Origin of the sequence: Chitinophaga niabensis (assembly GCF_900129465.1) — a bacterium.
In the GTDB taxonomy this organism is placed as follows: domain Bacteria; phylum Bacteroidota; class Bacteroidia; order Chitinophagales; family Chitinophagaceae; genus Chitinophaga; species Chitinophaga niabensis.
The window spans coordinates 3,885,312-4,000,654 of sequence record NZ_FSRA01000001.1; the positions used below are offsets into that span (position 1 = coordinate 3,885,312).

General features: G+C 45.6%; 90 protein-coding genes and 4 tRNA genes (2 of these 94 cut by a window edge). 34 read left to right on the top strand and 60 right to left on the bottom strand.

All coding sequences use genetic code 11. The annotated features are described in order from the left end of the window. The 9 genes from BUR42_RS15510 to BUR42_RS15550 all read right to left on the bottom strand — a co-directional run. On the bottom strand, positions 1-18 hold the beginning of the coding sequence (locus tag BUR42_RS15510) for a sugar MFS transporter (protein ID WP_074240092.1). The gene continues 1,338 nt to the left of window position 1, outside the view; only the first 18 of its 1,356 coding nucleotides appear in the window; the start codon lies at positions 16-18; the stop codon falls past the left edge of the window. Between the two features lie 18 nt (positions 19-36). Further along, the gene (locus BUR42_RS15515) at positions 37-1,107 is read right to left on the bottom strand and encodes a DUF5017 domain-containing protein (RefSeq protein ID WP_074240093.1); all 1,071 of its coding nucleotides are present in this window, start codon (positions 1,105-1,107) and stop codon (positions 37-39) included. A 20-nt stretch (positions 1,108-1,127) separates the two neighbouring features. Then, positions 1,128-2,966 carry a RagB/SusD family nutrient uptake outer membrane protein gene (locus BUR42_RS15520; RefSeq protein WP_074240094.1) on the bottom strand — a complete coding sequence of 613 codons (1,839 nt, stop codon included), beginning with the start codon at positions 2,964-2,966 and terminating at the stop codon, positions 1,128-1,130. Positions 2,967-2,986: 20 nt separating this feature from the next. Next, positions 2,987-6,154 carry a SusC/RagA family TonB-linked outer membrane protein gene (locus BUR42_RS15525; protein ID WP_074240095.1) on the bottom strand — a complete coding sequence of 1,056 codons (3,168 nt, stop codon included), beginning with the start codon at positions 6,152-6,154 and terminating at the stop codon, positions 2,987-2,989. Positions 6,155-6,284: 130 nt separating this feature from the next. Then, a complete protein-coding gene (locus BUR42_RS15530) occupies positions 6,285-7,166 on the bottom strand; it encodes a hypothetical protein (protein WP_074240096.1) in 882 nt (293 codons plus the stop codon). A gap of 17 nt (positions 7,167-7,183) precedes the next feature. Beyond that, positions 7,184-8,509, bottom strand: a complete 1,326-nt coding sequence (locus BUR42_RS15535; RefSeq protein ID WP_074240097.1) for a neutral/alkaline non-lysosomal ceramidase N-terminal domain-containing protein — start codon at positions 8,507-8,509, stop codon at positions 7,184-7,186. Further along, the gene (locus BUR42_RS15540; RefSeq protein WP_074240098.1) at positions 8,509-9,843 is read right to left on the bottom strand and encodes an NHL repeat-containing protein; all 1,335 of its coding nucleotides are present in this window, start codon (positions 9,841-9,843) and stop codon (positions 8,509-8,511) included. The genes BUR42_RS15535 and BUR42_RS15540 overlap by 1 nt, the downstream gene beginning before the upstream one ends. 25 nt (positions 9,844-9,868) lie before the next feature. After that, positions 9,869-11,224 (bottom strand): DegT/DnrJ/EryC1/StrS family aminotransferase, encoded by a 1,356-nt coding sequence (locus tag BUR42_RS15545; RefSeq protein WP_074240099.1) that lies wholly within the window; start codon positions 11,222-11,224, stop codon positions 9,869-9,871. Positions 11,225-11,414: 190 nt separating this feature from the next. After that, a complete protein-coding gene (locus BUR42_RS15550; protein ID WP_074240100.1) occupies positions 11,415-13,535 on the bottom strand; it encodes a hypothetical protein in 2,121 nt (706 codons plus the stop codon). Between the two features lie 228 nt (positions 13,536-13,763). Between BUR42_RS15550 and BUR42_RS15555 the strand changes: the two genes are divergently transcribed. The 3 genes from BUR42_RS15555 to BUR42_RS15565 are packed head-to-tail and all read left to right on the top strand — an operon-like array spanning position 13,764 to position 17,726. Then, positions 13,764-15,881: a PVC-type heme-binding CxxCH protein gene (locus BUR42_RS15555; protein WP_074240101.1), complete on the top strand. Its 2,118-nt coding sequence runs from the start codon at positions 13,764-13,766 to the stop codon at positions 15,879-15,881. A 5-nt stretch (positions 15,882-15,886) separates the two neighbouring features. Beyond that, entirely contained in the window at positions 15,887-16,237 is a 351-nt protein-coding gene (locus BUR42_RS15560) for a high-potential iron-sulfur protein (protein WP_074240102.1), read from the top strand. A gap of 10 nt (positions 16,238-16,247) precedes the next feature. Then, positions 16,248-17,726 carry a glycoside hydrolase family protein gene (locus tag BUR42_RS15565; RefSeq protein WP_143197461.1) on the top strand — a complete coding sequence of 493 codons (1,479 nt, stop codon included), beginning with the start codon at positions 16,248-16,250 and terminating at the stop codon, positions 17,724-17,726. Here BUR42_RS15565 and BUR42_RS15570 read toward each other — a convergent pair. The 5 genes from BUR42_RS15570 to BUR42_RS15590 form a co-directional block, all read right to left on the bottom strand. Beyond that, positions 17,718-18,899: a M20 metallopeptidase family protein gene (locus BUR42_RS15570; protein WP_074240104.1), complete on the bottom strand. Its 1,182-nt coding sequence runs from the start codon at positions 18,897-18,899 to the stop codon at positions 17,718-17,720. The two genes, BUR42_RS15565 and BUR42_RS15570, sit on opposite strands and share 9 nt — an antisense overlap. A gap of 5 nt (positions 18,900-18,904) precedes the next feature. Beyond that, positions 18,905-19,915, bottom strand: a complete 1,011-nt coding sequence (locus tag BUR42_RS15575) for a dihydrodipicolinate synthase family protein (protein ID WP_074240105.1) — start codon at positions 19,913-19,915, stop codon at positions 18,905-18,907. 2 nt (positions 19,916-19,917) lie between these two features. Continuing rightward, positions 19,918-20,925 (bottom strand): NAD-dependent epimerase/dehydratase family protein, encoded by a 1,008-nt coding sequence (locus tag BUR42_RS15580; protein WP_074240106.1) that lies wholly within the window; start codon positions 20,923-20,925, stop codon positions 19,918-19,920. Between the two features lie 10 nt (positions 20,926-20,935). Then, positions 20,936-22,168: an Nramp family divalent metal transporter gene (locus BUR42_RS15585; RefSeq protein ID WP_074240107.1), complete on the bottom strand. Its 1,233-nt coding sequence runs from the start codon at positions 22,166-22,168 to the stop codon at positions 20,936-20,938. 109 nt (positions 22,169-22,277) lie between these two features. Next, on the bottom strand, positions 22,278-22,541 hold the full coding sequence (locus tag BUR42_RS15590; RefSeq protein WP_074240108.1) for a hypothetical protein: 264 nt from the start codon (positions 22,539-22,541) through the stop codon (positions 22,278-22,280). 237 nt (positions 22,542-22,778) lie between these two features. On the opposite strand from BUR42_RS15590, the gene BUR42_RS15595 reads away from it, so the two are divergent. Beyond that, positions 22,779-22,946, top strand: coding sequence for a helix-turn-helix transcriptional regulator (locus BUR42_RS15595; protein ID WP_200798305.1), 168 nt, complete (start codon positions 22,779-22,781; stop codon positions 22,944-22,946). Here BUR42_RS15595 and BUR42_RS15600 read toward each other — a convergent pair. From BUR42_RS15600 to BUR42_RS15610, 3 genes are all read right to left on the bottom strand, one after another. Then, positions 22,897-24,048, bottom strand: coding sequence for an acyltransferase family protein (locus BUR42_RS15600; protein ID WP_074240110.1), 1,152 nt, complete (start codon positions 24,046-24,048; stop codon positions 22,897-22,899). The two genes, BUR42_RS15595 and BUR42_RS15600, sit on opposite strands and share 50 nt — an antisense overlap. A 105-nt stretch (positions 24,049-24,153) precedes the next feature. Further along, positions 24,154-25,293 carry a glycoside hydrolase family 5 protein gene (locus BUR42_RS15605; RefSeq protein ID WP_074240111.1) on the bottom strand — a complete coding sequence of 380 codons (1,140 nt, stop codon included), beginning with the start codon at positions 25,291-25,293 and terminating at the stop codon, positions 24,154-24,156. A 74-nt stretch (positions 25,294-25,367) separates the two neighbouring features. Then, positions 25,368-25,790 (bottom strand): secondary thiamine-phosphate synthase enzyme YjbQ, encoded by a 423-nt coding sequence (locus BUR42_RS15610; protein ID WP_074240112.1) that lies wholly within the window; start codon positions 25,788-25,790, stop codon positions 25,368-25,370. 359 nt (positions 25,791-26,149) lie between these two features. On the opposite strand from BUR42_RS15610, the gene BUR42_RS15620 reads away from it, so the two are divergent. Continuing rightward, on the top strand, positions 26,150-26,539 hold the full coding sequence (locus BUR42_RS15620) for a hypothetical protein (RefSeq protein ID WP_074240114.1): 390 nt from the start codon (positions 26,150-26,152) through the stop codon (positions 26,537-26,539). A 40-nt stretch (positions 26,540-26,579) separates the two neighbouring features. On the opposite strand, the gene BUR42_RS15625 is transcribed toward BUR42_RS15620, so the two are convergent. Next, positions 26,580-26,981 (bottom strand): c-type cytochrome, encoded by a 402-nt coding sequence (locus BUR42_RS15625; protein ID WP_074240115.1) that lies wholly within the window; start codon positions 26,979-26,981, stop codon positions 26,580-26,582. Between the two features lie 121 nt (positions 26,982-27,102). On the opposite strand from BUR42_RS15625, the gene BUR42_RS15630 reads away from it, so the two are divergent. After that, positions 27,103-27,483 (top strand): ribosomal maturation YjgA family protein, encoded by a 381-nt coding sequence (locus BUR42_RS15630; RefSeq protein ID WP_074240116.1) that lies wholly within the window; start codon positions 27,103-27,105, stop codon positions 27,481-27,483. Positions 27,484-27,550: 67 nt separating this feature from the next. On the opposite strand, the gene BUR42_RS15635 is transcribed toward BUR42_RS15630, so the two are convergent. After that, on the bottom strand, positions 27,551-28,000 hold the full coding sequence (locus BUR42_RS15635) for an SRPBCC family protein (RefSeq protein WP_074240117.1): 450 nt from the start codon (positions 27,998-28,000) through the stop codon (positions 27,551-27,553). 239 nt (positions 28,001-28,239) lie between these two features. Between BUR42_RS15635 and BUR42_RS15640 the strand changes: the two genes are divergently transcribed. Continuing rightward, complete coding sequence (locus tag BUR42_RS15640) at positions 28,240-29,619, top strand: SNUT3/LISCH7 family protein (protein WP_143197462.1); 1,380 nt, start codon at positions 28,240-28,242, stop codon at positions 29,617-29,619. A gap of 54 nt (positions 29,620-29,673) precedes the next feature. Here BUR42_RS15640 and BUR42_RS15645 read toward each other — a convergent pair whose 3' ends face one another. Then, positions 29,674-30,039: a VOC family protein gene (locus BUR42_RS15645; RefSeq protein WP_074240119.1), complete on the bottom strand. Its 366-nt coding sequence runs from the start codon at positions 30,037-30,039 to the stop codon at positions 29,674-29,676. 198 nt (positions 30,040-30,237) lie between these two features. Here BUR42_RS15645 and BUR42_RS15650 point away from each other — a divergent pair, with 198 nt between their 5' ends. Beyond that, positions 30,238-30,819: an LOG family protein gene (locus BUR42_RS15650; protein ID WP_074240120.1), complete on the top strand. Its 582-nt coding sequence runs from the start codon at positions 30,238-30,240 to the stop codon at positions 30,817-30,819. Here BUR42_RS15650 and BUR42_RS15655 read toward each other — a convergent pair. Further along, positions 30,814-32,199: a B12-binding domain-containing radical SAM protein gene (locus BUR42_RS15655; protein WP_074240121.1), complete on the bottom strand. Its 1,386-nt coding sequence runs from the start codon at positions 32,197-32,199 to the stop codon at positions 30,814-30,816. The two genes, BUR42_RS15650 and BUR42_RS15655, sit on opposite strands and share 6 nt — an antisense overlap. A 190-nt stretch (positions 32,200-32,389) precedes the next feature. Between BUR42_RS15655 and BUR42_RS15660 the strand changes: the two genes are divergently transcribed. The 7 genes from BUR42_RS15660 to BUR42_RS15690 all read left to right on the top strand — a co-directional run bounded on the left by BUR42_RS15660 (position 32,390) and on the right by BUR42_RS15690 (position 36,641). Further along, positions 32,390-32,758: a hypothetical protein gene (locus tag BUR42_RS15660; protein WP_234979681.1), complete on the top strand. Its 369-nt coding sequence runs from the start codon at positions 32,390-32,392 to the stop codon at positions 32,756-32,758. After that, on the top strand, positions 32,755-32,961 hold the full coding sequence (locus BUR42_RS15665) for a helix-turn-helix transcriptional regulator (protein WP_074240123.1): 207 nt from the start codon (positions 32,755-32,757) through the stop codon (positions 32,959-32,961). Before BUR42_RS15660 ends, BUR42_RS15665 begins: the two co-directional genes overlap by 4 nt. Before the next feature lie 197 nt (positions 32,962-33,158). Then, positions 33,159-33,974 carry a helix-turn-helix domain-containing protein gene (locus tag BUR42_RS15670; protein ID WP_074240124.1) on the top strand — a complete coding sequence of 272 codons (816 nt, stop codon included), beginning with the start codon at positions 33,159-33,161 and terminating at the stop codon, positions 33,972-33,974. Between the two features lie 66 nt (positions 33,975-34,040). Next, positions 34,041-34,409, top strand: a complete 369-nt coding sequence (locus BUR42_RS15675; protein WP_074240125.1) for a VOC family protein — start codon at positions 34,041-34,043, stop codon at positions 34,407-34,409. 5 nt (positions 34,410-34,414) lie between these two features. Continuing rightward, positions 34,415-35,056: a DUF2461 domain-containing protein gene (locus tag BUR42_RS15680; protein WP_074240126.1), complete on the top strand. Its 642-nt coding sequence runs from the start codon at positions 34,415-34,417 to the stop codon at positions 35,054-35,056. A 137-nt stretch (positions 35,057-35,193) separates the two neighbouring features. Beyond that, complete coding sequence (locus BUR42_RS15685; RefSeq protein WP_074240127.1) at positions 35,194-35,778, top strand: Crp/Fnr family transcriptional regulator; 585 nt, start codon at positions 35,194-35,196, stop codon at positions 35,776-35,778. Positions 35,779-35,837: 59 nt separating this feature from the next. After that, a complete protein-coding gene (locus BUR42_RS15690; protein ID WP_074240128.1) occupies positions 35,838-36,641 on the top strand; it encodes a DUF2306 domain-containing protein in 804 nt (267 codons plus the stop codon). 667 nt (positions 36,642-37,308) lie between these two features. Here the strand turns inward: BUR42_RS15690 and BUR42_RS15700 are convergent. The 17 genes from BUR42_RS15700 to BUR42_RS15780 all read right to left on the bottom strand — a co-directional run bounded on the left by BUR42_RS15700 (position 37,309) and on the right by BUR42_RS15780 (position 68,468). After that, complete coding sequence (locus tag BUR42_RS15700) at positions 37,309-39,174, bottom strand: TlpA disulfide reductase family protein (RefSeq protein WP_074240130.1); 1,866 nt, start codon at positions 39,172-39,174, stop codon at positions 37,309-37,311. Positions 39,175-39,209: 35 nt separating this feature from the next. Then, positions 39,210-40,595 (bottom strand): RagB/SusD family nutrient uptake outer membrane protein, encoded by a 1,386-nt coding sequence (locus BUR42_RS15705; protein WP_074240623.1) that lies wholly within the window; start codon positions 40,593-40,595, stop codon positions 39,210-39,212. Between the two features lie 21 nt (positions 40,596-40,616). Next, a complete protein-coding gene (locus BUR42_RS15710; protein WP_159442282.1) occupies positions 40,617-44,054 on the bottom strand; it encodes a SusC/RagA family TonB-linked outer membrane protein in 3,438 nt (1,145 codons plus the stop codon). A 351-nt stretch (positions 44,055-44,405) separates the two neighbouring features. Further along, positions 44,406-45,608, bottom strand: a complete 1,203-nt coding sequence (locus BUR42_RS15715) for a FecR family protein (RefSeq protein ID WP_074240132.1) — start codon at positions 45,606-45,608, stop codon at positions 44,406-44,408. 41 nt (positions 45,609-45,649) lie between these two features. Then, positions 45,650-46,258, bottom strand: coding sequence for an RNA polymerase sigma factor (locus BUR42_RS15720; protein WP_074240133.1), 609 nt, complete (start codon positions 46,256-46,258; stop codon positions 45,650-45,652). A 343-nt stretch (positions 46,259-46,601) separates the two neighbouring features. Next, positions 46,602-48,317, bottom strand: a complete 1,716-nt coding sequence (locus BUR42_RS15725) for a RagB/SusD family nutrient uptake outer membrane protein (RefSeq protein ID WP_074240134.1) — start codon at positions 48,315-48,317, stop codon at positions 46,602-46,604. 11 nt (positions 48,318-48,328) lie between these two features. Further along, positions 48,329-51,433 carry a SusC/RagA family TonB-linked outer membrane protein gene (locus BUR42_RS15730; RefSeq protein WP_074240135.1) on the bottom strand — a complete coding sequence of 1,035 codons (3,105 nt, stop codon included), beginning with the start codon at positions 51,431-51,433 and terminating at the stop codon, positions 48,329-48,331. A gap of 43 nt (positions 51,434-51,476) precedes the next feature. Then, positions 51,477-52,580 (bottom strand): PKD domain-containing protein, encoded by a 1,104-nt coding sequence (locus BUR42_RS15735; protein ID WP_084185590.1) that lies wholly within the window; start codon positions 52,578-52,580, stop codon positions 51,477-51,479. A 37-nt stretch (positions 52,581-52,617) separates the two neighbouring features. After that, positions 52,618-53,118 (bottom strand): discoidin domain-containing protein, encoded by a 501-nt coding sequence (locus tag BUR42_RS15740; protein WP_074240137.1) that lies wholly within the window; start codon positions 53,116-53,118, stop codon positions 52,618-52,620. A gap of 147 nt (positions 53,119-53,265) precedes the next feature. Beyond that, positions 53,266-56,523, bottom strand: coding sequence for a SusC/RagA family TonB-linked outer membrane protein (locus BUR42_RS15745; RefSeq protein ID WP_159442283.1), 3,258 nt, complete (start codon positions 56,521-56,523; stop codon positions 53,266-53,268). A 263-nt stretch (positions 56,524-56,786) separates the two neighbouring features. Then, entirely contained in the window at positions 56,787-57,728 is a 942-nt protein-coding gene (locus BUR42_RS15750; protein ID WP_159442284.1) for a FecR family protein, read from the bottom strand. A 164-nt stretch (positions 57,729-57,892) separates the two neighbouring features. Then, complete coding sequence (locus tag BUR42_RS15755; protein WP_074240140.1) at positions 57,893-58,489, bottom strand: RNA polymerase sigma factor; 597 nt, start codon at positions 58,487-58,489, stop codon at positions 57,893-57,895. Positions 58,490-58,996: 507 nt separating this feature from the next. After that, positions 58,997-59,554, bottom strand: a complete 558-nt coding sequence (locus BUR42_RS15760) for a hypothetical protein (protein WP_074240141.1) — start codon at positions 59,552-59,554, stop codon at positions 58,997-58,999. Positions 59,555-60,135: 581 nt separating this feature from the next. Continuing rightward, the gene (locus tag BUR42_RS15765; RefSeq protein ID WP_074240142.1) at positions 60,136-61,338 is read right to left on the bottom strand and encodes a hypothetical protein; all 1,203 of its coding nucleotides are present in this window, start codon (positions 61,336-61,338) and stop codon (positions 60,136-60,138) included. A gap of 606 nt (positions 61,339-61,944) precedes the next feature. Continuing rightward, positions 61,945-63,468 (bottom strand): TlpA family protein disulfide reductase, encoded by a 1,524-nt coding sequence (locus tag BUR42_RS15770; RefSeq protein ID WP_159442285.1) that lies wholly within the window; start codon positions 63,466-63,468, stop codon positions 61,945-61,947. 10 nt (positions 63,469-63,478) lie between these two features. Next, complete coding sequence (locus BUR42_RS15775) at positions 63,479-64,888, bottom strand: RagB/SusD family nutrient uptake outer membrane protein (protein WP_074240144.1); 1,410 nt, start codon at positions 64,886-64,888, stop codon at positions 63,479-63,481. Between the two features lie 19 nt (positions 64,889-64,907). Further along, positions 64,908-68,468 (bottom strand): SusC/RagA family TonB-linked outer membrane protein, encoded by a 3,561-nt coding sequence (locus BUR42_RS15780; protein ID WP_200798264.1) that lies wholly within the window; start codon positions 68,466-68,468, stop codon positions 64,908-64,910. A gap of 424 nt (positions 68,469-68,892) precedes the next feature. On the opposite strand from BUR42_RS15780, the gene BUR42_RS15785 reads away from it, so the two are divergent. Together BUR42_RS15785 and BUR42_RS15790 are read left to right on the top strand one after the other, a co-directional pair. Beyond that, a complete protein-coding gene (locus tag BUR42_RS15785) occupies positions 68,893-69,444 on the top strand; it encodes an RNA polymerase sigma-70 factor (protein WP_074240145.1) in 552 nt (183 codons plus the stop codon). 44 nt (positions 69,445-69,488) lie between these two features. After that, a complete protein-coding gene (locus tag BUR42_RS15790) occupies positions 69,489-70,643 on the top strand; it encodes a FecR family protein (RefSeq protein ID WP_074240146.1) in 1,155 nt (384 codons plus the stop codon). A gap of 730 nt (positions 70,644-71,373) precedes the next feature. Here the strand turns inward: BUR42_RS15790 and BUR42_RS15800 are convergent. The 3 genes from BUR42_RS15800 to BUR42_RS15810 form a co-directional block, all read right to left on the bottom strand. Beyond that, a tRNA-Met gene (locus tag BUR42_RS15800) sits at positions 71,374-71,447 on the bottom strand. A 112-nt stretch (positions 71,448-71,559) separates the two neighbouring features. Further along, on the bottom strand, positions 71,560-72,030 hold the full coding sequence (locus BUR42_RS15805) for a group II truncated hemoglobin (RefSeq protein WP_084185595.1): 471 nt from the start codon (positions 72,028-72,030) through the stop codon (positions 71,560-71,562). Between the two features lie 7 nt (positions 72,031-72,037). Next, the gene (locus BUR42_RS15810) at positions 72,038-72,403 is read right to left on the bottom strand and encodes an antibiotic biosynthesis monooxygenase family protein (RefSeq protein ID WP_200798265.1); all 366 of its coding nucleotides are present in this window, start codon (positions 72,401-72,403) and stop codon (positions 72,038-72,040) included. An 82-nt stretch (positions 72,404-72,485) separates the two neighbouring features. On the opposite strand from BUR42_RS15810, the gene BUR42_RS15815 reads away from it, so the two are divergent. Then, complete coding sequence (locus BUR42_RS15815) at positions 72,486-72,851, top strand: winged helix-turn-helix transcriptional regulator (RefSeq protein WP_074240149.1); 366 nt, start codon at positions 72,486-72,488, stop codon at positions 72,849-72,851. Here BUR42_RS15815 and BUR42_RS15820 read toward each other — a convergent pair whose 3' ends face one another. Beyond that, complete coding sequence (locus BUR42_RS15820) at positions 72,852-74,342, bottom strand: serine hydrolase domain-containing protein (protein ID WP_074240150.1); 1,491 nt, start codon at positions 74,340-74,342, stop codon at positions 72,852-72,854. Between the two features lie 68 nt (positions 74,343-74,410). On the opposite strand from BUR42_RS15820, the gene BUR42_RS15825 reads away from it, so the two are divergent. After that, positions 74,411-74,803 (top strand): BlaI/MecI/CopY family transcriptional regulator, encoded by a 393-nt coding sequence (locus BUR42_RS15825; protein ID WP_074240151.1) that lies wholly within the window; start codon positions 74,411-74,413, stop codon positions 74,801-74,803. Between the two features lie 22 nt (positions 74,804-74,825). After that, the gene (locus tag BUR42_RS15830) at positions 74,826-76,532 is read left to right on the top strand and encodes a M56 family metallopeptidase (RefSeq protein ID WP_074240152.1); all 1,707 of its coding nucleotides are present in this window, start codon (positions 74,826-74,828) and stop codon (positions 76,530-76,532) included. Between the two features lie 87 nt (positions 76,533-76,619). Here the strand turns inward: BUR42_RS15830 and BUR42_RS15835 are convergent, their stop codons facing one another. From BUR42_RS15835 to BUR42_RS15875, 9 genes are all read right to left on the bottom strand, one after another. Beyond that, on the bottom strand, positions 76,620-77,381 hold the full coding sequence (locus BUR42_RS15835) for a sugar isomerase domain-containing protein (protein ID WP_074240626.1): 762 nt from the start codon (positions 77,379-77,381) through the stop codon (positions 76,620-76,622). A gap of 11 nt (positions 77,382-77,392) precedes the next feature. Next, positions 77,393-78,559 carry an MFS transporter gene (locus tag BUR42_RS15840; RefSeq protein WP_074240153.1) on the bottom strand — a complete coding sequence of 389 codons (1,167 nt, stop codon included), beginning with the start codon at positions 78,557-78,559 and terminating at the stop codon, positions 77,393-77,395. Beyond that, a complete protein-coding gene (locus BUR42_RS15845) occupies positions 78,552-79,466 on the bottom strand; it encodes an ROK family protein (protein ID WP_074240154.1) in 915 nt (304 codons plus the stop codon). The genes BUR42_RS15840 and BUR42_RS15845 overlap by 8 nt, the downstream gene beginning before the upstream one ends. A 128-nt stretch (positions 79,467-79,594) precedes the next feature. Continuing rightward, positions 79,595-81,403: a RagB/SusD family nutrient uptake outer membrane protein gene (locus tag BUR42_RS15850; RefSeq protein WP_084185596.1), complete on the bottom strand. Its 1,809-nt coding sequence runs from the start codon at positions 81,401-81,403 to the stop codon at positions 79,595-79,597. 11 nt (positions 81,404-81,414) lie between these two features. Next, positions 81,415-84,792 (bottom strand): SusC/RagA family TonB-linked outer membrane protein, encoded by a 3,378-nt coding sequence (locus tag BUR42_RS15855; protein ID WP_084185597.1) that lies wholly within the window; start codon positions 84,790-84,792, stop codon positions 81,415-81,417. Positions 84,793-84,854: 62 nt separating this feature from the next. Further along, positions 84,855-85,793, bottom strand: a complete 939-nt coding sequence (locus BUR42_RS15860) for a FecR family protein (protein ID WP_074240157.1) — start codon at positions 85,791-85,793, stop codon at positions 84,855-84,857. Positions 85,794-85,848: 55 nt separating this feature from the next. Then, entirely contained in the window at positions 85,849-86,385 is a 537-nt protein-coding gene (locus BUR42_RS15865; protein WP_084185598.1) for a sigma-70 family RNA polymerase sigma factor, read from the bottom strand. A 195-nt stretch (positions 86,386-86,580) separates the two neighbouring features. Then, the gene (gene yiaA, locus BUR42_RS15870) at positions 86,581-87,000 is read right to left on the bottom strand and encodes an inner membrane protein YiaA (protein WP_074240158.1); all 420 of its coding nucleotides are present in this window, start codon (positions 86,998-87,000) and stop codon (positions 86,581-86,583) included. A 43-nt stretch (positions 87,001-87,043) separates the two neighbouring features. After that, the gene (locus tag BUR42_RS15875) at positions 87,044-87,823 is read right to left on the bottom strand and encodes an NIPSNAP family protein (protein ID WP_074240159.1); all 780 of its coding nucleotides are present in this window, start codon (positions 87,821-87,823) and stop codon (positions 87,044-87,046) included. A gap of 148 nt (positions 87,824-87,971) precedes the next feature. On the opposite strand from BUR42_RS15875, the gene BUR42_RS15880 reads away from it, so the two are divergent. Then, positions 87,972-89,084: a suppressor of fused domain protein gene (locus BUR42_RS15880; RefSeq protein WP_074240160.1), complete on the top strand. Its 1,113-nt coding sequence runs from the start codon at positions 87,972-87,974 to the stop codon at positions 89,082-89,084. A gap of 40 nt (positions 89,085-89,124) precedes the next feature. Here BUR42_RS15880 and BUR42_RS15885 read toward each other — a convergent pair whose 3' ends face one another. From BUR42_RS15885 to BUR42_RS15910, 6 genes are all read right to left on the bottom strand, one after another. Next, positions 89,125-90,660, bottom strand: coding sequence for a right-handed parallel beta-helix repeat-containing protein (locus BUR42_RS15885; protein ID WP_074240161.1), 1,536 nt, complete (start codon positions 90,658-90,660; stop codon positions 89,125-89,127). Between the two features lie 2 nt (positions 90,661-90,662). Continuing rightward, entirely contained in the window at positions 90,663-91,964 is a 1,302-nt protein-coding gene (locus BUR42_RS15890; protein WP_074240162.1) for an IPT/TIG domain-containing protein, read from the bottom strand. A 29-nt stretch (positions 91,965-91,993) separates the two neighbouring features. Further along, the gene (locus BUR42_RS15895; RefSeq protein ID WP_074240163.1) at positions 91,994-93,826 is read right to left on the bottom strand and encodes a RagB/SusD family nutrient uptake outer membrane protein; all 1,833 of its coding nucleotides are present in this window, start codon (positions 93,824-93,826) and stop codon (positions 91,994-91,996) included. 19 nt (positions 93,827-93,845) lie between these two features. Next, on the bottom strand, positions 93,846-97,286 hold the full coding sequence (locus tag BUR42_RS15900; protein WP_074240164.1) for a TonB-dependent receptor: 3,441 nt from the start codon (positions 97,284-97,286) through the stop codon (positions 93,846-93,848). 114 nt (positions 97,287-97,400) lie between these two features. Then, entirely contained in the window at positions 97,401-98,519 is a 1,119-nt protein-coding gene (locus tag BUR42_RS15905) for a FecR family protein (protein WP_074240165.1), read from the bottom strand. Position 98,520: 1 nt separating this feature from the next. Continuing rightward, complete coding sequence (locus BUR42_RS15910; protein ID WP_074240166.1) at positions 98,521-99,063, bottom strand: RNA polymerase sigma factor; 543 nt, start codon at positions 99,061-99,063, stop codon at positions 98,521-98,523. 311 nt (positions 99,064-99,374) lie between these two features. On the opposite strand from BUR42_RS15910, the gene BUR42_RS15915 reads away from it, so the two are divergent. Then, entirely contained in the window at positions 99,375-99,785 is a 411-nt protein-coding gene (locus BUR42_RS15915; protein WP_074240167.1) for a glycine cleavage system H family protein, read from the top strand. A gap of 119 nt (positions 99,786-99,904) precedes the next feature. Further along, entirely contained in the window at positions 99,905-100,396 is a 492-nt protein-coding gene (locus tag BUR42_RS15920) for a class I SAM-dependent methyltransferase (protein ID WP_084185599.1), read from the top strand. Here BUR42_RS15920 and BUR42_RS15925 read toward each other — a convergent pair. Continuing rightward, positions 100,393-101,364, bottom strand: a complete 972-nt coding sequence (locus BUR42_RS15925) for a 2-hydroxyacid dehydrogenase (RefSeq protein ID WP_074240169.1) — start codon at positions 101,362-101,364, stop codon at positions 100,393-100,395. The genes BUR42_RS15920 and BUR42_RS15925 overlap by 4 nt on opposite strands. 44 nt (positions 101,365-101,408) lie before the next feature. Between BUR42_RS15925 and BUR42_RS15930 the strand changes: the two genes are divergently transcribed. The 8 genes from BUR42_RS15930 (at position 101,409) to BUR42_RS15960 (ending at position 110,783) form a co-directional block, all read left to right on the top strand. After that, positions 101,409-101,750 (top strand): cupin domain-containing protein, encoded by a 342-nt coding sequence (locus BUR42_RS15930; RefSeq protein ID WP_074240170.1) that lies wholly within the window; start codon positions 101,409-101,411, stop codon positions 101,748-101,750. A gap of 34 nt (positions 101,751-101,784) precedes the next feature. Then, positions 101,785-102,684 (top strand): hypothetical protein, encoded by a 900-nt coding sequence (locus BUR42_RS15935; RefSeq protein WP_074240171.1) that lies wholly within the window; start codon positions 101,785-101,787, stop codon positions 102,682-102,684. A 13-nt stretch (positions 102,685-102,697) separates the two neighbouring features. Continuing rightward, positions 102,698-105,100: a putative Ig domain-containing protein gene (locus BUR42_RS29370; RefSeq protein ID WP_084185600.1), complete on the top strand. Its 2,403-nt coding sequence runs from the start codon at positions 102,698-102,700 to the stop codon at positions 105,098-105,100. 85 nt (positions 105,101-105,185) lie between these two features. Then, positions 105,186-107,687, top strand: coding sequence for a phosphocholine-specific phospholipase C (locus BUR42_RS15945; protein ID WP_074240172.1), 2,502 nt, complete (start codon positions 105,186-105,188; stop codon positions 107,685-107,687). Between the two features lie 212 nt (positions 107,688-107,899). Continuing rightward, positions 107,900-107,985 (top strand) — tRNA-Tyr (locus BUR42_RS15950). Between the two features lie 5 nt (positions 107,986-107,990). After that, a tRNA-Ser gene (locus BUR42_RS29785) sits at positions 107,991-108,075 on the top strand. Between the two features lie 88 nt (positions 108,076-108,163). After that, positions 108,164-108,248 (top strand) — tRNA-Ser (locus tag BUR42_RS15955). Between the two features lie 189 nt (positions 108,249-108,437). Then, complete coding sequence (locus tag BUR42_RS15960) at positions 108,438-110,783, top strand: PAS domain-containing hybrid sensor histidine kinase/response regulator (RefSeq protein ID WP_074240173.1); 2,346 nt, start codon at positions 108,438-108,440, stop codon at positions 110,781-110,783. Here the strand turns inward: BUR42_RS15960 and BUR42_RS15965 are convergent. After that, positions 110,737-111,729, bottom strand: a complete 993-nt coding sequence (locus tag BUR42_RS15965; RefSeq protein WP_074240174.1) for a pectinesterase family protein — start codon at positions 111,727-111,729, stop codon at positions 110,737-110,739. The two genes, BUR42_RS15960 and BUR42_RS15965, sit on opposite strands and share 47 nt — an antisense overlap. A 58-nt stretch (positions 111,730-111,787) precedes the next feature. Here BUR42_RS15965 and BUR42_RS15970 point away from each other — a divergent pair, with 58 nt between their 5' ends. After that, positions 111,788-112,423, top strand: coding sequence for a GDSL-type esterase/lipase family protein (locus tag BUR42_RS15970; RefSeq protein WP_074240175.1), 636 nt, complete (start codon positions 111,788-111,790; stop codon positions 112,421-112,423). Continuing rightward, positions 112,401-113,000, top strand: coding sequence for a pentapeptide repeat-containing protein (locus tag BUR42_RS15975; RefSeq protein ID WP_234979683.1), 600 nt, complete (start codon positions 112,401-112,403; stop codon positions 112,998-113,000). Before BUR42_RS15970 ends, BUR42_RS15975 begins: the two co-directional genes overlap by 23 nt. Here the strand turns inward: BUR42_RS15975 and BUR42_RS15980 are convergent. Beyond that, positions 112,997-115,099, bottom strand: a complete 2,103-nt coding sequence (locus BUR42_RS15980; protein ID WP_084185601.1) for an alpha-ketoacid dehydrogenase subunit alpha/beta — start codon at positions 115,097-115,099, stop codon at positions 112,997-112,999. The two genes, BUR42_RS15975 and BUR42_RS15980, sit on opposite strands and share 4 nt — an antisense overlap. A 56-nt stretch (positions 115,100-115,155) precedes the next feature. Between BUR42_RS15980 and BUR42_RS15985 the strand changes: the two genes are divergently transcribed. Continuing rightward, positions 115,156-115,343, top strand: partial view of a MarR family winged helix-turn-helix transcriptional regulator gene (locus BUR42_RS15985; RefSeq protein ID WP_074240177.1) — the 5' portion only. Its footprint extends 271 nt past the window's final position; the window shows 188 of its 459 coding nt (coding positions 1-188); it begins with the start codon at positions 115,156-115,158; its stop codon lies off the right edge, out of view.

The following is a 115,343-nucleotide window of genomic DNA, read 5'->3' on the forward strand; positions in this document are numbered from 1 at the left end:
TTTAGCGCTTTTACTCATTCTTCATACATTTTTTTATCAGGGCGTAATAGTCAGATCGAGCTGCTTCACTACCGTTTTGGTCTCTTCCTTATTGTGATTATAAGCTATGAAATAAACTTTATAATTTCCAGGAGTTTTATAAGTATATATATATTCTTCCACCGCATCTGTATTGATCCCTTTTACGGAAATAGCCCTGTCCGGCCCCAGGCTTACCGTATCTCCCTGCAGCGGCCTGGAGATCACCCATGTTTCCGTGAGCGGATCGTTAAAGGGGCTTGCCGGATCGTAGGGAACAAATACAGGAACCCTTGCCGCCGGCTGGTATGTAGGACTGCCAGGGATATAGATGGGGTTGAGAGGATTATAAATAGAATAATTCGGATTGAAGATAGAATCATTCGGGTCTTTATATTTATTCCCCAGCAAGGTTAACCTGGAAGCAATAATGGTATTCTGTGCAGGTGCATCCACCGGATACTGGTTGATGGTCCTGAAACCAATATTCTCCTGGTTTGCGATCAGCAGTTCCTGTGTTCCGATGAAGGGGGCTTTGCTCCTTACCATCATGTTCTGGATCCACCATATCCGCGCGAGGCCATTTACGGCCTGGGGTTTGGTAATGTATTTGAAGCCGAGATAAACAGGTTTCTCTGCATCTATCCAGGTACTGATATCCAGTTTACTGGAGGCTACGTTTGTAGTGGTAGTAGCCAAAGTGAAGCTGCTGGTTATCTCCGTCCAGGTAGCTGCTTTTACGCTGGCGAAATCATCTTTGCCATTGTAGTTGTCTGACAGCCAAATGGAAACCTGGCCGGTTTGCGTGCCGGTACCTGCCAACTGTGTACTGAAATCCAGTGTTGCCCCTTTCCCGGTTATCACTACCTTACGGCCATCTTTGTATTGATAGTCGTTAAAGCCTTCTCCTGAATATAAAGAAATATTATCCTGCACGCCGGTAATAGTGAACACCACGGGCTCATTTACTTTAAAGGTTGTTTTTGTGACCTTTACGTCAAACGCCGGATCTTCCAGTTCACCCAGTTTATCGGAGCATGCGCCCAAAGCGAGACCCATGTATATTAACCACAAGAATTTATGTTGCATGTCTTTATTTTTAAAAGTGATCACCAGCCGGTGTTTTGTACCATTTTATTATTCGTTACCATTTCAGCACTGGGAATTGGCAGGAATAAATGTTTTGGTATTTCTATGTTGGAATAATAAGAGATGAAAACATTCCCGGGAATGTCTACCGTCATTGTAGAAGCCATATCACGGTGAGTTTGTTCATATATTTCCCAACGGACCAGGTCTGCACGACGGATGTTCTCAAAGTTGAGTTCACGCAGGCGTTCATCCTGGAGGAATTTCCGGAAAGTTTCTTTGGAAGCAGTGAACGCCGGTTTTACATCAGCGTCTGCCGGAACGTAAATAGCGGCAGTTGCCTGTGCACCTGTTCCGCCGCCGCCACTCAAAGTAACGGTGGGTGCAGTAGTATATTTACCAGCCTGGAAAAATTCAACGCCTGTAGCATCCCTGTCCAGATCTATTTTAGTAACAACACCTCCTGCAACAGTAGCTTTTGCAGTAGCAGTGCTTCCGTTACCGGCTGCTATTGTTACTGTTGGCGCCGTAGTGTATCCGGCGCCGCCATTTGTAACCGTGATGCTCTTTACACCGGTGGACCAGCCTCTTCTCCTTACCTGGTTAACCAGGTCCTGCGCTTCAGCAGTAGGGCCATTCAATTCATTGAGGGCTTCCGCATACATCAGCAGTACATCCGTATACCGCAACAGTTGCACATTGATAGGTGAGCGTGTAGCGCTCTTGGGGATCAATGTTTCATACTCCCTTCTGAACTTGCCCGGTGTTCTTGAATATTTGGTGCTTTCCAACGGAATTTCCGCAATCAGTGTTTTCACACCATTGGCTGCAGGTAATGCAGCATAATTGAAAAATGGTATGCACCAGGGCTTCCTCAGATCGCCGGTTTCATAGCTGTTGTACAGTTTGGCAGTATAGGTCATGTATCCATCCGACCTGCCGGTATTGGTATTTGGAGTGGCAATGCCGTTGATCCATCCGTTCCTCCCGGTTTCAGCATAAGCTTCCGTTCCATTCCCAATAAATTCAACTTCCCAGATACTTTCTTTGATGTCGTATTTTTCAGAGGCAAGTGTGATGAAGATGTTAGAGTAGCTTGGGTTCAGGCGATGCGCTGCCAATCCATCCTCCATGATCTTCTTCCCCCAGTTGATCACTTCCTGGTAGCGGGAAGCGTCTTTCAGGGGAAAACCTGCCATATACAGGTTCACCCGCATGAGGATACCACGAACGGCAGATTTACTGACACGGCCGCCAAAACCATAACTGGTAATATCTCCAACAAGCGCTTCCGCCTCCGTCATATCCTTCACGATCTGATCATATACCTCTTTAACGGTATTCTTCGGAATGTGTACCGCTATGGCAGATTTACTGGATGCCAGTTTCAGCGGAACGCCGCCAAAGTTCTGCACCAGCAGAAAATGAAAATAAGCCCTCAGGAAAAGCGCTTCTCCCTTCACCGTATTCCTCTTTGCCTCCGGAATGGCAGGATTGTTATTCACTCCTTCCAGTAAGGCATTGGCCCTGTTGATACCATTGTAACATTCCCTCCAGAAGGCGGTCACATACTGATCGCCAGGAGTATGATTCAGGCGGAAAGCGCCCGTAGCAATGGAAGAGCGGTTCATAAAACCTTCATCTCCGGACCAGCCTAAAAGGTAAAGCGCATTATTGCCATAGATGGCATCTGCACCCAGGCTCGAATACACAGCGGCCAGTGCATAATCCAGTTCCTGTTCTGTTTTGTAATACCCTGCCGGAAACAATGCATCTTTTGGTTTTGTATCCAGGAATTTATTACAGGAAGCTGCTGATATTATTATAAAACTCAACAAAATGAAATACTTGATTTTCATATTTGAGATTTTAAGCGAGTTTAGAAATTAGCTTTTAGTCCAAAGGTGATCGTTCTTGCCTGCGGATAGGCAGAGTAATCATAACCGGGTGTTAACACACTGTTCCGGGTAGACACCTCCGGGTCAAGCCCTGAGTACTTCGTCCACGTAAAAAGGTTCTGCATGGCTACATTCAGGGATAAGCCTGACATGTATGCCCTTCTCAGGATACGAGACGGTATCGCATAATCGAGGGACAATGTTTTAAGGCGCAGGTAAGATCCATCTTCCAGGTACTTGGTAGAATGGTAACCGATCACACCTTCGCCACCTGCCCTGAAATGTTCATTGGTCTGGTTCTCAGGCGTCCACCTGTTAGCATAACTCGCATACTGGTTCATATTCCTTCTGCCGTTGGTATTTCCTTCAAATGTGATCCGGTTGGCATTGTAGATATTGTTGCCGTAAGACCACTGGAAGAAAATATTCAGGCTGAACCCTTTGTAGCTCAGGTTGTTCACAAAACCGCCATAATGAATGGGAAGGCCTCTGCCAATGATGGTCTTATCATCCGCATTCACATTTCCATCTCCGTTAATATCTCTGTATTTAATATCCCCGGGCTGTATGGTGTTCCGTGGCCTGCCATTAGCAGGAACCTCCGCTTTCAACAGGTACACACCGGGAGAAGGGATGTCGAAATCACTGTACTGGTAGTTTCCCTCCCAGATATATCCCAGCATCATACCGGCAGACTGGCCTATGGTGGCAGTATACAGGTTGTCAGAATAGTTCACATCTGTTTGTACGGCATTATCCAGTGAGCGCTGGCCTTCAGTAAGCGCCAGTACTTTGTTTTTATTGAAGGTGATATTCGCACTGCTTTCCCATCTGAAATCCTTTGATTCCACTACCCGTACATTCAGCGTAAATTCATATCCCCTGTTCTCCATCTTTCCGATGTTCTTGAAGGCAGTACCAAAACCAACTGTAGGTGGGAGCTGTGCATTCAGCAACAGATCATCCGTTGTTTTTTTGTACATGCCGGCGGTGAACTCAATCCTGTTCTTAAACAAGCCAAGCGTATAATCGATGTCCATGGAAGTGGTGGTTTCCCAGGTGAGGTCTTCGTTACCGAGGTTATTCTGGTAAACAGCCAGCAAAGGCGTTCCATTATTAAAGGAGTATCCTGAGATATTAGTGGTGAGCTGAGAAATATAGCTGAAGTCCCCCACCCTGTCGTTACCTATTTGCCCGTAACTACCTCTGAGCTTTGAAGTACTGATCACCGCATGGTTCTTCAGGAATGCTTCGTTGTGCATATTCCAGGCAGCAGAGGCGCCGGGGAAATATCCCCACCTGTTGTTGGCTGCAAACTTGGAAGAACCGTCTGCCCGGAAGTTGATGGTGAGCAGGTAGCGGGAATCATAATTATAATCTATCCTTCCGCCATAAGAGTTACGGGTATTATAAGAAGTAGATGCAATAGGATTATAAGGTACTCCTTCATTCAGCCCTGCAATTCCAAGGCTTTCATTTGGCAGGAGCTTGGAAGAGAACCCATCGGACCTGTAAACAGTTTTCTGCAAGCTTACCAGCCCCAGTGCAGCGATGGTATGTTTCTTATGGAATGTTTTGTTATAGGTAAGGGTATTTTCGCTGGACCAGCTATTGATGAAATTATGTGCAAGGGAACCATTTATTCCTTCATTGTTGTTGGGATTGGATGGGCTTCCTTTACTTGTTTTAGAATTGTAGAACCTTTCCGCCGTACCGCTCGTTTTCCTGATCCCTCCTCCTGCTTTCAGTACGAGACCGTCCAGGATGTCTATACTCACGCTTCCCAATCCTTCCAATACACCTGTATAATCATACTGATACTGATTCTCCAGGTCTTTTACAGGGTTGATCCTGAAATCACTTGAATTCACGGCATCATCATCTGCATCCGCATCCAGCAGGCTTTCATCAGAATCAGGGAAACCGATGGGGCGGTAAGCCCAGGTGCGGAACATTACATAACTGGAGGTACTGCTGGTTGGGCTGCTGTTGATCACCTGCCCCCATTGCGTAACATCAGAATAACCCGCTGTAAAATTTGCCCTTACACGGTTACTGATGGTATGGTCCAGCGTTATCCTGCCGGTGTATCTTTTAAGGCCCGTATTAATTACAACACCCTGCTGATCAAAGAAAGAGCCAGAGACAGAATACTTCGTTTGTTCATTACCCCCTCTTACGGCCACGTTGTAAATGTTGATCTTACCCTTTGTGAACACATGGTCCTGGAAATCTTCGCCCTTTACATTTTTATAGTCGTCCAGCGTTTTGCCGCCGGCCAGGTAGCGGTTTCCTTCTCCTGAAGTGGGGAATCTTTCCAGCTGATACCGGATGTACTCATAAGGACTCATAAGTTCAATCTTTTTTCTTTCCAGCTGAAAACCGCTGGAAGCACCCAAGGACACAACGGGCCTTCCCATCCGGCCTTTCTTGGTCTGGATAAGTATTACCCCATTAGCAGCTCTTGATCCATAGATGGCGGTAGAGGATGCATCCTTGAGGATGGTCATAGACTCAATATCGTCTGGGTTAATGGTAGAAGGATCGAGATCTTCCACAGGGAAACCGTCAATCACATACAAAGGCGCTACACTGTTTGTGAGCGATCCGGCTCCACGGATAACAATATTCACGCCGCCACCGGGCTGACCATCAGAGCTGGAAACCTGCACCCCGGCCACACGGCCTGCGAGTGCTTCCGCAAAGGAGCCCACAGGAGCTTTGGACATGTCTTTTACATTTACCACGCTCACTGAACCGGTGAGGTCCTTTTTTCTAACGGTGTTATAACCGATCACCACTACTTCTCCCAAAGCTTCTTCTTTGGGGACCATGGTGAGGTTCACAACAGAACGGCCATTCACCTTTAATTCTGTTGTTTCCATACTGATGAAGGAGAAAACGAGCACATCGTTTGGCCCGGCATTAATGGCGTACCGGCCATTGTCATCTGAATAAACTTTGCGGGTAGTACCTTTAACGGCGATGGTTACGCCAGGCATAGGGAGATTAGTTCCTGTTTCCAGTACCCTTCCGGTTACCGTTGCAGGTGGTGTTTGCGCCTGTGCCTTTGATTCAAAAGGCAGGAGCATGATGAATGACAATGCAAAAAGAAGTGCAGCATGAAGGAAATTCGACTTTCGTTCCATAGCAGAATAGTTGTTTTAAGTAAATGTTGGCCTTACTACTACGGGTACGTACACGACAATGAATGTAAAGAAACAGGTTAAATGAGTGGATTTTGCGTATTGAATAACGGCTGGATCAAAAATGAATTCCTTATCTGTTGAACCCTTCCCTGATAATGTTATACTTTGCAGGAGACTTAACAGGGTCCTGGTGGCAGTAGATCAGTACACCATCAGCATATTGTTTGCTGAAAGCAAGTACCTGTTTTACATAATCCGCCGATGACTGTCCTAATCTTGAATGACCTGTTGCATATATATCCACGAATACCGGGAAATCTTTTCTGAATAATTTACGGATGGATGCTACCTCTGCTTCTACTTTAGTAGGATCGGTTAAGTTGCCGCCCCCGGTCTCTGCCCTGTAAGGAAATAAAATACCATCTATCAGCTCACCATAATTAGCGGCAAATGCTGGTGTGATCTGGCGGTAGTAGACACAGGGTACGAAAGCCAGGTTCGGGTTGATGGCCCTTGCACCTTTCAGGCAGGAGTCCGTGTAGGACGTTGTAAAAAGTTTCAGGTTGTGTGCAAAATCATCGATACTCCAGGCTACCAGGTTCGGATATTTGACACTTAAACGGGCAATAGCGGTAGCCCAGGTTTTGTAATCCATCTGATAAGGCTCAGAGGAATGTTTAGCGATTGGTTTTGATTCACTGGGTGGCACAAGGCTTACCCAGACTTTAATATTTTGTTCTTTAGCTAATGGGAGAAAGATCTGAAGATCGTCCCAATCATTTTCATTCATCCAGATCAGCCAGTGATAAGTGGTAGCATGGATCTCTTTCAATTCCGCCAGCAACTGCTGCTGATTTACACGGCCATTTGCCAGCCGCGGCGGAGCAGCATAAGTGCCATAGGTATTTTTCAGGTGCGTGGCTTTAGTTGCACCCTGATCTTGCGCGATCTTCCTGTTTGAGCAGGCTGTGAGCCCAAGCAGCAAGGTAAAAAAAAGCAGTCTCTGTAGCATGTGAAAATATTAATTGCTTACTTACTAACGCCTACTTTCTGCATGACCTGCTGAATAGCAGCAGTCACTTTCTTTTCCACGCTTTTGCTAAAAGGGCCGGGCATGCCATAATAGATCATATTCGACACTGCCTCGTACCCTCCTTCCTCCAATATCTTTTCAGTAGGTATATAACAGACCACCTGGTTGCAATACCCGGCAACAAACAGTTGTTCACCGGCATATCGTTTTTTTGCATTGAGGGAATAATCCACCACTGCTTCACCGCTGAGGGATAACAGGGTCAGCTTATTTCCAAGGCGCATGGCTTGCACGGGATAGCTGTGGTTAGAGATATCCCATCCTTTGTTGCTTGCTTCCATGATCAGTTTTGCCCTTCTCTTTTCATATTTATTACCGTTCAGCACTTCCTGCTCTAATGTTTCTGTTTTCACGGGTTCATAAGGCAGATCTGCCCTTACGAATGCGCTGCGCAATGGTGCGCCGACGTTCGTTGTTTTTCCGTTCAGCACCTTCTGAACAGCATCCGCAAGTTCTTTGCCGTGTTGTTCAGCCAATGCCATGGTACCCCTGGGAGCAGGGTTCTGATCGCCGGCGCATCCAATGAAAAAGAGGGCAGTGGCGCCGGGAAATTTCTTTTCCAGTTCAATCTGCGCAAAACCCGCATAGTCTCCGCTTACAATATTGTTGGTTCCGGTTAATGTAGTATTGTGACAGGCGTAACCAAAAAGGATCCCCTTTTCTTTACCCTGTGCATCCCTTGCGATAAGTACAGGTACATCATGGTCCACATGATCCGCTCTGCCCGGGGCTTTGCGGCGATTGATGGCAAAACCGGCAGATCCGTTCCCATAACTGAGCTGCATAGGCTCCAGATGCTGCATTGCCATATCTACTGCAGCTACCAGCTTATCTGTAAGACCTATCGCGTATTTCGTGAAGTTCTTAATGGTAGTGGTATCATAGTCCCCGATCATGCTCAGGGCCGGCCAGATCATGGGGCCTGCATGTGTATGCGAGGAATTGAACATGATCTGCGAACGGGTGATGCCATACTTTGCCATGAGCTTCTGTGCCGCTGCTTCAGAAATAGCGGGCGTAAGGCCCAATACATCTGCCGTAACAATAATGATCCTGTTGGAAGGATTTTCTTCAATTACCATGGCCTTGGCCCAGAGATCATGCACTTTCTGTGTAGCCAGCGAATCCCGCCCGGCGTAACCAGTCAGCTGAAAAGGCAGCTCAGGCGTGATCACGATCCTTCCAATCCCCACTTTAATAAAAGCAGCGGATGCGATCTGCTGGAGCAATGCCAGCCCTATGAACAGGATATATTTCTTCATTATGCTTCCATAAGAGGATTAGGAATACTGATCAGGTCTGTGATTATTTTCCCATTCCTGTTGATACGCGCCAGGGTGTAAATGGTACCATCTGTTGCCACGGCGATTGAATTCACATACAAAGGCCTCTCTCCATTCTCATAAAATATAGGACCATGGTCTGTATATTTTGCAGATGGAATGTGATAGGTAACGAGGTGCAGGTTCTCCAGCCCTTTCGCCGCACCTTTTGCAATCTGGTTAAGGCCCCCTACCCTTTTGCCATTCACATAGATAGGGCCACCGGTGAGGTAATAGATCGTTTCTTTATCCGGCCCCAGCTGAAAACCGAGGTACCCGTAACTGAACTGATCGTACATACCGCTCTTCCTCGAGAGGTCTGAGGTGATACGTTCTATCAGTTCAATCCTTTGTGCAACAGGGTCAAACCTGAAGAGATAACCGGAATTACCATGCACACCATATGCCAGTTCATCTTCTTCGTGCCAGCAGATCTTCCTCCAGTTGTAGCCCATACTTCCCGGTTGCTTCGGATCGTACTTACCGAAATAATCTATGCGCAGATCTACATCCTCCAGTTTCTTCAGCAGCTTCTTCTCCGGCGAATAGGTATAAATATCTCCTTCCGCAGTAGAGAAATAAACCGCACCGCTGCGTGGGTCTACAAAAAGAGAACGGCAGAGGGAACGAAAATCTGATCCGGGTGTTCCAGCTTCTCCTTTAGCCGCCGTTGCGCCCAATTGGTGCAACTCCCCTGAATCCACGTTAAAGTGAATAAATTTACCGGTAGGCCAGGTGATGCAATAAATATTCCCACGTTCCGTATCCATGGTCATAGATACGGCGCCTTCCCCGTTAGGGATGATAGCCAGATCTTCAAACTTACCGCTGCGCATATCGTAACACAGTATATGGCCCCCTTTGTATAATTTATAACCGGCCGGTGCATTTACGGGCAGGCGGTCCATTCCATCTATCAGTTCATAAAATCCCACGTGAGTGGAAAAATATAACTTAGCATTCCTTTCAAAGAACTCCACATGGCTTTTGCCCTGTGAGATAAACTGCTGCCCCTTTTCACCACAGATCTCCGTGAGATCAGCTAATAAAGTAGTGGTATTGTTTTCCGGGTCAAATACATACACCCTTCCTGCCACGTCGTGTTTCTCTGAAGACAATACATAATATACCCTTCCATCACTTCCTACTGTTATCGCATTATAAGAGTCATGCGCGAACTCAAATCCCGAATCATATGTTTTGGCGATCAGTTTTTCTTCTTGTGCATTATAAGGCTCTAGTATGGATTGCTCACTTTTCTTTTCTACTTGCATGAATAATATTTAAATCCTTTACTGATTAGATCTTGTCAGCGTTCCTGCTGATATTTTTGATAACCGTTGCAATCCCTTCCATATCCTGACGGGAACCCAGTAACACATTCTGTGTGAACCATACGGCGTCACTGCAGAGCTTTTCGTTTTCAGGGCAATTGTTGCGTTGTTTATAATTTTCGAAGTCCAGTGTTTTTCTATCGTAGAAGCTTTTGTATACACGGGAGCTGAATGCATTGTTCATGAACTCCTGGGTGTGCATCACTTTGTAACCGCCGGAAGCCGGCAAGCCCTCTTTGCGTAATGCCTCGAGGAATTTTGACCTGCTCAGCCCTTTGAACTTAGCGGGATCGTACCGGAAAGAATAAAGGTGGTATGCACCCTGAGTTACTTTGTCGTACAACTTTATAGGAGTAATGCCATCAATCTCCTTCAGCATGGAAGCAAGATATTTTGCATTTTCATGGCGGGTGGCCGTTTGTGATTCCAGTCTTTTTATTTGCGCAAGACCAATGGCTGCAGCATACTCCGTTAACCTTATTTTTGAAGCTTTCATAAAGCTGTCTCCAGCCACAGCACCGGTAGAGGTACCATAAGCGTAACCCAGGTTATGTGCAGCAAAACAGTTATCAATAAATTTATCGTTGCTGGATACGATGGCGCCTCCCTCACCGATAGGCAGGTTCTTTGAGTTCTGGAAGCTGAAACAGCCGGCATTGCCGATAGACCCTACCCTCTTGTTATCATATTCTGCCAGGTGTGCCTGGCAGGCATCTTCAATAACGATGAGATTGTGCTTTTTTGCAATGGCCACGATCCTGTCCATGTCTGCGGGCAGACCGAGGATATGCACAACCAGGATAGCTTTTGTGCGTTTAGTTATTTTGCTTTCCAGTTTTGCAGGATCGATCTGGTAGGTAGCCGGATCGATATCTGCAAATACAGGCATGGCATTATTTGCCAGGATGGCCTGCACAGAGGCTATGAAAGTATAGGGAGTAGTGATCACTTCATCTCCTGCCCCGATATCGAACTGGTTGATGGCAGTGATCAGTGCGTTGGTACCATTGGAAACAGTGAGACACCTTTTAGTGCCAATAGCTGCAGCCCATTTAGCTTCAAATTCATCCACCAGTTTTGCACGGGACCATACGCCGCTGCGGATACTGTCGATCACTATTTTTTCATCTTCGCTTTGCACCCACATAGGCCATTTCACCCAGCTTGCAGCCGTCCAGAGAGGGGTACCACCCAGGATAGCAGGTGTACGGCTGATGAATGATGATGCGAACGAACTATTAACAAGGCCAGATGCGAGTAACATTCCGGCTGTTCCTAATGAACCCTGCCGGATAAACTCCCTTCTTGAAGTGTGACCCATTTGAATGTGTTTATGAATTTAATAAAATGTTTTGCGACCGATTGATGAAGGGCGTGCCCGCATCGTTATGAAACAGTTATGAAATAACTCCCTTTGCTGTTATATTCTGGTTGACCGTTAACGTACCCGAAAATAACAAAAAATATGATTGCCAGTTACTCTTTTTCCTGTTTTCTTAAAAAATAATTGCTTATTGCGCTACAGCATAGACTTTTACCCCATCAAGGTTCACTTTCAGGGTAGCGCTGTTCTTACTTTTCCGGATAATTTCCACGGGAACACGGCGGTCTTTCAGTTCCGGGCTCAGGATGTTCAGCGCAGTGAGCGGTACTTTCCTGGTATCCACCTCAAAAACAAGGGCATTATTCCGTGTGTTGGCTGCTATATTCAATAAAATGGGAGAATTGCCCATATCGCGGATCGTTTCATGCGGAACGGCCACCATATCTGTATTCATAAAATGCAGGATCATTTTCCCTTTATGGTCCCTGCATCTTACGGCCCATCCCTTATCTCCTGCCGTTTGCTGAATAGCAGGCCTGAACAGTCCTTTTTTGATCAGTGCTTCTACAACCGGGCCACTGGTGGCCGTTTCCACCATATGCAATCCCTTTCCATGCAGCTGGCCGGAAAGTGGTTTGCTGCGTTTATTCCCCTTTTCGTCATGTGTACCGAATGGCAATGCCAGAAAGGCCTTCCCTCCTGCAGCGAGATATTGCTGTATAGCATTGAACTGAGCGTCTGAAACACAGCCCATACTATCCAGCACAAGCGGTGTTCCTTCCGCTTTTAATGCAGCAGCGTCTGCCAATTCCTCAGCACGCAGGAAACGGTATCCTATATTATTGTTTACAAACTGTTCTGACCAGCTCCTTACTTTTTGCCAATGTTCCTTTCCATCTGTTCCTCTCCAGCCATTAGCCCTGTTATAACTGTTATTCACCAGCCTTACTTCCACCATGTCCTTTCCCTCCATAAAATCCACCGGGCTATACTTTATTTCCCAGTTGTTAGTTGCGCGGATAGCATCTTCCATTTCGATACTATCAACAGGATCTTCTATCAACCTGTACTGCATGGTACTGGCCCAGTTTGCCACTCCCCAGAACCTTGCGAGGCCCCAGCCCAGGTATGCGCCCTCTTCATAAATAGTATAACTCAGGGCGATAGTGGGTACATTCCCTCTTTTAGCAGCAATATCTTTCTGCTGCAGCGCTTCCGCATCTTTTTCTATCCAGTCTACCGACTTTATATTAGTACCTACATTTTCAAGCATGAAAAAGTCCATGTGTTGCGCAATCCTTTCCAGGTTGAGGGAAATAGCATTCAATGTTACCGGACCTGTACTGGAGCAGCAGGTCATCAGTGGTTTTTTACCAATCGTTTCCTTCACCATCTTTACATGATCCGCCACGCTATCATCCTTCATTTTGAGCCAATCGCGGAACACCGGGTTTTCGTAGTTCCCCCATTGCAGCATAGGTTTCTTTGTATCTCCCCAGAAACTTTTATCTCCGAAAGGCGGTATCACATGGCCGTAATCCTTTTTAAATCTCTCCCGGCAATACTTGCAACCGCAGGTAGCGAGACCGGCATAGTTACACATATCATCTACCTGGTACCCGTCAAAGCTCACTTCTTTTTCCAGTCTTTGCAGGTATTTACGGTGCATATCCAGGAAGCCGGGATTATTGTGGCAAAAGGTTTCCATCTGGTACTGCAGCGCATATCCGCGGCTGCCATCCCTGAGGTCCACTTCGCAGATATCGTGGAAAAGATGCCCTTCATATTGCGCATGTGCGGCAGCTTTGGGATCATGAAAAAGAAGGGTATGGTGACGTTGCGTTCTATGCAACTTTTTGAATTCCGCTTCACCCCGCGGGCGTTCCACGTGGTTACAGGAATAGTGCTCTATGAATTTGATATTGTATTTATGCAATTCACTGGCTACATCGGCCAGGTAACCGTGTAATTGCCCGAAGTAATTAGCAAAGTCGAAACGAATATGGAAGCCATAACTTACAGCAGTATCGATATCCGCTTCGGCAAAGGCTGCCGCTCTTCTTTTAATCTTGTCTGTGATCTTTTTTTGCGACCAGAGCAGGTCTTCCAGGGTACACCACCAGGACCCCAGGCGTTTAGGGATAAACGGCATATCCGGGCCTGCGAGGGAATGCATGGCCGGGCCTGCCATTGAGGATCCCTCCGCAATGGCAGAAAGCGGAAGCGATTGCATCATTCCTATGCCCAAACCTGTTAATGAAACATTGCGGATGAAAGCCCGCCTGCTATTTTCCTCCATATTTTTCATGATTGTACAATTAGCTGGTTGATATGATGATCCAGGCCGGCATCCTTCAAAAATATTTTCAGTTTTGAAGGGCTGACGCTACCTAGTGTTGAAAATTTAGCTATATATTCGTGTACGTTAACGGAGTTGGACAAATCTAGAAGTAATAAGTTTTAAAAGCAAGCATTTTTTGCTTCCGTGAAAAAATTAATACCGTTCGATCAATCAAATACACAAACTCAATTCATAATGCGGAATACGTTCACACTTCTCTTCGCTGCGTTGCTGATGGCATTCGTTGGTTGCAAAAACAAAGAAAAATATCCCGGCCCGCTTACACCGGAAAAGGCCCTGGAAAGTATCCAGGTGATTGAGGGCTTAAAAGTGGAGCTGTTCGCAGCGGAACCACTTGTTACCGATCCCGTGAGCATGGAATTTGATGAAGACGGCAATTGCTACGTGGTAGTGATGTCCGACTATCCGGACAAACCTGCGCCGGGCAAAGAAAAAGGACATATCCGTGTACTCCGTGATACGGATGGCGATGGCAAGGCAGACACATCTATTGTTTTTGCCGATAAATTATCAGAAGGTACCAGCATCCTGCCCTGGAAAGGCGGTTTACTTGTAACAGCCGCACCCGAGATACTTTACATGAAAGATACTACGGGAGACTTTGTAGCAGATACGCGTGAAGTACTCTTCAGTGGTTTCTTCAAAGACAATCCGGAAACGCAGATCACAAACCTGCGCTTTGGTGTTGATAACTGGATCTATGCCAATAACAGGGGACAGGACGGTAACGTTACCTTCTCAGAGAAACCCGGTACACCTCCTCTATCTGTAAAGGGTGCTGATTTCAGGTTCCGCCTGGACCGTGGCTTATTTGAACTCGAAACAGGTCCCGGTCAATTTGGCCAGGCATTGGATGATTACCGCAACCGTTTTGTAACAGAAAACTCCATTCACCTGCAACAGATCCTGATCCCATGGCGGTACACCCACCGGCATGCCTTTCTTCCCTCCACCCGTTCCATCAAAAACATTTCCGATCATGATCCCATCATGTTCCAGGAATCTGCCACACCGTGGTGGAGAGCAGAAAGGACCAAGAGAAGGAACCAGGAGTTCCAGGAGAAGAAACTGAAACGTGTAGAATATGAAAGAGATCATTTTACCGGCGCATCAGGCGGTACTTTCTATAACGGTGATGCATTGCCTAAACAATTCTATGGCAACATCTTTACCGGTGAAGTAGCAGGAAACCTTGTACACAGGGATATACTGACTTCATCGCCCGACAGTGTGTTCTTTACCGCAAAACGGCCGGCCGAAGAGGCGAAGAGGGAATTCATCTATTCCAAAGACAACTGGTTCCGCCCGGTTAACTTCTCCGTTGGCCCTGATGGATATCTATATGTGTTAGACTACTATCGCCAGCATATTGAAACACCTGTATCCATACCTGATGACCTTAAAGCAGATATGGATTTCTACAACGGGGCAGACAAAGGCCGGATCTATCGCGTAATGCCTGCGGGCGGTGCTTATAAAAAAGCAACACCTGCATTGAGCAAAGCCAGCAGCGACAGCCTGGTACAGCTTTTCAATCATCCTAACCAGTGGTATGCCTCACAGGCGCACCGACTGCTGGTAGAGAGACAGGATAAAACAGTGATCCCTGCCTTGCAAAAAGTTTTTCATGAAAGCGCTGACCCGCGCGCACGTTTGCATGCATTATATGTACTGGAAGCCTATGATGCGCTGAATGCAGGTATTGTGAAAGAAGCACTGGCAGACAGTTCCAACGATGTAAAAGAACATGCTGTGATACTGGCTGAAAGTTATGCTGCATTGCTGCCAACACTCCTTGCACTGGTAAAAGATGCTCCTGCCAAACTTACTTTACAGGTAGCATTAAGCCTTGGCCAGTTCAATGCACCACAAGTAACGCCGGCACTGGTACAAGTGATGGAACGTTTTGGATACGACAGGACCATCCAGATGGCAGTACTCAGCTCCAATGCAGGATCTGCTCCTGCTACGCTGGATGCTTTATTCAAAAGCAGCCTGGCTTCCGACTCCACTAAACTGCCAAACGTTTTTGTGCATGATTGCAGTTATGTGATCGGCAACAGGAATAATAAAGCACAGCTGCAACAATTTGTTTCCCTGCTGGAACAACCGGCCATGGTTTTCAATAAAAGACAAGCCATTGCCATAAAAGGATTGGTGAACGGATGGGAAAAATCCACTACGATTGCTGCAGACCTGAAACCAAAAGTGACAGCTTTAAAAGGTAAACTGAAAAATATCAACGGGGAAACTATTACTCAACTGAAGGAACTGGTTGCTTCTACAAAATAAGTGAGATGAATACGCGCAGACATTTTATCAAGAACGCTATGAGCCTGGGTGGCCTGTTATTGGGCGGGGCCTTTATATTCAGTGGTTGCGGGGATGGCAAAAAGCCGGCTTCCACCAACGATAAGAAACCAACTAACTGCAGTGACCTTTCCGGCATCAGCGACGAAGAAAAGGACAAACGGAAGAAACTGGGTTATGTGGAGAAATCACCTATCCCGGACAGCAAATGTGGTAACTGCAAACTCTACCTTCCTCCCGGCAAAGATGAACATTGCGGCAGCTGCTCCCTGTTCAAAGGCCCTATAGAAGCAGAAGGATATTGTACCTATTATGCTCCTCTTACAGAAGGGGAATAACACTTATGCCATGTCAATCACCAAATACTCACTGGCTTTACTTGCATGCTGGCTGGTAGCTTTTAAACCTTCTCCGCAGGTAGCTATCACCAGGGAACGCGCAGATGAATTATTGGCCAAACTGCCTGACTGGGATCCCTGGGTAAGGAGCCCGGATGCCAGTACCCTGGCCTGGAATGAATCCCCTACCCTGCATGCGCTTGCAGATATGTATGAAGCTACCAATGATCCGCATTACCTGGAAATACTGGCTCAGCGGGGCCAAAATGTACTTTCTCACCGGGATGACAGGCGTAATGTAGCAGATGGTTCCGGGAAGGTAAGGCCGGGTTGGAGCATGGCTTCCAAGTATGTAGTGGCTACAGGGAAATTGGATGATGTTATTGATGTACGTTCCACACCTTCCGCCTATAATAATCAAACCACCGTGGAAGTAGTACCTGCGAACGGATCATTTACCCTGGTGGTGAATAATAAATTCTTCAAAAGGAAAGAAGTATTTGCAGACCTGAGCCTGAACCCTTCGGATGCACGTTTTGTTGAAAAGGTGGTTAATGATCCCATGGCTCCTTACTCCTGCGCAGCCGGCGAGTATACAGATAAATCCAACCTGATCAGGGTGAAGCTGTTGAAGAAAGGTGTTTTGAATGCCGGGACAATTACACTGAAACCTGTTCCATTAGCGTATAGCGGATACTATGGCGTGATCTATCAACCCATGCTGCGCTTTGTGGAGCATGTAAAAAAGAACCCTGCTTTAGCGTACCTGGTGCCTGCTGCAGATAGCTTTATTGTTGCGGCTGCCGCATCTTATGATGATATCATTAAAAGGCTCTGGCGGGAAGGGCCCAACAAGGGTGAAGGTTACTTTCTTACCTGTGAAAAGGGAGAATCGTTCCCTGCAGATAATGTGGGAGCGCCTTTCAACTTCCAGGGCAGGCAGGTATGTGCCATGCTGGCTTTACATCGCCTAACAGGAAAAAAGGTATATAAAGAGAAAGCAGAGAAGATGTGCAGGATGTTCAAGAACCGTTTACGGTACGATCAGCAAAAAGATCTCTACGAATGGAACTACTGGTTTGAGCCGATGACCACCATTGGATGGAAACCTGAAGATAATCTCTCCGCTAATGTAAAATACTTTAAACCTTATGCGATAACAGAAGATGTTTCACACGGGATCCTGGACATTGCCATGGTTGCTGCGGCTACAGAACAAGGCGTAGTATTTGACAACACTGATCTGAAACGCTTTGCCAATACGCTCCTGGTGAATGTAATGACACCGGATGGCTGTGATATGAGAAGAAGGGTGGATGGGTTAGGGCCTGCGCATCCTGCCTATTTCAATCAACTGCATGGCTGGCTCGAACTGGCACCCGGGAATGCAAAAGTATTCCCCGTTATTAAGAAAGCTTATCTCTGCAAGAATGAAGAGTCTTTTGTATTCTGTGCGCGGTTATTAAAATGGGAGAAAAAATTAAACTAAACTTCTAATAGCGATATAAGCCATCAATCCGGGGCCCAGCCGAAGTGCATCTTCATCAATATTAAAACCGGGGGTATGGAGGGAAGCGGTGATATTACGATCAACGTTTCCCACTCCCAATAAATAAAAGCAGGCAGGTAGCTCCCTGCCGTAATAGGCAAAATCTTCCGAAGCCATCCAGATATCCAGGTCTATAATATTTTCCCTGCCGGCATATTCTTCTATGTAAGAGATAACATTGGCAGTAAGCCCTTCCTCATTCACCAATGCCGGATACCCTTTAACAATATTGAGCTCACAGGTAGCGCCCATTCCTTCCACCGTTGCTTCCACTATCCTGCGGATCCGCCGGTGTGCTTCGTCCCGCCATTCCTCATTCATGGTGCGGAAAGTTCCTTCAATATAAACCGCATCCGGGATCACATTTATAGCCCCCTCCGCCATGAAACGGCCAAAGGATAATACGCTGGGAATAGAAGGGTTTGCGACCCTGCTTACTATCTGCTGTAAAGACACGATGACCTGTGAGGCAATGACCACAGGATCTATATTCAGATGAGGTTGTGCACCATGCCCACCCCTTCCATGAATGTGAAGCGTGATCTCGTCCATGGAAGCCATAAACTTCCCTTTTCTTATCCCGATCTTTCCTACCGGTATGGAAGGCATTACGTGTTGCCCTATTGCTGCAAGGGGTGCAGGGTTCTGCAAAACACCATCGCGGATCATGTGGGTTGCACCTCCCGGTAGTTTTTCTTCCCCGGGCTGGAATAAGAGTTTGACAGTACCGCCAAATGTATGTTTGAGGGATTGCAGGACCTTTGCAGTGCCCAGTAAGGAAGCCGTGTGCGCATCATGGCCGCAGGCATGCATTACACCTTTTTGCTTTGATACATAAGGCACTTCGTTACTTTCTGTAATGGGCAATGCATCCATGTCCGCACGCAACGCTATCACTTTTTCAGAAGGAAGGTCTCCTTTTATGAGCGCCAGCACGCCCGTTCCTGCAACAGGCGTCCATTCAATCCCCAGGTTGCTCAACGCTTTTTTCACATAAGCACTCGTTTCCTGCTCATGGAAAGAAAGCTCCGGATTGGCATGCAGATGCCGCCGGTCTTTTATCACTTCCGGGAAAATGGATGCGGACAATTTTTTGATCTCTTCTAATAACATATCAATCAATGATCATTTTCTAAGAATTTCTTCACGAATTCATCTTCCACGAGGTGAGGATAGGCATTCACCACCCTGGTAATTTCTTCCGCCTGCCCCGGAGAAAGTTTCTCATGAGGGTTCAGGCACCAGATACCTTTCATGAGGCCCTGCCTCCTCAACACTTCATGAATACCGGCGATGCATCCTTTAAATGCATTTTTAGGATCAAAGATAGCCGCATTCATATCTGTTACTTCTATGCCGGTTGCCAGCAATGTATCCAGATCTGCATGTCCCTCCCTGATCCGGCGGAACAGTTCTACAGACCTGTGCGTCCAAACTGCATAATGCCCCAGTAATCCGCCTATGAATCGTTTTTCTTTTTCGCCAAAACGATAAGGCGTTACCAGGTCCGCCACTATATTATCATCGTTACCGGTGTACAATATGATATCCGTATCAGCAATAGCCCTTACCACATCCAGGGTTTGGTAGCGGTTGAAAGCAGCCACTTTAATGGCCTGCACGTTCGGGATGGCGGCAAAGGCTTTCCAGAAGTCATAACTCAACACACGGCCACCTACAGCAGGTTGCAGGTAGAAACCGAAAACGGGGATCATCTCTGCAATCACCTTTGTTCTTTCTATTAGTTCCTGCTCCGTGGCGTTCTGCAAACCGCCCATGCTCAGCAGGCCCAAGTCGTACCCGTATTTCAAAGCAAGTTCCGCATCCTTCACTGCACTTTTCAATGGGCCGCAGATACCTGCTACTTTGATAAGGGGCCTATCTCCTACTTCTTCGGCAGCCATCCTTAATACCGGTTCAAGATAGTTAAATTCCGGCTGACGGACCTCAAATTGCGTGGTGTGCACGCCAACAGCCACACCATCCACGCCACTGGCCATATAATACCTGGTGAGCCTGCGCTGGCTTTTTTCGTCTATCGAGAGATCTTCATTCAGCGCCAGCGGATGTGCCGGTATGAAAGCGCCTTTTTGCAGCAGGGCTTTGATATGTTCTTTTAACTGTGCCATAATTAAAAATTTCCTTCTCGTTCCTGAAAATGCGTTGGTTTATTCAAAGTTTTGCCTCCTGCTACTACCCATTCCGCAATGAGGTCTATCATCTGCCTGAGGGTTACATGCGGATAACCGAAGAGCCTGAAACATTCTGCTGAATTGCTCAGCAATGCATCCGGCTGTTCTTCATTCACCAGGATGGGTTGTTTATTCAGCCGCTTACCAAACTCAGCCGCCAGCCAGCGAACAGGTACGGTTTCCGGGCCTGATACATTCAGCAGCTTAGCAGGTGTGGAGCAATGCAGTAATGCGCGGATAGCGATCTCATTGGCATCTCCCTGCCAGATCACATTTACATGGCCCATGCGCAGATCTATCTCCCGCTGTTCATTTACGGCTTTCGCAATTTCCAGCAGTACGCCATAACTCACATCGTTTGCATAATTGAGCCGGTAGATACATAAAGGCGTTCCGTAAAGAGAAGAGAAATACTGGAACATCCTTTCCCTGCCCAGGCAGGATTGGGCGTATTCGCCTAAAGGGGCAGCGGGGTTCTCCTCCGTCATGCCGCCATTTTTTACCGGAGAGAGCGGGTACACGTTGCCGGTAGAGAAAGCAACTATCCTGGCATCCCTGTATTTTTCCGCCACTCTTCCGGGCAGGTAAGTGTTCATTGCCCAGGTGTAGGACTCTTTGCCGGTGGTACCGAACTTCTGCCCAGCCAGGTAGATCACATTTTTTGCCGTGGGGAGATTCTGCAGCTCTGCGTCATTGAGCAGGTTTGCAGCGACGGTTTCAATCCCTAAGCCGTTTAGTTCTGCTTCTAGCCCTGTTTCAGAAAACCGTGAGATGCCGATGATCCTTTTATTAATACCGGCTTTATTCACAGCCGCTTTTGCCAGCCTTGCCATAGCGGGGCCCATTTTGCCGCCAACGCCCAACAAAATGATATCTCCTTCTATTCTGGCGATATCGTTCACCAATGCTTCCGAAGGCGCTAACATGGCCTGATAAATCTGTTCCATCAATAATGTTTTATTTCAAAAAAATGTCTTTAAAATTAATGACCGCCAGTGCGAGGATAACCAGCAAACCTAATGCACCAGCTACTTTTACGAAGGTGCTGTTCTTGTCCTTCCCCATAAGCTTTTCATCGTTGGCGATGAGGTACATAGCAATTCCTACCACCGGCACAACGAAGATGGTGACGCTTTGTGCGAATACGATCAGTTCCAGCGGCAGCCTTCCAAAGGCTATTGCAATGATGGCCCCGGCCAGCATTACCAGCGCAATGAAGAAGCGGATGCTCTTTGCACTGAAATTATTGCCATAACCTAAGGCATCCCCTAATAAAAGTCCGCCCACTCCTGCATTTCCAATAATAGAAGAGAAAGAGGCACCAAATAAACCAATGAGGAATAAACCGGAGGCGTAGCTACCGAAAAGTGGTTCCAGGGCCAGGGACATATCTGATGCCGTATTCACCGTGATATTCCTGGGATGCAGGATAGCAGCGGCACAGATCAAAACAATGGCGCTCATGAAACCCAGGATGATGATACCCGTAACACTATCGCTCCTTCTCTTTGGTTCCGGTTGGTTTGGCTGCAGCTGGCGGATCCTTCTTCTTTCCTGTACCAGGTAGGATTGATAGAATGCCCCTACAATAGAAAAACAGGAAGCCATAAAAGCAATCACCAAACCCTGAGAGCCTTCCGATACGGAAGGAATGAAACCAGCAGCCGTTTGCTTCAGATCAGGGTTGACCAGGAAAACAGTTACAATAAAAGATAATAACATCAATCCTATCAAGGCAATCATCAGCCATTCCAATACTTTATAGAAGGCCCTGAAAAAAAGGAGTGCAATACTTATAATATTAAAGGCAATGATCCATGGTGTGGTAGAAGTGTGCGTTAATTCCGCCAGGGCCACTCCTACTCCTACTGAATTACCTGCCTGGAAAGATGTACAGACCAGGAACACCCCAATGCCGATAATGATGCCTACACCTTTGCCCCAACGAGCTTTAATGGAACTAAGCAATGATTGCTGCGTAGCGTATCCAATACGGGCAGCCATGTTGGTGAAGATGACCATAAAGAAGATGGCTACGGCGATGATCCATAATAAATCAAAACCGTAGTTGGCACCCAACTTAGAGGTGATGGTCATTTTACTGGGGCCGAAGACGAGGGCGGCAATGATTAATCCCGGGCCGAGGCCTTTGAGCCAGGAGAGGACATTTGATTGTTTCTGATCTGCCATATGCTGATAAAATGATAGTTGGAATGAAGATTTCGGTAACGTACCCGAAAATAGACATAAAATTGAATTATTTATAGGAAAATGGGGAGTTGGAGGAAATTTTGGAGGATTACTGTTTAAATAGTTGGCGATAGGTTATGATATCATCCTGTAATAGCTGGCAGGCTGCTTCTGTGAATCTGAGGGTTTCACCGAATGCTATGAAGATCTTTTGTTTTTCAGACGCATCCATATCTTCAAAATACTCACTTTCTGCTGCTGCAACAATGAGAGGCCATAGTGCCTGTACGAGTTCTCCAGGTTCTTTAAATAATGCATGGAAACTGCTGGCTGTTTTTAGGCATTGCTCCTTTTCTTTTATGGATAAAGACATATCGTTTGGAGTTTAAAAATCGCAATATGTGTATATTAACTTCGTTATTTGTGCTTTTTTGCACAGATATAAAATTACAACATTTGGGTTAAAATCCACCAATATTAATATTTATACATAAATAATACTATCTAATCGAAATATTGTGTTTTTCACCAACAATAGTGATAATTTATGCCGTTTTATATTTGCGCCATTATGCCTGAAAGCAAGCGCACATATAATCGTATCAAGGCAATGCTGGCTTTGAAACATAAGACCAGTAAAGAGTTGGCCGAACATTTACAGATCAATCCACAGACTGTATCCAGCTGGGCTACGAATTCCCGTCAGCCACGTCTCGATGAGCTGTTTGCTATTGCAGAGTTTTTGAAAGTTGGCCCTTGTGAATTGCTGGAAATTTAGATGCTAATATCCTTTGCCTAAGCCGCAAAAAAGGCTCTTCCACCGTTTTGTATAATACCAACGCAGCCAGAATAGTTCCTGCCAGGCATAACAGGAACATCAGATTTCCTTTAGGTTCAATATTCATTTTTGCCAACAATGGCTGTATTACGTGCATAACTCCCTTATGTATAAGATAAAGCCCAAAGGATAATTTTGCAATCCATGCAGTAAAGCGGCTATTGTATTTATATAATACACAATTGGGACTTAGTGCAGCCACTACCAGCAATCCATAACCAGCAGCCACTAGCGGGAAACCGAATATAGATGCATAAAAGCTTTTCTGATCCTCACACAGGAACCAGGCACCTGTTAACACGATAAAGCCCAGCACCAGGGTAACATTCCCATACTTTGTGATCCATTCTTTAGCAGATGGTTTAAATGTAAATAATGCAGCAATGGAAACACCTGCCAGCAAGCCATCCAGCCTGTTGTAGGTAGGGTAATAGATCTGTTTGTACCAGGTAATTCCAAAAGTATCATTTCCTGCATCCGGCGCAACCAACGTATACCAGGTAAATAGCCTTGCCGCAAATCCAAAAAGTAGCAAACCTGATAAGAACGCCCCTCCCCTCTTTGTAGCATTGAAATATACTATTGTTATCAGCGCCAATGGGAAGAGCAAATAAAAATGCTCTTCTACGCACAGTGACCAAACATGTGAAAAGGTGCCAAAATGCTTAATATCAAAGTCAAAGTTCTGCGTGAAGGTGAGGAACTTCCAAAGCGGAGGTAAGGCCTCCTTTTCATGGAATGCAGGGACTAAGAAATAAATGGCCAGGACTACCAGGTAAGCAGGAATGATCCTGAAGAAACGTTTAATGAAAAACTCAGGTAAAGAAATGGGTTTCGCTACTGCTATGCTGGCGAACAATTGCGAGGAGATCAGGTAGCCGCTTAATACAAAAAAGAGGTCTACCCCCGTCCAGCCAAAACCCATTACATCGTCTATCCACTCCGGATGTTTGAACATCCTGTAATGATAAAACAACACAGTGATAATAGCCAATGCTCTTAAATGATCCAGCCCTGCAAGCTTTCCGTTTGTATGCGCCATAGATTATTACCCAAAATATGCATTTAAGCATCAAATACTTACTATTTTATGCATACTGTTGTTGATCTTTTGTGGTGGGCGATGCATGAATTCTTTAAGCAGGTATCAATGCGTCCGCTGTAACAGTGTCAGCAATTTCCTGTCCAGCTTCTGACCATACCAATCTTCGTATTCAACGTCAGCCCTTCTGGAATTGAGTACGCCAAAATCCCCGCTGAACTCCCATAGTCCAAAACCGATCTTATTGCTTTGCAGGATATCCAGCACATCGCCGAACCATGCGAGGAAAACAGCATGCGGCGTTTTGTTCCAGCAACCACATTCACCACAATGTACCCCTACTCCTTTTTTTACCAGATCGATCCATGGCTGGTAATGCTTTTCCAGCATTTCCCTGCCCAGGTATTCATTGCCCACCTGGCCCGGCCACTTTGGCTCAGGCAGGTTCTCCGGATCTTTATTGGCCCAGGGAGCTTTGTAATGAGAGATCTTTCCCGGATAGTATCCACGGCAACTTTGTGCAATATCCAGGTCTATGATCTCGGGGATCACTGATGTACCTACATTATTTCCATCTGCAATGATCAGGCGGGAAGGATTTTCTGTGCGGATAGCAGTTGCCGCCGCCTGCGCTACCTTACGATAAACCTGCCCGGGTACAGCTGTTATCCTGGAATGCTGATCATTCATATCTTCCCGCATAGCAGGTTCATTCAGCAGGTCGAAACTGATCTTCTTTTCGGATACATGCTTAAACCGCTTTGCCCAGAAACTCCAGTGGTAGCAAAATGCCTTCAGCGCTTCTTCATCCTTCCATAAATTGTACGGTTCATGGAAACCGGCATTGATACAATAACCCGGAGCACGATGCAGGTTCAGGCTTACATGTATATTGTAACGATGCGCCATCGCCACGAGTTTTTCAATTTCTTCTACCCGCGCCTCATCTATTTTATATACTTCTTCCGGAGTGATCTGTTTATTATGATCAAAAGCCAGGTAATAAGGATATGCTATGGGGATGCGCACAAAATCAAAGCCCCAGTCCCGCATCCAGCGGAAATGGTCTTCTGTTGTTTTACGGCCTGTGGCGGAAGGTTTGGGAGAAAAGAAGTCCAGGAGGTTAAAGCCCCTCCAATTAGGCAGCTTATTGGCAGGAAGTTCTGCTGCGAAGGCTGTAGTACCGGCAATACCTGCGCCTATAGTCAATAATCCCGTATTTTTTATAAAAGAGCGACGTTCCATTACTGTATTTGTTTAACGTGGGAATGCATATCGTAGAAAAATATGCAATTTTCGCCGTTAATCAAATACCTGTTTCATGCTCCCCATGCAGTGATCACTAATTCTCTTTCCCCTCCTGCATCCCTGTGTTCGCAAAGGTAAATGCCCTGCCAGGTACCCAGGGCCAGCTTTCCATTATAAATAGGGATAAGAACAGAACTGCCCAGCAGGGAAGCTTTAAGATGCGCAGGCATATCGTCTGACCCTTCATAGTTATGCAGGTAGTCCGGATCATCCTCCGGCGCCACCTTATTGAAGTACGTTTCAAAATCCATTCTCACTGTTGGGTCCGCATTCTCATTGATGGTAAGTGATGCTGAGGTATGCCTGATAAATACCTGGCACATTCCTGCTTTCAGCTCGCCGATCTGTGGTAAGGCCCTGGCCACTTCTGCAGTGATCAGGTGAAAGCCCCTGCTTCTTTGTTTCAGCCGTAATGCCTGCTGGAATATTCTCATGCTGTAAAAGTACCTACACTTTTCTAAAATCCATTTCCCTTCCCAAGCGATCCCTTAATCGGAAGGAGATGACCACATCCCCTTCCCTTTCAAGGATAGTAAAGCCATATGATTCTTCCCTCGCATAGTTGAATGAGATCTCCAGCTGGCCATTTAAAAACCGGTATGTGCCATGTTTATCGGTGTTGGGAGACTGCCATATAAATTTGTAGCCTTCCGTGCCCGGAAAGAACCGGATCGTTTGATCCGAATTTATATCACGAAAGACCGTGTGTGATGGGAACAACATGGACATAATATAATAAAAAAGAGGCAATAAACTACGCTGGTGGTACGTTTAACCCACAGAGTCATTTACCATGCGTTTTCCACTGCAGATAGTAACCGTATTGTTTATCACACTACTGCTGTATAGCTGTTCCAGTGTCAGGGGAGTATTTCAGCGGAAGGAACGTGTATATCAGCCTCCAAGACTGGGTGCTGAATACCGCTTTGAGGACGGCCTTCGCAGACAAAAGAATCCGCAGAACCTGTTCAGCAAAAAAGAAAGGAAAGATATGGAGAAGATGGGGTTTGGTATGAACTCCAAACAACAGGAACGTTCTGCACCTCATGTACGAATTACAGCGATGCAGGCTGACAGTATACTGACTGGTAAAACAAGAGATACCACTCATATAGATAGCACACAAACCGTACCCGTTGATACTACCCTCACGCGGCCGGTAGATACTACCAGGCAGCAATAAAAGTGTAAAAGCCCATCGTTTGACGGGCTTTTACATAAGATCATTTTGCTGCTTCCGGGCTCGTAAGCGGCTCATCATGACCTCTATGGCAGGTATAACATGTAACCGCCATTGTTTGATGACCTTTGAAATATTTTTTATTCAGGCGTGCAGTCATACGCATCATATCACGCGCTATCTTTTTGTGATCATTCTCATCGCTGGCAAAGTCCAGTTTTTTAGGGTCATCTTTGCGGGGTGCGTGGCAAAAATTACATTTTACACCCAGTGCATCCTTAAATTCCTTCATTACCTTTTCCAATTCTTCGTGGCTGGTGTTCTTAGGGAGCACTTTCAGATTTTTGGCTCTCTCATGCTCCTGCTGCTGTGGCAGCGAAAGTGAGCAAAGTGTAACTGAAAGCAATACCGTTGCCATAAGTACAATACTGTTCTTCCTTTTCATACGTACGATTTTAATTGAGTTAGTCTATATTTTGATAAAAGGGGCTATGTTAATATAGTAAAAGTAATACAAGTTGTCACTTTTATATTTGAAAATTAAAGTATTACATTGAGTTAATACTATGAAACTACGTTTTAGTCCTCTATATTTCAGCCTCGCCGTTCTGATATTTGTTATTGAAGTCCTGATCGCAGCCTATCTCCATGATGGATTTATCCGGCCCTATGCGGGAGATTTCCTGGTGGTTATCCTGATCTACTGTTTTGTGCGCAGCTTTGTTCAGGCACCTGTTGTACCAGTGGCGCTGGCTGTGCTGGCATTCTCCTATCTCGTGGAAACCTTGCAGTACTTTAACCTGGTAAAGCTTCTTGGGCTTGAACATTCGCGGATAGCCAATATCGTTATCGGCAATTATTTCACCTGGGTAGATATAATTGCTTATACGCTTGGGATCGGGTTTACCATATTCATCGAAAAGTTCAGAAACTACGGACGGCCGTAATAATGGCGGCAATGAACAATGCCAGCCCTGGAAACAGGATGGTCCTGGAGAAATAGTTTGATTTCATTCAGCTTACTTGTGTCAGTTTTTCCTCTGCCACTTTTTTAATTTTAAATATAGTCGTTCTCCAATAAAACGCCAGATGTTTAAGGATCACTTCTGTGGGGAAGTTTTCGATATTAAGTGTTAACAAGGTTCCTTCTTCAGCAGGCGTTAATACAAACTCCATAACCGTATAGTTTTCCGGTTTATCAGGCAGCCGGGAAATATTGCTCAGGTGGCTGTAGCTTAGCCTGCTCTCTTTTTCGTACTGCAGCACCCATCCGCTATTCTCAAATTTCATATGATGAAACCCCTGGATAAGGATCGGGGAATTGATCTCCCAGGTGGTAATTACTTTTATCTGCAATTCATCACCCCCCATCCAGTCCGCCATTATCTCAGGAGTTGTGAGTATATTCCAGACCTGTTCCCGGGTTGCATGTATGAGCACATTCGTTGAAAATTTATCCGTCATGATGCGAAGCCATTTAAGTTCAAAACTACAGGTTTTGCATCAGCCGTCTGAAAGGATTTCAGACATGAAAACTTTTCATCACTTAATGAATAGCGGTACGATTATACTGATTATCAGCCACTTATTAATCAAGCTGATCTACCAGGTTACGGGGGCTGAAATTTTAACATTTCTGGTACGATTCTCGTATAACTTTTCCCTGTTTTTGTCGTCTTATATATGTAACAACAGCGTATCGCATGAGAATTATACATTCATTGCCTGCCGTTCTGGTCAGCTTAATGCTGACTACCGGCGTACAGGCACAGGACGAAACGGGTTTACCTGGAGACAACTTCAGCCTTGAAGGCGCACTGGAGATGTTCAAAAAGGCTCAAAATCCCGGAGAATTTGAGAAAATGCTGAATACTAAAGAGAATGGTGTAAATAACCTGGATCTGAACCAAGACGGGGATATCGATTATATCCGCGTTGTCAATAAAAAAGACGGGGATATACAACTCTTCGTGTTGCAGGCATTAGTGTCGCCTTCAGAAAGTCAGGACGTTGCCGTGATAGAGCTCGAGAAAACCGCAGACGACCATGCCGTGATACAGATCGTGGGAGATGAAGACATCTATGGCGTATCAAAGTTGGTGGAACCTTCCGATGATGACCAGGTGACTGCTTTTGATGAAACATTATCAGACAGGCCGCATGGGCCGAATGCAGCTTTTGCTCCATCCGGGCTGGTGGTGAATGTGTGGTTCTGGCCTTCCGTTCGTTTTGTGTTCGCACCACATTATGCTATCTGGGTATCTCCCTGGAGGTGGTATCACTATCCAACATGGTGGCGTCCCTGGAGGCCGCTGGCCTGGGATATCTATGAGCCTATCTGCTACCGCTACAGGCCCAGGTATGTGATAGTGCATACACATCGTATTGTACGTGCACCTTATATCTATCGCCCGATGCGTGTTTATTCGAGGAGTGTTTATGACAGGAATCGGGTAGTGGTAACTAACTACCGCAATAATTACCGGAGTGCACCGTCTCGTGCTAATGGTATGGACAGGAATGTGCCATCAAGACAGTTTGACCGTAACGGGGTGAACAGAAGTGCGCCATCGAGACAATTTGATCGTAGTCCTGCTGTAGCAGACAGGAGTACCCCTTCGAGACAATTTGATCGCAGTCCTGATATAAACAGGAGTACACCTTCGAGACAGTTTGATCGCAACCCTGATATAGACAGGAGTACACCTTCGAGACAATTTGATCGCAGCCCTGATATAAACAGGAGTACACCTTCGAGACAATTTGATCGCAGCCCCGACGTGAACAGGAGTACACCATCAAGGGAGTTTGACCGTTCTACCCCGATCACCAGACCGGAGAGACGAGTAGACCGTAGCCCTGAGAATGTTACCAGTCCACGGCGCGAATACAATCGTAACGCTGCTCCTCAACGTCAATATAACCCGGGGCCACAGCGCTCCTTCGATCGCAGCCCGCGTTCAGTTGACAGACCGCAACGTTCCTTCGATCGCAGCTCACACTCGATCTCCAGGCCACAGGGAGGGCAATCAGCACCACAAAGGGGTGGTGAACATGGCCGGTCTGCACGTCAAAGATCTTAGCTAAACTTATAATAGGGAAAGGGAACACATCAGGCGATGTGTTCCCTTTCTTTTTTACCATTGTTGAATGATAATACAAACATCGGACTCATCCTTCAATGCGAATTCCTTCGCACCCCATGGCCGGAGCGTAACTTTCCTGAGATTAGGATGTAGTAATTCAGGGTGCGTTGAAGCTACTTTCTCATAGACCTCTGCAATATTGTTTGTTACAAGTCTTATTTCAGGCCTGTCTTTTTCAGCGTATTCTTTATTCTGAAAAAGGTTTACCCGTAACTCGTCTTTTTCAATCACGCAAAAAGGATGCTCTGTCTTCAATTCATCATAACCAATCCTGAATTCAAGGCACTCCACAAAAAGTTTGAGGCCCACCTGAATATCTGTGTAAAATACATTGGGAACGAGTCTGGTAAATTTCATTTTGAATTAGTTTACAACCGATGAAAGATAAGACTTACTACGTTTATTTAGGCTCAGGAAAACCCGGGACCATCGCATTAATAGATGCAGGCATCGATTCATCCAGTCAGCAAATGATAGTCCCCTATGCTGATGTCGTAGAATTGTTTAAAAAATTCATATCGCTTCATAAAATCAAATATATGGGTAAATTGGGGTATGAAAAGTATTACTGTTTTCTGCGGATCCAGTTTCGGCCATGACGAAATTTATAAAACCCAGGCAACCCTGCTTGGGCAGACATTAGCAGAGAAAAGGATCCGGTTGATCTATGGCGGGGCAAATGTCGGCTTAATGGGTGCCGTTGCAGATGGAGCTCTAAATGCAGGTGGAGAAGTGACTGGCGTATTACCCAGGTTCTTACAGGAAAAGGAAATCGCCCACAACCATCTGACAGAACTGATCCTTGTAGAAAGCATGCACGAACGAAAAATTAAAATGAACGACCTGTGCGAAGGCGTAATTGCTTTGCCAGGTGGTTATGGTACATTAGAAGAACTTTTTGAAATGCTCACCTGGGCGCAACTTGGGCTGCATAAAAAACCAATAGGCCTTTTAAATATAAACGGGTATTACGACTGTTTAAACATATTGACAAAAACCATGGTTGATAGCGGGTTTTTGAAACAGCTCAACCAGGAGATGCTTTTAGTAAGCGATAATATTGAAGACCTGCTGAACAAGATGTTTGCCTATAAAGCACCTGAGGTTGGGAAATGGGTGACAAAGGAGCGTTTATAGACCCGCAGCTGCCACTGTGTGCTCATGATACCGGATCGGGGCCACAGCATTGATCACATCTTTTCGTTTGCTCATATCAATGGGATAATTCCTTTTTGACCTTTTATAGCTATAAAATGAATTCATGAACAGGGACAACAGAAATGCCCCTCTTCTTAAGGTGAATACTCCCCGCAGAATTCGCCTGAAAGCATACAAGGGTGAAAATGATTTCTTCCATAAGGTCCTGTGTGCCTGCAGTAGTTGGTCCTCACTTATTTTTTTGGGCACAAATGCAACGTTATAACCATTGTAAAAGTGCCAGTTCCTCTCCTCCAGGATCCGCCCTTCCCTATTTAATGTGGTATAAATAGGTGTTCCCCTGAATGGCGTCATGATACTAAGAAAAGGTACATCGATACCGATCTTCATCAATTGATCTGCCATATTGATGATGCTTTCTTCATCGTCGTGATCAAATCCTGCGATAAAACCGGCCATTACCGCGATACCTCTTTTTCTGATCTCCTTTACTGCAGCACTGTAGTTGCCGATCTTGTTCTGCCGCTTATTAGCATCAGCAAGCGAATCCACTCCGAAGGACTCGATCCCCAGGAATACACCTATACAGCCTGAGGCCTTCATCAGGTCCAGCAACTCCGGATCTTTGGCGATATCCATGCTCGCCTGCGTGAGCCACCACTTTTTCAGCGGGATCATTTTCCGCAGAAGCTCCCTGATGTAGGGGCGTTTGATGGTGAGATTGTCGTCCCAAAACCAAACGATCTTTTTCTGCCACCAGTGGTTGAACTTATCATAAGATGCGTCGCGTATCACATCCTCCACCGGGCGTAACCGAAAGCCGGGATTCAGTGAAGGCACTGTACAAAAAGAGCAGGAGAAAGGGCAGCCCCTCGTTGCCTGTATCACCTTTTTAATAAAGAACCGGCCCGGCAACAGGTCATACCGCGGAGTAGGAAGGTCTTTCATATCGCAGGGGCTTCCCGTATATACCCGTTTTAACTGGTCAAGACCGAAATCCTTTAACAGCCCAGGCCAAACATTCTCCGCCTCCCCGGTAACAATAGCATCAAAGTAGGCGAGCGCTTCTGCCTGGCAATACGTAACATGCGGGCCTCCTGCCACCACCACCTTCCCTCTTTTCCTAAATTCAACAGCCAGGTTGTAGGCTGCCATGGCGAATCCGCTGAAAAAAGAAATGGCGATGAGATCTGCATCAGTGTCGAGGTTAATCCTGTCGATCTGCTGGTGAAACACACTTACCGTATGTTCGGCAGGAGTAATGGCAGCCAGGTGAATGCCAGTGACGGGTGGTACAAAATCCCGTTCATGCCCGAATTCGTATCGTTGTACGTATGCTATGATGATGTCTATTTTCATAAACCAATCATTGGTTGTTCGAAACAAATATACACATACTTTGTATTTCAAAGTACTTTTTACCATCATTATTTACAGACCTTAGAATGAAAATAAATTTGGGGGTATGTAATCTATACATTACATTTAGTACTGTAAACATTACATTATGCGCCGAAATTCTTTCCCTTATTCCTATTGGGCTAAAATATTGGGGGTACTGATCATCATTGCCGGTATTTTTAGTTTTTTCCAGCAATACCATAAAAAGGGCGTTTATGATTTCAATGAATTAGCTGTTGGATTAAGCTGGGGATTTGTCTTTATTTTCTTTTCTAAGGAAAAGACGGATGATGAAATGGTAAGAAGTCTAAAATTCAAAGCATTGGCAACAGCATTGATTGCCTCATTTTCAATTACCCATCTTTACAATTACTTCTTCCTTAACTGGCATTTTGAGCGCGGGAGGGATGTAATTCTTTCCATCTCAGCTTATCAGTTCTTAGCCTTCACATTAATGACCGCTACTGCTTACTTTTATTACCTGAAGTATCAGATGACTTTAAATGAAGGGGAATGAAAAATCTTATTAAGGTGGAGCGCGCGAGGCAAAATTTAACACAAGCGGAATTAGCTGAAAAAGTGAAAGTAGCCAGGCAAACTATTATTGCAATTGAAGCGGGTAAATTCCTCCCTTCTACGATCTTAGCCTTTAAAATTGCCAAAATACTAAATTGTACAGCTGATGAACTTTTTGAGCTGGAAGACCTGGATTGGCTGTAAGCACGAATCCAAGGATAGTGCTACCCTGGCTTCATCCTTGCTTCATGTTAGCTCCTGGAGCGGTTTAGAGCAAGGATGAAGCAAGGATAAAGCAAGGGTTAAGCCTGAATAAAGCCACCATAGCGGGTTTCAGCCAATTCATTTTCCTAATGCATTGATAACCAAGGAATGATTTCATATTATGTTAAATAGAACCAATGATTCACCAGATATTTGAACCGAACAGCGACTTAGCGGCATTCGTCAAATGTTATTGGACATTGGAAAGCCTGAAAGAGAAAACACCTGAAAAGAACACCATTGTTCCTGATGGGTGTATGAAAATGATCTTTCATCACGGAGATCCGTACAAACACTACACAGAAACCGGGAACAGCGTTCTCTTACCACGATGTTTTGTTATCGGTCAACTCACCGGGCCATATGAAGTAGAGCCTACAGGAGAAACAGGCATTTTCTTTGTCTGCTTTCATCCACACGGATTTTTGCCCTTTGCCACCTTTCCCATCAAAGAAATGGAAAACACAGCCGTTCCTTTGGAGAAATTGTTTGGAAAAGACGGGCAGGAAATAGAAGAAAAGATCCTTCATGCCGGCACAACTTCAGAAAGGATACAGCTGATCGAAAAATTTTTATTCAACCGGTTAACTGATACTGAAACCATTGATCACATTGTACAATCAGCCATTGAAACCATTTTAACAGCAAACGGGCAACTCTCCGTTGATGAACTCTCCAGGAAAAACAATACCAACCGAAGACAACTGGTGCGTAAATTCTCATCCTCCATTGGCCTAAGCCCGAAACAACTTTCAAAGACCATAAGGCTGCAGGCAACCCTCAAAATGCTGCTGAACAGGAAAATCACCAGCCTTACAGACCTGGCTTACGAAAGCGAATATTACGACCAGGCCCATTTTATTAAAGATTTCAAAGAATTTACCGGGCTGACCCCTAAAGAATTTTATGGAGATCATCTGAAGATGTCTCTGATCTTTGACAGCGGGGATTAACCTTGTCCCATTTTTACAATTTTAGGGCCTAAAGTCTTTGCAACTTTGCTGTCTAATAATTTGACAATGGAGAACGTAATCACTTTTTTCGACATTCCTGCAACGGATTTCAGCAGGGCTGTATCTTTTTACAAAGCCATTTTAGGTCTGGAAATAAACGAAACAGATATGTTTGGTACCAAAATGGCCTTCTTCCCTTCTGACGGAACAAATGTATCTGGAGCAATTGTTCAAGGCAAAGATTACAAACCCTCAACAGACGGCGTTATTGTTTACCTAAATGGTGGTAACGACCTACAGAACGTATTGGATAAAGTGGAAAGTAACAACGGAAAAGTAATTGTCCCCAAAACCCATATCAGCCCTGAAGTTGGATACATCGCCATGTTTATCGACACTGAAGGAAATAAAATGGCCCTTCATTCCCTCAACTAAAGCAGATGAATATATCCACGCTCAACTTTCTGAAAAAGTTAGACCAGAACAATAACCGTGAATGGTTTAATGCGCATAAAAAACTATTCACTGTTGCCAGTGAGGATGTAACTTCGTTTGTTGAAGAACTGATAAGGGAAATTGCCAGATTTGATAAGGAAACAGGGAAAGCAGATCCGAAAAAATCACTTTTCAGGATATATCGCGACACGAGGTTTTCCCATAACAAGGACCCTTACAAGATCAATTTCGGCGCAAATATTGGATCTAAAAATGCGGGATACTATCTCCATATCCAGCCCAATCAGTCTTTCTTGGCGGGAGGTATCTATATGCTTGAAAATGACAAGCTGAAAGCGTTGCGGAAAGAGATCTCCAATAATGCCGGAGCGTTTCAAAAGATTGTGGAGGAAGAAGGTTTTTGTGGTTATTTCGGAGGTTTAAGCGAAGAGGGGAAACTAAAACGTGTTCCTGCAGGTTTTGAAAAAGAAGATCCGATGGCTGAATATTTGAAACTTAAACGTTTTGTGGCAGTTAGGCCTGTTGCCGACAAAGAACTTTTGGAAAAGGATGCTCCGAAAAAGTTTGCGGAGGTTTATAGATCCCTGAAGCCTCTCAAGGATTTTCTGAATGCACCTTTTCTGTAGCGCTTTTAGAGAAGTAATTGCAGCCTCACAACAGTACCGTTGTGAGGCTTTTTTTGTTGCCGAAAACGGTAATACAACGAAAGTAGGATCTCCATCGAATTCACCCGATATCCGTATATTTATAGTAAACCCGGGTGATGGAACATTATTATGATACCCTTTTTGCGTATATCTCCCTGATAATCGATATTCCAGAGCATGACAGGGCGCAATGCCGCAATACTTTTAAGCCCTTGCGGGTAGCCAGGGATACTATGTTAGAGGTAGCCGGGGAAGTTCCGGTGCACCATAATTTCATTGTATCAGGTTTTATGCGAAAGTTCTATATCAATGATAAAGGGGAGGAAGTAACCGTTGACTTAAACAATAGCTCACGGTTCTTTACCTCCTATTTCCCTTTTGTAAATCAGAGCATCTCCAATGAATACCTCCAATGCATTACTGATTGTGAGTTGCTGAGGATCACCAAGGCCGATGCAGACAGTTCTTCACAAACCAGCATTACACAAAAGGACTATACAATCAGGCTATTCCAGCAAATACAGGAAGAAGACAGGCAACGAATGAATGATCTGGCCACGCTTACTGCCGAGCAACGGTATGTAAAGCTGATAAAGGATTGTCCGAATATAATAAAGAATGTACCCCTGAAATATATTGCCTCCTATCTCGGAATAAAACCTGAAAGTCTCAGCAGGATAAGGCGGGAGATCATTTCTTAACAATTGTTAAGTAGAAAATCATCAGGCTGAAGTTACCTTTAACCAATCACTTCAGCGACATGAAACAAGTAATCCAAACGCTAGCTCTGCCCCTCTTCAGGAATGTTACCCGTTTTTGGTTTGTAGTAACCTTTTTAGGGCAGTTGATCTTTGCATACTATATACTAATGCTCTACTATAAATCCACTGCTCTTGGCGACTTCGAAAAGTGGAATACCGCTAATCCCCATTTCTATATCAAAGGAGACGTTGCCGGAAACCTGATCTTTGGCTTTCACGTTGCATTGGCCGCTGTAATAACCATTCTTGGGCCTTTACAATTAATAAGTATGATCAGGAACAAGGTGCCAAAGGTCCACAGGATCTGCGGCAGGATATACATCTTTTCGGCGTTCCTTATTAGCGCTGCAGGCTTATACCTCACCTGGGTAAGAGGCTCCGTTGGTGGGCTATTTAGTGCTATCGGCATAAGTATTAATGCGCTGATCATTATTGTGTCTGCCTTTTTTACCATCAGGTATGCCATACAAAGGAATACAAAGTTACATAATCAATGGGCTGTGCACCTGTTACTGGCAATGAGTGGTGTATGGTTATTCCGGGTATTTTTCATGCTCTGGATGTTGGTTCACAGAGCTCCTGTTGGTTTTGATCCTGAAACATTTACCGGGCCTTTTTTAAACGCACTGGCAGTATTTGTTTACATCCTTCCCCAAGCTGTGGTAGCTTTGTATTTTAAAGCCAGATTCTCAGGTTCTGCCAATAAAAAACTGGCATTTTCACTATTGCTTTTTGCTATAACTATTGGTATTGCCGCAGGGACGGTGGGGGCTATCCTGGGCATGTGGCTTCCAAGGATATGATAATGCTGTAAATGCCAAAAGCCTTAAAGGTGTGAAGCTAATGTTTTGATTATTGTATTTTGAAACTTTTCAGGTTCATCCTGCTGAATTTGATGCCCTGAATTTTCAAATAAAAACAAATCCTTCTCAGGTGCTTCTAATTCCTCAAAATATTCCTTTGTGATCCTTGTCGATGTTTGAAGATCGGTTTTACCAACAAAAAATGAAGAAAATGGTTCTTGAAATCATTGCTTGTTGCAAATTCTTTGCCCTCTTTATAAAAAAGCCACTTTCTTAAGTAGAACAGGTCTTCGTCAATTCTAAAAGGAATATCTACGCTCGCTAATTCTTTACTGGCAAGAACATTTTCAGGTTCGGTAGTTTCATTCAACAAAATCATTCAAGAACATTAGATGCTTTTTATGTTTTTCTACATCAATGATTCGTTAATTTAAAATCTATTGAAAGTGAAGGGTATTCCGTTTTTCCTGGAAAAACATGTTTGAAGGGCAACAAAAAGGCTTCACAAAAGTGAAGCCTTTTTGCTATCGTAGCGCGAAACCGGTGTTAAAATGGCTGAATTTATTTTAAGATAATATAAAGCGGTCGCAGGAATTCGCTTGCTGACTTACACGATGATTGCAAAAAGTAAACCGGCTGAAAAATATTATGCAGATAGTGAATCCTATTATTTATTTCCCAGTAATTCTCCCAGTCGTTTTTGTAGCGCCTCCCCCGTCAGGTTAACGGCTACAACAATCCCATCAGGGTCAATCAACCAGTTGGAAGGAACAGCTTTTACATTATACACCACTGCAGCATAAGTATCCCATCCTTTCATATCGCCCACATGTAACCAGGGAAGATCATCCTTTTTCACAGCTTCCATCCACGCAGCGCTATCTTTGTCCAGCGTAACGGCCAATACTTCCAGCCCTTTATCCTTATAGGCAGCATATGCATTTTTTACATTAGGGTTCTCTCTGCGGCAAGGTACACACCAGGATGCCCAGAAATCCAGTAAAACATATTTACCGCGTAAAGCATGCAGCGAAACTGGTTTTCCTGCCATATTGTTCATTGTGAAATCCGGCGCGGCAGTACCTGGTTTCAGCGTAGCCAGCTTGCTCAGTTCCTTCAGGTATTTCTTTGCCTCATAACTACCGGTAACTCCAGGTGACATTGTATTGTAGAGCATATTCAGATAAGTATGCTTTGAAGTAAGCAGGTTCCTTCCCAACTGCGTTTCCCATATATCTTTGAACAATTGCCAGCTTACATAAGAATCAGGATGTTTACGGATAAACCCGGTATTTACGGAATCGAGGATATCCCATGTAACCTCCATCTGGCTTACCAGTATATTCTTGTTTGCTTCATTTTCTCTGGATGCAACAAGTTTCCGGTACAAAGACCCTGTTTTCTGTGAAACCGGAAATTGTAACGATCTCAGCTCCTCATGCAGTTTCTGTGCCATAGAGCCTTCTACTGTAGCTCTCCTCAGCGTTTCTCCTTTCACGTAGATGTTGCCGGCATCCAGGAAGAAAGTCAATACCTCCGGCCTGAGATAATACGGATCGGATGGAGAATCACCTTTTTTGATCAGGATCAGATTGCAGGGGCCGGGAAAAGCTGTGCTTCCATTGTAAGTAAATTTCCCGTCAGATACCGCAACAGTGTCGGCCATTTCTATCTGCCTGCCACCCGCTTCGGTAAAATAATGAAACACTACTTTGGCTGCCTCACTTAGAGGATTGATTTGCCCGAAAACAGCAAATTTCAGTTTACCGGAACGGATCTCATCTTCAGATGGCATGTTTACCGGAGGCATCTCTTCCTCCTTCATGGCAAATGAATAAGATCCGGAGTGCAACTTTTCTGCAATTGACCTGCCCGTTTTCGATTGCCGTTGTTTTTTGGACAGGTGATTGTACAACCTCTTCACATCGTCTTCAGGAAGTGTTTGAATGTTCTCATCAATTAAGAAAGTACTTAAATGGGTGGAAGAATGAGCCTTAACGATGTCTTCCAGCCGGTTTATCAATTCTTTTTGCTGGAAGAATTTCATGTCCTGCTGATAAGCATCATAATTGGGTTCAGTAGCAGTCAGGAAACTTTTACCATATTTCAACCGGAGATATTGTTCTGCCAGATATTCGTCTTTAAGTGATTTCTTTATATATGCCAGATACGCCATGGACAAGGAAGGGGAAGATATCGTCATACCATTGACCGGCCTGCCCTTGCTGAAATCGATATCCATTTCAATGGCGCCTGGCGCTTCTATGTAAACCGGGGTCATGTGTATCGCATTGGCGCCAAGCATCATTTTATGCGACATATAAACAAGGCCCGGTGCCGAAAAAGGTATGGAAGCAGTGTACCTGCCATCTTCCACCACAGCACTGTCTCTTCTGTTATGGGTTGAAAAAAAGATGACATCCCCTTTATCCGTACCGGACACGGTACCGCTTATGACAGTTACCGCCTCCTGGGAACGGGCCTCCCCGGAAAAAATGATGAATAGTATTGCAATGAAAAAAAAACGAATCATAATTGCTTTTTAAAATGGTCAGAAGAATTAAAATATTACCGGGCATTCTGTTCCAGCCCGCTGAGCAGGATCTCGGTATCAGGAATGGGCATAGTGTAGCGTGGACTGTTAGGCGTCAGTTCATATTCCACGCCTTTCACCAATCGCTTTAAGGTGATGTTTGCGCCACCGGCATTCAACCTTCTCAGGTCCTGCCAGCGAATACCACGGAAGGGTAATTCCTTTCTGCGCTCGTCCAGCACAATGCGAAGCGCCTCATCCTGATTGTTTGCGGTGTAAGGAACATACGTATCTTTCTTCCACCTGGTCTTCAGCAGATCATTCAGCGTAGTAATTCCATCGCCATAATTGCCGCTTCTGATCTGGCACTCCGCTTTGATCAGGATCGTTTCATCAATGGCCAGCCCGGTAAATGGCTGCAGGTTTCCTTCGTAGCTGCCCTTAATGCCGGGTTTCTCATGTACAAAGGAAAGCCCGAAGAGAATGCTTTTTCTCAGGTCATTTGTACCGTACATTTTGTATAATGTAGAATCCACCAGTGTGTTGGAAGCTAAAAGCAGCGAATAGATGCTCAGGGAAGCAGAAACGTAGTGCTTGCAGGAATAAAGTACTTCTGTATTCGTATTAATATTGAAAGGGGTGAATGAAGCCGTGCTGATTGTTGCATAGTCCAGTAATGTATGCTGCGTTTTCAGAACGTCCTCCGCATATTCATAGGCCTTGTCATATTCCCTCATGTTCAGGTACACCCTTGCCAGCAACGCTTTAGCGGCGGCTTTGTAAGGCCTGTTCCTGTCTGTCCCGGGAATTTTCTCCGGCAGCAATGTTGTGGCCTGCTCAAGATCTGCCAGGAGTTGTTTGTAAGTTGCCTGCACGGAGGCGCGGGTAGATCTGACTGTAACATCGGACTCGAGGCGGAGCGGGATCCCGGACTGCAATGCCGCCTTATCCTTGTCGTAAACAGGAGCATATGTTTGTGCGAGATTATAGAAAGCATGCCCCCTTATAAAAAGCGCCCATCCTTTAATCCGGTCAAAATCATACTGCTCGTCCGCAGAAGGCTTCAATTTATCCAAACCTTCCAGCGTGATGTTGGCGTACAATACCTGTTTGTATAAAGTGCTCCAGTCCGTCAGCGACTCCTGCCCTGCATAAATCCGCTTTGCCCATATGTAAGCATTTCTTTCTTCCTGGTTGGGGATGGCTTCCCAGGACTCATCGTCGGGAAAATAGAAATCACCGGCGGATATCTCTCCCAATATTCCCGATACGCTCATATCATTTCCATCCAGCAGCTTTTCAAAATCTTTGAGCTGAGTGGGAACAAGTAGGGAAGTTTGGGGCTTTTTATCCAGAAACTCAGCCTTGTTGCAGGAAAGGAGCAGCAGTAATATTCCTGTAAAAAATATCCACGATCTCATATATTTTACTTTTAAGATCAATTAAAAATTTGTTTTGAACCCGAATGAAAAGAGCCGTTGCGCAGCAATGGAAAGATTATCCGGGTCCAGGTCCTTTTTATTGGAACGCCATACAACACCAAGATTACTTGCATATACATATATGCTGCAGTTATAGGAACGGGCACCTGCATCTCTGAGAATGAAGCTATAATCAACCTGGATATCCTGTAACCGTACATGGCTTCCTGATGCGATCAGTATTTGTGAACTTCCGTAGAAATCATCTCTCGACAGATCGTTGGGATACATTTCAGAAGGTACAGTGGTAATAAGCTCATCTCCTTTCTGCTGCCAGCGCAGGCGGTAATCAGGATGAAGGTTATTCAGATTGAACAGGCTGCTATAGCCCACAGAAGGCATCCTGAAAACATGTCCCAGCTTGTAAACAAGATTGAATGACAGGGAGATCTTCTTATAGTTAAGCGTATTTCTCAGGCTACCGAAATAAACGGGCATAGCGGTACCGCTATACATGGTGTTCATTCCCAGGCTATCAACGTTTATGATACCAGTCCAGTCGTTACTGACTTTCCCATCATAATAGCCAAGCGGATCTCCGTTCTCCGGGTCCAGGCCGGCCCAGCGGTAGCTGAAGAGCGCATTATATGGGTAATCCACACGAAATCCGAGCGGAGAAGGATTGACCTTATAGGCCTTTATCTTGTCGATCGCTTTGCTTAACAGGAGGTTGGTTCCCCAGGAGAAATTGCGTGACCGGATATTAATAGAATTGATCACCACGTCCATCCCCTTCACTGAAATATCAGCCGAATTGCCCATGAATGAAACAACACCGGAAGAAGGGGCGAGCGGGCTGCTTCCTATGATATCCTTTCCGGTTTTATAGAAATATTCCAGGCTTCCGCTGATACGCTGATCCAACATCGAGAAATCAACACCGAGGTTGGTAATATTTATCTTTTCCCAACGCAGGGAAGGATTAGGCGGATTTACGAGTGCGGCATACTGGTTCCCGAAACGGTTCAGTCCGTTTGCTCCAGGTAATACCTGTGTAGTTACATAGGCGGATAACCCTTTATGCACATTTCCATTATACCCGTTGCTCACACGTACTTTCAGCAGGTCCATCCAGGACACTTTATAAAAAGGCTCCTTGCTGATCGTCCAGCCCAGGCCGGCAGACCAGAGCGGAACGCCCTTCTGGTTAGCCTTTACGCCGAACAGGTTCGATTCATCGCGGCGAAAACTGGCAGAAGCAGTGTATCGTTCTTTATAGGTGTATATTCCGTTGGCGAACATAGATACGTATCTGTCTGCCACTCCATTCTGGTAGGGCTTGTTGGGGATGGGTACCTGAAAACCGGTAACGAGTGAACGGAAATTATCTGCATAGTTCACATCTTTTGAAGACGCCAGTTCTTTATTGTAACCATACAAAGCACTAAAATCGGTCAGTTGATCGTAATCTTTCACATCGCTACCGGCAATAAGCGATAGCTCATGCAGCTGCCATTTCTTCTGATAGTTCAACTGCGCCCGTGCCTGGTGGGAAGTATACTGCGAGATGAAGCGTTGCAGGATGGCGCCTTCAGGTATCGGCCTCGTAACTGCACCGGTAGTATAGTTCACACTGGAGTAGGTATTGACAAGGTTACGTACGTAATAGGATTTTTCGGTAGCGATGTTATTGGACTGGGATATGCCCCTGCTGAATTGATAGTTGGCGCTAAAAGTCAGGGAGCGTGAAATATTGTATTTGATCCCGGCAGTCACCAGGTAGTTATTCAGCACTCTTCTATTATCTGCGCTGGTCATTTCTTCCAGCGGGCGCCAGTTCCAGTTAAGCAACTTCCCCATCCCGGCAGTATCGAGCCAGGCACGTTTATAAGTAAGTACAGCAGCGGGATTACCATTCCCGTCTGTCAGTTTCGTATAGGGGCGCGTGTATGTTCCATTGAGTACCGTGCCGTTGAGGGACCGGGTATTATCGGAAGTAAACGTGATGCCTGTAGTTATTTCCAGCTTGTTCCTCAGCAGCCGGTATTTATTCTGTGCGTTCAGGCTGATGCGGTTGTTAGTATTGTGCTTCACATCTCCCAGGCCACGGTCGTAGCCAACGGACAGGTAATAGGTATTCTGACTTCCGCCACCGCTAACGCTGGCAAAATATTGCTGGTTGACCGTTGGCCTGTAATAATGTTCGAGAAGCTCGTTCCTGTAATCATTTCCCTTCAGAGCATTGATCTGTTGCTGCGCTTCGGCTTCGGTGATCAGGTTTCTGCTTTTGTTATACAGGATCTGCACAACCGGCGAAATAAAGTCCGATGCAGCACCTAAAGGCCTGCTATAATACCCTTTATTATACAAATGCTCTTCGAGTGCTATTACCTCATCAGGATTTAATTGTGGTGCAGTGAACAAGCGGGGGTTTTCACCTATCGTGATATTGCTATTGAAATTCACTGTTACAGGTTTGCCGTACTTACCGGCTTTGGTAGTGATCACCACAACGCCATTGGAAGCACGGACACCCCAGATAGATGCTGCAGCAGCGTCTTTGAGAACGGTGATATCCAGCACATCATTAGGATTGATATTGGCGAGCGATCCGTCATACGGAAAGTTATCGACAACGATCAATGGATCTGCATTGGCAAAAATGGTATTGCGGCCGCGAATATTGAAGCCTGTTCCGGTACCTGTAGAATTATCGAATAACACACCGCTGGCCACGCCCTTGATCCTGTCAAGAATATTCCTGGACACACTCCGGTTGAGCAGTGCAGAATCTATATAACTAAAAGAGCCTGTTGCCCTTTCGGGAGCGATCTGCTGATAACCGGTAGAAAAGCTGACCGTTATCGCCTTCATTTCTGAAACAGCAGATTTGAGATGTACAATAATTTGACCGGCGGAGGAGAGCAGGGAAGATGTAACGGTAATGCTGTGAGGCTCGAAGCCCAGGAACGAGATGAGAATAACATCCGCAATTTTCGCATTCAGACTAACTATGCCTTCAGTATTGGCAATGCCTGACCGCTTACTGTTCTTTATACCCACAGAGGCACCTGGCAGCGGATTCCCCAAAGAGTCCACCACCTTTATGCGGATCACATCATCCGGCTTCACCTGTTGCCCATCAGTGGGAAAAACCGCAACAGGAGATTTCCTGGAAAGGATGATGGTCTTTCCCTCTATCGTATAATTCAGCGGCTGATCTTTCAGTACAACATCCAGCAGGTTCCGCAACGGCACATTTTGCATGTTAAGAGAAACAGGCGATGTTTCGGTAATGGCCCGCCCATCTGAAAAAACAACAAACCCTGTTTGCTGTTCAATGATGGAGAAGACCTGCTTTAAAGTAAGGTCTCTGCCGGAAATTGTAATGTTTTGTGCTGAGCCGGAAGCATAGGCATGCATAAAAAGGACAGTCAGCAAAAAAGCGGTTAATTTCATAACCTTTAAGATTTTAGCCCGGGTCCCTTTGTTTCTCTTTAGGGACCCGCTGAATTCGTCAAAGACAGACCTGGTGAGAACCCGGCCTCCGGCAGCCCCGTCAGGAAACGCAACCTGGGTGACGGATAGGCAATAGCATTTTTTTTGCATAAATTGCAACAGATTTGGTTGTTAATAAAAGGTGGTTTGCAAGGCCGTTTTTTGAACCAACCGAATTCGTTACCGTCACGGTTCAGACCCGTGACGGTTTTTTATTCAATGGCTGGTCCAATATTTTCAGGTATGCCGGTCAGCAGACGCAACATCCTGATCTCTTCATGTCTAATATTTTATTCCCGAACAAAATTATCCTTATTCCGTTCCCGTTGGCAGCACGATCAGCTTCCTGTCTTCTACGCGAAAACGTACGCCTGTCCTTTCCAATATCCTTAATAAACCCTGGAGAGAAATATCCCTGGTCAATTTTCCATAGAAAGTTTTCTGTGGTATATCCTTTTCGTATACTACTTCAATATCGTACCAGCGTTCCAGCTGCCGCATAACCTCTTCCAGGGATGCGTCGCTGAAATTGAACAAGCCGTTCTTCCAGGCCACGACCTTTCCGATATCAGGATTATCAACCACTTCGATCTCCGGGCCCCCTGCCTGCGTAATCTGTGCCTGCTGGCCGGGTTTAAGGGTTACATAGTTTCCGGATGAAGTGGCCGATACCTGTACGCTTCCCTCTATCAAGGTGGTATTGATACTGGTCTCGTTGGCATATGCATTGATGTCAAAGTGTGTCCCCAATACTTTCACTTCGGCTTTGTTATTCAGCTGCACCCTGAAAGGCATTTCTTTATTTTTCGCTACTTCAAAATAGGCCTCCCCGGTCATTTCCACTTTGCGATCTTTTCCTGTAAAAAACGTCGGGTAGCGCAGCGAGCTTGCTGCGTTCAACCATACCATGGTGCCGTCCGGCAAGGTTAGCTGAAACTGCCGTCCTTTGGGTGTTGATATGGTATTGTAATACACGGCCGCATCCTCTTTGCCGTCATAAACCAGAGAACCATTTATGATCCTGGCTGCAGTGCCGCCCTGCATGGCAATTACTCCATTACCAAGACTATCTAACACCAACTGCGAGCCATCTGCCAGGGTAAGCACGGCGCCTTTCTTACCAGGAACTATATCCGTTTGGGCCGTAACATTGGCAGGGTGTGTATTTTTTTGGCTGGCTATCCAGAAGTAAGCGCTGCCCCCCAGTAGTATGATAATAGAAGCAGCAGCCCACCAGCGGCGCAGGAAATGCATGCGTTGAATAACAGGTTGGGAGAATTCTAATTGAGATTTGGTGCGCTGCAACAGCATGGCTTCAACCCCCTCCTGTTCATCGGAGAATTCCTTCGCCACCAGTTTCCCGAGCATCACGTCATCGCCTAGTGTTTCAACAAAGCGGCGGTGTTCATGGGAAACAGAAAGCCACTCCTTCAGTTCAGCCTGCTCCTGTTCACTAAGCGTTCCATCCAGGTACTTATGCAATAATTGAGCTATATATTGAGGTGCTGGTGCCATAAAGGTTTATAGTAAAGGAACACGCGAATTGGGAAAAAGTCCTATTGCCCGGAAAAAAAATATTCGATCTCCAGGAGGAAAAGGAGAACAGATTCCAGCGGATGCTGCTGCAGGGCAGATTTCAGTAATTTAATGGCGGAAAGTTTTTGATTTTTAACTGTCTTAACACTCACTCCCAGCCTTTCGGCAATCTGGGATGGCTTTAGTCCTTCTTCAAAGGACAGCAGGAATACCCTGCGGGTCTTTTCGGGGAGCTGCCGTACCTGCTCACTAATAAGTTTAACAAGCTCTACCCTTACCTGCTCCAGCAACAGGTCTCCCCTGTCGTTCTCCATCAATTCCGCCAGCTCTGCAATATGCCCATCATGTATCTGGCGGTCGCGCACCAGATTATAGCAGCGGTTACGGACAGCGATGAACAAGAAATTAGCAACCTTGCCGATGGTGTGAAAATCCGCCCGTTTGTTCCAGAGCTGTACGAATACCTCTGTTGTAATATCCTGGGCATCCGTTTCCGGTACAAAACGCCGGGAGAAATACAACACACGCTTGTAAAAATGTTGCCATAACATTTCAAAGGCTTGCTCACTGCCCCTGTGCAACCCTGCAATGAGGGCTGCCTCGTCATATTGTATTGTTTTATCTGTCAATTTTAGCAACTAATCCGAAAACAAATAAACAGGAAATTTAACTCATCTTTCTAAATTTTATATTATAGGTATAGGATTTCCCATCCTATCGTAGGGGAAGTAGGCTGACCAGGCTTTCAGGAGTAAATGATCTTTTCTATGATTTCTCTCCTTAGTATGGATTCAAGCATTAGAAGGGAAAAGAATGACGCGGTTCAAAATATACGTGCAAAAAAAGGCTTTACGAGGAATGTATGTGTAATATTTTATTCGTCCCAAAAGTGTTCTCTTGTACTTTTTGTAATTGAAATAGTTTAAATGAATATCCCCGGCATAACGCACGGGGATATTTAACAGGAATGTATTACCGGCCGGGAGGTAGCGGCCAGCCTTGGTTTTGCATCAGTTTAAGATTTTTGGTAAGCTCAGAACCCGGGATAGGGAACCAGTACATCCTTTTATCAAACTTAAGCGGGCGCGGATCGCGCTCCGGATAATCATAAGTAAAGGTATTGCCTGTTTTTGTGATGTATACGCTATGATACTTTACATTGTTCAGCTTTTCGTGCGCCACTCCCCATCGTTTGAGATCCCAGTACCGCTTTTGCTCAACGAGGCAGAACTCTACATAACGCTCGTTCCTGATCAGGCTCCGCATCTGGTCCTTTGTAAGACTACCTGTCGTTAACACTGTAGTGATACCTGCCCTGGCCCTTACCTTGTTTACGGCATCATACACCGATTGATCCGGCGCGGACATGTATTCATTGGCAGCTTCCGCGTAATTGAGCAGCACCTCCGCATATCTTATTTCAAGCCATGCCTGGTCTGAGCCGGCGCGGTAAGAGTAATTGATGTTTTGGGTATCGAGCGCCTTTAATGTATAATATCCTGTAAGGGTATTACCTGCATCCATATTCCCGTAATCGCGGCCACCCTCGAAGGTTTCAAGTGTGATCTGGGTAAGAGCGCCTCCTTTGTTTCCCCAGGTTTTGGCACCGTTATAACCGATGGCGGCATAAAAACGATCATCCCGGCCCGTGTAGGGATCGCTTGAAACGTAGCCGGAGCCGGATTCTCCGATCAGCCTTCCATTTTTCATGGGAAAAGCATTTACCAGCTCCTGCAATGGGAAACGTTGCCCGCCGTCGCCGGCGCCGAGGTAAGGCGGTTTCACCAGTGCATCCAGGCCGTGGGATTTGAATCCTTTTTTGTACTGCACTTCAAATATGGGCTCTTTGTTATTGGCGGATTTGTCCAGCCAGAGTGCTTTCAGATCGGGATTCAGGTCATATTTCCCCAACGCTATTACCGCCTGGTTGGCATCTGCAGCGGCTTTCCAGCGTTCGGCTGCTCCGGCAGCCTGCGTATTGGAATTGATGGTCTCAATATCTTTGTGCAGGGCGCTATTATCCGTGGTAAGATATTGCGGGCTTGCCCAATACAATGTCACTCTTCCTTTCAAAGCCATTGCTGCGCCTTTGCTTGCCCTTCCGCGTGGCGCATCAGGCGACAGCTCAGTGGCAGCCTGGTCCAACTCAGCAATGATGAACTTAAAACAATCGTTCAGGCTGTTCCGTGGAACACTTAAGTCGTCTGTAATATGCTGTACTTTGGTAATGACCGGCACGCCGCCATAACGTTGTACCATTTCGAAATAAAGAAAGGCTCTCATGAACCGGGCCTCCCCTTTATAGCGGATTTTAGTGGCATCGTCCATCTGCGCGGCATCAATGTTGGCCAGGAAGTCGTTGATCCTTACCACTTCCTCATACTTCCAGTAGGCGGTGTAACCGCCTACATCTCCATCCATCCACTGGTCGTAAATATGATTATTGGGCTCATTGCCGGTCCAGTTACTACGGGAATCGTCGGCTATGTTGTCGTAAAAGTTGTAATTCCAGCCTGGCCGGTCGCCATAGATCGTATTAAGGTACAAACCAATGAGCTTGGGGTCTTTCCACAGGTCTATCGACGTGATGGCATCCGGATTGTTCTGGTCCAGCAGATTCTTGTCGCATGCGCTGAAAAGCATAGATGCACAGGCCAGGAGCAATATATTCAGTGATATATGTTTCATAAAAACGGTCTTTAGAATGAAAATTTAAGGCCCAATGAAAGATTGCGCTGCTGCGGATAAGATCTGCCCGTGCCATCGCCCAGCTCAGGATCAAACTCTTTAAATGGGCTCCAGGTAAGCAGGTTGGTACCTGCAGCATAAACCCTAAGTTTCATGCCACGCTTTCTCATCCACGAAAGCGTGCTTAAAGAGTAGCCGATGTTCAACGATTTAAGCCTCAGGTATGCGGCGTCCCTCATCCAGAAAGTAGAGCTGCGCGAGTTGTTGTTGCTGTAATCTATCGTTGGCCTGGGATATTTTGCATCTGGGTTTTCCGGCGTCCAGTAATCTTTAAGATAAGCAAAGCTATTGTTTATTTCCGCTCTGAAAAACACCATTGCTTCCTCACCCAGCATAATGGTACGTTTGCCCGCTCCCTGCAAAAAGATGTTAGCGTCAAAGTTTTTCCAGCGCAGCTCTGAAGAAAATCCGAACACCATCAGCGGCGCGCCGGAATTATCGCTGATCTGCATCTGGTCAGCTTCGGTCACTTCGCCGTCTCCGCTGATATCCGCATATCTGATATCGCCTACACTGGGTTTGGAACCAAACTGTTTTACCCAGTCATCTACTTCTTTCTGGTTCTGGAACAGGCCCATGTCTACATATCCCACCATGGCATTCAGCGGACGACCCAAGCTGTTTTGGTAATCGGCAATGCCTTCCGGAACGTCGAGTTTGGTGAGCTTGTTGGTAGCATATGAAAAATTGAACCGGAAATTATACCCAAAGGAATTGATATTTCCACGGTACGAAAGCGTTACTTCCACACCTTTGCTTTTCATTTCGGCATAGTTCTCATCCGGCAGCCTGCGGCCGAATGTAGCTGGGGTTGACAAGATGCGCGGCCGAAGCATATCCCTGGTGGTCCGAAAAAAATAATCCGCCTCAATACCCAGGTGGTTATTAAAGAGGGTTGCATCCAGACCAATATTTTTTGAGACCAGTTTTTCCCAGGTAAGATTATAATTGGGAAAAACGCCGGAAACGAGGTTGATCTGCGATTCGTTCTCTATCACCGGCGGAAAGAAATCCGGCCAGATGTTAGGATATTTCCCCTGCATATAGTTATAGGAATCCATAAACTGGAATGAAGATATCTTGTCGTTCCCCGTTTCACCTACGGAAGCGCGGATCTTCAGGTTGTCAATAAAATCGAAGGCTTTTGTTTCCTTAAAAAAAGATTCTTCCGATATTCTCCAACCTGCTGATACTGCGGGGAACAGCCCCCATCTTTGGGATTTGGCGAACCGGTAAGAACCGTCTCTCCTGGCGGATGCCTCCAGCAGATACCTGTTATCATAGCCATAGTTCAGTATCCCTACAAAAGACCTCCGGGCATCGCCAATGGTGGAAGTGCCGGAAAGCGACTGTTCCAGCGGGCCGCTGGCATTCAATTCATCTTTTATGGACGATACGAAATCACGCTTCAGCCCACCCATCATAAAGCCTTTATTTTCAAGTTGCTCGTATAATGCAATTGCCGAAACGTTATGTTTGCCGAATTGCCGTACGTAGTTCAGCGAAGCATTTAAAGTAAGCTGGTTAGCTTCGCTCACATTCTGATCGAGCTGTGTTTTATTCAGGTTGTTGACATTGATCAGGCTTGCTTCGCCATTGTCTTTATACACCATGTAAGGCGTATTGAAAACTTTATGCAAGCCGGAATTCCTGATAACGGAAACTGTGCCTTTCAGGCTGAGGCCAGTTGTGAGAACGTCCAGCTTCTGTTCGGCGTTGAGCGTAGCGCCGAATGTTTCGATGCGGTTCCTGTCGTAGCCCGTCTCGCTGGTTTCAGCCACAGGGTTGGGCTGGCCGTTGATATAGTTAAACTGCCCGGAAGCGTTGTACGGTCTGTAGATCGGTGCAGCTTGTATGGCGTGCATAAAGATGGGGTAAGCATCCAGGCCTGCGGCGTTGGTATTGGCCCTGTTCGCATCTATGCTTAGCCCTACTTTCAGCGTGTTACTGATTCGAGCGTCTACATTGCTTCGGAGGTTAAATCTTTGATAATTATACTGGTCCCACATGCCTTTCTGGTTTGTATAACCTACAGATGCAAAGTAGCTCACTGCTTCTGTGCCGCCGTTTACAGATATGTTGTGCTGGCTCAATGTGCTGTTGCCTTTGAAGGTTTCTTTGAACCAATCCGTGCTCATTGTTCTAAAGCTTTCCAGTTGCTCCGCCGTAAAAAATTTGCTTGCCTGTGATGGATTGGTGGGGTCAAACCCTCCGTTCAGCTGCGCTTGATTGCGCGTAACACCATACTCGTATGCATTCATCATATCCGGGTATTTGGTGGGTCTCTCAATACCGGTAGAAGCGCTGTAGGTGATAGACGGTTTACCGATCTGCCCACGTTTGGTGGTTATCAGTATCACACCACCAACGGCCCTGGCCCCGTATACGGCTGTAGCCGATGCGTCTTTCAGAATGGAAATGCTGGCTACATCGTTCGCGTCTATATTACCAAAATCTTCTCTTACCACACCGTCGACAAGAATTAATGGCCCGGGCTCATTCACGGAGCTTCTGCCCCGTATCTGTATCCAGGCGCCGATACCCGGCCGGCCGGATTGTGTGGTGGCAAGCACGCCGGTAACGCGCCCTGCCAATGCGTTCGTTATATTGGAGGTAGCGGTCTGCTTCAGCTCCTCTCCCGAAACGGTAGAAATAGCGCTGGTAAGGTTCGCTCTTGTTTGCGAAGTATATCCTTTGATGACCACTTCGTCCAGCCCACGGACCTCTTCGATCATGGTAATATCTACTCTTTCCCGGCTATTTACAGGTATCCGTTGGGTTTTATAACCCACAATGGAAAACACCAATACGCCGTTGGCGGGAACAGTAATGACATAGTTCCCGTTTTCATCAGTAATAGTATGTTTATTGGAACCTTCGATCAACACTGTAACGCCCGGCACCTTCCCTGATCTATCGGAAACCGTCCCTTTTACTGCAATGTCTGCCACGGGCGTGGCAGTTGCCGGAAGCGCTTCCCTTGCACCCGCAAGCGCCTGGCTATAGCCAGTCATAACAAGAAGGGAAAATATAAATGCAGCTAATCTGTTTTTCATAATTGTTTTTTGATGAATGCGAAAAATTGTTTTACCGGGTCGGTTACGGATTGATCCAGAGTTCTGCATCATCTGCCTGGAAATTCGGGCTCCAGTTATCTCCTACATCATTTGGCCTGTTCATCATAAAACCGATCCTGGCCGTTCCGCCAACTACGTTAAAGTCAATGCTCAGCTGGGTATACCCGTTATTGCTGCCTACGGCCTTCTTTACCTCTGCTCCGCCACCGTTGGCGATCAGGTACATACCTTCCATATCGGCAGAGCTGATCCATACTTTAAAAGTGTATTTGCCGTCTTCCAGCCCTGTGATCTGCTGGGTAACGGAGCCTACATAAGCCAACTCATACTTGTGCCCGTTCCCCGGGTCTACAGACGGCGTCCAGAAAAGCAGGCAACGGGTGCCTGACTTCGGGCTTTCCGCGATAAAAAAACCGCCCCATCCCGGGCTACCGGGATAACTTATCTTCACTGGTTCCCAGCCTGTGACCACATAGCTGTCCTTAGGATCCATTTCAAAACCCGGATTAGCGATCGTGATCTTTTCCGGCGCCGTTAGTTTGGGGGCCCTGATGCTGATCGTTCTTGTGCTCTCGTTACCCGTAACGCTTTTAGCTGTCAGCACCACGTTATACCTGCCATTCGCCGCATACAGATGCTCCGGCGATCCCTCCGTGGAAACAGGACTTCCGTCTCCAAAATCCCAGGTGAAGGATATGCCGTTCACGGATTGATTGGTGAACTTTATTTTCAGAGGGTTTGCCGGGTCTTCCGCATAGGAGAAGTTGATCTGCGGAATAATGTCTACCGGCTTGGTAGTTACGGTCTGTTCTTTGGTGGACTCAATGCCCGTAACGCTGGTTATCTTCAACGTAATCTTATAATCACCGGGGGCTGCATAAGTATACGTTGGTTCCGCCTCGTTGGAAACGGGGCTGCCATCGCCAAAATCCCAGGTGATGCTTTTAGCGTTCTTCGATTTGTTTGCCAGCTTCACCGTGAGGTTGTCAGGAGCCTGAATGGTAGCCGTAAAATCCGCAACGGCAACCACCCGTGTAAAAGGGGAAACATCTATTCCCCTGGTGCAGGATTCCAATATTCCCGTGACAAGCAAGATCAGCGAAATTGCAGTAAAGGTCTTTTTCATACTGTCGTTATTTAGGTAAGTGGTGATCGGTCACCGTTTATTTTTTTTTGTAAAACAGCCGCCATTCAGACAACTGCGTGGCCTGGTCACCATTATTGGATGTAATATGAAGCCGGTAGTAAGCATACGGCGTTGTGTTCTCAAACGAGTATACTTTTGTCTGCATTCTTTCTTCGAAGCTTTCTTTGGCCTGGCTATCCAGCTTCACCCACTTTTTACCATCCAGGGACCCAAGCAGCTTCCAGTTCCTGGGATCTCTCCCGGGTACATCGTTTGCGGACGACAAAGCGTACTGGTTTACGATGACCGGTTCGGGCAACTGGTACTGCATCCACAGATTGCTGGAAAAGGCATAGCAATACTTGGTGTTCTTGTTATTGTCGAACAGCTTGTCTACATCTTCTTCCGTTTTTTCCGGAACAAACTGGGCTTTTTTAATACCGCCTTTGCTGGTAATATCTGTTACCTGCGCGCACAATGAGTTGGCTAAAAGGGAACACAGGATGATCCCTGGTGCGTAGAACAATTTCTTTTTCATAACTGGTACGAATTAATATTTGGTTGTTTAACATGGTCTGATTAAAAAAGTACGCGCAATAGATTTCCAGGCGCAGATCGCATGATGATCTGCACTGGTAAAGTGACCTTGAATTTTAGTGTATTGTTGCCTGTGTTTCTGCGCTGCCTAAAATGAAAGCCCTGCGCCCACCGTGAAATTTTTCATTTGCGGATAATAGTATCCCATGCCGTTCTCCGCTTCCGGATCAAACTCCTTCAAAGGGCTCCAGGTAAAGAGGTTTGCCCCGGCAACGTATGCACGCAGCTTGCAGTTATTCTTTCTTAACCAGGTCCAATTGAATGTATAGCCAACATTGATCGTTTTCAATCTCAGGTACGATGCGTCCCTTAGCCAGAACGTGGAATACCGGTTATTGTTAAAACTGGCGTCTATAGTGGCACGCGGATACTTCGCATCCTGGTTTCCGGGCGACCATGCGTCCATCAGATACGCAAATGAATTGTATTTGCCGCCCCGGAAAAGCGTGATCGCTTCCATGCTCAGCATCAATGACCGCCTGGCCGCACCCTGGAATAAAAAATCCATGTCAAAATTTTTCCATCGCAGGCCACCGGAAATACCGTAAGTAAGCTGAGGCAGCGCATCGTACGGGCTGATCACATCCTGGTCCTGATCCGTGATCTGACCGTCGCCGTTCACATCCTCATACCTGATATCTCCAGGCGCCTGCTTCTGGCCGAATTGCATTCCGCCATACCATTTTTCTACCTCCGCCTCCGACCGGAAAATACCTGCGGCCCGGTATCCAATTTGAAAGCCGATAGGCCTGCCCTGCCGCTTTTCCCATGAATGGCCATTCACCGGATCGTCAATTCTTGTAATTTCATTTGCGGCAAAAGTACCCTGTACGCTTATGTTGTATTGCAACGCCCGCTCCTGGCCATTATAATGCAGTACCAGCTCCCATCCGTTGCTTTTCATCTCCGCATAATTTTCTTTGGGCAGCCTTCTGCCAAATGTTGCCGGAATGGAACGTGCCCTGTCCCACAGCATATTGGTGGTTGTGCGGAAATAATAATCGAAATTCAACTCCAGCCTGCCCTTCAGTACCGTGGCGTCTACTCCGATATTTGCCGTGCGCAGCTTTTCCCAGGTGATATTCCGGTTGGCGTATACACCGTTGTATAATACAATGGCGGGTTCATTATCCAGCACTGGTGCGTAGAACGGCGGGAAACTTCCTGGTACCTGTCCCTGTGAAAAAAAATATTCATCGAGGTACTGGAACGCACCAACATTATCGTTACCGGTGATGCCCACGGAGGCTCTCAATTTCAGATCACTGAAAAAAACGGCATCGCGTAAAAATGGCTCCTCGGACAATCGCCATCCCGCCGAAACCGAAGGAAAAAGTCCCCATCTTTTCCCGGGAGGGAAACGGTAAGAACCATCGTAACGTACAGTGGCATTTGCCAGGTACCGGTTGTTATACGTGAAATTCAGGATGCCTACCAGAGAGCGCCTTGCATCATCGATGGCCGATCTTCCGTCTATGGCTTGCTGATCTGGCCCGCTGGCAAAAAAATAATCCTGCCAGTTGGTAGGGAACTGCCGCCGGCTGGCGTTAAAGTAATCACTGTTCTGCCCGATCTGCTCATATAAGGCAAGCCCGCTGATCTCGCTTTTCCCGGCAGCCTTCACATAATTCAGTGATATGTTGTATGTATTATTGGTAAACTGCCGCGACTCCTCGAATAAAGAGGTATTCACCTGGTCCCCTATGCCTATGGATCGTACGCTGGTGACATTCCCCTGGCTGTCCTCGCGGTACAACAGGTAAGGCGTTCTCCACCACTTCTGAAAATACTGCCGTCTTACCACGGCTGCGGTGCCTTTTACTGATAAGCCCTTTGTAATGAAAGGCAGTTGCTGCTCAAAGAATATCGTTCCCTGAAATACTTCATCACGCTGCATGTTCCTTCCGCTTTCTTTGATATCCGCAAGAGGATGAGGGACCATGGCGTCATAAAATCTTCCGCCGGCCGTATAGGCGGGAATGGTAGGCGGCGATTGAACGGTATGTTCAAAAATATTATAGGCATCCAGACCAGCGGCGCGGGTAATGCTACGCCTTGCTTCCAGGTTGAGCCCTGCGGTGAGCGTTGCATTGATGCGTGTGTCTATATTAGATCGCAGGTTGATGCGCCTGAAATTGTAGGAATCCCATAATCCCTGTTGGTACGCAGTTCCCAGCATACCAAAATACCGGATATTTTCAGAGCCGCCCCTGATGGAAATACTCTGCTGTGATAAAGCGCCTTTCTCTGAAAAAACGGTCTTCCACCAGTCCGTACCCACTTTGCCAGATTTAAAATCCTCCAGCTGCAGCGCGGAGTAGAACCTGCTGGCATGAACAGGATTACCGGGATCGTAGCCGGCATTCAGGTTGGCCTGGTTCCACAAAGCTGCATACTCATATGCATTCATCAGGCGTGGATACCGCGTGGGGCTCTCGGTGCCGGTGGAGCCGTTCCAGGCAACTGTAAGCTTACCCGCCGTTCCCCGTTTTGTAGTGATCAGCACTACACCTCCCGCCGCCCTGGCGCCATATACTGCTGCAGCGGCCGCATCTTTCAGTACAGAAATTGTTTCCACCTCATACGGATTGATGTTGCCATACTCATCGTTTCGTACAATCCCGTCTATTACCACCAACGGACCCGGCTCATTGAGCGATACCTTTCCCCTGATCCTGAAATATGCGCCAATGCCCGGCCGGCCGCTTGTAGTGGTAGCAAGTACTCCCGGCACTCTTCCCACAAAGGAATTGGAAATGTTTAATGTTGGTGCTTTCTGTATTTCAGTGCCCGGCACAATAGCAATAGCGCTGATAATGTTCCTTTTCTTCTGCGTATTATAACCCACCACCACTACCTGGTCCAGAGATCTTGTATCGTTTTCCAGCGAGATGTAAAGAGGAGCCAGACTTTTTTCCCTTACCTCCAATTCCTGCGCAACGTAGCCTATCATGCGCACCTGCAACCGGGCAGGCAGCGTTACCTGTTCCAGTACGAACGATCCGGCTGTATCCGTTGTGGCGCCGCGGCCGCTGTTCTTTACAATGATAGTTGCACCAGGTAGCGGCGTTCCCTCTTTATTAAAAATCCCGCCGCGTATCGTGTAACCGCTGTCCGTTTCTTTTTTTCTCTGTAGTATGGCAATACTGTTCTGGTTCACTTTGTAAACGAGCGGGGTATTGTTGAGCAGCAGGTCGAGCGTTTCCTCCACGGAGCGCGTTCCCGCGGGCAGGTTCCAGTGCTGGTATGGGCTCACAAGCGCGTCCACATATGCAAACCTGAAACCGGTCTGCTGTTCTATCTTCTGAAAACCTGCTACCAGCGGCTCGTTCTTTAAGCTGATCATAACCATTGTACTTTTTATATTTTGACCATTCGCAGGCATCGCCAGTAATAAACTGACGAAAAAAAAGAGTAATACAGGTAATAGAGGACCGAGGCGCATTAGATACACATTTTCAGGAGACATCCTGGCGGAGCACGGCATCGCCATACAACTCCATAATGAATAATTTCATAACTTGGAGAAGTTTTCAAGTACTCGAAACACTTAAAACGCCGGGCTGCGCTGATCCCAAGTCAGTGTAGCCCTTTTTTCGGTATATGTATTTATTCTTTTCCTGTACATCCGTTGCCATCCAGCCAGATGGTATCTTTTTCCTTTTGCCACCTGATATCCGTTACAACAGTGATCACATCCAGCACCTGCTCCAGTTTGTTATCACTTAAAAACGTGCCTGTAAACCTGCAATGACGCAGTTCATTGTTACGGAACCGAATGGTCACATCATAGTGATCGTTAAGAACAGCAACAGCCTCTCCCAGCGTCATGTTCTTGAAGAAAAGGTTCTGCCGTTTCCATGCCATTACCTGCCGCACATCTACTTCCCGCCGCAAGGCCGTTCCCGAAGTTTTGTTCGCAACGATCTGGCCGTTGCGGGTAAGTATGCCCAGCATCTTTTCCTTTCCCGACACTTTCACCTTGCCGCTGGCAACGGTTACCACCACATCCTGCTCTCCGGGATAGTTCCGGATATTGAACCGGGTGCCTAATACCGTGGTGGCGAACTGCCCGGTATGCACTACAAAAGGCTGCCCGGGCTGCTGCTGCACATCAAAGTAGGCTTCTCCTGTAAGGTACACGTCGCGGCTGCTTCCGGAAAATACGGGTGGATAATCCAGCCGGCTGTTACTATTCAGTATCGCGGTGGTACCATCCGGCAAACTGATCACCTGGCGTACCGGCGAAGGAGCATGATCTGCTGCGAGCGGTGGTGCGGCATATTGCTCTTTCCTTCCCCATTGCCACCAGGCCAATGCCAGGCAGGCAAATAATACCGCCGCTATTTTTAAAATTCGTATCAGCGGCTTATTAAGCTTTTTGTGATGAAGCCTGTTATAGTCTAACTGCTGCGCAACCGCCCTTTCCTGGATGCTTGCATAGATCTTTTCTTTATCTGCTTTTCCGGATGGTTGATGTTCCGGTGGTATCTTATCCCATAACGCCGTCATTTCTTCGCTGACCAGGTCATTCTCTGAAAGCTGAGACATCAATTGCCAAAATTCGTCCAATTCGCTTTTGCTGCAATTGTTCTGCAAATACTTTTCGAACAGATATTTTAACCTGATTGGATTGGATGACATAAATATAAGACAGTAAAAAAATGCAGGTAGTACTATCCGTTGGCCGGATTTTTTTCAGGAGAGAATGTGGATCAGGAGGAAAAGAACACGCCAAGCGCTATCAGCGGTTCAATATCTTTACTTTTGAGGTAATGACGAATAGATTTCAGGGCTTCCGCCATGCTATTCCGGACGGTATTACGGGATAAATTCAGTTGCCTGGCGATCTGTTCATGCGTTAATCCTTCCTCCCTGCTAAGCGTGAAAATAAGGCGGCGTTGGGGAGATAACTGAAGAATGGCCTGCTGGAGTATGCTTCTCGATTCGCCATCAAGCAGCCGGTGATCGGCGCCACAGGTTTCTTCCGTTTCCATTTCCCGGGCAACAATCTTCTTCAGCTGCTCATCGCGACTGGCTATCTTGAAAAAATCCATGGCTTTGTTATAGGCAACCTTACGCAGGAAACTATCCAGATGCTGAATATTGTGCAGCAGCTCCCGGCCAGTCCATAATTTCAGGAAAATATCTATCACGATCTCTTCCGTAATCTCCGGGGACTTGATGATCCGGATCAGGTAATTGTACAACTTTGCCCAGTAAAGGTCATAAAGTTGCCTGAACGCAGGTTCGTTTCCCTCGGCGATCTGCGACAAGAGGCTTTTTTCAATATCGGCAGAATGGGATGACAAGTTTTTAATTTTGATTGATATGTATCAAAAGTAGCAATTTGGGGAGAAAAACAAGAGAATAAAGGAATAATAGGTATCTGCCGATAAAATAGCCAGCCCTGCCTGATGAAATCGTTCCACCTTCCAGCGGGCGATTTGAACACAAAATTGGAATAGCGAAAACGCTGTTTCCGGACGGAATTCATTACAGTGCGCTATTGTCATGCGAAGAATCGCCAATACTTAACCAAGGAAACTAATGGGCTGACTATTGTAGCCGCTAACTGCATAGGGGGAAAGAAAATGGGAATTTTCAGGAAACCTGGAAATTCCACTCGGGAGAATTCTCCAACTAATTATTATCAGATTTATTGATTTTTGATAATTTGCCAGCATGACGTATTGACTTCTATACAGGTCCAGGTTATACCTGTTGTTCCGGGGCCTTTACTATAATTTTGAAAATGTTATCCATTATTGTGTTTGAAGGGTTTGACGCAAAACCCGAGTTCGCGACTGGTTTTCTTGTCAGGTTATTTGTCGAATTTTGTCATTAATTATTTGAGTTATTCCGTTTCCCAATTTTCTTGCTTTGTCTGCATAAAAGTTGTCCATTTGAAATTTCAGAATAGGGATTTCATTGTTCAAGTCTTGCAGATAATGAGAAACAACAATGAAGTCCGACCCAAATGTCCCAGCTCTTCTAATCTTCATTATTTCTGTTTTCATTTCTACCGTCATATGTCTGCTAAGCGGTATTGCCGTTCGGCGTAGATTATATCGGAATGTGATTTCTGTGTTTGTAATTATTATTCTGTCAGCAACTTGTCGAATAAGTGACAAAATTGATACTATCAAAAATAGAAGTCCTATTGTAACTCCTAATATTTTAGATATCGTATCTGATGTTTTGATAAAAGGGGCAACACTTAATAAACACCCCCCGAAGAAAAAGAACAGCACTCCCCAAATTGATTTGTCCCCCAAACGAAGTTTGTGTTTTATGTCCACGTTATTATTGTCGACTGTAATTTTTAAGCTGGCTTGGGTTGCAATATCAAAAATGTCGTTATTAATCGTTTTCATTTCTTTTTATTGTTTACGCGAGGCCCTGCAAACTTGCTGCTTATGGCCAGGGCTTAGCGATGTGGTTGCGTTTAAATTCATATGAAATACTCAAGAGAGGAGATGTTAACCTAACGATTTCCTAACACTAAGATTACTAAAATTTGATGAAATAATTCAAAATATATCTCGCTTTTTACTCGTTACGGGAAATTGAAGAATTCGGGTATACCTGAAAACCAAACAATAAAGCATTTACAAGATTGATTCATTCTACTGAAATTTACTAAACGAATCTAAAAATGTTAACAATCCTGAATGGGAGTTGGAACCCTTATATCGTTCTAATTAATGAATGATGCATGCTTGAAATTTTAAGCACATTAGGGGAAAATTTAATCAACTTAGAAAAATTTTTATACGGAAGTGCTAACTATCAACACGTAGTAAAGAAAAAGCTATCATTTTTATGGTAGCTTTTTCTTTGTAAGGTTCCTTGTAGCGGGAATGGGAGAATTATCTAACCAATGGCTTAAGGACTTATTGGATTTAATGATTTGGGAAAAGGGCATTGCGAGAATCAGAAAGAACAACTAAGTTGCTCACAAAAGCATCCCCGTGTGCTTCCATAATTTTATTATGGTTGGCTCCACACCGCATTCCAAAAGAATCTTCTCAAATTCACCATCACCATACCCATCAATTGTCCAATCAATGGCATAAGCGGCAAAATCTTCAGTAACCTGCAATTTGCCAAAGAGTTTACTACGAGTCAAATGGCGGGCCGCCTTTATTAGCATTTTCCTCCCAAGCTCACCCGTTCCCATATCCTCCATCATTTGTTCAAGCTGGGCGTAGAGTTTTTCTAAAGACTCAATTTCCAGATCCAGCGCATCCTGATAGTCACCAATAAAAACGCTATTCCCATTGGCAAGTTTCGTTGCTACTTCCTGTGCAGATTGGCATACCAAATACGGAATATAGTTATCTCCATAATGGTAACTCAATTCCAACAACGCAACTGGCAATTCTTTGACCTGTCTGGTAAGCGTTTCAGCGATAGATCTGGCCAATGCTTCCGAAAGACTTTCAACAAGTGTTTCCGAAGTCATATTTTCCGAGAGTTTGCAATATATCAGTTGATTGTGTCCCTGTTCAAAAAATCTCCGGATTGTATCGAGGGTTTCATTTTGATCATAACCATATTCGTCATAGGAGGTAAATTTTCCCATACCAGGAATAATATGAATGTTGGAAGCCTTTTCAATCCTGTCTTTTAGCCCGTACTCATAACGTGTCGCTGTTAGAATAAAAGCGCTTTCGTCATTTCGTATACTGCTGATGATTTCTTCTCTTGACATCTGTGGAGATGCGGCACTACCTCCTCTCCCATTGATCACCAGATTTTGCAGGCTAATTTTTCTCTTATCTCGGAATTCAATACGTACAATCGATGAAGGCACCCCAGTATGCACATAGAATTCGACGTATTCTACAAAGTCATCACAATAGTTATAAAAACCTTCCCAGGTTGCGTGATTGTAATTGTGGTGGTATTTCACATAGCAGGGAAGACCTTCAGCATTGAATCCATATTCGTATAAAGAGTTTGTATCCAGATCGTGCTTATTCTTTGTCATCAGGCCATCGCTAGGAAAGGTCTCTCCGTCGAACTTCTTAAGGTTATATCGTAAACCATCAGAATATTGGGTTGTTTTTACCTGATTTTTATAAAGGGAAAGTGTTTGCAGTTCGTTGAAAGCTTGTTCCCACCGTTGAAGAAATTGTTCGAGTTGCTTCTCCATAATGTATAAAGGAAGTAAAGTATGATCCGGTGAAAGTACAATATTACGAGGTATAAGAGATGGTTCTTTTCCTTCAAACTAAAAGCCCATATCTAATTGAAAATCAATTAAATATGAGCCGTGTAGCGAGAATGGGACTCCGTTTGAACCGATGGTGAAGGTGGCGGAGTTCCTTTTGAGGTTAAAGAGTAGAAAATTATAAGTCGAGGTAAATGAGACTGTTCAAGACAAATAGGTGCCGGGCAAGCCGGAGCAAATTCCTCCTTCTTTGCATAACATTTTTTTCCACGGGAAGTGACCTCCGCGATCACGCTGAACCGGCAAAGCTGGAAGCAAAATACGTAGCCGCCGGGAGGACCTTTTATCGCCCATGCCCCTAATAGTGGTGCATGAATTTTTAGGGAAGGATGATCCTGGAGATTTTACATTGTAGAAAATGAGGTGGTGGAAAATGATATTCCCGAACGAGTCGCTTCAGCATTAGAATATGACATTTCTTGGCCGGAAATGTGATAATATCTGGCCGTAGCCATGTAATCTAACAGATTGCGCTGGCCATGGCTTATTTGATGTTCGGGAGTACGTTCATGTAGATCTAAAAGATCTTTACATTCCTCCTACGGCTTTCAATGTTTTCACCAGCGCAGCTGCCGATTCCAGGTCTTTCGCCAGGCGGTTATAATAAAATCTGTGGATCTTTCCATCTGGCCTTACGATCATAAGCGAAGGCAGGGCGTTAATACCATAATATCGCATCATTTCATTGCGAAAGCCTTCGCCGTTCGTGTACAGGTTGACGGCGTTGCCGGAGGTATACTTACCGGAACCTATGCTTTCCATCCAGGTATTTTTATCGGTATCCACGCAAATACTGATGAACTGAATACCGGACTCGTTTCCCAGCTGTTCTTCCGCCTGCTTTATGGCGTCTGTGAAGATGGCAGCGCAGGCGCTGCAGCCCGTAAACCACATATCGATAAAAACAGTTTTCCCCTTGTAATCGCTCAGCTTGTGATACTTTCCTTTGGTGTCCTGCAACCTGAAATCATAGGCCGCCAAACCGGGCATTTTGCTGCGCAGGCGGCCCATCATGCGCTGGCTTACGGAATCATGGATGAGCGTGGCGGCGTATTGATAAAGCGTATCTATATGCTTACTGCCCTGAGCGATCATCAGTGTTTTTACAAGTGCCCTGTCCCGGAGTTTGCCGGTGAAATTTGCAGTAATGGCCTTAAAATTTGCATCGGGATTTTCGTAACCATATTTGATGTAGTTATCGAAATTTACTTTTTTACATATAAACTCGATGTATCTGGCTGATTCGGGCAGTACATCCTGCGAAACAGGGATGGCAAGGCGGTTTATCATGCTTCTGTTATAGGCTTCGATGAAATGCTGCTTCGCCATTGGCTTATCCGGCAACTGGTCATATCCGAGTTTCAGGCGAAAGAAATAGGAGCTGATACCGTAACTGGCGGTAATTACATCCGCTTTGCAAAGCTGGTAATAAAAATCAGGAATGCTTGCTCGCGCCGCGTCCAGCACCTGCAGTGAAGCATTGATCTGGAAAGAATAAGGATCATGAAAGCTTGAATTGGAGGTATCCGTCCAGTAAGCCAGGTGATAATCGGGGCTTATACTCCTGGTGGAATCCAGTTTATCTTTGACTTCATATTTTGAAAAGCCTGCACCGGCATATGAACACTGGTAATCGTAATTTCCCGCCATCATAATGCTTTCGGGGAGTGGGGCGGTAACGGTGATAGTAACATCGTCACCTGTTTCCCAAAAATAATTAGAAATGAAAGGAATGAAAGGAATGAGAGGCTGCCGGCCATGGAACGGGTCGCCTGCAGGAGGCTTCTGTTTGATTGAAAAATATCCGTACGGAGCCGCAGCATTTATCCGGAACACGTAGCGGCCGCCCCTGGTGCCACACGCAGCATAGATCTTTTCCTCTCCGTCATTTTCTTTAAAGAAAGAAGGATTTAGTGTGAGGAACAAAGAATCGTCTTCTACAGGAAGCCGGGTTACAACCGTGATCGTAAAAGTATATTTTACAGGCCTGGCATGACTGTTCATGTGAAAGAGCATGCACATCAATAGCATAGAGCTGAAAAGTAGTTTCATAAAGCTTTTTTTAACGTTCATTTTGCTCAACACCGGAAAGGACATCTGCCGGTGGGATGGGAAGTGTATACCTTTTGTCATTAGGCTGCAATGTGTAAGTAATGCCATTTGCAAACCGGGTAACGGTTACAGCAAATTGAGGGTCCTTGTTCAGCCTGCGCAGATCTTCCCAGCGGAGCTGGCCGGTAAACGGCAGCTCCTTGCGGCGTTCGCGGATAATGAACCGCAGCGCTTCACCGGCGTTGTTGGCATGAAGACCTGTAAAAGTACCGGCAACATACCGGTTTTGTAGCAGTTTATTCAGGTCGTTCATGGCAGGAATTGTATTTCCCTTCCGCGCATTGCATTCAGCCCTGATGAGGTGCAGTTCGTTGGTGGCAATGCCTGCAAAATTATAGCGATTGCCTGCATAACTTCCCCAGAACTGTACTTTTCCATTTCCATTGTCTTTGTAGATGAGCGTTTTCCGCAGATCGTCCTGGTCATAGGAGCGATAAAGCAGGGAGTCGGCAAACTGTATACCTGAAAGGGCCCATGTAACAGAGGTGCCTGCTGTGAATGCATAGAATATGATTTCCGGGTTGGCCATGCCCGGCACCAGTGTAAACGCCGGGAAGCGGAAATTACTGTTGGGATTGATGATCGTGCGGTTGTTATAATCCAGCAGAACATCATATGCCATAAGTGCTTTGTTGGCATACGATAAAGCGCTGTCATATGCTTCCATGCTTAAATATATTTTTGCCAGAAAGCCGTAAGCAGCTGCTTTATTGGGCTTGGTTGTATAGATAGCGTTTACAGGCAAAGCAGTGGCGGCTGTTTTCAGATCGTTCAGCATCTGGTCATAAGTGGCCTTCATGCTGGAACGCGTGTTGATGACATTGGGGTCCGTAGTGGATCGCAACACAAGACCAGCGTCTGTTGCGGCCGATGCTTCGGCGTAAGTTTTACAATAGGTTTGCGAAAGATTGTAGTAGCTGATGGAGCGGAAGAAGAGAGCCTCGGCATGTAATAACCGGTATTGGTCGGAATTTTCAAAGCCTTCTGCTTTGGCTAATCCTTCCAGTATGAGATTAGAATAAAGTATTTTTTGATATAATGGGCCGTAATCAAGGCTGATGCGGTCATTCGGGTAAATCGCCTTATCCCAGATGTAGAGATTCCTGTCTGTTTCCGACAAGGCGCTAAAGCTCTGGCTGGTGACAATGAGATTATCCGTACCTGTCAGCCCGTAAATACCGTAGCCCTGGTTGAATATATTGGTATTATGCAGCATGTCGTCAAAGTCGTTTAGTGTCCTGGGCGTTACGTCGGTATTCTGACGCTTGATATCCAGCCATTCGTCCTGTTTTTTGCAGGCGGCCTGCAGGAGGATTAGCTGGCAGAGTATATATAGTTGGAACAAGTGTTGCAGTTTCATACTTGATGAGGTGTTGGTGTCAGAAATTTGCTTTAACGCCGAATGAGACGGTGAATGGAGCCGGAATGGAATTATAATCGTAATTGTATGGATCTATGCCATGATCATTCTCCCTCCATAAGATGCCGATATTATTGGCATATCCGTATAACTGGAGCCTTTCAAACGGAAGGCCATGTTTTTTAAGACCGGTAAAATCGTACCCTACCCGGATGTCTTTTAAACGGATGTGATCGCCTTTTTCGACCAGCATTTCGGAATACTGGTAAAAGATATTCCTGTTGCTATTGGAGGGATAGCTCATTGACGGCACGTTAGTAACAAGCTCATCACCTGGCTTCTGCCAGCGGTTGGCATAATCAACGTTCTGATTCAGCGTGGATAGGAGGAGCTCGCTGTAATTCAGCCCCGTGGAGCGGCGACGGAAATAATGGCCTCCTTCATATACGATGTTCACGGAAACCGAAAAGCCTTTAAAAGAAAGATCGTTCCGCACAGCTCCCCACAGCACGGGCCTTGTTGGGCCTTTATATACCAGGCTGTCCGGATCATAATTGGCAATGATACCTGTATAATCCTTACTTGTTCTGCCATTCAGAATACCTTGGGGATCGCCGTTCACCGGATCAAGACCGGCCCATTTGTAACTGAACAGACTGTATAGCGGTTTTCCCTCGAGCGCTATCCCTGAAGGATAGTACTGCATGCTGGAAGAGTTGGCGGGAACGTTATAGCTGGTGACTTTATCTTTTATATAATTCATGATAAACCCGGTTTGCCATTTGAATTCCCGGTTGATGTTGTTACTGTTGACGGACAATTCAATACCATGCGTGCGGCTGCTGGCAGAGTTTTGCAGGATGCTGCCGGAGCCGGTTTGCGGAGGTCGCGTAACTGTCTGCAACAGGTCGAGCCCCTCTTTCCTGTATACTTCCAGTGTACCGGACAGGATATCCCTGGTCGTTTTGAAATCGATGCTCATATTGACAATTCTTATTCTCTCCCACTTAAGTTCCGGGTTGCCGGGGATGATATTCTGAATGGTGGTTTCACCGGTCAGCGAGCTGGTGTGATAGATGCCGGTGGAATAAGCGGAGCCGTTGTAAACGTTGCCATTGAAACCATAAGAAGACCTCAGCTTCAGGTAAGGGAACCAGCCAGAATGATAAAATGTTTCCCGGCTGATGTCCCAGCCAAGCCCGGCAGACCATAGCGGCGTTACTTTCTGATTGGTCCGGACACCGAAGATATTGGCGCCGTCCTTTCTGCCGCTGATGGTGAAAGTGTAGCGTTTTTTATAGGTATATGCAGCATTGGCATAATAGGAAATATAACGGTAGATGCTTTTCCTTTCCATTCCGTCGGGCGCCAGGTCAGTATAACCTAAGGTGGATGAACCGGCGGGAGTAGTGGGATAAACAGTATTGAAATTCAGGTTCATGTTAACGATACCGTTATCCTTGTTATAACCGGCCAGCACGTTGCGCATGCCGCTGTTCCGCAATTCCTTCACTTCTGCTCCCGCAATGGCGGTTATTTCATGATCGTTTTGAACGGTATGATTGAAGGACAACTGTCCACGCAGATCGCCGCTATGCAGTACACTGTTATTTAAAATGAGGATACCACCGTTTGGCGCATTGTACGTGAATTTCTGAGTGACCGGATCATACTGCGTAAACATGTTGAAGAGATTGCGCATGGCATAACTTTGCTGATCTCTCACCTCGCGGTCGGTTATAATCTGTCTTTCATTCTGGTATTGCAGCGATGCATGCAGAAAAGGCGCGATCCTGTATTTTACCGCCACATTCAGTAACAGATTATTGATCTCGCTGGTCCTGTCCGCCAGCCTGATCTCATCCAGCGCGCGATAGCGCCAGTCCCTGAAGCCGAGCGCCTCCACACTATCCAGGTACGCGGCACGGTAATCCCTGGTGGTCGGCAGGGCATTGCCCTTGTCATCCGCCAGCTGCGCATATGGAAAGAGGCTGCTATATTTGTCGCTGTAGCCGAAATACGCCGTATATACAAGGCCGTAAGCAGCCGGATTGTTATTGCTGGCGTAGGTATTGGCATAGTTCAGGCTGGTGGTGATCTCCAGGTTCTTAACCGGTGTATAGGCAGCTGATGAGTTGATCGTAAATCTTTGATCGCTGGTCCTGACAGCGCTCTTCAGGTTATGATCATACCCGGCAGAGAAGGCATAGGCAATTTTATTGCCGCCACCGCGCAGCCCAATGGAATATTGCTGATTCACCGATTTTCGCAATGTGTATTTAGAGAAATCATTCCGCACATCCAGCTTTCTGAATGCATTGATCTGCGCTTCTGCTTCTGCCGCGGAGATGAGCCCCTCCCGCTGCTTTGCCAATATGTCAATCACCGGCGTAAGAACGGGTCTGTTGGCCGTATTGCTGATATCAGCATCAAAGAAGTTCTCATTGAAGAGCAGTTGTTCCACATCAATATAATCAGAGGCAGACATCACGTTCCGTATATAGAACAGGTCGGGTTTATTGCCAATGGTCAGGTTTGCATTCAGTTCCATTTTGAGGGGCTGGTTCAGCTTTCCTTTCTTTGTAGTGATAACAATCACGCCGTTCCCGCTTTGCGCGCCCCAGATACTGGCTGCCGCGGCGTCTTTCAGGATAGTAATGGATTCCACATCGTTCGGGTTGATGTTGCTGATGTTACCTTCATACGGGAAATTGTCCAGCACGATCAGTGGCTTGCGGTTTATTGAGCTATGCAAGGTGCTTTCGCCCCTGACCCTGATACCCGACTCCTCGCCCGGTAAAAAGTATAAGCCGCCCGCAATACCATTCAGGCGGCTGAGGATATCCGTAGAAACCCTGCGATTGATCATTTCCTCCCCGATATGAGTAAACGAGCCGGTGGCACGCTCTTTTGAAATCTGCTGGTAGCCGGAAGAAACAATTTCTACCCTATCCAGCGCCGTTGGCTGTTCCTCCAAATGCACGGTAAAAAGGCCACCATTATATGCTTCCGGCAGCCTTACCTCGCGTGGATAGAAACCCACGTAAGTGATGTTTAAGAAAGATCGGGAGGGCATCCTTACCTTGAAAGAACCGTTGCCATCAGTACGGGTCATCTGGTCGGTCGTACCGATCCTGACCGTTGCCCCCGGCAAAGCTGCACCATCCCTGCCTGATAAGACCCGGCCTGTTACAGTAACGGAGGTATCTTCAGCATAAGAAGAGGCCACCATCGGTTTAAACGCGGTGGTTAAGTTCTCAGTGTTTTCGATCCGGATAAACTTACCCCGGATACTCCATCGCATGGATAGATCTTTAAGCAAGATGTCCATTACCTCCGCCACTGGCTTATTGGTAACGGAGATATTTACTTTTTCATTCTTAATCGCCGCAGTCTTTTCATACATAATAATGACACCGGCTTTCTTCTCAATGGCGCTAAATATTTTTTCAATAGATGTATTGGTATAGCTCAGGGAAATCAACTTTTTTTCGTTATCCTGACTAAATCCCGGTGCAGCCGATAATATTTGCATGGCGAAGATCACCGCCATCAAGATGAAAGAGTTCGTTCTTGCCATAAATACCAGTGGTTTACTGGTGAAAATTTTTCGCAATAAATCTCCCGTACAAAAAGTACCGTTTTTTTGCATAGATTGTGGTTGTTGAAATGTTTAAATTGCGTTTCGACTAAACCCCTCAAAGCTTCCTACGGCGGAGGGGTTTTATTTGTTAATCGCCTTGGACTATTCACTCATGTCTTTAAGATTCGGTTGAAAAATGGCTTTACTCTCCATAGAGACAGAATTTTATTCTTTTCTCACTGGTCATTTTTTAAGTTTTTTTATATTCCCCATCATCTGTAACATCATCCATTTATACCAGGCTGTCTGAATATACATAGACGGTATTAACCAGCAGGTGATTAAATCAGATCTGCGAATCAGAAAAACGAGTATATGATTATCAGTAATTTTATCCCAATTTTAATAGATCATCGCCTTTATGCAGGAGGACTTTACAGATATTGATGCATTACTTTCCCGGTTGAAAATGCACGACCTGGAAGCGTTTACCCGTCTGTATAAACTGGCGAGGGGGCGGTTGTATATCCTTGCGAACGCCATTATACAGGATTCAGCGGCAGCCCAGGACTTGGTACAAGAATTATTTATGGAGTTATGGGAGCGCCGTATCTACCTGAATATTCAAACCTCGCTGAAGGCCTACCTGATCCGTTCAGTCCGTAACAAGGCCTACAATTATCTTGACAAACAAGGAACCCAGGCACGTTTAAGCCGCGAATACCTGCGTATCGAACAATACGACACTTCCCCATTGGAAAAGCTGGAGCTTGCAGCATTGGGGCAAGACCTTGAACGGGCTATTTCGAAACTCCCACCGATGGCGGCCAAGGTTTTTCATTTACATTATATTGAAAAACTGAGTCATGCTGCCATTGCTGAACAATTACAGATCAGCAAGCACACTGTCAGCGGCCATATTGACCGGGCGCTGAAGCAGTTAAGGGAAGATTTAAAGAAAATAAAAAATTAATTTCCGACCGGTGAGGGTTGCCAAAAAAAATGTCTATTAGTATTATGACACATTTAACCGAAGAACAAGAATATCTATTATTAGGTAAGATCGGCGGTTTGCTAAATGAAGCGGAAGAAAAAGCCTGGGAAACCTTATTAAAGGAAAATCCTGCTGCGCAACAGGCGTACGATGATATGATCCAGGCACTGCCCACCGATGAGGTGGCCAATTCTTTTCAACGGATCAAACAGAACGCCATGTGGAAAGATCTTGCGACCCTGTATAAAGCAGATGCACCGGTGCCGAAAACCCGCCGGCTCCTATATAGATCATTGGCGGCCGCCTGCGTTATCTTACTCCTGTCTATCGGCGGATGGCTGTTTTATTCCTATAATGCCATTACCTCTGATCAGCCTGCAGCATCCATCCATACAAAAAAGAGTGGTATCCGGTTAACGCTGGCAAATGGGCAACACATCAATCTGTCTACGGAGGAAGGCGCCATTCAAACCGATGATGTTCAGCTGACAAATAATAATAAGACTCTTACCTATGCTTTGGCAGATGAAGGGGCCAGCCGGAAAGAGATCAACCGTTTAACGGTTCCCGTCGGCATGGATTATAAGATTGCCTTGAGCGATGGCACAGAGGTGTGGCTGAATGCAGCTACGGAGTTGGAGTTTCCCTTCGCTTTCACCGGCAGTACCCGTGAAATCACCATCAATGGCGAAGCCTACCTGAAAGTGGCAAAGCATGCCGCCAAACCTTTTGTCGTACACCTACCACACAGCACTGTACAGGTACTAGGGACGGAGTTTAATGTGAATACCTATGATTCAGGTGTGGTGAAGGTCGCCCTGGTCAATGGAGCGGTGAAACTGAAGGCTCCTGCCGGTGAAAGCATTCTTTCTCCCGGCAAAGAAGCTATCTACCATGTTGGAAATTCTATACAGCAGCAGTCCTTTGATCCCAGGTTGGCGTTAAGCTGGCGGGAAGGACTGTTTTACTTTAATGGCGCTACGCTTATTGAGATCAATAAAATAGTGCCGCGCTGGTTCGGTATAACCACTGTTATTGACAACCCCAACATCCTCAACCGGGAATTCGTAGGTGCGTTGGACAGAAGTCAACCCATCCAGGTCTTTTTAAATGACCTGAAAGCCATTTCCGGCATCGATTCTTATATAGATAAGGACAGCGTGTTGCATTTTAAATAGCGGCAGCCCTGACACCAGGACATTATTACTGCATACAAGAAAATTTCAAGTTCATAACCTTTGAGCGATGCAGGCAACTTTGTGTAACAAATAAACCAAGGTCTTTGACATATAGTTGTGTATAGGTAGATGACTGTCATGATTAACATTTATCCCGTTTGCCCAAAAATGGTTCGCAGAGCCGGCCCGATTACGGAAGATTCTACAGCGGATATCTCTCCATTTTGCGAATCTCTACCTGCTGTATCCACAGAAATGTGATTGAAGTTAAGTTTTTCCACGCCTGTATAAGATAATCCAGTGTAGCAGCAAAAGAGAAATACATCTCTCATTTCATTCAGTCGTTTATTACTGTTTAAATTAAAGGGTTCCAGCTTCTGCACTTCATCTGAAGTTAAATATTCTCTTAATACCTGTCTTAGCTGATACGGATTGCACACAAAGAATTGAATACCCTGGCGCCCAAAGTGTCTAACCTCGAAAAACTGCTTTCTCAATCACGGGGAAAAGCTGGCAAACATCAGTCAGACATGGGCTTCCAGCGATTTAGACAATAAAAGAAGAATACAAAAAACACTGTTCCCGGAAGGAATTTATTATGATGCGGAAAATGATCAGTGTCTAATCACGAAAATAAATTAGTTCGTCCGTGTAGAAGTTGAACTGGCAAGGATTTTAGGGGAAAAAGAAAAAGGGACTTTTCAAGAAAATCCTGAAAAGTCCCTTTCTGTAGCGAGATCGGGAGTTGAACCCGAGACCTTTGGGTTATGAATCCAACGCTCTAACCACCTGAGCTACCTCGCCATATCCAAACTGATATTTCAAATTTGGAGTGCAAAGATACAGGCTAAACCTTTAAAAGTCAAAAGTTCAGAAGAAAAAATTTAGCCCCCTCCTGTAGCAGGTTTCAGCGGAATCAGGGCTGATATGGCCCTCCGGTTTCCCCCCAGCCCCACTTGGGCATAGGCTCATTTTCGTTGATCGGGTTCTCCGTTGTATTGGAATTAATAACCGCCAGGCGGCTCCCCCATTCCAGGTACCCCACCAGGGCAGAACGAAATTCCGGGTCATCTGCCAGGCCTATTTCGTCTGCACTGTCCAGCAAAAGACTGATCCACCGGCGGCGTTGGGTTTCTGTGAGGGATTTCCCGATATGATGCTGTACCATCCTGGCATGGCTGCCCTGGTCCTCAGCAGTATAAACCGGCGAGCCACCAAACACCTGGCCAATAAAATGGGCCACATGTTTACTATGCTCCGGGCTCATATGGCGAAATACAGGTTCCAGGAGTTCATCCTTCCCCACTTTGGCGTAAAAAACAGCGGTAAGCTTTTCAAGGGCAGGTTGCCCGCCTGCCCAGGTGTAAAGACTTGGTATTTCTTTCATGCAATTATCACTTAGTCCAGGAAATGGAGGTTTGATCGTAATGTTTCATTTCCTCAATATTATCGAAAAAAGGCCTCACCTCCTTAAAAAAGCTCCTGAACGCCGCGCTCTGGCGGAAAAGTTTTTCATGGTCTTCTTTGGATGTCCAGTGGATCCTTACTATGTACTTTTCCGGTTCTTCTATTCCATGGATCACTTCGTAATGGAGGCAATACGGAGATGCTTTCAGCGACTTCCCTCCTTCCGCATAAGCGGCTTCGAAATCCTTCTGCTGATCTGCAGGGACCTTGTAGCGGATGATCTCAACTACGTACTTTTCGGGTAAGCTGCTACTTCCAAAGAGCAACATGCACCACAGGGTGATCATTTTCATTTTGTGTAAATTTGTGAAACGCAATGTTACAGGAATTCACTTTTTCAAAAAATAGCTTACCAAAAGGTAAGCCCGCTTCCATATGATCACCTTACACGAAAAAACGTTCACCTGCCCGATAGATGTATCGCTTTCCTTCATCAACGGGAAATGGAAAGTATTGATCCTTGGTCACCTCCATCGCTTTCACCAAAGCAGCTTTAGCAACCTGCGGGAACAGATGCCCGGTATCTCTGAGAAAATGCTCACACAGCAGCTGAAGGACCTGGAGAAAGATCAGCTGATCGTAAAACATGTATTGTCTGCCAAACCATACAGGGTGGAGTATACCCTTACCCCACTGGGGCAATCCCTTTCACCTGTTACAGCATTCCTCAGCCAGTGGGGTATCAGGTATCTAAAGGATAATGGCATTGATTACCTGAAAGACCAACATCTGTACAAGTAGTTATTGGGACATTAGTTTTGCGAGGGCTTTCCTTCCCTGCTCATTGTTCGGGTTCATTAATAGTGATTTCTGGTACATCAGGATGGCTTCTTCTTTCTTGTTTGCTAACCTTAGTGCCAGACCATAACTATCATAGGCATTGGCACTTTTAGGATATAACATCGTATTCAACTTAAGCACTTCACAGGCCAGTTGATAACGGCCTTCAAATTCGGCATTATATAGGAGGTTATAGCCGAGGCTATTCATTTCTAACTCATCCATATAATAATTCGCCGTATCACCTTTCAGGTTATTAAAAACAACAGCAGCATGATCCGGCCCTTTTTCTACGAGAGCACGGGCATAAACCCTCACGAGAGATTTGGTAAGCCGGAATGGCTTCCCTCCCCTTCCATTCAGGTAATGATAGATGCTATTGATCTTCTGAAAGAACGCTTCTGAAGAATGGTTATCGTAAAAGAAGATGGTCTGATCTTTTCTTTTAGTCTTCATCATCATAGTCACTATCCCCGACTCATGACCATCGTGATATACTATTGTATCTCCAAACTGATTATATACAATATTCCATCCAAATCCATACGAGCGGCTTTTGCCATCGTTCATCTGTATAGGTGTTTGTGCTAAGCTCAGTAATGCGGTGTCCAATAATTTTCCGGCACTGAGTGCATTGTCAAAGCGCAGCATATCTTCCAGGGTGCTAAAGATATTTCCGCTGCCCTGCGTGCCTCTCAGACTCTCGTACTCAAATAAATTGATCTTGTTTAAGGAGGAGATAGATCTGTATGCAGTATCATACATGTTGGGGATGATATACCTTACTACGCAATCCTCCGCTTCTTTATTCCCAACAAATGAAGATTTCATACCTGCAGGGAGAAATACATACTTCTTCATGTATTCTCCAAAAGATGATCCGCTTAGCTTTTCCACCAGTAATGCCAGGGTGATATAACCCATGTTACTGTAATCCCATTTGTCTCCGGCAGGGAATTTCGTTTGGCCTTTCAGTGCCAGCAGATATCCATATACATCTGCATTCGTGAATATCCTGCCTTTGTTCTTTGGAATAATACTGTCCATGAACCGTTCCAGCTGTGGCAAACCTCCGGTATGTGACAGTAAATGGCGAATGGTAATGGCAGGATAAGGAAAGTCAGGAAGATATTTCATTACCGGATCTGTGAGTTTGCATTTGCCGCGTTGCACCTGTTGTAATACGGCTACTGCCGTCATGGGCTTAGTAACAGATGCCAGGTTGAAGCAGGAAGTAATGGAATTGGGGATCTTTCGCTCTTCATCTGCATAACCTGCAGCATAACTATAAATGATCTTTCCCTTTTCGCTCACCATTACACAGCCGTTGAAATAGTCGTTATTGGCTGCTACGGTTAAAAAGGAGTCCAGGCGGTGTTTGATCTCCTGTGCTTTTAGGGGGTTGAAGATCAATACGAAAGGTAATGAAAGGAGGAAGTGGATTCTTTTCATGAGGTAAATATTTCGGCTAAAAGTAAGGTAATATTTGTTTCGTACGAAATATTTCCTACCTTTAGAATATGAAGACGATCAAAAAAGAAAACAACCCGGAGCCAACAAAATCCGAGCTGGAGATCCTGCAGGTATTATGGCAACATGGCCCATCTACAGTAAGGGCTGTAAATGATATCCTGAATGAACAAAAGCGGGAAGTGCAATACACTTCTACCCTTAAGCTCATGCAGATCATGGTGGAAAAAGAATTGCTCAGCAGGGATGAAAGCCAGATGAAACATGTTTACAGCGCGGCTGTGGAAGAACAATCCACCAAAGGTCATTTGTTGGACAGGTTTGTGGATACGATGTACAACGGCTCTGCCAGCAGCCTGATGATGCAATTACTGGGTAATAAGAAAACTTCTAAAAAAGAACTGGATGTTATCCGGGAGTTGCTGAAGAAAATGGACAAGTGATCATGTCTTAAACTAATTCTTTATGTTCCTGACGAATGAAACACTACAGGCTATCTGCCGTACCTTCCTCCATTCTATCTGGCAGGGCATGATCGCTGCTGCTCTCGCAGGGATCATCCTCTGGGGTACCCGTCATTCTTCTGCCCGTACACGTTACAATCTGCTGGGCCTCCTTCTATTGTTGAGCTTCCTTACATCCGGCATCACTTTATATACTGAACTGGGCAATACTGCAGCCGCCATTGCAAATACGCCCGGAACTGATATAGATGCCACAACAGCTGTACTGCCACTGCATCCCGGGCAGATGATCATCCAATACATGAACGAGCATACTCCCTGGTTCATGATGGCCTGGGCGCTTATTTTCCTGGTAAAATGCATCCGGTTAACTACTGGCTTCTATTACATACACCGGATCAGAAGGATTAACACCGGGCCGGTTCCGGCACACTGGGAAGAAACGTTGATAAAGTTATCTCACTCGCTCGGTATTCAGAAAGCAGTTCGTTTATTAGAATCCGGTATTGTAAAAACCCCCGTTACCATTGGATTCTTTAAACCTGTTATCTTCCTCCCTCTTGGACTGTTAGCCCAGTTACCGGCGGACCAGGTAGAAACTATCCTGCTGCATGAACTGGCACATATCCGCAGGAAAGATTACCTGGTAAATATCCTGCACAGCTTCACGGAAACCATCTTCTTCTTCAACCCTGCGTTCCTTTGGATCTCTGCACGCCTGCGGGAAGAAAGGGAAGCATGTTGTGATGATATTGTTGTGGAGCATACCCCGCACAAAGCCACCTATCTGCATGCCCTTGTAGCATTTGAAGAGCAGGCCGTCGCAGGAACTTCCCTGCAGCTAAGGCTTGGCAATACAAAAGATCATTTACTACAACGCGTGAAACGTATGCTTACACGCGAAAACAAAAAGTTAACTATCATGGAAAGAATCTCACTGATCTTTGGCCTGATCGCTATAACCGCCTTTAGCTTCATGCCGGAGAAAGAACTGGCTAAAGCTGCTCCGGTTAGTCCACATTCTGCAGGGTCACTGGTTTATTATGTACCCACCCCTGTACAGGCCGCCGATACGCCGAAGCCTAAAAAAGACAAATGGGTTTCCAAACCGGCTCCTAAGAAAAGGCTTACATCCACAGATACCGTCCTGTTCAAAAAACCTGTATGGAAGGATAAATATGTAACGGATACAGTACGGTTTGCTACCCTTAAATACAAGGATAAATATGCAACAGATACAGTACGGTTGGTTACCTTTAAATCCAGGGATAAATACGTAACAGATACAGTACGGTTCAGCAAACCGGTACTCAAAAAGAAGCTGGCCTCTACGGATACCGTATACTTTAACCAACCCATTCCTAAAAAGAAAAGGTTTACCACTACAGATACTGTTCTGTTTAAAAAGCCGGTACCAAAAAAATCTGCTAAACCAGCAGAAAGCAGCCTGTTCCTGAAGAAAAAATGGACAGAACTTCCACCCGAAAGGCAAACGGAAAAAAAGAAACTATTTGTCCTGGCAGAAACCAAACTTTCTGCCAGCGGAGATCAGCCCCGCACCAAGAAAGCTCCTCCTGCACTAAAGCCGGCAGATAAAGATATCAAGAAGAAAAAGGAAGAAGAGACCCAACTACGTTCCAAATTTTTTGGCGACTACCTACCTGAAGGAATACGCGAGAAAGTAAACCCGAAGGAAAAAAATTGTTGATCCCTGATTGCTCTTTAAATGATAAAAAATGCCCCAAAAAGTTAAACACTTTTTGGGGCATTTCATACCACGGGCCTTTAATTTGTATTACACACCAGCGATCCTTTCTTTGTAAGTAGCCAGGGCATCTTCCAATCTTTCCCTGGCGGTATTATCCCCAGGCACATTATGAGAGGGATGAATATGCAGTTTAACTCCCCGCTCTGCCAATATCTCTGCAATGGTGCATACCGTCATCCAAACACAGGTTATAAATGCCATGGTGGAAACAGGGCCTATTTTATCCTGATGCCCTTTTAAGGGTACGGAAGCATCTCCTATCGGTGCGCAGGAATCTACCACAATATCTGCCACATCGAAAATTGTTTTACCACTGGAATGGCGGGTCTGTTTTCCCTTCGCCTCTGCGGCAGATCCAAAGGCAATCACTTTCATACCTCGTTTTTTGGCATCCAGTGCTATGTCTATATTCACATTATTAATACCCGAATGGGAGAATAACCACATGGTATCCCTTGTGTCAAAATTGTAACCTTTCATGATCTCTATTCCATATCCTTCCACCCTTTCCAGGAACACGAACTGATGTACACCCATTTCTCCCGTGATACGGGTAAAAAAAGTGAGGGGCAGTTCTATCATGGGATGGAAACCAACAAAACCACCAATGCGGGGATACATTTCTTCAATGGGAATGGTGGCATGCCCGCAGCCAAAAGTATGTACCCAACGGCCGCATGCGATGCTATCCGCCATTGTTTCCGCAGCTTTCCGGATATTATCCATCTGCGTTTCTTCTATCCGGGTCATTACTTCCCGGGCATTGGTGAGCCATTGTTTTGCAAGCATATGTTGATGTTTTATTTTAATCTTCGTACGATACTGCTGCAGATCAGCATCATCACCAGCCACTCTGCAAATGCCACCGTTATCAGGTGCTGTACGCCGTAATGCTGTACGACCAGCCCCATCATATAGTTCACCAGCATATTGCCGGTTAGCGCAATAACCAGCACAAAACTGAAAGCAGTAGCAGATTGTGTGCTGTAACGCTCTCCCACAAAACCAAGCATGATGGGGAATCCTCCTGCCAGTCCTGCTCCCAGCAATATCAGCCCTGCTGCGGACACAGGGAAAGTGGTACCTGAACGTAACAACAGGATGCCCACAGGCATAAGTAGTAATGAAATGAGTAACATATGCTGTGGGGAAACGGTACGGAAAATACTACCGGTGAGTAACCGCATAACAGTCATTCCGGCTACGTAGAGAGAAAGGGCATATAAAGCACTGCTTTCCTCCATGTGGTCCCCGGCGGTTAAATAGGTAGTGGTCCAGTTATTGATGATGGCTTCAAAGCTGCTCTGGCAAAAGAGAAAGAAACCGATCAGTACCAGGGTGAGATCGGCAAACATTTTTCCGCTATTAGCTAAAGGAAAACCCTTTTGTTGTTTAGCAGGCGGAAAATTGATGCAGGTGTAGAGAACTGCCATCACCAGCGTCAGCCATCCTATTGCAGAAACTATTTCATTCCATGCATAGTGATCTTTTAAAGCACCCAGTACCTGCGGCATACCTAATGCACCGATACCAAATGATACGCCTAAGAGGCTCAGCGAAGCTCCTTTTCCGCGTGTACTGATATCCGCTACCACCGCATTGGTAGCACCATTGATCACGCCTCCGGATAATCCGAAAATAAAGATGCAACCTTTTAACTGGTCAATTCCTGACGCATATGCAATGCCCTGAAAACCGGCACACAAACCCACACAGGCCAGGATCAACATCAGCTTATAACCATACCTGTCACTGATAGGGCCAAACAACAATGAACCGGTGAGGATACCGATGGGCATGATGGAGAAAAGTGTTCCTGCTTCAACGCCATCCAGCCCAAATTTCAACCGGAGGTCCAGCACTACGGTCCCTAATGTGATCAGCGTTACGCCGAATAACAACAAACCCAAACAGGCCGCCCAGAATACGAGGTGTTTATTGTACATACTTTCTTGCTGGTTAATCATGTAATGCCCTATATGCTGCTCCGTATAATCCCGCATCAGTGCCCAAACCTGAGACTTCCAGTCTTACCTGCTTCATGCTGATGGGTTGTGCCCACCTGGCTGCTTCAGCGGCAATCACGGGAAGGAATTCTGCTGCCGGGCCAAATACGCCACCACCAAAGATTATCTTCTCCGGGTTGAATAAGCTGACCAGGTTTGCTGTAGCCATGGCCCACAGCGATATACTTTGCAGGATAACTTCCACAGCGATATGATCATTTTTCCGGTAGGCTGCAAACACATCCTGTGCGCTCAATGCATCTTTACGGAGGATGCCATTATAGGCAGGATCTTTCAGGATCAGCTGAAGTGCAACTTTAACGATCCCTTCCCCGGAAGCCATGCTTTCAAAACAACCACAGTCCGTATAGGTATTTTGAAAAGGCCGGTCCAGTGCCATCCAGCCTATAGCCCCGGCTATTCCTTTTGATCCCTGCAATACCTCTCCATTAATAAGGATCCCTGCCCCTATTCCTGTTCCTACTGCAAGGAATATAGCATCTTTGCAACCCTGCGCATTGCCCTGCCAGATCTCTCCCAGTATATAGCAGGAACGGTCGCTTTCAATGAAAACAGGCGTATTTCCTGCGATAGTTTTCATTTCCGCTAATAAAGGATAATCTTCCCAGCCGGGAATATTAGGTGCCCATACGGTACCACGCTGATGCCTGCAGATACCGGGAACGGCAATACCTATTGCATTCACTTGTATGGGTATCTGCTGCACCGCATCTGTGATCAATGCCCCCACAGCCTTGCCCGCACGTTTATCCAGGGGATAGGAAGTTCTATGCAGCATTTCGCCATCATCAGAAAAAACAGCCAGCGCTAATTTTGTTCCTCCAAGGTCAACCGCCAGTACAGCCATGAGTTAAAGCTTAAGGGTTCATAACGTATTATATTGTTAGACAAACAAATAATTGCCATCCGTTACTCAGGGGCATAAAAAAAGCCGCCCTATAGAGAGGGCGGCTTTCATTAAGCAGGGTTTCAACATTAGTAACCGGGAAATTGGACCAGCTTTTTATTCCGGTCGATCTCACTTTGAGGGATGGGGTAGAAATAATATTTATTATTCCAGGCTGCCCTGGTGAACACCACCGTTCTTTTATGGAACGCAGGATCTGAGAGGGTTGTTCCTCCTTCTATGTTCATGCCATGGAATTGGCCACCCTGGTGAGAGGCCGCGTCGTCTGTTATTTTCCAGCGGCGGACATCCCAGTAACGATGACCTTCAAACATAAGCTCTATCTGCCTTTCCTGGCGGATGTGCTTCCTCATTTCTTCCTGCGTACCTCCTGTTAATGCCGGAAGGCCGGAACGCTGACGTACGAGATTGAGATAAGTAAGGATATTGGGATCAGCGGGATTGTATTCATTCAATGCTTCTGCATAGTTCAGATAGATCTCCGCAAGGCGGATCATCATAGCAGGGCGTGCCGTGGATTTATTATTCCTGAAATCTGTATTGGGATGAATATTTTTTCTGGCAGTATAACCTGTGCTGGGCCAGTCTCTTGCAGAACCCTGCTTACCACTGTTACCTGTGAAATAGAACTCTACCCTTGTTTGACCGGAGGTTGCTATTACAGGGATGGTAGAACCGTTAAAGGTTACACTTACGTAGAACCTCGGTTCACGGCCAACATACATATTGTTGGTACCTGCCACATAGTGGATATTACCAGTTGTTGTATAACCGGTTTCTGTATAACTGCTGGTTGGATCTGTAATGGCCTTTCCATCTGCCATGCGGAAAACATCCACACTTTCCTGCGGAACGGCAATACCATTCCATGCGTTTCCATTGGAAGCACGGGGAGAGCAGTGGCGTTCCCATTGCCCGTTTGCTGTATTAGACCTGATCCAGATGCCTTCTTTTGAGTAGCCGTCGAAGAAGAGATTACGGTAAGAAAGGAATCCTGCCATGAAAGGATTGGGATCTGTTACTTTAAACAACTGGAAACGGTTGATCTGGATCACAGCTAAAGCTGCGTCAGCCGCAGCCTTCCAGCGCTCCTTATCATACGTTTGATTGAACAGCACGGTACCATCCGCATTTTTGAAGTTGGCCAAAGCTGTGTTGCCATTAAATAAGGGACTGGCGTGAAATAACAGGATCTGCGACTTCACGGCAGCGATCACGGCTTTATTGATACGGCCGGTCTGTGTATTATCCACTTCTGAAGGGTTGCCCGGATTCATGTGTTGTACCGGTACATCTTCATTGGCTTTGTTCATTTCTTCCAATACATATGCCACACATTGGTCCCAGGTGCTTCTTGGGATCTGAAAATTTGCACTGGCTTCTGCAGGCTCCTCTCCCATTAACACTACGGGGCCATATTGTTTCATCATCAGCCAGTAATAGTAGGCTCTTAAAAAACGGGCTTCTGCTTTATACTGTTTTAATAACTGCACGCCATTAGGCTGTTCCTGGATCTCTTTGTTCTGATCTGCATTCCGGAGGAAGATACCACAGAGGCGAATGGTCTGGTAGTAGGGGTTCCAGTTATTAGGACTGGCATTATCCGGCGTAATGGCACCTGAGTTCATTCCAGGTTGTACCCATGCGTAATCCGCTTCGTCACATTGCCCGCTCCAGCCATTGGCATATGGCTGGTCCCACATATCCGGCATAGAATTATAGCAACGGGCCAGCCATTGTTCCGTCATGCTTCTGTTGGTGAAAATATCTTTCATGGTGGTGATATTGTCCGGCACCGTATCCAGGAAGCCCTTTCTGCAACCTGCAACCAACAGCAGGCTCAGCATGAGTATCGTGATTTTATTTTTGTAGTTCATTGTACGCAGTTTTAAAGGAAGTTTACACGAATTCCAAAATTGAAAGCGGAGAGCTGCGGATAGCGGTAACCTCTGCCTTCTGTTAATTCAGGATCCCATATTTTCCACGGAGAGAAAGTGACCAGGTTAGTGGCCTGCAGGTATGCCCTTAGGTTCTTCACACCGAAACGTTGCAGGCTTTTCACGCTGAAGTTGTATCCGATCATCACTTCCTTGAGACGGATGTAATCAGCTCTCTTTATCCACCAGGTACTTTCATAATAGTTGGTGGTGATATCCTGGCGGGTAGACATGCGTGGGTAGAACGGACGGGGATTTGGATTATCCGGCGTCCATCTGTTCAGCGCCTGCGTATACAGGTTACCAATAGTGGGGCCTTCGTAGAATGGATTGGTGCTATGCCCGGAAGCATACATAAAATCTACGAGTGCGGCACCCTGCCAGAACATGAAGAGGTCAAAACGTTTAACGGTAGCGCTCAGGTTGAGGCCATATAAGATCCGTGGTACTTCTCCGTAACCGATCGCTTTGGTATCAAAGCTGTTGATCTGGCCATCTCCGTTGAGGTCCTCATATTTGATATCGCCGGGGCGAACATCACCTGCCTGTTTCGGAGAACGCAGGATCTCTGCTGAATCAGCAAACAGCCCCAGTGCCACATATCCGAAACGCTGACTGATGGAATGGCCGGTGCGGTTCAGCCAGGGGTATTGCCATGGTGGCAATCCGTCTGCTATTGCCAGGTTCTTGTTAAAGTTGAAATTACCGCGGAAATTGATCCGGTAATCCCTGTTGAATTCATGGTTATATTCGAGCGTAACATCTATGCCTTTATTGGAGGTAATACCTACGTTACCGTAAGGCAGGTTAGCAGCGGTGTAACCAGAAGAATAGGGCACATCCAGCTGACGGGTAAGGATCCCGGTACGGTGTTCTTTGAACAGGTCTACGATGAGCGATAACCTGTCCCGCAATACTTTTATTTCAATACCAAGGTTCTGGCGTTTACCAGTTTCCCAGCTTACATCAGAGCCTGCCAATCCTTCTTCATATCCATTGTAGGATACCTGGCTGCCGGGTATGCCGAATGTAAATCCACCCGCTGTGTTGATCCTTGTCAGGAACAGGAAACGGTTACCTGTGTTACTGTTACCCGTTAATCCGTAAGTGTAACGGAATTTCAGGTAAGAAATGGTGTTTTTAAGCGGTTCGAAAAATGCTTCATTAGACGCTACCCAACCTGCACCAAAAGACGGGAAGAAACCGAAACGTTTTTTAGGTGTAAAGTTCTCCGCTCCATTATATCCGAAATTACCTTCCACGAAATAGCGGTTGCTATAGCCATAGGTAACCCTTCCGCTAAAACCCCTGATCCGGAAAGGGATAGACGCTACCAGGTCGGCAGCATCCCCGTTGATATAATCAGACTGGTTAAACAATGCTAATGCGGAAACTTCGTGTTTACCAAAATTTTGGGAATAATTAAGTGCTGTTTCTGTATAGAAGTTCCTGTTTCCACCTCTTGAACCTTCATATCCCAATACGTTGGAACCTGGTTCCACGAGCATCATTTTAAGAGAAGAGTCCGGGTTCCTGCCTTCGGCAAAATAGGTCTGTACATTTCTCTTCCTGTTCAGGTTATTCCAGCTATAGCTATCGAAAGCAAACATGGTGGTGAAGCTGAGCCCTTTCACCAGGAAATCCAGGTTCTGTTTCAAACGGATATTAGAGCGGACAGTATTACGGTATTCCGTAGCGTAACCACTCTGGGTCATATCACGATATGGGCTGTAGAAACCACCATTAGGTATCTTCGGCCATAAGCCATTTGAATACCGGGGAGGGATCATATGTGGCGGCACCTGTGCAGCGAGGTTGAAGAGTGTATTGGTTCCGATACCAGGGTAGTTACTATTGATAATAAATCCGTTTACACCTAATTCTATTTTAGTAGTTTTAGTTACATTGACATCTACGTTTGTGGTGAAATTAAAACGGTCCAGTTTGATAGAAGAATTATAGGATTGGATCTTATCCCTTTTCAGCATGCCTGTTTCAGAGTAATAACCTGCGCCGATATAATAAGTGGCAAATTCAGATCCTCCTCTTACATTCAATAATGCTTTTCTGTTAGTGGCCCATTTGTTGAACAGTACATCGAACCAGTTCACATTGGGATACAGGTCCGGGTCTTCTCCTGTTTCATGTTTCCTGATCCTCTCTTCTGTATACAATGGTGTACGGCCACGCATCTCCAGGCCTTCGTTGTACATGTGCATAAACTCAGGAGCATTTACAAACTTCGGCAACTGTGTGAAACGGGTAATGGCCTGGTTCAACTCAACATTGATATTCGGCTTCCCTATCTTACCTGCTTTTGTATTTACGATAATTACGCCGTTAGCACCACGGGTACCATATACAGCAGTGGCAGAAGCATCTTTGAGGATGGTAAACGTTTCAATATCCTCGGGATCGATATCTGTGATACTACGGCCGGGTACGCCATCCACAATCACCAGGGGACCTTGAGGGCTTGAACTGTAAGTGGAAATACCGCGGATATAAATGTCTGCTCCATCATATCCCGGCTCACCGCTTTTCTGCACGGAAACTATTCCGGCGAGGCGGCCTCCGAGTGCATTCGTTAAGCTACGGGCAGGCAGTTTCAGTTCGGAAGGTCTGATGGTGGATTGTGCACCAACCAGGCTTACTTTCTTTTGTATACCGAAACCTACTACCACTACTTCATTCAGGCCACCCTCTTTAGGTTCCAGTATTACATTCAGGTCCATTCGGTTCCGCACGCTGATACGCTGGGATTCATAACCTATAAATGAAAACTCAAGTGTATCTGTTGGCTCTACATCAATACTGTAAAAGCCTTCCGCGTTGGTGGTAGTTCCTGTCTGGGTACCGGGCACCCTGATGTTCACGCCGATAATGATACCTCCTATCTTATCCCTGACGGTGCCTGACACCTTCATTTTAACCAATTCCTTCTTTACTTCTGCCGTTGGTTTTTTTTCGGTATCCGGCGATATGATATATTGCTGATCACTGATCTTGCTCACAACAAGATGATAAGGTTTCAGGGCAACCTGGATAGATGCAATGACCTTTTCATTATCTTCCTGCAATAGCTGTTCCGGTAATAACACATCTTTCGTGTATTTCTCATTGTGTACGATCCTCAGTTTGTATTTGCGGTATACTGTTTCCAGTACGCTCTTGAGTGGGATCATCCGCCCTGTTTTACGGGTGTCCTGGAACACCCCGGGCACTATACTGGCAAATGATTGCTGGGCTTGCAGATCGGCAATGGCTACCTGCATGAACAGGCACAGGCCGGCCACTCTCAGGCATAGCCTTAGAGATCCAAATTTCATAACGTTTAAATTTTGGTTAGATTTGAGGAACTATAAAGAAATGAATTCCGGTTTTCTTTCGGTTACTTTGGTTGAATAGTTAAAATATCTCCCTTCCTTATTATACTGGCATTTAACATGGCTGACAGTATCTTTACTAAAGAGGCTTCATCTGCGATTTTCATATATCCGCTAATAGCGCTTCCTTTAAATTCGGAGGGACTTATTACGGTCACATCTAGTCCATAATTACTATTGATCATGTCTTTCAACTCATCAATGGTTGTATTGTCAAACTGATAATCTCCATCTTTCCAGGCGCCATATATTTGTGCGTTCACTTTATCTTTCTGTAAACCGGCTGTAGTTATCTGAACCCTTTCATTCGGCAGTACCAGCATTTCCTGGCCTTGCGCCGTTGCTTTCACTTTTCCGCTGTTTACGATAATGGCTTTTTCATGTATGGTAAATGAAGTACCCAGTACTGCAATTTCCATATTGGCGGCATGTATATTAAAAGGCGTTTCTTCTTTTGCCACATCAAAGAAAGCGGTACCGGTAACCCAGATGTCCCTGTCTCCTTTACCGAATGAGGAACGATAGGATAAAGTTCCCCCGGCTTTCAGCCATACTTTGGTACCATCGGGTAAAACCTTTGATTGCAGGGTAGTTGTTTGAACCAGCTGCATTTCAGGGGCAGGAGAACGCCTGCCGGAATTAAAATAGGTGGCAAGACCACCTGCCAGGATCAATACGGCAATCATGGCTGCGTATTTCAGCCATTTCATCCGTTTTACCCTGGTGCGCTCTTTCAGTTGGCGTGTTACATCTTCCCATGCAGCCGCAGTATCAATATTTAATGTATGTGCCTTTTGCTGATCAAGGATGTCCTTGACCCTGAAATAGAGTTCCCTGTTTTCTTCGGAAGCTGATAACCAGGTTTCAACCAGGGTCATTTCTTCCGGTGTGGCATTGCCATCAATAACATTTACCAGGAGGTTATAATCTATTTCTTGCATCATTTCGATATATAGACGATCAGTGATTATTTTCTACGTACGGGAATTCAAAAAAAAATTAAAACAGGGTGCTAAGCAGGTAATTGAGCTTTTTGATCATGCTGCGGAGTTGCTTGATACCTTTATATAACTGTGTTTCCACAGTACGGGAGGAGATTCCCATGGCATCGGAGATTTCAATTGTCTTGAGCCCCCTTTGGTAACGGAGTTTAACGATCTCCCGGCATTTAGGAGGTAATTGCTCTATGGCATTCCAAACATTGCTTTCTTCTTCCAGCAGGCTTTTATTTCCGGTATCAGGGTGGAAGTATGTTAACTCGTCCTGGAGTATCCTGGCTTCATTCACATATCTGCGGTGTACTTCCTGGTGTTTGAAATGGTCCTGGCATTTATTATGGACACTACGGAACAGGTAGCTGCGGGCATTCTCCGGTATTTTGTCATACGTTTGGATAAATACATCCTGTACAAGGTCTTCTGCGGTTTGCAGATCTACAAACTTACAGGCATAACCTACCAGCGCTACATAATATTTATGAAATATCTGCGCTGTGTCCAGGGGGTCCATGTCTTCGCGCTGCGGGTCCTGCTGCATATGTGGATCTTGGTTTTAATAGGCTTCTAATGGGTAGTCTGAAAACGTGGCCAGTCTATTATTGTTCACTGTATTATTACAGGTAAAACTATCTATTTACGCAAATAATACTATGCGTATTTTACCCCAAAATAATATAATATTAACAAAAAAAGACTGTCCGGAAACAGTCTTTTCTATCTTATTACAGGAATATTATTTTTCTTCCCTGATGTTTTCAGGTTCTTTCCCGGCAGCCTGCGCATCGCGGGTATTCTTTTGCACGGCGATGGCTCCAAAGATGCTCAGCAGGAAAGCAAAGGCATAAAATCCTTTTTCGCTGGGCAGCAGGGTGGCATTCCATAAACCTACGATCAACAGGATCAGTGTCAGTAACATAGATACCCAGCTGATACCATAATAAATATCTGTTACAGGAATCCCTTCCAGCCTGTCCCGCACACATTTCTGCACTGAAACAGCAGCAAAGAGGCCATACATCAGGATGGTGAAGTAATAACCTTTTTCATTCAACTGCATAGTGGCGTTCCACAATCCGATAATAAACCCCAGCATGCCTGTAAATAAAGCAACCCAGGAAGCTGCAACAAACGCAATAGACGGTTTTTGTTTCATGGTAATAGTATAAACAGGTTAAAATGAATGGGCAAAATAAGCATTACAGGTCAGAATACTCCGTTGGACGCAGAAAGAATTGTTCGTTCTTAGACACGTTATTCTTATAGGATTCAATGGCAGAAAGTGTTTTCCAGTCGGGGTCTGCTGAAAACGCTTTCCAATGGGCATCCCTGTCTGCTTTATCTTTAAAAGTCGTCATGTACATAAGATTGGGCATTTTGCTGCCTGCCAGTACTTCCCCGCAAAACACGGTGTTGAAATTGAGCTTACGGAAGATGCCGAACTCATTTCCGTCATTGAACATTTTTATTTTATTCACCGCATACTTTTCCGTGGGGCTTTCGTAGCTGCGTAATTCATATACACGTTCACTTTTAGGGCCTGTTACCGCAGAGGGTGTCAATACCGGCATATCTTTAAAAGCCTTCAGCAGGATGTCTTCTATGCGTGCATAAGGTTTATTATTATAGGGAGCGTCCAGGTAATCCTTTCCCGCACTGGCATGGGCGGCATCCTTTTCCAGCAGGGCTGGCAGCTCTTCAAAACGGGTGAGTGTTTTAAAGGGTATCAATACATAGATACGCAGATCGGCCGTGTCCTGCGCAATGGGTTTAAATACGCCTACCTGTTTAATGCCTGCGCGGTGCAGTGCAGGTAAGAAAGCCTGGTTGAGGTAGTTTTCCACTACCTGTACCTGTGCGTCTGTTTTGAGATGGTAGATCCTGATCTGATAATACTCCCTTGCTGGCGGCTTTTCTCCTGCAAATACGGATAAACTGCAAAAGATCAATAGCAGAAAAGATAAGGTGGAATTTTTCATGTAGTTCTTATTATTTAGGCACAAAATATAAAAAAATCGCAGGGAATACCATCTACCTATTAAAGGGTATATTGCTTTGTTTAACGCTAAATTATTGAACATATAAATGTTTTTTTGGTAGTTTAGGCGCCAGAAACAGACCACTATTATGTCGAATGCACCTGTAGTTTTATTAGAACAGCCCAATAACCGTGGCACGATCACGGCTGTGGTTGAGCAAGATGACCGAACAGCCTATTTTTATCTTTACCCGTCTGATATATTAGGTGGCCGTTACAATATGCGCCCATGCTGGCTTCGTAATTTAATACCTGCACCTGCTTCAAAAGATGTATTGGGCATGCAGAATGGCATGGCACCTTTACTGGAAGCACGTTTTTGCAACCACCCGGAAGGTAAGGCCCCGCTTGATCCTGAAGAACTGGCCATTATGTGGACGGAAGAAGATGATGGGGCAGCTGTTTTCTACCAGGGCCAGCCCCTGGGTATTATTCCCGGCTGGAGTTTATCCTCGGACCGCCCGGTGGGTTATGCAGTAGATTGCATAGGCGCAGAGGATGAAAGTATTTTATTCCCCCTGGGAAATCCGGAATCGAATGTATTACATCAAAGGATAGCACGCAGTGCAGCCTTCTGGGATAAATGGGGAGATGAAGAGAATAATCCCTGGATGCCCATACAACAGGAATTTCTGAACGCTTATGAAGAGCAGTTCGATAAGATGTTGCAGTACTACGCAATTGATGAACAGAAATGGCCGCCTATGGCATTGGCCAGGTTTGAAAAAGATAACATCGTTTATTTTATTTCCATAGGTATTAGTATCCGGCCCATGCCCTGGGTGGAATTATTGTATAATGACAAGGCGCCCGGATTCAGAAGGATGGAATTGGGTATAGCGGTGGATAAAAATGAATTCACAGAGGGAGAGATCATGGCGATGGCACAAGGGCTTTCCGGAATAGCAGATAGCCCCTGGCGGAACCTCAGCTGGTTTGGGGAAGGCCATACCATCAGCTCCCAGGTGGTACCTGCTTCTTTCGAGAGCTTCATTCTTTCTTCTGCTTTATATAATGGACCAGCTATTAACCTGCCGCAAATGGAAGGTGATAAAGTGAACTTATACTGGGCCAGTCCTATTACAAAAGCAGAGCGGGAGTTTGCACACAGTAAAGCCAATGGGGGCTATGATCTTTTGGAGAAGATGATCCAAAGCGGGATCACACATGTGGTGAAAAAACGGGAAGGTATTATTTCTTAAAATATTAAAGGGCAACCACGATGGTTGCCCTTTTGCTTTTCTATTGATGTGCTCCGATACTGATCTTACCGTTCGCGATCCTTGGGTTTCCTTCTATATCCAACGTTCCCTGCTTCTCTGCGGAGATCACAAAGCCGGCGTTCTTTGCAGGGGATGTGATCTGTATCCGCAGATCAGGCAGCGTAGGGTCAGTGATCAAAGGATCTGCACCATATATTGAGTTAGCATCTACATTTGTGGCCGCTTTCCATGCGGCAAAATCCGTGTAAGGGGTACCGTTAGTGGTATTCCAGATCCAACCGGGTGTATTGGTGGTGAAGTACAGGTTATTGTCAATGATATTACCGCTGCCGGTGTTGGTGTATTTGTGTACAAACAGGTCCGCTGGGCCGCCATACACAAGATTGTTGCGGATCACATTATCAAAGCAATTTTCTGTGAGGCGTAGTTCTCCTTCTATTTCGTCAAATGCCCCTAATACCCTGTTGTTCTTATACAGCGTATTGTTCAGCACATAACAATTGCGGGTGCCGCCACCGGTATATCCCAGGTAACCTCCCAGGTATATTCCTACCCGGAAATTATTATACACAAAGTTGTTGCGGACAATACAATCGCTGGTGGGGAAAGCATCATTTTCACTGACGATGCCGATGCCACGGTCTGTATCATGCACCTTGTTCCTTTCTACAATTATATTACGTGCCCCATCAATATAGATACCAATAGCGCCATAACTGTGAATGCCACCAATAGGGCCTGTTCTCATATTGATATTATATAAATGATTTTCGGTAATGAGTCCGTTGCGGGCATAATTATAAGCCGGAACCGTATTTGCAGCATATCCACCGGCAGCATCGATACCAATGTTCTCTGCATTGTAAATAGTATTCTTCCGGATCACAAAACCATCCACGTATCCATTGATTGTAAGATTCTCGCTGTAGCCGGTATTGCAGTCATGGATCTCATTCTCTTCTACAACAATGTTTTTCATCGGAATGGCAGTATTACCGATGATCTCAATAGCATGGCCACTCCTGCCATCCTCCGGATTAACATTATGTTCAATGTTATAGATCTTGTTCTTCCGGATAATGATATTGCTTGATCCCTGGTCTGCCACGATACCATTGATATTCACCCAGGGCGTGCTGCTTTTGTAGTTGCACACTTCAAATCCTTCAAACACCACGTAACTGGCATTGCGGATAAAGACCAGCGCTTCTTTTCCGGTGATAGAAAGACCGGTGCCATCGATGATCGCTCTTTCTCCCGGAAAGGCTTTTAAGGTGATGAGTTTTTCCAGCCTGCCGGATTTAGGGAACACTACTTTTTCGTAATAGGTGCCTCCTTTTACGATCACGGTATCTCCGGGGATCGCTTTGCCAAGCGCTGTATTGATGCTGCGTATAGGAGCAGCGGGAGTGCCCGCATTAGCATCATTCCCCGTGGGTGCCACATAGAAAGTATTCTGGCGGGGAGGTTCCTGCGTGCCGGAGGGGCTGTTCCTTTTGCTACAGGCAGAGGTCGTAACACCTGCCAGTAATATGATCATTAGTAATACTCGCATGTCTATTCTGAAACTATTTTTCTAACCCTGTTATTATTTTTGTCAAGCACGTAAACGGTACCATTCTTATCAATAGCTACACCACCTGGCGCACTGAATGCAGCAGATTCTCCAATGGCATCCGAATAACCGGCGGAACTACTTCCTGCATAAGTTGATACCGTCCAGGTATTGGCTGCAATGAAACGGATACTTTGATCAGGACTGTTTACATCTCCTCCACCGGTACCATTTCCGGCAACGAAAATATTGCCTGCTGCATCTACTTCCAGCCCCCAGGGATTGGAGAACTTAGCTGCAGGGCCGGGGCCATTCTGATAACCGGCCACTCCTTTCTGCCCTGCAATGATAGTGGGGGCCCAGGTTCCTTTGGCGTATTTAGTAATAGTGTTATCCCCGTTACCGGAAAGATAAAGGTTACCGTCTTTGTCAAAATCAAAACCGGCTGGCCACGAAATATCTGCAATGATCCTTTCGGCAGCGAACTGTGCCGTTATTTTGTAAATACCGCCTGCGCCAGAGTGATTACCATAATAAGGCAGGTTGGTGGATTTATCAATTGCTACCATCCATGGCTCCTGCGCAGCCCATAACCAGGTAGTGGCTGTACCGTCCGGCGTGATCTTGCGGATATCCCAGTTAATGGGGTCAACACTGAATACGTTTCCATCCTTATCTACTGCCACATCATAAGGATAGATGAATTTGGCATCCAGACCTTTACCATCTGCGTAACCGCTGCTGTTAGGATTACCGCAGAAAAGGGTCACTGTTCCCGTACTGTCTATTTTACGGATGCAGTGATTACCGGGGTCGGCTACATACACGTTCAGATCCTTATCCACTGCTATACCCTGGCTTCTGTACCAGGGTTCTCCTTTGAAATTAAACTCCACTTCGTCCCCTTTTCCATTGGCATAACCGGAATTTCCATTCCCCGCGAGTGTGCTAACCGTTCTGGTGAATACATAATTGAAATCCATGGTGCTGTTCACCACATCTTTCCCGATCTTTACGGTTACTTTTCCTGATCCGCATTTTTTAGGCACTACGGCCATGATCTGTTTGGTATTGGCACCAACGATGGCGAGTTTGTTGCCATTGATAGTGATCTCCAGCTGGGAAGTATCCCCGGTGAAATTCACACCGCTGATGAGGATGGATGTTCCGCCGCCACCTTGCAGGGGTACAAAACTTTCAACCGACATGGGCGCGCCGTCCACATGAACATTTTTATCGTCCTTTTTACAACCGGCAATGAAAACGGCTGAGAATATGATAGATCTTATTAAAGGCTTGATCATTTCCAAAAATTAAATTGTCAATAATTTGATTACCATCCCGGATTCTGCACCAATGCCCTGTCTCTTTCAATATCTCCCAGCTGAATGGGGAAGAGATACATTTTATTATCCCAGAACCTTTGCTGGAAGAGTTTGCGATTGTAGAAACCGGTAAAAGAGAAACCCGTACCGTTATCGTTGGCATTTACATCCATACCATAGATGGCGGTGTATTTAGGTAAGCCGAGTAATAACCTGCGTACCAGTGTGGAGTAGCGATCGCTTTCAAAACAAAGTTCCACCTGGCGCTCCCTTAAAATATGCTCCCGCATTTTAGCGGTGTTACCTACTGCATCAGGGTAAACGGTTTCAATCCCCGGAATACCTGCGCGTGTTCTGATCATGTTCAGGTACTTCACGATGTCTGCATTGTTAGGATCGTATTCATTCAATGCCTCTACATAGTCCAGCAGGATCTCTGCATAGCGGATGAGGATGTATGGGCCATGAAAGGTTACATTATCCTGGCGGATATTACTATTGGGACTGATCCTTTTTAAAGGCAGGTAGCCGGTAATATTATTGCTACCCGAAGATTTCTGACCGGATTTCCCGTTGTAATAGAATTCTACGCGGCCGGTACCATCTATATTATTGTCTGAAGAATAATAATTCTTATCATCCACTGTTTGTGCCGGCACTACCGGTCTGGCGTTGTACATGATATTGGCATAGAACCTTGGTTCGCGGTTGGCATACATGTTCCACTCTCCTTTTCTATGACCGCCCCAGGTGGCTGTGCTGTTGGCAGGAGCAAAACCTGTTTCCACATAATTGGAAGCGGGATCATCGATGGTGCGGCCGTTGATCATGGAGAAAGCGTCAACCAGGTTCTGAGTGGCATTGTACATGTTGTAAGCGCCCGGACCAGGGGAAGCACATTTCGTCCAGCCCCAGCGGCTCCAGCCTACATTGGCGAAAATGATCTCATCGTTCCAGTTGGTTAAGTGTACATCCCTTACAGATTCGTATGGGTTAAAGGTTGTTCCGCCATTATCCAGGTTGGTGAATAATTTATACTGTCCGGAGTCTATCAGTCTTTTTGCGGCATCAGCGGCTATCTTCCATTTGTTCACGTCAGCAGTGGCAGGTGCCAGCGCTGTACCATCCTGATTTTTGAAATTAGCGAAGGAAGGGTTGCCGTTCCAAAGAGGACTGGCTGCCAGCACTGCGGCTTTTACTTTTATGGCCATGCAGGAACCTTTGGTAGGCCTGCCGAGGTTACTGGAACTGGACCATGCTGCCGGAAGCCCCTGCATTGCCTGGTCCATCAATTGATTGATATAGGTTACGCAGGTATCGAAAGGTGCGCGTGGATATTTATTAAAATCCGCATCCTGCTCAATGAGGCCGGTTACTTTTACGTAAGGGCCATATTGTTTGAGCAGCATCCAGTAAAAATAACCACGAAGGAAAAGGTTCTCTGCTTTGTATTGTGCCTTCAGGTCATTGCTTAATTGTACGGCGGGCACCTTATCTATATTCTGTTCAAAGATGAAAGACTTCCGCAGCGCGGTATAATATGCGCCCCAGTTGTAAAAGTAACCGCTGGAAACACTCCAGTTGCCGCTCACCATTTGCCTTACGTTCACAGTGGAGATAGATACGGAACTTTCATCTGATGCCCCTACGGTGGCATAGTCTCCGCCATCCATACCATTATACACAGTGTAATAGATATTATTCAGATAAGCTTCTGCATTTGCCCTTGTTTGCCAGATCTGATCTTCTGTGAGAAGGTTATCTGGCTTTTTATCCAGGTATTTACTACAGGAGAGCAAGATGCCTGCACAAAGCAGTAACAGGTATTTATGCTTATTCATATGATGATCTTTTTCTTATTTAGAAATTAGCTCTTAATCCCAGGGTAACTGTTTTGGCAAATGGATATTTTGCACCGTTGCTGCCTAACTCAGGATCCCATAATTTAAACTTGGAAAAGGTGAGCAGGTTGGTACCTGCTGCATATACCTGCAGGCTGCTGATTGCTTTATTCCGCATGGCTGGTGTAATGATGTTATAGCTCAGCGTAGCTTGTTTCAAACGCATGAAGCTCCCATCCTTTAACCAGCGTGTACTGCGCTGATAGTTATTATCACTGGAATTGGTGATCGTGAGGCGAGGGTAATAAGCATCCTGGCGGGGATTATCTTTTGTCCAGCGGTCAGTTACATTGCTGAGTATGTTCGCAGGATACTGGCCAATACCGGTAAAGGGTACAACTCCTACTCCATTGGCGGAACCATCATTCAGGGTATGAAGATCTCCGTTTGCCATGATCCATACGTCTTCTATTCCGGCAAAGATGGCGGATAGTTCAAATCTCTTTATGCCCAGGTTAAAGCCCATTCCGTAGGACCAGGTAGGGAAAGAATTTTTGCCCATGTAAGTCTGGTCATTGCTGTTGATCTCTCCATCACCGTTCAGGTCCCTGTATTTAATATCTCCGGGAAAAAGAGGCCTTAACTGCCGGGGGCTTTTATCTACATCGTTCTGATCAGCGAATAATCCAAGGTCTTCATAGCCGTACCACTCATATTGAGAATGGCCTTCCCACTGTTGATATGCATAGAGCATTTTAGGATTGTCTGCGAAGAGCACTTTATTCCTGGCATAGGTAATATTTCCAAACAGGCGGAGGCTTACATCATTACTGATCTGGTCAATATATTCCAGGCTTGCATCAAAACCTTTGTTCTCCATTTCGCCCATATTGGCATAAATCCTTTGGCCACCATAACCGCCAATGGAAGAGAGTGATTGACGTTCAATAAGAATATCCTTCCGTTTGTCTTTAAATACATCAAAATTCAGCGTTAGTTTGTTCCAAAGGTTTACATCCAATCCAATATTGGATTTGGTGGATGTTTCCCATGTGAGGTTCTCCGTACCGATCACATTGGCGGCAATTCCATTATAACTTCTTGGGGAAGAACCAAATTGAATACCATTCGCACCATCCACATAAGTGAGGTATCCAAAACGGTCATAGCTGCCATTATTAGCCCCAATAGCATCATTCCCTGTAGTACCAATAGATGCTCTAAGCTTCAACAGGGTAAGGGTTTTTGAAACACCCTCCATAAAACCTTCTTTGCTGATTACCCATCCTATAGCCGCCGCCGGAAAAGTGCCCCATCTTCTTCCTTTCTCAAAGTTCTCTGATCCGGTAGCACCAATATTCACTTCTGCCAGGTATTTATCCATAAAGGCATATGTTATCCTGGTAGCCGCACTTTGATTACGGAAAGGAATAGCTCTTTTCAAATTATCTGCATTGCCGATCAGGCGGTTCCGCATGGTACCTACTACCAATGCGCCAATATTATGTTTTCCAAAAGTACGGTCGTACGTAATATTCCCTTCCAGGTACATTACTCTTTCGCCTTGTGAATTGGAACTGTAGCCCAGGAAAGAAGAACCGGTTCTTACCTGTTCAAATATTAGTTTACCATCCGAGCCACGGGAGCCTGCGTACCAGAGATCGTTATCACCTGTTCTGCTGGTATTGAATTCTCCATAAGTATCAAAAGAAAAGCGGCCGGTAGCTTTCAGGCCTTTAGTAATTCCATCCAGGTTCTGCACGAGCGACAGAACGGATTGAACAGACGGTTTGAATTCTGTGCTGTAGCCCCTGTTCTGTACAAGGTTGAAGGGATTGGCGCCGCCGTTGTTACGGGGACCAGCCCACATTTTATCCGGGTATTGTACCGGAAATGCGATTGGGTTCGTGGAATAGGAATTGTACCAGATGGCGCTTGCAGGAGAACCGGGATACCGGCTGTTCACCAGCATAGCGGCAAGGTTCAGCGATAAGGTGGTTGTTTTGGTAACGTTCAGATCTATATTACTCCTGAAGTCGTAGCGTTTAAAGTTGAGGTTGGGATTATAATCGTTGATCTTTGATACTTTGTATTGCCCGTCCTGGTTGTAAAAGCTCATAGACACATAATAGCGCATGGATTCTCCGCCACCACTTACATTCACGTTGGCATTGGTCATGGAGGCCCAGTCTTTATAGATCCGGTCTATCCAGTTTACATTAGGATATAAGTAAGGATCAAGGCCACTGGCTGTTTTGGCGATCTGCTCATCCGAATAAACAGGTGTTTCACCGGCATTTTCACGGGCTTCGTTATATAGTTTCATATAAGTAACCCCATCCAGCATTTTGGGCATGCGGGTTAAACCATTGAAGCCACTTTCTACTTTAGCAGAAACTTTTGGTTTCCCGGCCACCCCTCTTTTGGTGGTAATGATCAGTACACCGTTTGCTCCCTTTGCACCGTATACTGCAGTGGCGGAAGCATCTTTCAGCAATGTGATGCTTTGTACATCTTCCGGATCAATATTATTAAAAGCACCGCCATAAGTACTGTTTACATCTTCCCTTTGCACACCATCTACAATGATCAGCGGAGAAGTGCTTCCTGTAAAAGTACCGATACCGCGGATGGTGAATTGCGGGTTATCATATCCTGGTTCACCGCCGCTGTTCTGCATCGAGATCACACCTGCCACTTTACCAGCCAATGCATTGGTGAGAGAACGTACAGGCGTTTGCATATCTGCCATATTCACGGAGGATACCGATCCCGTAACCGTAACTTTCTTTTGCTGGCCGAAACCTACCACCACCAGTTCATTGAGGTCATCTACTTTGGGAAGGAGCGTCACCTTCAATGTTTTCTGGCCGGTTATTTTCAACTCTTCCGGTTTCATGCCCAGCATGGCTACCCGCAATATTTCATTTGGAGCAGCATCGATGGTAAAGATCCCCAGGGCATCTGAAACCACCCCCCTGTTGGTGCCATTTACAGAAACAGTAGCGCCAGGAATGGGATTACCCTCGGGGTCCATTACCTGGCCTTTAACTGTTTGCGTTTTCTTTTCCTCCTGTGCTAAGTTGGGCCTGGCCGGCGTTACTTCCGGCGCCTTTTTGTCCAGCACAATACGGTTGCTGCGTAATTCGTAAATGATGCCTTTGTTCTTAAAAACAAAGTCCAGCACTTCCTGCAAAGCAGTGTTCCTGAAATTGAGGTTCAATTTCTCACCATCGTCCAACAATTGATTGTTGTACACCAGCGTAAAGCCGGTCTGTTTTTTAATGGCCCTGAAAACCTGTAACAGGGACATGTTGTTGCCGGAAACGGTAACCGGGGATTGAAGCGACTTTACCTGTGCTTCGGCAACATGGAATACGGAAAAAAGGATGCAGCTAAGCACAAGGGCTTGTAATGCCCTTCGCGTAGCCTGCCGGCAATCGCGCATACATTTTCTCATGTGGAAAAAATCGTTTAATTAGTTTATACGATGGTGTCAGCAATAATTCAAATTAACTACACCTGCTTTCCCAAAATGGGTGACAGTGGTATAAAAAAATTTTGGGGGGATAAGCTATTTAAGGAGGATAGTCTGTTGTTCGAAATGAAAATCCGCATTGGCAGTGGTTTTCAGATCTGTCAGGAATTCAGGGAGTTTAGCCCTGTCCATCAGGCCGGTAACAGCAATGCCGGCAAATTTATCGTTATCGGGAATGAATTTTATGCCATAGAACCGGGAGGCGATCACAGTGAGTTCAGCGAGCGGCATTTTATGGAAATAGTACACGCCTTTCATCCAGGAGAGTACTTCCTCTTCATCAAATTCGCGGGTGGAATATGTTTTGCCGGCAGCTACAATACCCTGCATACCGGGTTTCAGTTCCCATTGGTTTTGCAACAGCACCTTTCCTTCCACCAACGAGGTTTTTTCCGCTGCGGCTTCGTAAGTGTTCACATTGAAAGAAGTACCCAGTACTGTTACGCTGGATTGTGGCAGATGTACCACAAAAGGATGAGCCGCATCTTTGGTTACTTTAAAATAAGCTTCTCCATCCACATACACATCCCGGGTAGCTTTGCCGAAGCGGAAAGGAAAACGTAACCGGGTGGATGCATTGAGGCGTACCTCTGTACCATCAGACAAAGTGAGTTTATAGGTTTCGCCGGGAGGAACCATCAGGGTATTCTCCGCAGTATCCTGGGAATTGTAGGCCAGGGCTCCATTGCCGGTATTTAGTACCGCATTGTTGAGTTGAATGGTTTTTGCCGCACTGTCCTGGTTGAGGGTAACAGACTGGCCATTAGCTGTAATAAGGTTCACTGTTTGCTTGCTCTTTGCTACCAATTCAGCCAGGCTGGTGCCTTTCTCTTTTGCGGGAAAAATAAAATAAGCCCCTGCGGATACTAATATTAATACAGCGGCGGCGGCAGACATCATCCTGAGCCTGCGGGTGCGTGCTGATCTTTTTGATTTCAGCTGATGTAGCGCAGCTGCAGGGTCCAGGCCTTGCAGGTAGTCTGTGGCCTGAATGGAACGGTCCTGTTCTTCCAATGCATTCCAGGTATCCCGGAAACCGGCGTCCTGGGCCAGCATGTTCTTTACATGAGCTTCCTCTTCCGGGGAAAGATGCCCCGAAAGTTTTTGAATGTATAACTGAAATATTTTTTCCTGTGTTTCCAATTGGGTGAACAAGTTAATACTTTTTACTATTTACTGCGAACCGCAATAGTTTCAATCCTCTTTTCAGATGCGTCTTAAAAGAATTAATGCTGATACCCATTTCTTCTGCTGCTTCCTGGTAACGTTTTCCCTGGATGTATACCATTTGAATGGCCACTTTCTTCTGGCCGGAGATATCGTTCAGGGAAGTGTGCAATTGTTTATAGTAGTCCGGTACGGCATCGGGTTGCGCCTGGCAGGTATCATCCTGCAGGTTTGAAAATGCTTCCTGGTGTTCGTAACGGAGCTTTTGTTTCTTAATATAATTAAGGCAACGGTTCTTTACGGCGGTATGCAGATATCCTTTTACATCCCCGTCGAACTGGAGGTATAATTTTTTATCCCATATATCCATAAAGAAGGTCTGGATCAGGTCTTTTGCTTCCTGTTCATTCTGTAGGAACCAGTAGGCGTTCACGCAAAGCATTTTATAATACTTTACAAATAAAGCATCAAACGCAGTTTGGTCTCCCTCCTTTAATTGTTCCACCAAAAGTGTATCTGGAGAATGATTCATTCTATCCTATTTCCTTGGTTGATACTTGCTTATCGTAACGAATAATTCTGGTTGATTGAGAAGTAAGATAGAAAATACTTTTTATTTCCTGCGCGATTTTAAATCGGGGCAAAGGAGCCCGATTCCCTTTTTTTAAGGTTTTTAAAGGCTGCCGGCCAAATTTTAACGTTTTCTTTTAAAGTGTAAAATTGACGTGAAGCCTTGAGGCACACCAGCCAAACCCATGCTATTAATTTACACTATAACGTTTTTATACATATTGAAAAACCCTATTATCAGGATTGTTGGGTTAATAATGGTAATTTTGCACTATGAATATTTCAACTATTTCAAGACCGAGGATCCATTTTACGCAGGAACATGAATGGATTGATTTTAATGGAACCGTTGGATTTGTAGGTTTATCCATGTTCAGACTCGCAGGAATAAAGAAAATAGACAATATCGAATGGGTCAATAATAAAGGCACCATCGAAAAGAACACACTCATCGCAAATATCCACTCGGGAAGTACTGTTATCCCATTGCACTCCCCGTTGCGTTGCAAATTCCTGGGCATTAATGCAAAATTAAAGACTAACCTCAACCTGATACTGGAAAGTCCACAGGACCAGGGTTGGATCTTCTTTGTAACGCCTATGAAGTTCCAGAATAAAGATAAAGAAGAGTTACTGCAACCCGCAGACTATCAAAAACTCATTCGCAGCATTAAAGTATCCTGATACAGCATATGCAAAATTCAAGTCTTGTAGTTAAACCTGCCAGATATACAACCGACTCTGCCTTTGACTGGTTGTACCCGGAAAGGATCCAACAATTGTCTAAACGGCACTGGACTCCCATGAGCGTAGCAAGAAAATCAGCCCAATTCCTGGCCAATGGCCCGGGTAAAAAGGTGTTGGATATTGGCAGCGGCGTGGGTAAATTTTGTATCCTTGGAGGCATCAGCTTCCCGCATGTGAATTTTTACGGCGTGGAGCAAAGGGAGGAATTATATCATCTTTCTTTAGAAGCGAGGGAAGCGGCTAATGTGCAGAACGTGGATTTCATTCATGCTAATTTCACGCAGATAGACCTGGATGCATATGATAACTTCTATTTCTACAACTCCTTCTTTGAGAATATAGATGAAGGAGATAAGATCGATCATGATATAGAATGCTCTGCCAGCCTGTATGTTTATTATTCGCGTTTCCTTTGCAGGGCGCTGGATAAAAAACCAGGTGGTACCCGGCTGGTTACTTTCCATAGCCTGGAAAACGAGGTGCCCACCAGTTACCAGGTAGTGGATGTTTCTCCGGACCTGCAGTTAAAAATGTGGATCAAACGCTAATAGATCTCAGGATTTACCACAAAGGGTAACCGTTCTCCTTTTAAACCGGCCATGATATTCTTTGCTGCCATGATAGCCATGGCATCTCTTGCTTCAACTGTTGCAGAACCAATATGCGGGAGTATGGCCACATTGGGCATCTCCAGCAATGGATTATCAGCAGCCATAGGTTCCGGGTTGGTTACATCCAGACCCGCACCCCAGATCACCTTTTCATTGAGGGCATTTAAAAGATCCGTTTCGTTATGGATCCCTCCTCTCGCAGCATTGATAAAAATGGCGCTGCGTTTCATTTTATCAAAAGCGGCTTTATTGAACATCCCCTTTGTTTCCGGCGTAAGAGCAGTATGCACGGATAATACATCACTTTGCGCAAGCAGTTCATCGAAGGATACTTTTTCAGCTTTCAGCACTTCTTCCGCTTCCTGGTTTGTATGCCGGTTGTGATAGATCACTTTCATGCCGTAAGCACCGATACAACGTTTGGCCATTTCAAAACCTATCTTTCCCAAACCAGCAATTCCTAATGTTTTACCGCTTAGTTCTATTCCCAGGTTAGCAGTGGGTTCAAAGAAGCCCCATTGCCCTTTGCCGATCTGTTTATGCATGTAAAATGCTTTGCGCGAAACGGCCAGCATCAGTAAAAAAGCCGTATCCGCCGTGGCATTACTTAATACACCGGGAGTATTGCCGATGGGGATCTTTAAGGCTGTGGCAGCAGGTACATCCACATTATCAAAACCTACTGCATGTAAGGCAATTACTTTAAGATGGCTGCATTCCTGCAAAAAGCTGCTGTTGATCTTATTAGGGCCCACGCTTAATAATGCATCATGTTGCTTACAATATGCTATCAGTTCAGCCGGCGTAAGATCTCTTTTCTCCGTCCATTGCGTAAGCTGAAGACCCGCTTCCTGTAATAGTTGTAGCCCTTTTTCGGGGATCACTCTTGTGATAAAAACCTTCATGCCTTAAAAGTAACGCTTTCTGCCGGAAGTAGTACCTTAGCGCTATGTTAAGTTCGATTCATACTGCTGAACATTATACCTGGGGTAATCAATGCGACGGATGGCATTTATTAAAAACAGATAGCCTCAGTGTGATCCAGGAAAACATGCCACCCGGCACTGCTGAACAACCACATTTTCATACACGCGCACAGCAACTGTTCTATATCTTATCCGGCACAGCAACTTTTACAGTGGAAGAAAAAGAAATAACAGTGCAGGCCAATGAGTGTTTACATATTGCGCCAGGTGTAAAACATCATATCGAAAACCGTGGTGCTGCGAACCTGCAATTCCTGGTGATCTCTGAGCCTAAGTCCCACGGGGACAGGGTTGCTTTGCCGTAAATTATTCCCTATTTTAGCTGGAAATTCCATGTAAATGAAACACGTAAAGCGCGCCTTACTTGCCGGCATTGCCATGCTTGCCCTGTACGGCTTTGTTACAGAACAGGCCCCTGCTAAGTTCAAATGGTCCGGCGCATGGCAGCCCACCCGCAAAAGTGCGGGAGATGGGGTTACCAAACTGGATATTAAGATCGGTACCTTCATCAATCTTCCCGATCCTGCTTCACTGGCTAAAGTTATTTTTCATGTGAACAAAAAATTCCCCGGCTCTGCACCGCTTGCCACCTGGGCTGTAGGTGATCTTTCCAAACTTACACCCGCTCACAAAGGTTTATCTGCTGAAGAGCATGAACAATATCTATCTCATATGGATAAAGCAGGCGTAACTGTGTTCCTGGAAGTATTTCCTTTTAAAGGAGATAATGTTGCGGCCATGATCGATCAATGGCTGGGAAAATTCAGGCACCACCGCTGCATTGCAGGTTTAGGGGTTGAACTGGAATATTTTGGAAAAGCTACGGATTCACTTACAAAAGTATGGGATGAAAAAGTAAAATCACATCGGCCCGGTTACCGTTTATTCCTTCGACACTATAACCCTTCTTATATGCCTCCTGCTTATCGTGGCAAGGGCGACCTGCTGTTCATTGACGATGCATCTGAAGGTACCCTTGCAGACCTGAACAAAGGGTTTGCGGATTGGGCAAATCATTTCTATCCAACGGCCTGTGCATTTCAATTAGGTTATCCCGCAGATGAAGATGGAATGAATGGCAGCCAGAAATCAGGATGGTGGAAACTCAAAGATCCTATTCGTGATTGGGGAAATGATATCCTTCCCCTGATCCAACATCCGGACCAGGAACTGGGCCTGATATGGGTAACAGCTAAATCAGGCAAGTCGTATAATACTGCCTGGGACCTCACTAAATAATAAATAACATTTCATGAAATACTCTTTCCTTTTAGGGATGGTGCTGCTGGCATTAAATGCAGTTGCACAACCTGTTTCACTTACGCCTGCGCATGGCCCTGAGCCAAAGATCAATGGTGCGAAAGTATTTGGCGTAAGGCCCGGGCATCCCATCGTTTTCACCATTCCGGCTTCCGGAAAAAGGCCCATGAGCTTTTCCGCAAGCAATTTACCAGCCGGTGTAAAAATAGATACAGGCAATGGCAAGATCACTGGCAGCATTCAAAGACCAGGCGAGTATATTATTTTATTACAGGCGAAAAATGAGGCTGGTTCCTCAAAAAGAGTGTTGAAAATAGTAGTGGGAGAAGATATTGCACTCACTCCCCCGATGGGTTGGAACCATTACAATATCTATGGCACCCGTATTACGCAGGCAGATGTATTGGCACAAGCTAAAGCCATGGCATCCAGCGGACTTATTGATCACGGATGGTCCTATATAAATATAGATGACGGCTGGCAGGGTGAACGTCGCGGCCCCTTACATGCCATTCAACCTGATACTTCCCGCTTCTCTGACATGAAGCAGTTAAGTGATGATATACATGCACTGGGGCTTAAATTCGGCATCTACTCTACTCCATGGGTTGAATCCTACGGGCATCGTACAGGTGGTACTGCTATGAATCCCGAAGGGAAATTTGAACGCACAAAAGAACAGGTACCAAGGAATAAAAAACAACTTCCCTATGCTATCGGTACTTATTCTTTTGTGGATGCAGATGTAAAACAGTGGGCATTGTGGGATGTGGATTATATGAAGTACGACTGGACCCCTGCAGAATTACCGGAAACAAAAACAATGTATGATGCGTTGAGAAGTAGTGGCAGAGATGTTGTATACAGTCTTTCTAACAGTATACCATTTGCCACTATCGCAGAACTATCTGCTGTATCCAATGCATGGCGTACCGGCGGTGATATCAAGGATAACTGGAAAAGCCTGAAAAGCCGCATTCCCACACAGGATAAATGGGCACCTTTTGCAAGGCCGGGGCATTGGAATGATCCTGATATGATGATCGTTGGTGTGGTAGGATGGAATGCAAAAGACAAATGGCCTTCCAAACTTACGCCCGATGAACAATATGCACACATGAGCGCATGGTGTTTAATGTCTGTTCCCTTATTACTGGGTTGTGATATGACGAAGCTGGATGATTTCACTTTAGGCCTATTAACGAATGATGAAGTGATCGCTATCAACCAGGACCCTTTAGGCAGGCAGGCTACCGTAGTTTCCAAACAGGGAGACCTGGTGGTGATGGCAAAAGATATTGAAGAAGGATGCAAAGCTGCCGGCCTGTTCAATCTTGCAGACAGCGGTACACAACAGCTCTCTCTCAAATGGGCAGACCTAGGCATCAAAGGGAAATACATTGTGCGGGACCTCTGGCGGCAAAAAGACCTTGGTGTTTTTGAAGGAGAATTTAAAACAGCTGTGGCAGAACACGGTGTGGTAATGGTAAAACTGATACCAGTTCCTCCACCCACATTAAGATCAGCTATGAAACCTGCCGTGAAAAATGGCGGATTTAAAATGCCGGGGTATATCCTCTGGTGCCCTACCGTGATAAAAGTAGGCCGTACTTATCATATGTTTGCCTCCCGCTGGCCGGAGCAGTATGGATTAGCCGGGTGGACAAAATATTCCGAAGTAGTGCGCGCCACTTCCAATAACCTGTACGGCCCTTATACATTCCGGGAAGTAGTGCTGCAAAAGAGAGAAGGGCATTGGGATAATGACCGTGCGCATAATCCGAAGATCGTTAAAGCTGGAAATACCTTCGTACTCTATTATATTTCCTCCGCCAACGAAACCGGTTATGCTTATGCCAGTAAGATCACAGGCCCCTGGACGAGGATAGATAGCCTGGCCATGCCATTTTCAAACCCTGCACCTCTCGTGAAAAAGGACGGCAGCGTTTATGTATTCGGCAGAAAGGCCATTGGTGATATAAGGATAGCACAGGGTTATACGGCAGTTTCTTTCAAAGGGCCTTATTCACTTTTACAGCAAGGAAATAATTTACTGCCTGGCCTTAACCAACTGGAAGATCCTACCATCTGGTGGGCATCCGGTCAATATAACGTGATCCTGAGCGATTTTCGCGGAGATGCTACCGGCGTTAATAAAGATGGGGCCCAGTATGCATCTAAGGATGGCATTCACTATCAACTGGTTTCCCCGGAATCCGTCTATTCCAAAAAAGTAACCTACGATGATGGCAGTTCTTTCACTTTCCGGAGAAGGGAGCGGCCATTTGTATTTACCAACGAAAAAGGAGCAGTCACCGCTTTTTTCACGTCCTGCCTCACGGATAAAGAGCAGTCGTGGATTGAGGTGCAGCCGGTGGATAATTATGTGCCCTAACAATAAAATCATGTTGCACAGCCCAACATAATTTATAATTTAGTGCCTGATACGGAACCATTTATCAGAAAATATCACGTTTACAATGGATAACAGAAGAGAGTTTCTAAAGAAATCTATGTTATTATCCGGGGCTGCCGGCGTTTCTTCTATTTTGCCAGCTTCCATACAAAGGGCCATGGCAATAGATCCCCGGCCGGGTAGTACTTTCCTGGATGCGGAACATGTAGTGATCCTCATGCAGGAAAACCGCTCCTTTGATCACTGCTTTGGTACCCTAAAGGGTGTAAGAGGTTTTAATGATCCCCGCGCAGTGACCTTACCGGATGGCAAACCTGTATGGCTGCAGACCAATGCAAAAGATGAAACCTACTCTCCTTTCCGATTGGACATCAAGGATACCAAGGTAACCTGGATGGGCGCATTGCCCCATTCCAGGGCCAGCCAGGTAGATGCACACAACGGTGGTAAATATGATAAATGGCTGATCGCCAAAAAACCAGGTAATAAACAATTTGATCATATCCCCTTAACCATGGGATATTATACCCGTGAGGACATTCCGTTCAACTTCGCACTGGCAGATGCTTTTACGGTATGCGACCAGAATTTCTGCTCTGCCATGACCAGCACCACACCGAACCGTTCGTTCTTCTGGACAGGCCAGATCAACAGTAAAGAAGAAGGACTGACCAAAGCAAACATCCGCAATACGGATTACAGCTACGGTAAACTGGGCTGGAAAACCTTCCCCGAATTGCTCACCGAGAACGATATCAAATGGAAATTCTACCAGAACGATATTAGCGCGGGTGGCGGTTATACAGGAGACGAACGTTCCTGGTTAGCCAACTTCGGTTGTAACCTGCTGGAATTCTTCGCCGCTTATAATGTGAAGTTTAATGAAAGATATGTAACCAACCTGCAAAAGCAGATAGACACACTGCCAGATGAGATCAACAAATTGCAGGAAGCATCTCCTTCTTCAGAAGCAGCTGCCAAAAAGATCAAAACAGATATCGCCAAAAAGCAGGAAGTACTGGATAATGCCATAGCCGAAATGGCGAAGTGGAATAAAGAAAGCTATGAGAAGTTAACGCCTAAACAAAAAGAACTTTATCGCAGTGCATTCGTGATCAATTCCGGTGATCCCGGTTACCGTTCCATCACTAACTTAAAATATGATGATAACGGAACACCACGTGAAATGACGGTGCCTGCAGGTGATGTGCTCTATCAGTTACGGAAGGACACTAAAGAAAATAAATTGCCTACTGTATCCTGGATTGCAGGACCACAGAAGTTCTCAGATCACCCCAGCGCTCCATGGTATGGTGCATTGTATGTTTCTGAGATCATGGACATCCTCACCAGCAATCCTGAAGTATGGAAAAAAACCATTTTCATTGTAACATACGATGAGAACGATGGTTACTTCGATCACTTTGTTCCTTTCTCTATCCCTGACGAGAACAAACCTGGTACAGGTAAAGTTTCTCCCGGCATTGATACAGAAGTAGAACATGTAAGATTAGCGAACGAACTGGCACAGGGCATAGAGAAAAAGCAGGCCCGCGAAGCTCCCATCGGGCTGGGTTTCAGGGTACCGCTGATGATTGCATCTCCCTGGAGCCGCGGTGGTAAAGTGAACTCGCAGATCTTTGATCACACCTCTACCTTACAGTTCCTGGAAGAATTCGTGAATAAAAAATTCTCAAAGAAAATCCACCTCGATAATATCAGTCAATGGAGACGTACGATCTGCGGTAACCTCACCTCAGCATTCACACCGTTCGACGGTGCCAAATCAGACCTTCCTTTCCTTCAGAAAGAAAAGTTCATAGAAACTATTCATAACGCACAGTTTAAACCTGAGCCTTCCGGGTTTAAGAAATTCTCTTCCCGTGAGATCGATGCGATGATCAAACAACCTTCTACCGCCAATCCACTGGCAAAACAGGAACCGGGTGTTCGGCCATCCTGTGCTTTGCCTTATGAACTGTATGCAGAAGGTAAATGGAATCCTTCCACTAAGAGCTTTGATCTTTCTATGTCTGCAGGTAACCAGATCTTTGGTGCTGCCTCAGCCGGCTCCCCTTTCAGGGTGTATTCTCCTGTTGCATTTGCAGGTGAAGGTTTCCGGAACTGGGATTTTGCTGTGAAAGCCGGTGATAAGCTGGAATACAGCTGGCCGGTTGAACAATTTGCTGAAAATAAATACCATCTTCGTTTACATGGGCCTAATGGGTTCTACAGAGAGTTCACCGGTAATGCACAAGATCCTGCTATGGAAGTAAGCTGTGAGTATGTTCGAGACAAGAGTGGCGGGCTTGTTATTAAGGTCCGCAATACTTCTGCTGAACCGCTGAAGCTAACGGTGAAGGATAATGGTTATAAGCAAGCGGATGTGCAGCATATCATTGGGAAGAACAGTTCCAAGGATATTTTCCTGGAGCTGGGGAAGAACCATAACTGGTATGATTTCAGTATAAAGGTGAATGGGTTTAACGCTTTTGAGAAACGTTATGCGGGGAGAGTGGAAAATGGGGAAGAAGGGTTTAGTGATCCGCTGATCGGGCGTGGTTGATTGGTAAATGACCAAACAGTTTCATCATTTCCGGCTTGGATGCTCGGTTGTAATCCTCTTATCTTTGCCTCATCATGAAACATACTATATCATATTGCCTTTTGTCGCTGAGTTGCTGCTATAGCAACCGGGAGGTCGTGTGATTACTTGAATAAAGGATTTCGAACGCCTCTTGGTTTTATACTGAGAGGCGTTTTTGTTTTCAGGCATATGGGTGATCGGCTACGATGGTGGAGTAGCGTTGGACTGTAAATCCAATACATCAGAAACATCATAGGTTCGAATCCTATATCACCCACAATTGGAGGATAGGCAAATGTTGGTTTGTTGCGGCACCCTGCTAAGGTGTTCCGGCTATCCGGTGATGGTTCGATTCCATTGTCCTCCGCATTCGATCATGTACCCAATGTTGATGCCGGGATTAGTCTGCAAAACTAATTTAACGCAGGTTCGATTCCTGTCATGATCTCTTATCTGGAAGATTGCCAGAGTTGGTAATGGCGCAGTCTTGAAAACTGACGGCGGTGAAAACCGGCAAAGGTTCGAATCCTTTATCTTCCTCCTGTCGCAAAAGCCCCCTTCCAAGGGGCTTTGCACATTCCTATACCCTATCTTGAGCCTATGTCAAGCCTATCTCAAGTATTCCCGTCCCCTATTTAGGATATTTTAAGTTAGGATTACTGATGATCTGTCAAAAAGCGCTATATTCAGTTAAAACATTAGTAGCCATATTTAAAATCGCCCTTTCCGATGAAAACGGACCAACATTATGGAGAGGAAATCCATATCCAAAAAGCCTTACAACTTGCCCCGATTGGTGCTTTTCTGACAGACGTAGACGGGAACTGTTTCTTTGTGAACGAGGAATGGGAGAAAATGACAGGTCTCAGTTCCGGCAAATCTCAAGGCAACGGCTGGTTAAAGATCATCCTGGAGGAAGATCTGCCAACTGTTGAAAATATTATCAGGAAGTCTGTAACAACACCACATACCACCCTCGTTTTTTATTTCCGGGTCAAACATCCCAAAACAGGCCTGCTCTATTGCAAAGCCAATATTCGCTCTGTTACGGATGAAGAGGACAATAGCCGCTACCTCGTAGGATATGTTCAGGACATTACGGAAGAAAAGATCAGTGAGAACAGGCAGATGGAACTAAGCACCCATTTGCAGGCACTCATTATGTCCATGGAAGATATTGTATTTGAGGTAGACGGCAATATGATCTTCAAGAACGTATGGGTACACGATGAAAAAGTGCTGTTCATGCCTAAGAAGGAGTTCCTGGGTAAAAAGCTACAGGACGTATTAGGTCCCCAGGCGGGAATGTTCGCAGAAGCACTCCAAAAAGTACTGGAAACGGGTGAAGCAAACGACATCACTTATAAACACCTGGATGATTCCAAAGACCAATGGTTCAAAGCCAGGATCAAACCGGTCATTAAAGATCCAGATCCTTCGCAATACCTGTTAGTGCTGAGCATCCAGGATGTTACTGCTGAAAAGCAAGCCGAACTATCCCTGCAGGAAACCAGGGCCAGGCTTGAACTGAGTAACCAGCTGCTGGATGTTAGCCAGGAACTCAGCAGCACCGGAGGTTGGGAATACAATTTACAAACAGGGGAGATCTTCTGGACAAAGCATACCTACCTCATCTACGACCTGGACGAAACATTCGTTCCTACCCTCGATAATACCAACACTTTTCTCGCGGATGAAGATCGTGAGATAATGAAAACATATTTTGATGCGGCTATCCTTCAGGGCAGATCTTATGATATTGAACTGAGGATCATCACTGCAAAAAATAATAAAAAATGGATCCGTGCAATCGGCGCTCCCGTTTTTTCAGATTACAATAAGGTGGTCATGCTCCGGGGTGCGTTGATGGACATCACCCGTGATAAGGAAAGTGAGCTGGAATTGATCCATGCCAAGAACTCCGCAGAAGATGCGGCAAAGGCCAAATCTGATTTCCTTTCTATCATGAGCCATGAGATAAGGACACCGCTGAACGGTATCATCGGCATTGCCAATCTCCTCAAGCTAAACTATATCCCTGAACAGGAAGAATACATTCACAACCTCCTCTTCTCTGCAGATCACCTGTTACAACTGGTGAATGATATCCTCGATCTCAATAAAATAGAAAGAGAGCAGTTCGAACTGAACTATTCCGTTGTGAACCTCCACGAACAGATCCGGAATATCCAGAACCAGTTCAAATCCCTGGCAGACATCAAGGGCCTTTCCCTCGTAGGCACTATTGACGACAACATCCCCAGGAAGATCATAGCAGATGTTACACGCCTGAACCAGATCTTGAATAACCTGCTCAGCAATGCTATAAAGTATACGGAAAAAGGACAGGTGAGCATCAGCCTGGAACTCGTAAAAAAGCAAACGGAAAAAGTGACGGTTCGTTTCTCTGTAAAAGATACGGGCATCGGTATTCCGAAAGAACACCTGGAAACAGTGTTTGAAAGTTTCCGGCAGGTACAACAGTCCACTGCCAGGAAACAGGCTGGCACCGGGCTTGGGCTCGCCATCACGCAAAAACTGATCACCTTACATAACAGCCAGATCTTCCTGCAAAGTGAACCGGGTGTAGGAACTGAATTCTACTTCGACCTCGTTTTTGACCTGCCCACCAAAAAGAACAGGCCGGCTAAACGGGAAGACCTGCCGGAGATCACCAGCTATGCAAAGAAATTCAAAGACATCCGCCTGATCTTTGTAGAAGACAATCCTATTAATATACTCGTGGCAAAAAGGCAGCTGGAATACTTTGGGATACAGCCGGATTGCGCATTAAGCGGAACAGAGGCGCTTGAACTTTTGCAAAAGAATAAATATGATATTGCCCTGCTGGACCTCCATATGCCTGAAATGGACGGTTACGCTCTGGCTGATATCATACGGAACGAATACAAAGATGTACACATCGTTATTTTTACGGCAGATATTATGCCGGAAGTAAGAAGGAAATTTGCGCAGAAGGGGGTGTTCGATATTCTCAATAAACCATTCTTCCCTAAGGAGATGCTGGCTACTTTACTGAAGATTGCACAGGTGATGAAGTTGAAGATATCGTAGGGTTCCAGTTATCGGAACCCTCCAGGATGTTCTTAACGGTGTATTTCTTCACTTCCGCCGCAGTCAATTGATTTGACCAGGGAACACGCTCTTTTACAGAAGCCCCCGGCCCTGTATTTCCGTATTCTGCATAATAAGTTGTTTTCTCTTTATCCGGGAACCTTGCATCACCAGCCCAGGGATCCCAGCCTGCGGGTACAATATGAGCGCCTAATTCACAATGAATGAACACAGTACGGGCATAGGGGCGCCATGGTCTTCCTAAATAAACTCTTTTTGCGGCAGTGTCTGCTATCAGTTTGCAATTCATTAGTACAAAACCGAATGGCTGCCTTGGTGAGGTAGCGGCAGCTGTAATAAAGGAATTCACCATGCTTTTGATGGTACAGTCCTGGAAAACAACGGTTGCTTCACCAAAAATAAAATCGGTGGTGCCTTCGATGTGGCAGTTATGGTAATACTGCCTGCTGTTTTCTTTTCCTGCATACAAAGTATCCTGGTTGCCCAGTAGTTTACAGTTCTTTATAACAGCGCGGTCTCCTTCCACATGTAAAGCTACGCCCTGGCCTACCCTGCCGGCAGTGTTTTGAATGGTGATATTCTCCGCACTGAAATCATTTCCCTGTACGAGTACCGTGTAAGAGGTAAAAGTGCTAAACTTCCCTTCCGGCCCTGGTTTTCCGGAAAAATCATCATGGGTGATAATGGTACTGTCTTTATCTTCTCCTATGAATGCAATATTGGTTTTCCAGGAAGGGACCACTATCTTTTCATGATAGATGCCCTTCTTTATATAGATCTTTACCTGTTGCTGTGAAAGGTCGCGGATGGAGTTCACGGCTTCCTGTATGGTTTTGAAATTTCCTGTGCCATTCACGTCTACAATGATCTGCTGCGCCCTTAAGCATAGTGGAGATAACAGAATGAGGAATAAAATGGATTTCATGCTTTTGAGGTATGGGTCCTTTCAAATTTAAGCAATTTATTATATACCTTAGGTACCCATGAAGCGAGCATTCCTTATTGTTGGTTTATGTTTTATCTGTTTCTCTGCTTTCTGCCAGGATACGATAAAAGTTGCCTGTATTGGTGCCAGTATTACTTATGGAGCAAGGATCAAAGATCCTGAGCATTTTTCGTTCCCGGGGCAATTACAAACTTTACTGGGGGCTGCTTATAAAGTGAGCAACTTTGGTGTAAGCGGTACTACATTACTACGTAATGGTAACGCACCTTATCATAAAACCGGGGCATATCAACAGGCATTGGCAAGTAAGCCGGATATTGTTATCATCGACCTTGGCGGAAATGATAGTAAATTGGTGAACAGATCACGTTATGCTGAGTTTGTTTCCGATTACGATACATTGATCAAATCATTCTCTTCACACCCGAGGATCATTTTACTCTTGCCTGTAGTGTCTTTTGTAACGGATACTACAGGGATCTGGGATCCGGTGATCGTGAGGGACATCATTCCAATGATACGGCAGGTGGGGTTAAATTCGGGGAAAGAGGTTGTGGATATGCATAGTTTGTTGAAGGATAAACCTCAGCTGATGCCGGATAAGATACATCCTGAAGAAGAGGGTTCGGGTATTATGGCTAAAAGGCTGTATGAGCAGATTAAATCATTATAATATGGAAGAAGTATACGAAGTAGAAAAAACATTCGAGAAGATCGATTTCTCTCAAAGCCCGTTTCCCAGGGGTGAATATGAGGAATGCAGTTTTATTAACTGCGATCTTTCCAATGCTGATCTCTCCGGTAGTAGTTTTTCCGATTGTAGTTTTTCGGGCTGTAATTTAAACATGGCTAATCTTGTAAAGACGGCTTTCAGGGATATCAAATTCAAAGACAGCAAAATGCTGGGGATGCAATTTGGGAACTGTAACCCTTTCCGCTTTGCTGTTGAATTTGAGAACTGCATCCTGGATCATTCTTCTTTTTACAATACCAAACTGAAAAAGGTTCTCTTTAAAAATTCCACGCTCCGTGAGGTGGACTTTACTTCCTGTGATCTGAGCGAGGCTACTTTTGATAATTGTGATCTGGCGCTGGCTACTTTTCAAAGTGTTATCCTTGAAAAGGCTAATTTCCTGACTGCTTATAATTATTCGATTGATCCGGAGATGAATAAAATAAAGAAAGCCCGTTTTTCCCAAATGGGGATAGCCGGGCTTTTGGATAAATATGATATTGAGATTGAACCCTAATACCGCAACAACTCCTCAATCTTTATTCCCACTTTTTCTGCATTCGGCAACATCTCTTTTTCAAGTGCCATATTCAAAGGCACCGCCGGAAGGTCCATTGCACCCATCGTCATTACAGGGGCATCCAGCGAGCGGAAGCATGCTAAGGAAATGCGGCCGGCGAGGCTTTCAGCGAATGAGTTATTCAGCTGTTCTTCTGTTAACACCAAACATTTACCATGTTTACGCACGGTGGCAAAGATCAGTTCTTCATCCAGCGGATATAGTGTGCGCAGATCAATGATCTCCACTTTGCCGGGATAAGATGCGGCGGCGGCTTTTGCCCAATAGACCCCCATCCCGTAAGTGATGATACACATCCCCTCTCCTTCCAGCACTATACGGCCTTTCCCCAATGGGAGGATGTAATCTGCGGCGGGTTCGATAGTCATTGCTTCGAGGGTACCGGGTACTTTACTCCAGTAGAGTCCTTTATGTTCCAGCATCACAACGGGGTTGGGATCCAGGAAAGCGGCTTTCATCAAACCTTTCAGGTCTGCTGCATTGGAAGGATAAGCGATCTTGATCCCTTTGATGCTCAGCAAAGTTGACTCCACACTTCCGGAGTGATAAGGGCCTCCTCCTCCATAAGCTCCGATAGGCACACGAATGAGTGTTTGGATCGGAAACTTACCTGCAGTGAGGTAACAACTCTTGGATATTTCACTTACCAGTTGATTAAAACCGGGATAGATATAATCAGCAAACTGTACTTCCACAATGGGTTTTACGCCTACTGCTGAAAGGCCTGCGGTACTGCCGATAATATAGGCTTCCTGTATGGCTGTATTGTAAACGCGGTGGTCTCCGAATTTTTCCGCCAGCGTGGCTGCTTCTCTGAATACACCTCCTAAACGGCGGCCTACATCCTGTCCGAAAAGGATCGCTTCCGGATAAGCATGCATGATCTCTTCAATGGCATGTAACGCGGCATCTACCATTACTACCTTGCTTCCATTGGCAGGTACTCTTTCACCTGATTCTTCTGTAATGGGCATGGGTGCAAATACATGATCCGCAACGGTAGTAATATCAGGTTCCGGACTATTGCAGGCAGCTTCAAATTCTGCATCTATGCGTTGCTTTGCTTCTTCTTCTATTTTCAGCGCCACTGCCGGCTCCAGTAATTGTTTAAGACGGGGCAGGGGATCACGCACCTGGTGTTTGCTGAGATCTTCGGTGCTGCGGTACCATTCTTTTCTGACACCTGAGGTATGATGCCCCAGCAAAGGAGTGGTAGCATGTACCAATACGGGTTTCCTTTCTGTTCTCACATAGAGCATGGCAGATTCCATGGCATGATAGCTCGCTTCAAAATCACTTCCATCTACCCTTATCCTTTCCAAACCTTTGAAACCGGCAGCATATTCAAAGGCATCCATGGCCCTTGCTTCTCCGGAACTTACAGAAATGCCCCATTCATTATCCTGCACGAGATAGATCACAGGCAGGCCTTTTAATACGGCAAACTGGAAGGCTTCGCTTACTTCTCCTTCCGTTACACTGCCATCGCCAAGGGAGCAAAGTACCACGGGGCTTTCCGGTGTATCCATCAGGCCAACGCTTTCCAGGTATTGAATACCCTGGGCCATACCGGTGGTGGGAATTACCTGCATACCGGTGGCACTGCTTTGATGCGGGATCATGGGTTTGCCAGGCTGGTTGCTGCTGGGATGGCAATAATAGGAACGGCCGGCACTAAAGGCATCCTCTCCTTTTGCCAGTAATTGCAGCATAAGGGTATATGGGGAGAAACCCATGGCCAGCATCATGCTATCGTCCCGATAATAGGGGCTTACATAATCCCATGGCTTCAGGAGCAGGCCTGCAGCTATCTGGATGGCTTCGTGGCCAGAGGAGGTGGAATGTACGTACTTGCAGATAGGGCGGTTGGCTTCATACTTTTCTGCCATATTCCTGGCCAGGCACATCATGCGGTATGCCTTCAGTAGCAGTGCCTGAAATGCCGTATCCTGCTCGTGGTGAGTAATGGTGGCTTCCAAAGTCGGATTGCTTATACTATCTTTAAGCACAGTAAAACTGTTTTGGTGTGATGACATGGCAAATTAGCATTATTAGTTGCTACACCAACTATTGCTAATGCAAATTAAATAATATGCACGATACTTTTGTAAGTAATCCATCTTTTTTTAAGCTGGATGCAACCCTGAAAAAAATACGTAACTATTGGCAAAAGAGCTTTGATGCGCTGAATAAGGACATTACGGTAGACCAATGGCTGCTGATTGAGAACCTTTATAAGCATAAGCGTATCACACACAATGAGTTAGCCCGATTAACCTC

What these genes read in the sequence shown, in the direction of transcription:
- BUR42_RS15890 (WP_074240162.1), bottom strand. Translation starts at nt 91,964, where the DNA reads ATGATCAAGCCTTTAATAAGATCTATCATATTCTCAGCCGTTTTCATT.
- BUR42_RS15605 (WP_074240111.1), bottom strand. Translation starts at nt 25,293, where the DNA reads ATGGAACGTCGCTCTTTTATAAAAAATACGGGATTATTGACTATAGGC.
- BUR42_RS15830 (WP_074240152.1), top strand. Translation starts at nt 74,826, where the DNA reads ATGTTCCTGACGAATGAAACACTACAGGCTATCTGCCGTACCTTCCTC.
- BUR42_RS15895 (WP_074240163.1), bottom strand. Translation starts at nt 93,826, where the DNA reads ATGAATAAGCATAAATACCTGTTACTGCTTTGTGCAGGCATCTTGCTC.
- BUR42_RS15530 (WP_074240096.1), bottom strand. Translation starts at nt 7,166, where the DNA reads ATGCTACAGAGACTGCTTTTTTTTACCTTGCTGCTTGGGCTCACAGCC.
- BUR42_RS15620 (WP_074240114.1), top strand. Translation starts at nt 26,150, where the DNA reads ATGCGTTTTCCACTGCAGATAGTAACCGTATTGTTTATCACACTACTG.
- BUR42_RS15930 (WP_074240170.1), top strand. Translation starts at nt 101,409, where the DNA reads ATGTTAAGTTCGATTCATACTGCTGAACATTATACCTGGGGTAATCAA.
- BUR42_RS15935 (WP_074240171.1), top strand. Translation starts at nt 101,785, where the DNA reads ATGAAACACGTAAAGCGCGCCTTACTTGCCGGCATTGCCATGCTTGCC.
- BUR42_RS15735 (WP_084185590.1), bottom strand. Translation starts at nt 52,580, where the DNA reads ATGAAAAAGACCTTTACTGCAATTTCGCTGATCTTGCTTGTCACGGGA.
- BUR42_RS15565 (WP_143197461.1), top strand. Translation starts at nt 16,248, where the DNA reads ATGTCAATCACCAAATACTCACTGGCTTTACTTGCATGCTGGCTGGTA.
- BUR42_RS15580 (WP_074240106.1), bottom strand. Translation starts at nt 20,925, where the DNA reads ATGGAACAGATTTATCAGGCCATGTTAGCGCCTTCGGAAGCATTGGTG.
- BUR42_RS15650 (WP_074240120.1), top strand. Translation starts at nt 30,238, where the DNA reads ATGAAAAGTATTACTGTTTTCTGCGGATCCAGTTTCGGCCATGACGAA.
- BUR42_RS15635 (WP_074240117.1), bottom strand. Translation starts at nt 28,000, where the DNA reads ATGACGGATAAATTTTCAACGAATGTGCTCATACATGCAACCCGGGAA.
- BUR42_RS15730 (WP_074240135.1), bottom strand. Translation starts at nt 51,433, where the DNA reads ATGAAAAACAGATTAGCTGCATTTATATTTTCCCTTCTTGTTATGACT.
- BUR42_RS15745 (WP_159442283.1), bottom strand. Translation starts at nt 56,523, where the DNA reads ATGATCAGCTTAAAGAACGAGCCGCTGGTAGCAGGTTTTCAGAAGATA.
- BUR42_RS15970 (WP_074240175.1), top strand. Translation starts at nt 111,788, where the DNA reads ATGAAGCGAGCATTCCTTATTGTTGGTTTATGTTTTATCTGTTTCTCT.
- BUR42_RS15555 (WP_074240101.1), top strand. Translation starts at nt 13,764, where the DNA reads ATGCGGAATACGTTCACACTTCTCTTCGCTGCGTTGCTGATGGCATTC.
- BUR42_RS15845 (WP_074240154.1), bottom strand. Translation starts at nt 79,466, where the DNA reads ATGGCTGTACTGGCGGTTGACCTTGGAGGAACAAAATTAGCGCTGGCT.
- BUR42_RS15785 (WP_074240145.1), top strand. Translation starts at nt 68,893, where the DNA reads ATGCAGGAGGACTTTACAGATATTGATGCATTACTTTCCCGGTTGAAA.
- BUR42_RS15960 (WP_074240173.1), top strand. Translation starts at nt 108,438, where the DNA reads ATGAAAACGGACCAACATTATGGAGAGGAAATCCATATCCAAAAAGCC.
- BUR42_RS15515 (WP_074240093.1), bottom strand. Translation starts at nt 1,107, where the DNA reads ATGCAACATAAATTCTTGTGGTTAATATACATGGGTCTCGCTTTGGGC.
- BUR42_RS15975 (WP_234979683.1), top strand. Translation starts at nt 112,401, where the DNA reads ATGAGCAGATTAAATCATTATAATATGGAAGAAGTATACGAAGTAGAA.
- BUR42_RS29370 (WP_084185600.1), top strand. Translation starts at nt 102,698, where the DNA reads ATGAAATACTCTTTCCTTTTAGGGATGGTGCTGCTGGCATTAAATGCA.
- BUR42_RS15655 (WP_074240121.1), bottom strand. Translation starts at nt 32,199, where the DNA reads ATGAAAATAGACATCATCATAGCATACGTACAACGATACGAATTCGGG.
- BUR42_RS15670 (WP_074240124.1), top strand. Translation starts at nt 33,159, where the DNA reads ATGATTCACCAGATATTTGAACCGAACAGCGACTTAGCGGCATTCGTC.
- BUR42_RS15690 (WP_074240128.1), top strand. Translation starts at nt 35,838, where the DNA reads ATGAAACAAGTAATCCAAACGCTAGCTCTGCCCCTCTTCAGGAATGTT.
- BUR42_RS15815 (WP_074240149.1), top strand. Translation starts at nt 72,486, where the DNA reads ATGATCACCTTACACGAAAAAACGTTCACCTGCCCGATAGATGTATCG.
- BUR42_RS15680 (WP_074240126.1), top strand. Translation starts at nt 34,415, where the DNA reads ATGAATATATCCACGCTCAACTTTCTGAAAAAGTTAGACCAGAACAAT.
- BUR42_RS15750 (WP_159442284.1), bottom strand. Translation starts at nt 57,728, where the DNA reads ATGTCTCAGCTTTCAGAGAATGACCTGGTCAGCGAAGAAATGACGGCG.
- BUR42_RS15920 (WP_084185599.1), top strand. Translation starts at nt 99,905, where the DNA reads ATGAGCGTAGCAAGAAAATCAGCCCAATTCCTGGCCAATGGCCCGGGT.
- BUR42_RS15900 (WP_074240164.1), bottom strand. Translation starts at nt 97,286, where the DNA reads ATGAGAAAATGTATGCGCGATTGCCGGCAGGCTACGCGAAGGGCATTA.
- BUR42_RS15535 (WP_074240097.1), bottom strand. Translation starts at nt 8,509, where the DNA reads ATGAAGAAATATATCCTGTTCATAGGGCTGGCATTGCTCCAGCAGATC.
- BUR42_RS15725 (WP_074240134.1), bottom strand. Translation starts at nt 48,317, where the DNA reads ATGAAACATATATCACTGAATATATTGCTCCTGGCCTGTGCATCTATG.
- BUR42_RS15640 (WP_143197462.1), top strand. Translation starts at nt 28,240, where the DNA reads ATGAGAATTATACATTCATTGCCTGCCGTTCTGGTCAGCTTAATGCTG.
- BUR42_RS15855 (WP_084185597.1), bottom strand. Translation starts at nt 84,792, where the DNA reads ATGAAATTTGGATCTCTAAGGCTATGCCTGAGAGTGGCCGGCCTGTGC.
- BUR42_RS15610 (WP_074240112.1), bottom strand. Translation starts at nt 25,790, where the DNA reads ATGAGAATATTCCAGCAGGCATTACGGCTGAAACAAAGAAGCAGGGGC.
- BUR42_RS15840 (WP_074240153.1), bottom strand. Translation starts at nt 78,559, where the DNA reads ATGATTAACCAGCAAGAAAGTATGTACAATAAACACCTCGTATTCTGG.
- BUR42_RS15645 (WP_074240119.1), bottom strand. Translation starts at nt 30,039, where the DNA reads ATGAAATTTACCAGACTCGTTCCCAATGTATTTTACACAGATATTCAG.
- BUR42_RS15925 (WP_074240169.1), bottom strand. Translation starts at nt 101,364, where the DNA reads ATGAAGGTTTTTATCACAAGAGTGATCCCCGAAAAAGGGCTACAACTA.
- BUR42_RS15820 (WP_074240150.1), bottom strand. Translation starts at nt 74,342, where the DNA reads ATGAAAAGAATCCACTTCCTCCTTTCATTACCTTTCGTATTGATCTTC.
- BUR42_RS15825 (WP_074240151.1), top strand. Translation starts at nt 74,411, where the DNA reads ATGAAGACGATCAAAAAAGAAAACAACCCGGAGCCAACAAAATCCGAG.
- BUR42_RS15945 (WP_074240172.1), top strand. Translation starts at nt 105,186, where the DNA reads ATGGATAACAGAAGAGAGTTTCTAAAGAAATCTATGTTATTATCCGGG.
- BUR42_RS15780 (WP_200798264.1), bottom strand. Translation starts at nt 68,468, where the DNA reads ATGGCAAGAACGAACTCTTTCATCTTGATGGCGGTGATCTTCGCCATG.
- BUR42_RS15585 (WP_074240107.1), bottom strand. Translation starts at nt 22,168, where the DNA reads ATGGCAGATCAGAAACAATCAAATGTCCTCTCCTGGCTCAAAGGCCTC.
- BUR42_RS15570 (WP_074240104.1), bottom strand. Translation starts at nt 18,899, where the DNA reads ATGTTATTAGAAGAGATCAAAAAATTGTCCGCATCCATTTTCCCGGAA.
- BUR42_RS15625 (WP_074240115.1), bottom strand. Translation starts at nt 26,981, where the DNA reads ATGAAAAGGAAGAACAGTATTGTACTTATGGCAACGGTATTGCTTTCA.
- BUR42_RS15715 (WP_074240132.1), bottom strand. Translation starts at nt 45,608, where the DNA reads ATGGCACCAGCACCTCAATATATAGCTCAATTATTGCATAAGTACCTG.
- BUR42_RS15835 (WP_074240626.1), bottom strand. Translation starts at nt 77,381, where the DNA reads ATGCTTGCAAAACAATGGCTCACCAATGCCCGGGAAGTAATGACCCGG.
- yiaA (WP_074240158.1), bottom strand. Translation starts at nt 87,000, where the DNA reads ATGAAACAAAAACCGTCTATTGCGTTTGTTGCAGCTTCCTGGGTTGCT.
- BUR42_RS15965 (WP_074240174.1), bottom strand. Translation starts at nt 111,729, where the DNA reads ATGAAATCCATTTTATTCCTCATTCTGTTATCTCCACTATGCTTAAGG.
- BUR42_RS15775 (WP_074240144.1), bottom strand. Translation starts at nt 64,888, where the DNA reads ATGAAACTGCAACACTTGTTCCAACTATATATACTCTGCCAGCTAATC.
- BUR42_RS15710 (WP_159442282.1), bottom strand. Translation starts at nt 44,054, where the DNA reads ATGAAATTAACCGCTTTTTTGCTGACTGTCCTTTTTATGCATGCCTAT.
- BUR42_RS15630 (WP_074240116.1), top strand. Translation starts at nt 27,103, where the DNA reads ATGAAACTACGTTTTAGTCCTCTATATTTCAGCCTCGCCGTTCTGATA.
- BUR42_RS15520 (WP_074240094.1), bottom strand. Translation starts at nt 2,966, where the DNA reads ATGAAAATCAAGTATTTCATTTTGTTGAGTTTTATAATAATATCAGCA.
- BUR42_RS15885 (WP_074240161.1), bottom strand. Translation starts at nt 90,660, where the DNA reads ATGCGAGTATTACTAATGATCATATTACTGGCAGGTGTTACGACCTCT.
- BUR42_RS15875 (WP_074240159.1), bottom strand. Translation starts at nt 87,823, where the DNA reads ATGAAAAATTCCACCTTATCTTTTCTGCTATTGATCTTTTGCAGTTTA.
- BUR42_RS15590 (WP_074240108.1), bottom strand. Translation starts at nt 22,541, where the DNA reads ATGTCTTTATCCATAAAAGAAAAGGAGCAATGCCTAAAAACAGCCAGC.
- BUR42_RS15850 (WP_084185596.1), bottom strand. Translation starts at nt 81,403, where the DNA reads ATGAACTACAAAAATAAAATCACGATACTCATGCTGAGCCTGCTGTTG.
- BUR42_RS15805 (WP_084185595.1), bottom strand. Translation starts at nt 72,030, where the DNA reads ATGAAAGAAATACCAAGTCTTTACACCTGGGCAGGCGGGCAACCTGCC.
- BUR42_RS15705 (WP_074240623.1), bottom strand. Translation starts at nt 40,595, where the DNA reads ATGAGATCGTGGATATTTTTTACAGGAATATTACTGCTGCTCCTTTCC.
- BUR42_RS15910 (WP_074240166.1), bottom strand. Translation starts at nt 99,063, where the DNA reads ATGAATCATTCTCCAGATACACTTTTGGTGGAACAATTAAAGGAGGGA.
- BUR42_RS15600 (WP_074240110.1), bottom strand. Translation starts at nt 24,048, where the DNA reads ATGGCGCATACAAACGGAAAGCTTGCAGGGCTGGATCATTTAAGAGCA.
- BUR42_RS15760 (WP_074240141.1), bottom strand. Translation starts at nt 59,554, where the DNA reads ATGAAAACGATTAATAACGACATTTTTGATATTGCAACCCAAGCCAGC.
- BUR42_RS15765 (WP_074240142.1), bottom strand. Translation starts at nt 61,338, where the DNA reads ATGGAGAAGCAACTCGAACAATTTCTTCAACGGTGGGAACAAGCTTTC.
- BUR42_RS15770 (WP_159442285.1), bottom strand. Translation starts at nt 63,468, where the DNA reads ATGAAACTACTTTTCAGCTCTATGCTATTGATGTGCATGCTCTTTCAC.
- BUR42_RS15685 (WP_074240127.1), top strand. Translation starts at nt 35,194, where the DNA reads ATGGAACATTATTATGATACCCTTTTTGCGTATATCTCCCTGATAATC.
- BUR42_RS15550 (WP_074240100.1), bottom strand. Translation starts at nt 13,535, where the DNA reads ATGAAAAATATGGAGGAAAATAGCAGGCGGGCTTTCATCCGCAATGTT.
- BUR42_RS15700 (WP_074240130.1), bottom strand. Translation starts at nt 39,174, where the DNA reads ATGATTCGTTTTTTTTTCATTGCAATACTATTCATCATTTTTTCCGGG.
- BUR42_RS15575 (WP_074240105.1), bottom strand. Translation starts at nt 19,915, where the DNA reads ATGGCACAGTTAAAAGAACATATCAAAGCCCTGCTGCAAAAAGGCGCT.
- BUR42_RS15915 (WP_074240167.1), top strand. Translation starts at nt 99,375, where the DNA reads ATGAATATTTCAACTATTTCAAGACCGAGGATCCATTTTACGCAGGAA.
- BUR42_RS15880 (WP_074240160.1), top strand. Translation starts at nt 87,972, where the DNA reads ATGTCGAATGCACCTGTAGTTTTATTAGAACAGCCCAATAACCGTGGC.
- BUR42_RS15790 (WP_074240146.1), top strand. Translation starts at nt 69,489, where the DNA reads ATGACACATTTAACCGAAGAACAAGAATATCTATTATTAGGTAAGATC.
- BUR42_RS15525 (WP_074240095.1), bottom strand. Translation starts at nt 6,154, where the DNA reads ATGGAACGAAAGTCGAATTTCCTTCATGCTGCACTTCTTTTTGCATTG.
- BUR42_RS15595 (WP_200798305.1), top strand. Translation starts at nt 22,779, where the DNA reads ATGCTGGCTTTGAAACATAAGACCAGTAAAGAGTTGGCCGAACATTTA.
- BUR42_RS15545 (WP_074240099.1), bottom strand. Translation starts at nt 11,224, where the DNA reads ATGGGTCACACTTCAAGAAGGGAGTTTATCCGGCAGGGTTCATTAGGA.
- BUR42_RS15665 (WP_074240123.1), top strand. Translation starts at nt 32,755, where the DNA reads ATGAAAAATCTTATTAAGGTGGAGCGCGCGAGGCAAAATTTAACACAA.
- BUR42_RS15540 (WP_074240098.1), bottom strand. Translation starts at nt 9,843, where the DNA reads ATGCAAGTAGAAAAGAAAAGTGAGCAATCCATACTAGAGCCTTATAAT.
- BUR42_RS15560 (WP_074240102.1), top strand. Translation starts at nt 15,887, where the DNA reads ATGAATACGCGCAGACATTTTATCAAGAACGCTATGAGCCTGGGTGGC.
- BUR42_RS15810 (WP_200798265.1), bottom strand. Translation starts at nt 72,403, where the DNA reads ATGAAAATGATCACCCTGTGGTGCATGTTGCTCTTTGGAAGTAGCAGC.
- BUR42_RS15740 (WP_074240137.1), bottom strand. Translation starts at nt 53,118, where the DNA reads ATGAAAAAGAAATTGTTCTACGCACCAGGGATCATCCTGTGTTCCCTT.
- BUR42_RS15980 (WP_084185601.1), bottom strand. Translation starts at nt 115,099, where the DNA reads ATGTCATCACACCAAAACAGTTTTACTGTGCTTAAAGATAGTATAAGC.
- BUR42_RS15675 (WP_074240125.1), top strand. Translation starts at nt 34,041, where the DNA reads ATGGAGAACGTAATCACTTTTTTCGACATTCCTGCAACGGATTTCAGC.
- BUR42_RS15865 (WP_084185598.1), bottom strand. Translation starts at nt 86,385, where the DNA reads ATGCAGCAGGACCCGCAGCGCGAAGACATGGACCCCCTGGACACAGCG.
- BUR42_RS15860 (WP_074240157.1), bottom strand. Translation starts at nt 85,793, where the DNA reads ATGATGCAAGAAATAGATTATAACCTCCTGGTAAATGTTATTGATGGC.